103 protein-coding genes and 1 pseudogene (1 of these 104 only partly in view) are annotated in these 113478 nt (G+C 72.4%); 59 read left to right on the forward strand and 45 right to left on the reverse strand.

All coding sequences use genetic code 11. The features are described from left to right. The first annotated feature begins 95 nt into the window (after positions 1 to 95). A complete protein-coding gene (locus Q5694_RS02975; RefSeq protein WP_333930367.1) occupies positions 96 to 473 on the forward strand; it encodes a nuclear transport factor 2 family protein in 378 nt (125 codons plus the stop codon). 41 nt (positions 474 to 514) lie between these two features. Here the strand turns inward: Q5694_RS02975 and Q5694_RS02980 are convergent, their stop codons facing one another. The 3 genes from Q5694_RS02980 to Q5694_RS02990 are packed head-to-tail and all read right to left on the reverse strand — an operon-like array spanning position 515 to position 3233. Beyond that, the gene (locus tag Q5694_RS02980; RefSeq protein ID WP_333930368.1) at positions 515 to 1063 is read right to left on the reverse strand and encodes a hypothetical protein; all 549 of its coding nucleotides are present in this window, start codon (positions 1061 to 1063) and stop codon (positions 515 to 517) included. Beyond that, positions 1060 to 2532 carry a sensor histidine kinase gene (locus tag Q5694_RS02985; protein ID WP_333930369.1) on the reverse strand — a complete coding sequence of 491 codons (1473 nt, stop codon included), beginning with the start codon at positions 2530 to 2532 and terminating at the stop codon, positions 1060 to 1062. The genes Q5694_RS02980 and Q5694_RS02985 overlap by 4 nt, the downstream gene beginning before the upstream one ends. Further along, positions 2529 to 3233: a response regulator transcription factor gene (locus Q5694_RS02990; RefSeq protein WP_333930370.1), complete on the reverse strand. Its 705-nt coding sequence runs from the start codon at positions 3231 to 3233 to the stop codon at positions 2529 to 2531. The genes Q5694_RS02985 and Q5694_RS02990 overlap by 4 nt, the downstream gene beginning before the upstream one ends. Before the next feature lie 146 nt (positions 3234 to 3379). Between Q5694_RS02990 and Q5694_RS02995 the strand changes: the two genes are divergently transcribed. From Q5694_RS02995 to Q5694_RS03005, 3 genes are all read left to right on the forward strand, one after another. Beyond that, complete coding sequence (locus Q5694_RS02995) at positions 3380 to 4237, forward strand: polysaccharide deacetylase family protein (protein WP_333930371.1); 858 nt, start codon at positions 3380 to 3382, stop codon at positions 4235 to 4237. Positions 4238 to 4370: 133 nt separating this feature from the next. Beyond that, positions 4371 to 5189, forward strand: coding sequence for an SGNH/GDSL hydrolase family protein (locus Q5694_RS03000; RefSeq protein ID WP_333930372.1), 819 nt, complete (start codon positions 4371 to 4373; stop codon positions 5187 to 5189). A gap of 113 nt (positions 5190 to 5302) precedes the next feature. Then, on the forward strand, positions 5303 to 6628 hold the full coding sequence (locus Q5694_RS03005; RefSeq protein ID WP_333930373.1) for an acyltransferase family protein: 1326 nt from the start codon (positions 5303 to 5305) through the stop codon (positions 6626 to 6628). On the opposite strand, the gene Q5694_RS03010 is transcribed toward Q5694_RS03005, so the two are convergent. From Q5694_RS03010 to Q5694_RS03060, 11 genes are all read right to left on the reverse strand, one after another. Further along, the gene (locus Q5694_RS03010) at positions 6625 to 6762 is read right to left on the reverse strand and encodes a hypothetical protein (protein ID WP_333930374.1); all 138 of its coding nucleotides are present in this window, start codon (positions 6760 to 6762) and stop codon (positions 6625 to 6627) included. The genes Q5694_RS03005 and Q5694_RS03010 overlap by 4 nt on opposite strands. 273 nt (positions 6763 to 7035) lie before the next feature. Further along, entirely contained in the window at positions 7036 to 7341 is a 306-nt protein-coding gene (locus Q5694_RS03015; protein ID WP_333930375.1) for a hypothetical protein, read from the reverse strand. Between the two features lie 380 nt (positions 7342 to 7721). Then, a complete protein-coding gene (locus Q5694_RS03020; RefSeq protein ID WP_333930376.1) occupies positions 7722 to 10037 on the reverse strand; it encodes an alpha/beta fold hydrolase in 2316 nt (771 codons plus the stop codon). Next, complete coding sequence (locus tag Q5694_RS03025; RefSeq protein ID WP_333930377.1) at positions 10010 to 11794, reverse strand: N-acetylglutaminylglutamine amidotransferase; 1785 nt, start codon at positions 11792 to 11794, stop codon at positions 10010 to 10012. Before Q5694_RS03025 ends, Q5694_RS03020 begins: the two co-directional genes overlap by 28 nt. Positions 11795 to 12002: 208 nt before the next feature. Next, positions 12003 to 13196 carry a carboxylate-amine ligase gene (locus Q5694_RS03030; protein ID WP_333930378.1) on the reverse strand — a complete coding sequence of 398 codons (1194 nt, stop codon included), beginning with the start codon at positions 13194 to 13196 and terminating at the stop codon, positions 12003 to 12005. Between the two features lie 209 nt (positions 13197 to 13405). Next, complete coding sequence (locus tag Q5694_RS03035; RefSeq protein WP_333930573.1) at positions 13406 to 14518, reverse strand: PP2C family protein-serine/threonine phosphatase; 1113 nt, start codon at positions 14516 to 14518, stop codon at positions 13406 to 13408. 214 nt (positions 14519 to 14732) lie between these two features. Further along, complete coding sequence (locus Q5694_RS03040; protein ID WP_333930379.1) at positions 14733 to 16016, reverse strand: ThuA domain-containing protein; 1284 nt, start codon at positions 16014 to 16016, stop codon at positions 14733 to 14735. Continuing rightward, a complete protein-coding gene (locus tag Q5694_RS03045) occupies positions 16013 to 18262 on the reverse strand; it encodes an RICIN domain-containing protein (RefSeq protein WP_333930380.1) in 2250 nt (749 codons plus the stop codon). The genes Q5694_RS03040 and Q5694_RS03045 overlap by 4 nt, the downstream gene beginning before the upstream one ends. Positions 18263 to 18324: 62 nt before the next feature. Further along, positions 18325 to 19710 carry a ricin-type beta-trefoil lectin domain protein gene (locus Q5694_RS03050; protein WP_333930381.1) on the reverse strand — a complete coding sequence of 462 codons (1386 nt, stop codon included), beginning with the start codon at positions 19708 to 19710 and terminating at the stop codon, positions 18325 to 18327. 367 nt (positions 19711 to 20077) lie between these two features. Then, positions 20078 to 20425, reverse strand: a complete 348-nt coding sequence (locus tag Q5694_RS03055; protein ID WP_333930382.1) for a nuclear transport factor 2 family protein — start codon at positions 20423 to 20425, stop codon at positions 20078 to 20080. 97 nt (positions 20426 to 20522) lie between these two features. After that, entirely contained in the window at positions 20523 to 21317 is a 795-nt protein-coding gene (locus tag Q5694_RS03060; protein ID WP_333930383.1) for an SDR family oxidoreductase, read from the reverse strand. An 80-nt stretch (positions 21318 to 21397) separates the two neighbouring features. Here Q5694_RS03060 and Q5694_RS03065 point away from each other — a divergent pair, with 80 nt between their 5' ends. The 10 genes from Q5694_RS03065 (at position 21398) to Q5694_RS03110 (ending at position 30650) form a co-directional block, all read left to right on the forward strand. Then, positions 21398 to 22204, forward strand: a complete 807-nt coding sequence (locus Q5694_RS03065; RefSeq protein WP_333930384.1) for a MerR family transcriptional regulator — start codon at positions 21398 to 21400, stop codon at positions 22202 to 22204. Positions 22205 to 22353: 149 nt separating this feature from the next. After that, a complete protein-coding gene (locus Q5694_RS03070; RefSeq protein WP_333930385.1) occupies positions 22354 to 22614 on the forward strand; it encodes a hypothetical protein in 261 nt (86 codons plus the stop codon). A 14-nt stretch (positions 22615 to 22628) separates the two neighbouring features. Beyond that, on the forward strand, positions 22629 to 23141 hold the full coding sequence (locus Q5694_RS03075) for a hypothetical protein (RefSeq protein ID WP_333930386.1): 513 nt from the start codon (positions 22629 to 22631) through the stop codon (positions 23139 to 23141). 48 nt (positions 23142 to 23189) lie between these two features. Further along, complete coding sequence (locus Q5694_RS03080) at positions 23190 to 23486, forward strand: hypothetical protein (RefSeq protein ID WP_333930387.1); 297 nt, start codon at positions 23190 to 23192, stop codon at positions 23484 to 23486. Positions 23487 to 23658: 172 nt separating this feature from the next. Beyond that, positions 23659 to 24504 (forward strand): RNA polymerase sigma factor SigF, encoded by an 846-nt coding sequence (locus Q5694_RS03085; RefSeq protein WP_333930574.1) that lies wholly within the window; start codon positions 23659 to 23661, stop codon positions 24502 to 24504. A 103-nt stretch (positions 24505 to 24607) separates the two neighbouring features. After that, positions 24608 to 25051: an ATP-binding protein gene (locus tag Q5694_RS03090; RefSeq protein WP_443040798.1), complete on the forward strand. Its 444-nt coding sequence runs from the start codon at positions 24608 to 24610 to the stop codon at positions 25049 to 25051. A gap of 196 nt (positions 25052 to 25247) precedes the next feature. Continuing rightward, on the forward strand, positions 25248 to 27857 hold the full coding sequence (gene rph, locus Q5694_RS03095) for a rifamycin-inactivating phosphotransferase (RefSeq protein ID WP_333930389.1): 2610 nt from the start codon (positions 25248 to 25250) through the stop codon (positions 27855 to 27857). Positions 27858 to 28084: 227 nt separating this feature from the next. Further along, on the forward strand, positions 28085 to 29386 hold the full coding sequence (locus Q5694_RS03100; RefSeq protein ID WP_333930390.1) for an MFS transporter: 1302 nt from the start codon (positions 28085 to 28087) through the stop codon (positions 29384 to 29386). A gap of 149 nt (positions 29387 to 29535) precedes the next feature. Next, positions 29536 to 29814, forward strand: coding sequence for a GlsB/YeaQ/YmgE family stress response membrane protein (locus Q5694_RS03105; RefSeq protein WP_333930391.1), 279 nt, complete (start codon positions 29536 to 29538; stop codon positions 29812 to 29814). Between the two features lie 287 nt (positions 29815 to 30101). After that, a complete protein-coding gene (locus tag Q5694_RS03110) occupies positions 30102 to 30650 on the forward strand; it encodes a hypothetical protein (RefSeq protein ID WP_333930392.1) in 549 nt (182 codons plus the stop codon). A gap of 22 nt (positions 30651 to 30672) precedes the next feature. Here the strand turns inward: Q5694_RS03110 and Q5694_RS03115 are convergent, their stop codons facing one another. Then, complete coding sequence (locus tag Q5694_RS03115; protein ID WP_333930393.1) at positions 30673 to 30861, reverse strand: hypothetical protein; 189 nt, start codon at positions 30859 to 30861, stop codon at positions 30673 to 30675. A gap of 229 nt (positions 30862 to 31090) precedes the next feature. Here Q5694_RS03115 and Q5694_RS03120 point away from each other — a divergent pair, with 229 nt between their 5' ends. Further along, complete coding sequence (locus Q5694_RS03120; RefSeq protein ID WP_333930394.1) at positions 31091 to 31528, forward strand: ankyrin repeat domain-containing protein; 438 nt, start codon at positions 31091 to 31093, stop codon at positions 31526 to 31528. A 114-nt stretch (positions 31529 to 31642) separates the two neighbouring features. Next, positions 31643 to 32011 carry a hypothetical protein gene (locus Q5694_RS03125; protein WP_333930395.1) on the forward strand — a complete coding sequence of 123 codons (369 nt, stop codon included), beginning with the start codon at positions 31643 to 31645 and terminating at the stop codon, positions 32009 to 32011. Positions 32012 to 32320: 309 nt separating this feature from the next. Here Q5694_RS03125 and Q5694_RS03130 read toward each other — a convergent pair whose 3' ends face one another. The 3 genes from Q5694_RS03130 to Q5694_RS03140 all read right to left on the reverse strand — a co-directional run bounded on the left by Q5694_RS03130 (position 32321) and on the right by Q5694_RS03140 (position 36043). Continuing rightward, positions 32321 to 32911, reverse strand: coding sequence for a CGNR zinc finger domain-containing protein (locus Q5694_RS03130; RefSeq protein ID WP_333930396.1), 591 nt, complete (start codon positions 32909 to 32911; stop codon positions 32321 to 32323). Positions 32912 to 33895: 984 nt separating this feature from the next. Next, positions 33896 to 35251 carry a pyridoxal phosphate-dependent decarboxylase family protein gene (locus Q5694_RS03135; RefSeq protein ID WP_333930397.1) on the reverse strand — a complete coding sequence of 452 codons (1356 nt, stop codon included), beginning with the start codon at positions 35249 to 35251 and terminating at the stop codon, positions 33896 to 33898. 63 nt (positions 35252 to 35314) lie between these two features. Beyond that, a complete protein-coding gene (locus Q5694_RS03140; protein ID WP_333930398.1) occupies positions 35315 to 36043 on the reverse strand; it encodes a hypothetical protein in 729 nt (242 codons plus the stop codon). Positions 36044 to 36806: 763 nt separating this feature from the next. On the opposite strand from Q5694_RS03140, the gene Q5694_RS03145 reads away from it, so the two are divergent. The 5 genes and pseudogenes from Q5694_RS03145 to Q5694_RS03165 form a co-directional block, all read left to right on the forward strand. Then, entirely contained in the window at positions 36807 to 38015 is a 1209-nt protein-coding gene (locus Q5694_RS03145) for a Tm-1-like ATP-binding domain-containing protein (RefSeq protein ID WP_333930399.1), read from the forward strand. Positions 38016 to 38039: 24 nt separating this feature from the next. Next, positions 38040 to 38882: a phosphoenolpyruvate hydrolase family protein gene (locus Q5694_RS03150; RefSeq protein WP_333930400.1), complete on the forward strand. Its 843-nt coding sequence runs from the start codon at positions 38040 to 38042 to the stop codon at positions 38880 to 38882. Positions 38883 to 39255: 373 nt separating this feature from the next. Further along, positions 39256 to 40257 carry a zinc-dependent alcohol dehydrogenase family protein gene (locus Q5694_RS03155; protein ID WP_333930401.1) on the forward strand — a complete coding sequence of 334 codons (1002 nt, stop codon included), beginning with the start codon at positions 39256 to 39258 and terminating at the stop codon, positions 40255 to 40257. A 304-nt stretch (positions 40258 to 40561) separates the two neighbouring features. Further along, positions 40562 to 41404 carry an alpha/beta fold hydrolase gene (locus Q5694_RS03160; RefSeq protein ID WP_333930402.1) on the forward strand — a complete coding sequence of 281 codons (843 nt, stop codon included), beginning with the start codon at positions 40562 to 40564 and terminating at the stop codon, positions 41402 to 41404. A gap of 677 nt (positions 41405 to 42081) precedes the next feature. Further along, a pseudogene (locus Q5694_RS03165) lies at positions 42082 to 42286 on the forward strand (transposase); the annotation flags it as partial. Between the two features lie 194 nt (positions 42287 to 42480). On the opposite strand, the gene Q5694_RS03170 reads toward Q5694_RS03165, so the two are convergent. Both Q5694_RS03170 and Q5694_RS03175 read right to left on the reverse strand, forming a co-directional pair. Then, positions 42481 to 43314: a sulfurtransferase gene (locus tag Q5694_RS03170; protein WP_333930403.1), complete on the reverse strand. Its 834-nt coding sequence runs from the start codon at positions 43312 to 43314 to the stop codon at positions 42481 to 42483. 91 nt (positions 43315 to 43405) lie between these two features. Next, positions 43406 to 43858, reverse strand: coding sequence for a DUF3237 domain-containing protein (locus Q5694_RS03175; protein ID WP_333930404.1), 453 nt, complete (start codon positions 43856 to 43858; stop codon positions 43406 to 43408). 800 nt (positions 43859 to 44658) lie between these two features. Between Q5694_RS03175 and Q5694_RS03180 the strand changes: the two genes are divergently transcribed. Continuing rightward, the gene (locus Q5694_RS03180; RefSeq protein WP_333930405.1) at positions 44659 to 45504 is read left to right on the forward strand and encodes an NAD(P)H-binding protein; all 846 of its coding nucleotides are present in this window, start codon (positions 44659 to 44661) and stop codon (positions 45502 to 45504) included. A gap of 99 nt (positions 45505 to 45603) precedes the next feature. On the opposite strand, the gene Q5694_RS34785 is transcribed toward Q5694_RS03180, so the two are convergent. Continuing rightward, on the reverse strand, positions 45604 to 46071 hold the full coding sequence (locus tag Q5694_RS34785) for an alcohol dehydrogenase catalytic domain-containing protein (protein WP_443040799.1): 468 nt from the start codon (positions 46069 to 46071) through the stop codon (positions 45604 to 45606). Between the two features lie 218 nt (positions 46072 to 46289). Here Q5694_RS34785 and Q5694_RS03190 point away from each other — a divergent pair, with 218 nt between their 5' ends. From Q5694_RS03190 to Q5694_RS03210, 5 genes are all read left to right on the forward strand, one after another. Next, positions 46290 to 47291, forward strand: a complete 1002-nt coding sequence (locus Q5694_RS03190) for a zinc-dependent alcohol dehydrogenase family protein (RefSeq protein ID WP_333930407.1) — start codon at positions 46290 to 46292, stop codon at positions 47289 to 47291. A gap of 391 nt (positions 47292 to 47682) precedes the next feature. Next, positions 47683 to 48357, forward strand: a complete 675-nt coding sequence (gene merB, locus Q5694_RS03195) for an organomercurial lyase (RefSeq protein ID WP_333930408.1) — start codon at positions 47683 to 47685, stop codon at positions 48355 to 48357. 175 nt (positions 48358 to 48532) lie between these two features. Then, the gene (locus tag Q5694_RS03200) at positions 48533 to 50068 is read left to right on the forward strand and encodes a flavin-containing monooxygenase (RefSeq protein WP_333930409.1); all 1536 of its coding nucleotides are present in this window, start codon (positions 48533 to 48535) and stop codon (positions 50066 to 50068) included. Beyond that, positions 50065 to 50982: an alpha/beta hydrolase gene (locus Q5694_RS03205; RefSeq protein ID WP_333930410.1), complete on the forward strand. Its 918-nt coding sequence runs from the start codon at positions 50065 to 50067 to the stop codon at positions 50980 to 50982. Before Q5694_RS03200 ends, Q5694_RS03205 begins: the two co-directional genes overlap by 4 nt. A gap of 116 nt (positions 50983 to 51098) precedes the next feature. Next, positions 51099 to 51743, forward strand: coding sequence for a TetR/AcrR family transcriptional regulator (locus Q5694_RS03210; RefSeq protein WP_333930411.1), 645 nt, complete (start codon positions 51099 to 51101; stop codon positions 51741 to 51743). Between the two features lie 60 nt (positions 51744 to 51803). On the opposite strand, the gene Q5694_RS03215 is transcribed toward Q5694_RS03210, so the two are convergent. Continuing rightward, positions 51804 to 51932: a hypothetical protein gene (locus Q5694_RS03215; RefSeq protein ID WP_333930412.1), complete on the reverse strand. Its 129-nt coding sequence runs from the start codon at positions 51930 to 51932 to the stop codon at positions 51804 to 51806. 166 nt (positions 51933 to 52098) lie between these two features. On the opposite strand from Q5694_RS03215, the gene Q5694_RS03220 reads away from it, so the two are divergent. Beyond that, the gene (locus Q5694_RS03220) at positions 52099 to 53028 is read left to right on the forward strand and encodes an amidohydrolase family protein (RefSeq protein WP_333930413.1); all 930 of its coding nucleotides are present in this window, start codon (positions 52099 to 52101) and stop codon (positions 53026 to 53028) included. A 384-nt stretch (positions 53029 to 53412) separates the two neighbouring features. Beyond that, a complete protein-coding gene (locus Q5694_RS03225; protein ID WP_333930414.1) occupies positions 53413 to 54108 on the forward strand; it encodes an MBL fold metallo-hydrolase in 696 nt (231 codons plus the stop codon). Positions 54109 to 54493: 385 nt separating this feature from the next. Here the strand turns inward: Q5694_RS03225 and Q5694_RS03230 are convergent, their stop codons facing one another. Continuing rightward, positions 54494 to 55042, reverse strand: coding sequence for a winged helix-turn-helix transcriptional regulator (locus Q5694_RS03230; RefSeq protein ID WP_333930415.1), 549 nt, complete (start codon positions 55040 to 55042; stop codon positions 54494 to 54496). 142 nt (positions 55043 to 55184) lie between these two features. Here Q5694_RS03230 and Q5694_RS03235 point away from each other — a divergent pair, with 142 nt between their 5' ends. Together Q5694_RS03235 and Q5694_RS03240 are read left to right on the forward strand one after the other, a co-directional pair. Further along, positions 55185 to 56024 (forward strand): enoyl-CoA hydratase/isomerase family protein, encoded by an 840-nt coding sequence (locus Q5694_RS03235; RefSeq protein ID WP_333930416.1) that lies wholly within the window; start codon positions 55185 to 55187, stop codon positions 56022 to 56024. 978 nt (positions 56025 to 57002) lie between these two features. After that, complete coding sequence (locus Q5694_RS03240; RefSeq protein WP_333930417.1) at positions 57003 to 57311, forward strand: hypothetical protein; 309 nt, start codon at positions 57003 to 57005, stop codon at positions 57309 to 57311. A 16-nt stretch (positions 57312 to 57327) separates the two neighbouring features. On the opposite strand, the gene Q5694_RS03245 is transcribed toward Q5694_RS03240, so the two are convergent. The 9 genes from Q5694_RS03245 to Q5694_RS03285 all read right to left on the reverse strand — a co-directional run bounded on the left by Q5694_RS03245 (position 57328) and on the right by Q5694_RS03285 (position 67737). Beyond that, complete coding sequence (locus Q5694_RS03245; protein WP_333930418.1) at positions 57328 to 58167, reverse strand: endo alpha-1,4 polygalactosaminidase; 840 nt, start codon at positions 58165 to 58167, stop codon at positions 57328 to 57330. Further along, positions 58164 to 58826, reverse strand: coding sequence for a spherulation-specific family 4 protein (locus Q5694_RS03250; protein ID WP_333930419.1), 663 nt, complete (start codon positions 58824 to 58826; stop codon positions 58164 to 58166). The genes Q5694_RS03245 and Q5694_RS03250 overlap by 4 nt, the downstream gene beginning before the upstream one ends. After that, positions 58823 to 59725: an NAD-dependent epimerase/dehydratase family protein gene (locus Q5694_RS03255; RefSeq protein ID WP_333930420.1), complete on the reverse strand. Its 903-nt coding sequence runs from the start codon at positions 59723 to 59725 to the stop codon at positions 58823 to 58825. The genes Q5694_RS03250 and Q5694_RS03255 overlap by 4 nt, the downstream gene beginning before the upstream one ends. A 7-nt stretch (positions 59726 to 59732) precedes the next feature. Further along, positions 59733 to 60446 carry a nucleotidyltransferase family protein gene (locus Q5694_RS03260; RefSeq protein ID WP_333930421.1) on the reverse strand — a complete coding sequence of 238 codons (714 nt, stop codon included), beginning with the start codon at positions 60444 to 60446 and terminating at the stop codon, positions 59733 to 59735. Between the two features lie 83 nt (positions 60447 to 60529). Then, positions 60530 to 61531, reverse strand: coding sequence for a GDP-mannose 4,6-dehydratase (locus tag Q5694_RS03265; protein WP_333930422.1), 1002 nt, complete (start codon positions 61529 to 61531; stop codon positions 60530 to 60532). Between the two features lie 50 nt (positions 61532 to 61581). Beyond that, entirely contained in the window at positions 61582 to 63000 is a 1419-nt protein-coding gene (locus Q5694_RS03270; protein WP_333930423.1) for a hypothetical protein, read from the reverse strand. Then, positions 62997 to 64517 (reverse strand): GT4 family glycosyltransferase PelF, encoded by a 1521-nt coding sequence (pelF, locus tag Q5694_RS03275; protein WP_333930424.1) that lies wholly within the window; start codon positions 64515 to 64517, stop codon positions 62997 to 62999. The genes Q5694_RS03270 and pelF overlap by 4 nt, the downstream gene beginning before the upstream one ends. 103 nt (positions 64518 to 64620) lie before the next feature. Further along, positions 64621 to 66813, reverse strand: coding sequence for a hypothetical protein (locus Q5694_RS03280; RefSeq protein ID WP_333930425.1), 2193 nt, complete (start codon positions 66811 to 66813; stop codon positions 64621 to 64623). A 396-nt stretch (positions 66814 to 67209) separates the two neighbouring features. Beyond that, the gene (locus Q5694_RS03285) at positions 67210 to 67737 is read right to left on the reverse strand and encodes a hypothetical protein (RefSeq protein WP_333930426.1); all 528 of its coding nucleotides are present in this window, start codon (positions 67735 to 67737) and stop codon (positions 67210 to 67212) included. A 465-nt stretch (positions 67738 to 68202) separates the two neighbouring features. Between Q5694_RS03285 and Q5694_RS03290 the strand changes: the two genes are divergently transcribed. Next, positions 68203 to 69552, forward strand: coding sequence for an APC family permease (locus Q5694_RS03290; RefSeq protein ID WP_443040800.1), 1350 nt, complete (start codon positions 68203 to 68205; stop codon positions 69550 to 69552). A 592-nt stretch (positions 69553 to 70144) separates the two neighbouring features. Further along, on the forward strand, positions 70145 to 71170 hold the full coding sequence (locus tag Q5694_RS03295) for a 6-phosphofructokinase (protein ID WP_333930427.1): 1026 nt from the start codon (positions 70145 to 70147) through the stop codon (positions 71168 to 71170). Between the two features lie 4 nt (positions 71171 to 71174). Here the strand turns inward: Q5694_RS03295 and Q5694_RS03300 are convergent, their stop codons facing one another. The 5 genes from Q5694_RS03300 to Q5694_RS03320 form a co-directional block, all read right to left on the reverse strand. Next, positions 71175 to 72062, reverse strand: a complete 888-nt coding sequence (locus Q5694_RS03300; protein WP_333930428.1) for a universal stress protein — start codon at positions 72060 to 72062, stop codon at positions 71175 to 71177. Between the two features lie 154 nt (positions 72063 to 72216). Beyond that, complete coding sequence (locus tag Q5694_RS03305; RefSeq protein ID WP_333930429.1) at positions 72217 to 72780, reverse strand: dihydrofolate reductase family protein; 564 nt, start codon at positions 72778 to 72780, stop codon at positions 72217 to 72219. 121 nt (positions 72781 to 72901) lie between these two features. Beyond that, complete coding sequence (locus tag Q5694_RS03310) at positions 72902 to 73906, reverse strand: MerR family transcriptional regulator (RefSeq protein WP_333930430.1); 1005 nt, start codon at positions 73904 to 73906, stop codon at positions 72902 to 72904. A 4-nt stretch (positions 73907 to 73910) separates the two neighbouring features. Beyond that, positions 73911 to 74582 carry a HEAT repeat domain-containing protein gene (locus tag Q5694_RS03315; protein WP_333930431.1) on the reverse strand — a complete coding sequence of 224 codons (672 nt, stop codon included), beginning with the start codon at positions 74580 to 74582 and terminating at the stop codon, positions 73911 to 73913. Between the two features lie 175 nt (positions 74583 to 74757). Beyond that, positions 74758 to 75909: a S1 family peptidase gene (locus Q5694_RS03320; RefSeq protein ID WP_333930432.1), complete on the reverse strand. Its 1152-nt coding sequence runs from the start codon at positions 75907 to 75909 to the stop codon at positions 74758 to 74760. Between the two features lie 295 nt (positions 75910 to 76204). Here Q5694_RS03320 and Q5694_RS03325 point away from each other — a divergent pair, with 295 nt between their 5' ends. The 5 genes from Q5694_RS03325 (at position 76205) to Q5694_RS03345 (ending at position 81792) form a co-directional block, all read left to right on the forward strand. Then, the gene (locus Q5694_RS03325) at positions 76205 to 77020 is read left to right on the forward strand and encodes a hypothetical protein (RefSeq protein ID WP_333930433.1); all 816 of its coding nucleotides are present in this window, start codon (positions 76205 to 76207) and stop codon (positions 77018 to 77020) included. A gap of 357 nt (positions 77021 to 77377) precedes the next feature. After that, the gene (locus tag Q5694_RS03330; RefSeq protein WP_333930434.1) at positions 77378 to 78826 is read left to right on the forward strand and encodes a mannitol dehydrogenase family protein; all 1449 of its coding nucleotides are present in this window, start codon (positions 77378 to 77380) and stop codon (positions 78824 to 78826) included. A 41-nt stretch (positions 78827 to 78867) separates the two neighbouring features. Next, positions 78868 to 79617, forward strand: coding sequence for an HAD family hydrolase (locus Q5694_RS03335; RefSeq protein ID WP_333930435.1), 750 nt, complete (start codon positions 78868 to 78870; stop codon positions 79615 to 79617). After that, a complete protein-coding gene (locus Q5694_RS03340; RefSeq protein ID WP_333930436.1) occupies positions 79614 to 80972 on the forward strand; it encodes a hypothetical protein in 1359 nt (452 codons plus the stop codon). The genes Q5694_RS03335 and Q5694_RS03340 overlap by 4 nt, the downstream gene beginning before the upstream one ends. Further along, positions 80959 to 81792: an inositol monophosphatase family protein gene (locus tag Q5694_RS03345; RefSeq protein WP_333930437.1), complete on the forward strand. Its 834-nt coding sequence runs from the start codon at positions 80959 to 80961 to the stop codon at positions 81790 to 81792. The genes Q5694_RS03340 and Q5694_RS03345 overlap by 14 nt, the downstream gene beginning before the upstream one ends. 51 nt (positions 81793 to 81843) lie before the next feature. Here the strand turns inward: Q5694_RS03345 and Q5694_RS03350 are convergent, their stop codons facing one another. Further along, complete coding sequence (locus Q5694_RS03350; RefSeq protein ID WP_333930438.1) at positions 81844 to 83025, reverse strand: spore photoproduct lyase family protein; 1182 nt, start codon at positions 83023 to 83025, stop codon at positions 81844 to 81846. Between the two features lie 427 nt (positions 83026 to 83452). On the opposite strand from Q5694_RS03350, the gene Q5694_RS03355 reads away from it, so the two are divergent. The 3 genes from Q5694_RS03355 to Q5694_RS03365 all read left to right on the forward strand — a co-directional run bounded on the left by Q5694_RS03355 (position 83453) and on the right by Q5694_RS03365 (position 86058). Next, complete coding sequence (locus Q5694_RS03355) at positions 83453 to 83752, forward strand: WhiB family transcriptional regulator (RefSeq protein WP_443040801.1); 300 nt, start codon at positions 83453 to 83455, stop codon at positions 83750 to 83752. 142 nt (positions 83753 to 83894) lie between these two features. Further along, complete coding sequence (locus Q5694_RS03360; protein WP_333930577.1) at positions 83895 to 84431, forward strand: Dps family protein; 537 nt, start codon at positions 83895 to 83897, stop codon at positions 84429 to 84431. A gap of 76 nt (positions 84432 to 84507) precedes the next feature. Further along, entirely contained in the window at positions 84508 to 86058 is a 1551-nt protein-coding gene (locus Q5694_RS03365) for a fused MFS/spermidine synthase (RefSeq protein WP_443040810.1), read from the forward strand. 19 nt (positions 86059 to 86077) lie between these two features. On the opposite strand, the gene Q5694_RS03370 is transcribed toward Q5694_RS03365, so the two are convergent. Further along, entirely contained in the window at positions 86078 to 87661 is a 1584-nt protein-coding gene (locus Q5694_RS03370) for a glycerol-3-phosphate dehydrogenase/oxidase (RefSeq protein ID WP_333930440.1), read from the reverse strand. Further along, positions 87658 to 88275, reverse strand: coding sequence for a TetR/AcrR family transcriptional regulator (locus Q5694_RS03375; RefSeq protein WP_333930441.1), 618 nt, complete (start codon positions 88273 to 88275; stop codon positions 87658 to 87660). The genes Q5694_RS03370 and Q5694_RS03375 overlap by 4 nt, the downstream gene beginning before the upstream one ends. Before the next feature lie 66 nt (positions 88276 to 88341). On the opposite strand from Q5694_RS03375, the gene Q5694_RS03380 reads away from it, so the two are divergent. After that, positions 88342 to 89940, forward strand: a complete 1599-nt coding sequence (locus Q5694_RS03380; RefSeq protein WP_333930442.1) for an FAD-binding oxidoreductase — start codon at positions 88342 to 88344, stop codon at positions 89938 to 89940. Between the two features lie 77 nt (positions 89941 to 90017). Further along, a complete protein-coding gene (locus Q5694_RS03385) occupies positions 90018 to 90899 on the forward strand; it encodes a diacylglycerol/lipid kinase family protein (RefSeq protein ID WP_333930443.1) in 882 nt (293 codons plus the stop codon). A 34-nt stretch (positions 90900 to 90933) separates the two neighbouring features. On the opposite strand, the gene Q5694_RS03390 is transcribed toward Q5694_RS03385, so the two are convergent. Beyond that, positions 90934 to 91389, reverse strand: coding sequence for a hypothetical protein (locus Q5694_RS03390; protein WP_333930444.1), 456 nt, complete (start codon positions 91387 to 91389; stop codon positions 90934 to 90936). A gap of 694 nt (positions 91390 to 92083) precedes the next feature. After that, complete coding sequence (locus Q5694_RS03395) at positions 92084 to 92695, reverse strand: TetR/AcrR family transcriptional regulator (protein WP_333930445.1); 612 nt, start codon at positions 92693 to 92695, stop codon at positions 92084 to 92086. Between the two features lie 130 nt (positions 92696 to 92825). Between Q5694_RS03395 and Q5694_RS03400 the strand changes: the two genes are divergently transcribed. Then, positions 92826 to 93410 (forward strand): hypothetical protein, encoded by a 585-nt coding sequence (locus tag Q5694_RS03400; protein WP_333930446.1) that lies wholly within the window; start codon positions 92826 to 92828, stop codon positions 93408 to 93410. Positions 93411 to 93452: 42 nt separating this feature from the next. Here the strand turns inward: Q5694_RS03400 and Q5694_RS03405 are convergent, their stop codons facing one another. Further along, positions 93453 to 94970 carry an alpha/beta hydrolase gene (locus Q5694_RS03405; protein ID WP_333930447.1) on the reverse strand — a complete coding sequence of 506 codons (1518 nt, stop codon included), beginning with the start codon at positions 94968 to 94970 and terminating at the stop codon, positions 93453 to 93455. A gap of 125 nt (positions 94971 to 95095) precedes the next feature. Here Q5694_RS03405 and Q5694_RS03410 point away from each other — a divergent pair, with 125 nt between their 5' ends. From Q5694_RS03410 to Q5694_RS03420, 3 genes are all read left to right on the forward strand, one after another. After that, positions 95096 to 96034 (forward strand): helix-turn-helix domain-containing protein, encoded by a 939-nt coding sequence (locus Q5694_RS03410; protein WP_333930448.1) that lies wholly within the window; start codon positions 95096 to 95098, stop codon positions 96032 to 96034. A 587-nt stretch (positions 96035 to 96621) separates the two neighbouring features. Next, on the forward strand, positions 96622 to 97029 hold the full coding sequence (locus Q5694_RS03415; RefSeq protein ID WP_333930449.1) for a TipAS antibiotic-recognition domain-containing protein: 408 nt from the start codon (positions 96622 to 96624) through the stop codon (positions 97027 to 97029). Positions 97030 to 97511: 482 nt separating this feature from the next. After that, positions 97512 to 98501, forward strand: a complete 990-nt coding sequence (locus Q5694_RS03420; RefSeq protein WP_333930450.1) for a BtrH N-terminal domain-containing protein — start codon at positions 97512 to 97514, stop codon at positions 98499 to 98501. A 93-nt stretch (positions 98502 to 98594) separates the two neighbouring features. On the opposite strand, the gene Q5694_RS03425 is transcribed toward Q5694_RS03420, so the two are convergent. Continuing rightward, positions 98595 to 99110, reverse strand: coding sequence for a hypothetical protein (locus tag Q5694_RS03425; protein WP_333930451.1), 516 nt, complete (start codon positions 99108 to 99110; stop codon positions 98595 to 98597). 260 nt (positions 99111 to 99370) lie between these two features. On the opposite strand from Q5694_RS03425, the gene Q5694_RS03430 reads away from it, so the two are divergent. Beyond that, positions 99371 to 100633, forward strand: a complete 1263-nt coding sequence (locus Q5694_RS03430) for a cation:proton antiporter (protein ID WP_333930452.1) — start codon at positions 99371 to 99373, stop codon at positions 100631 to 100633. Between the two features lie 98 nt (positions 100634 to 100731). On the opposite strand, the gene Q5694_RS03435 is transcribed toward Q5694_RS03430, so the two are convergent. Next, on the reverse strand, positions 100732 to 101970 hold the full coding sequence (locus Q5694_RS03435) for a YncE family protein (RefSeq protein ID WP_443040802.1): 1239 nt from the start codon (positions 101968 to 101970) through the stop codon (positions 100732 to 100734). A 47-nt stretch (positions 101971 to 102017) separates the two neighbouring features. Here Q5694_RS03435 and Q5694_RS03440 point away from each other — a divergent pair, with 47 nt between their 5' ends. The 11 genes from Q5694_RS03440 to Q5694_RS03490 all read left to right on the forward strand — a co-directional run. Then, positions 102018 to 102995, forward strand: coding sequence for an ABC transporter substrate-binding protein (locus tag Q5694_RS03440; protein ID WP_333930454.1), 978 nt, complete (start codon positions 102018 to 102020; stop codon positions 102993 to 102995). A 101-nt stretch (positions 102996 to 103096) separates the two neighbouring features. Then, the gene (locus tag Q5694_RS03445) at positions 103097 to 104194 is read left to right on the forward strand and encodes a FecCD family ABC transporter permease (protein ID WP_333930578.1); all 1098 of its coding nucleotides are present in this window, start codon (positions 103097 to 103099) and stop codon (positions 104192 to 104194) included. After that, complete coding sequence (locus Q5694_RS03450) at positions 104191 to 105198, forward strand: FecCD family ABC transporter permease (protein ID WP_333930455.1); 1008 nt, start codon at positions 104191 to 104193, stop codon at positions 105196 to 105198. Before Q5694_RS03445 ends, Q5694_RS03450 begins: the two co-directional genes overlap by 4 nt. A 20-nt stretch (positions 105199 to 105218) precedes the next feature. Next, complete coding sequence (locus Q5694_RS03455; protein ID WP_333930456.1) at positions 105219 to 106040, forward strand: ABC transporter ATP-binding protein; 822 nt, start codon at positions 105219 to 105221, stop codon at positions 106038 to 106040. A gap of 57 nt (positions 106041 to 106097) precedes the next feature. After that, complete coding sequence (gene amiA, locus Q5694_RS03460) at positions 106098 to 106211, forward strand: streptamidine family RiPP (RefSeq protein WP_244310224.1); 114 nt, start codon at positions 106098 to 106100, stop codon at positions 106209 to 106211. 91 nt (positions 106212 to 106302) lie between these two features. Beyond that, the gene (locus Q5694_RS03465) at positions 106303 to 107160 is read left to right on the forward strand and encodes a hypothetical protein (RefSeq protein ID WP_333930457.1); all 858 of its coding nucleotides are present in this window, start codon (positions 106303 to 106305) and stop codon (positions 107158 to 107160) included. After that, on the forward strand, positions 107157 to 108638 hold the full coding sequence (locus Q5694_RS03470; RefSeq protein WP_333930458.1) for a CocE/NonD family hydrolase: 1482 nt from the start codon (positions 107157 to 107159) through the stop codon (positions 108636 to 108638). Before Q5694_RS03465 ends, Q5694_RS03470 begins: the two co-directional genes overlap by 4 nt. Continuing rightward, the gene (locus tag Q5694_RS03475; RefSeq protein ID WP_333930459.1) at positions 108635 to 110014 is read left to right on the forward strand and encodes a YcaO-like family protein; all 1380 of its coding nucleotides are present in this window, start codon (positions 108635 to 108637) and stop codon (positions 110012 to 110014) included. The genes Q5694_RS03470 and Q5694_RS03475 overlap by 4 nt, the downstream gene beginning before the upstream one ends. A 7-nt stretch (positions 110015 to 110021) precedes the next feature. Then, positions 110022 to 111176 (forward strand): SagB/ThcOx family dehydrogenase, encoded by a 1155-nt coding sequence (locus Q5694_RS03480; protein ID WP_333930460.1) that lies wholly within the window; start codon positions 110022 to 110024, stop codon positions 111174 to 111176. After that, positions 111173 to 112912 (forward strand): ABC transporter ATP-binding protein/permease, encoded by a 1740-nt coding sequence (locus Q5694_RS03485; RefSeq protein ID WP_333930461.1) that lies wholly within the window; start codon positions 111173 to 111175, stop codon positions 112910 to 112912. Before Q5694_RS03480 ends, Q5694_RS03485 begins: the two co-directional genes overlap by 4 nt. Beyond that, positions 112909 to 113478, forward strand: partial view of an ABC transporter ATP-binding protein gene (locus Q5694_RS03490; protein ID WP_333930462.1) — the 5' end (the start) only. Its footprint extends 1191 nt past the window's final position; the window shows 570 of its 1761 coding nt (coding positions 1–570); it begins with the start codon at positions 112909 to 112911; its stop codon lies off the right edge, out of view. The genes Q5694_RS03485 and Q5694_RS03490 overlap by 4 nt, the downstream gene beginning before the upstream one ends.

Genomic DNA, 113478 nt, shown 5'->3' on the forward strand with positions numbered 1-113478 from the left:
GGTCGGCCGGGCGGCTCGGACCGGTGCGCGTTCGCGGACCGCAGGGGCACCTCGCGGGCCGGACCCGGCCCGTGACGGGCTGGTATTACTGGGACATGCATGAAGAGACCGCGCAGGCCGCGATCGACACGTTCATCTCCGCCTTCAACGCCTCGGACGACGGCTATGTGACCGATCTGCTGTCGCAGGCACTGACCTCGGACGTCGTCTTCTGGGGGCCGCTGGGGCGCAGTGAGGGCATCGAGGCGGTCGAACGGTTCGTGCGGGACATCCGGCGCCACCCGGCGGGGACCGGCACGATGGTGCGCTGCTCGGCGGTCGACATGCCCGACGAGTGGGCCCGGTACCAGTGGGTGTTCACCACTCCGGGCGGAGGTCCCCGCCTCGTGGGCACCGACGTGGTCCATCTGCGCCGGAGCCTCATCGACCAGATCATCGTCTTCGCGGGCGAGATCGAGCCGTCCGCCCACTGAGCCGCCCGTGCGACGCCGTCACGGGGTCAGCGGTCACGGGGTCACGGGGTCACGGGTGCCAGGGTGCCGTTGGGACCGCAACGTACTGTCCAGGGGGTCTGTGACGGGACGAGATTCTCGTGGATACGGATGTCGACCCGAAATGCGGGGCGGTTGCCGGGGATGTGGGCGTGGGCAGCGGTGCAGGCGAGTTGGGCGACGGCGGTGACGTCGAGGTCGCCGCTGCTGACGGTGCCGGGGACGTAGAGGTCGACGGCGCCGTTGGTGGGGGTGGCGGTGAGCTGGCCTGCCATCGGGGGGACCTGTGTGGTCAGGCCGCGTTCGCGTTCGGCCCGGGTGGGGCCTTCCAGGAGGAGGTCGAGCGCCTGCTGGGGGCTGAGCGGTCGGTCGGTGGGCCGGTTGACCGCGCGCAGGCCGTAGGGGCCGGCGAAGTAGAGCTGGACGTTGCGGGCTTCGGTGCCGGGGCGCTGGATGCCGGAGGCGGGGGGTCCGGCGGGGACGGGACCGGTGGGGCTGATGCCGCAGCCGGCGGCGGTCAAGGCGGTCAGGCCGACTGCCAGGGCGGCACGGGCACGGGTGCGCGCGTTCATCGAGGTTCCGGCGGGGTGGGGTCGAGGGGCAGGGTGAGGGTGAAGACGGCTCCAGCGGTGGACGCGTTGGCGGCGGTCAGGGAGCCGTCGTGGAGAAGGGCGTTCTCGTGGGCGAGGGCGAGGCCGAGGCCGCTGCCTTCGGAGCGGGTGCGGGCGGTGTCGGCCTTGTAGAAGCGGTCGAAGACGTGGGGCAGGGCGTGGTCGGGGATGCCGGGGCCGTGATCGGTGACGGTGAGGATCGCCCGGTCGTGCTCGGCCCGCGCCCGGACGGTGACGGGCGGGTGGCCGTGGCGCAGGGCGTTGCCGACGAGGTTGGCGAGGATGACGTCGATGCGGCGGGGGTCGGCGTGAACGGGGACGGGTCGAGTGAGGTCGGTGGTGACGCGGGCGTCGTCGTCCCAGCCGCGCAGCCGGAGGGTTTTGCCGATCAGGGTGCGCAGGTCCACGTGCTCGGGGGACAGGGGGGTGGTCTTGGCGTCGAAGCGGGAGACTTCCATCAGGTCTTCGACCATGCGGGCGAGGGTGCGGGTCTCGTCGCTGATGAGGCGGACGGCGTCGGCGGTGTCGGGCGGGAGGGTTCCGGAGGCGGCGTCCTCGTCGAGGACTTCGGTGACCGCGGTCATCGCCGCGAGCGGGGTGCGCAGTTCGTGGGCGACGTCGGCGGCGAAGCGGCGCGCGCCGGCCTCCATACGGCGCAGTTCCGCGTCGTCTCGTTGCAGGGCCGCGGCCATGGTGTTGAAGGTGCGGGTGAGGTCGGCGAGTTCGTCGTGGCCGTCGGTGTGGAGGCGGGTGCCGAGTTCGCCGGCGGCGATGCGTTCGGCGCCGTCGTGGAGCCGGCGTACGGGGCGCAGGACGCGGCGGGCGGCGAACAGAGCGGGGACGAGGGCGAGAGCGAGTGCGGGAACCGCGCCGGCTTGGGCGGCGGTGAGCAGGGCGGTGATATCCGCCTGGGCGTCGTCGAGGGGGAAGGCGGCGTAGACGGTCAGTCCGGGGGGCCGGGACGGGCTGTCGGGCCGCGCGGGGTCGTCGGCGTACGAGACGGGCATGGCGAGCGCGAGCCAGGGACGCCCGTCATGCTCGACGCGCTGGTAGGCGGCGTCGGCGTCGTCCCTCACCGCCTGGCGGAGCTCACTCGGGGGCGGTGGGGACCCGGAGGAGGCAATGACGAGGGGACCGTCCTGGTAGGAGGCGGAGGTGTGCCAGGTGTGGGCGCCGCCGGCCTGGTCGAGCTGCAGTGTCAGGTCCCGCAGGTCTTCCGTGCGGGGCGGGAAGGGCAGACCGGGGGCGAGGGAGTCGAGTTGGGCGCGCAGGTCGGCGACGGCGTTGTCCTGGGTGCGGTCCAGGATCGCGGAGCGGGCCTGGTGGAAGGTGAGACCGGCGGTGAGCAGCGACCCGAAGGCGACGGCGGCCAGGAAGGCGACCACGAGCCGCACCCTCAGCCCGCGCGGGACGCGGAGCCGAAGGGTCATGCGACAGGCCCGAAACGGTAACCGAAGCCCCGTACGGTCTGCACGTACACGGGCGCGCGGGGGTCGTCCTCGAGCTTGGCCCGCAGGCGCATCACGCAGGCGTCCACGAGGCGGGCGTCGCCGTAGAAGGAGTGCTCCCAGACCTGCTCCAGGAGCTGCGGACGGCTGTAGACCTGGCCGGGGGTGGCGGAGAGGAACAGCAGGAGTTTGAGTTCGGAGGGGGCCAGGGCGAGTTCGGTGCCGTTCCTGGACACGATCAGCGCCGTGCGGTCCACGGTCAGGTCGCCGTGCCGTTCGTCAGCGGCGGGGGCGGGTTCGGCGCGCTCGCGGTCCTGAGCGGGGGCGACCCGGCGCAGGACCGCCTTGATCCGTGCCTCCAGGACTTCACCGCCGGCCGGCTTGACGATGTAGTCGTCGGCCCCTGCCTCCAGGCCGATCACCGTGTCGATGTCGTCGCCGCGGGCGGACAGGATGATGATCGGCACCTGCTTGCTCTCCCGGATGCGCCGGCACACCTCCAGGCCACTCATCCCGGGCAGCATGAGATCGAGCAGGACGAGGTCGGGCCGGTGGCGTTCGAGCGCGAGCAGTCCGGTCTCACCGCTGGCCGCGACCTCCACCCCGTGTCCGCGGCGCCTGAGCGCGAGGGTGACGCCCTTCTGGACGGCGATGTCGTCTTCGATCAGCAGGACTCGTGCCATGGCGGGGGTGCTCGTCTCCTGTCGTCGAAGGGCTTCGGTGTCTGTTCGACCAGAGTGCTCGAAGCGTATGACGACAGGTTCCGCTTTTCGTGATGAAACGATGACGCCCTGCCGCCCTCGTCGCCCGGACCGGTTCCGTCGAAGGCATGAACGATGCGCAGCACAGCAAGGTCGGAGCCGGGTCGAGCCGCCGGTCGAGCGGTACGACGGGGCGCGGGGCAGCGGCCGGGAGGAGCGGCTTCGTACGCCTGGCCGTGGCGGTCACGGCCGGCCTGGCCCTGACCGGGAGCGCGGCCCTCACTCTTCTCGACAGCGGCCACCGCCCTGGACGCCCCGCGAGCGGGACCGCCACCGGCGACCGGGGTGCGACGCCCAACGACGCCCTGCCGCACCCCTCGGTGGACATGACCATCGTCCGTGAGTCCGAGGACCCCGGGAAGACCGTGAACATCACCCTCGACGACGGCCCGGATCCCCGCTGGACCCCGAAGGCGCTCGACCTCCTGCGGCAGCACCGGGCCAAGGCCGTCTTCTGCCTGACCGGCCCCGTCGCCGCGGCCCACCCCGACCTCGTACGGAGGATCGTCGCCGAGGGGCACCGGCTGTGCGACCACTCCGTCCGCCACGACACCGCCATGGACACGAAGCCGGTCTCCTACCAGGCCGAGGAGATCCTGGACGCCAAACGGATGATCGACACGGCGTCCGGAGGTGCACGCGTCTGGTACTACCGGGCCCCCGGCGGTGCCTTCACTCCCGAGAGCCGCCAGATCGCCGCCGCCCACGGCATGCGCAGCCTGGGATGGAACGTCGACCCCAGCGACTACGAACAGCCCGGCACCGACCGGATCGTCCGCGCGGTCCAGGCGCAGATCGCCAAGGGACCGACCGTCCTCCTCCACGACGGCGGAGGCGACCGTGCCCAGTCCATGCAGGCCCTGGAGCGGCTCCTGCCCTGGTTCACCCAGCAGGGCTACGCCTTCAGCTTCCCCGAGGCCGGCTGACCGATTCCCCCGCCCCCTCGGCGCCCGGCCGCCGCGACGAGGCCGTACGCCCCCCATGACAGCTGCTTGCCCGCTTCGTGACGAAGCGATGACGAGCCGCCCACTCCCCACGCCGAAAGGTTCCGCTGGAGACATGACGAACAACCTCACCACCAGCCGCCCCGCCCGCCGTACCGTCGGCCTCGCTGTCGCCGCGACTGCCGCCGTCACCGGTCTCACCGCCTGTCAGGGGTCCACTTCCGGCACGGGCGTCCAGGACTCGGGCCCGGACGGCGGTCGGAGCAGGACGGCGGAGACCGCCACCCACGACACCAGGCCGCACAAGCTGCTGTGGATGGGCGACTCCGTCGGCGAGGTCCAAGCCCCCGCCCTGGGCGCCGCGATGAAGGCCGGCGGCGCCGCGTTCGCCTCCATGGCCGTCGCGGGAGGTGGCGGCGTCATCGGCGAAACAGCCGCCCCCACCTGGGACGAACTGCCCAAGAGGCTCGCCGCGTTCAAGCCCGATGTCGTCGCCTATCAGATCACCACCTACGACTGGGGCACCGCCGACGAACAGCGCGCCGGATACGAACGCCTGGCCAAGACCGTGAGCGACGCCGGCGCCGAACTCCTCCTCGTCTCCGCCCCTCCCTTCAAGTTCGACGACTTCTACAAGAAGCACGAGGCCGCCATCAGGACGGCCCCGCAGTCGGCCCGCGAAGTCGCCGACAACGACCCGGACGGCGTTCACTTCCTCGATGCCTCCGCGCTGTGGGGAACGGACGCCACCGCAGCCAAGGCGCAGCGCAGCAAGGACGGCATCCACTCCTGCCAGCAGGGATCGGCCGCCTTCGCCGCCTGGTTCGGCAAGGAGCTGAACAAGCGGTACTCCTTCACCCCCGCCCGGCCGCAGGAGTGGGCCAACGGGTCATGGACCGGCGAGAAGGTCTTCGGGCAGATCGGCTGCGCGTAACGCCCGGGGGCGCCGGCCGCCCGGCACCTCCCTGCCCGACACGCCCCATGCCCCGCGAGACGGCTCCCAGCCCGCCGGCCCGAGCCGCCTCGCCAGCCCCCGAGGTAGACCTCTTGGCCACGCACACGCCTGCCCCGCGCTCCCGCCGCCGCGCCCGCACTGCCCCCGCCCCGGTTCGCCGGCACCACGTCGCCGCCCTGGACGGCCTGCGGGGACTGGCGGTCCTCGGCGTACTGCTCTTCCACGCCGGCCACTTCGGCGGCGGTTTCCTCGGCGTGGACCTCTTCTTCGTCCTCTCCGGCTTCCTCATCACCGGCCTGCTCCTGAAGGAAGCCCGCACCCACCGCGGCCGCATCGACCTCGCTGCCTTCTGGGGACGGCGCGCACGCCGACTGGTACCGGCGCTCGCCCTCATGGTCGCCGGCACCCTGCTGCTCGTCCGGGCGTTCAGCACACCGCCCGTCGTGCGCCAGGCGCTCGACGACACCCCGTGGGTCGCGGCCAACCTCGTCAACTGGCACTTCATCGCCGACCGGGTCGGCTACTGGCAGTCCTCGGACACCCAGGTCTTCAGCCACCTGTGGAGCATCGCCGTCGAGGAGCAGTTCTACCTCCTCTGGCCACTGCTGATCACCCTGCTCGCCCGCGGCGGCACCACCGGCACGAGCGACCGACGTGTCGCGATCACGGCCGCCACAGGGGCCGTGCTCTCCCTCCTCGCCATGGTCGCGCTCGTCGACCCGGTCGACACCACCCGCGTCTACGAAGGCACCGACACCCGCGCCTTCTCCCTGCTCCTCGGCTCCCTGATGGCCACCGAACCAGCCCGTCGTCTCCTGAACCGCGTGAGCGAACGAGCCACCGCCTGGTGGAGCGCCGTCCTGGCAACAGCGATCACGGCGTACTGGATCACCGCCGACGGCCAGACCTTCCCCGGCCTCTTCCACGGCGGACTCTTCCTCCACGCCCTGACCGCCGCCCTCCTCATCGCCCTCGTCGCCCGCTCCCCGCACACCCCCGTCGGCCGAGCCCTCGCCGCGCCGCCGCTGCGCGCGCTGGGCACCCTCTCCTACAGCCTCTACCTATGGCACTGGCCCATCTACCTGCTGCTGGACGAAGACCGCCTCGACCTGACCGGCTGGAGCCGAACGGCCGTCCTGCTGACCGTCTCCCTCGCCACCGCCCGGCTCTCCAAGACCCTGGTGGAGGACCCCGTACGCTTCCACGCACGCTGGGCGTACGGTCGAACCGGCGCAGCCGCCCTCTGCATCACCCTGGTCGTCCTCGCCGCCCTGTGGGCCCTCATACCGCGGCCCGACCCCGGCGCCGGCTCCGTAGACGTCACGCGCCTGGACGCAGAAGCGGACACCAGCCACCGTTCGTGCCTCGCCCAGCTCGTTGACCCCGCCTCCCGGTCCGCGTGCGAGCTCGGAAGCTAGGGGACGTCGGTGGGGGAGAGGTCGGGGCGGGCGCGGTGCAGGCGTGCGGGGTGGCGCCGACGGCCGTGGGCGTCACGGCGCCCGGGCGAGGGGGTGGTGGTGCGGAAGGCGTACTGCAGGCGGTCAGGTCGCATCGCCCGGGGTGCGCACACGGCATCGGACCCCGGGCCCTGAGAGGCCCGGGGTCCGGTCACGGCGCGAGAAGACGGTCAGAGGCCGTCCGGGACGGCTTGCGGGACCGTCGCCGGCTTTGCCCGGTCCATGCCCAGTTCCCGTAGTGGCGGCCGGCTGTTCCTGGGTGAGTTCGTCCCGTCTCGCGCGGGTGCTCGACACCACACACCCACACACCCGGCTTCACGGTCACCGGCCTTTCCTCGCCGCCGACCGCACCAGCCGGCGTGGGGTGCTCAGTCCTCGAACTCGAATTCCGGGACGAGTGTGACGTCTCTGCCGGTTCGTACACGGTAGAGGATCTGAAGCCCTTGGGGTCCGAGTGCCCGGATGGTGCCCCAGGGGATGGTCTGAGAGGTCAAGAGGCCGGTGAAGTTGGGATCGTCCTCGATCAGGTCGAGGTTGACGCCGTTCTTGCGACGGCTGAGAGTCAAGGTGTCGCGGGGCTGACGGATCTCGACGGTGCATTGCTTCGCGACGGAGAGGTGGAGTTGCTCGATCCCGCTTGCCCCGATGGTGGCGCTTTTGTCCCGGACAGCCACGACGGCACCTCACTTCCTGTGTGCTTGCCGCCAGAGGCCGCGACAAGCTGCCTTGGCGCAGCACCGTACGGGACGCTTCGCGCGATCCGGCACTGGATCGCCGACCAGGGGCGAAGCTCCCCCGTCTGGCGCGGCAGGGAGACAGCGGGGAGGCGTTGGAGCACCTGCCCGCGGGTCCGCGGGTGGGCCGCATGCGGCTTTCCGTTCGTGGACGACAGGCAGGGTTCCAGGCCGGGTCTGCCGGCCGCTGCCGCGTGACCCGGCGGCATGGGCCCGCGAGCCTCGAAACGCCCGGACTTCGCCTGGACCATGCCGGCCGGGCGCCTTCGCGCTCACCGCGACCGCCGGCGGCAAGCTCGCCCACCGCACGGACGCTGCGTTCAGCCCGCCAGATGGCGCTGGATCCAGTCCGCGGCGGTGCGGCGGAAGAGGCGGCGGTTGTCGGCGCGGCGGAAGTCGTGCCCCTCGTGCTGGAGGATGACCAGCTCCGCCTCCACACCGCGTTCCCTGGCCGCCCGGACGAACTGCTCGGACTCACCCGGCGGCACGTTGGTGTCGTGCTGACCGTGCACCGCCATCACGGGCGCACGCAGGGCGTCGATGCGGCTCATCGGCGACAGGGAGCGCAACAGGTCCCGGTCGTGCTCCGGGTGCCCGTACTTGTGCGCCGCCGACCGGGCGATCCACGGCTCGGTCCCGGCGAAGAACGTGGCGAAGTCCGACATGCCGCAGACGGCGACGCCCGTGCGGAACAGGTCCGGATGCCACACCAGGGACGCCAGGGTCAGGTAACCGCCGTAGGAGTGGCCCATGACGGCGAGCCTCCTCGGATCGGCCAGCCCGGCCAGGATCGCGTGGGCCGCGCAGTCCGCGACGTCGTCGATCGCGGCGAAGCGTCCCGTGCCCAGGTCGGCGTCGACAAAGGAGCGCCCGTAGCCGGAGGAGCCCCGCACGTCGGGGGCGAAGACGTCCAGTCCCCGGCCGACGAGCTCGTGGTAGAGCGGGTCGAACACGGGACGTTCCTGGTCCTCGGGGCCGCCGTGCAGATGGATGACACAGGGCGCGGGCTCGCCGGGCGCCCGGCCCGGTGCGCGGTAGTACCAGCCACCGAGGGTGAGCCCGTCCCGCGCGGTCGGACGCATGGGTGCGGGCCGCACGGGCGGACGGTCACCGGGGACCGTGTCCTCGTCCCGGGACGACCAGGGGGTGCGCAGGGCCGTGCCCTGGTGCAGCCACCACAGACCCGGCCGGCGCTGCGATCCGGACAACGCCACGACCGGGCCGTCGGGGTCGGCGGTGGAGGCGATGCGGGTGACGACCTCGTGGGGGAGCGGCACCTCCCGTGCGGCCCCGGCCCGGGCGGGAGCCGTCCCGCCCGCCGCCGTGTCCGCGTGCTCCGCCGCGGCCGCCGTGTGCAGGGCGACGATCTCCAGTTCGCTGACCCCGCGCACGTTCCAGGCGAGCGCGGCGCCCCGGCCGTCGCGGTCCACCGCCAGCAGTTCGAGCCCGCAGTCCGGGCGTTCCGCCGCCACGGTGAGGCCCGTGCGACGTCCCCGCGCGTCGAGGCGCAGCGCGTACAGGGCGGCGAACTCCCGGTCGTGGTCGCTGCGCAGCCACACCGTCCTGCCGTCGGGGGAGAAGCCGCCGATCCACGGATCGCCGTCGGCGACGGGAAGGGCGCAGGTGATCCGCAGATCGCGGGTGTCGACGACCAGCGCCTCGCGGCGGCCGCGCGGCCCGCGGCGCAACAGCGCCAGCCGCCCGTCGCGGCTGAGGTCGCACACCCGCAGGGTGGCCGCGCCGCGCTCGCTCGCCAGGAACACCGGCGCCGAGGCGCCCTCGGGGTCGACGAGGTACGTGGACAGCGTCAGCGGCACCGGCTCCTCACCGCCGGGACGGTGGCCGTCCGGGGTGCGGTCGTCGCCGGTGAGGACGAACGAGGGCGCCGGGGCGGACGGTTGCCCGCCCAGCAGGACGGCGTGGCCGTCCCGCGTGTCCCAGCCGGGCGGCAGGGAGGAGCCGGGGACCCCGCTCTCGCCCCGTAGCGGTGCAGCGTCCGCTCCGCCCGCGGCCGTGTTCGCCGGCGGTTCCGCGACGGTCACGGCCACCGCCGAACCGTCGCGCCGCCAGCACCCCAGATGGGCGGAGCTGCCCGGTTCGGCTCCGGCCAGGACGCGCCGCCCGGTGCCGTCGGGGCGTACGCACAGCACGCGGGTCAGTTCGCCGCCCTCGGGAGCGGTCGTGTACGCGATCCATCGGCCGTCGGGAGACCAGGACACCTCGATCACCGGGTCGGGGTCGGCGTCCAGCAGGTGCACGTCGCCGTCGACGGGCCCGGCCCACAACTGTGGTACTCCGCGCCGGTCGCAGATGAACGCCACCTGCCGTCCGCCCGGGTCGGCCGAGGGGTACCAGCATCCGTGCCCCGCCAGCACGGTGGGCCCGTCGTCGGCCGCAGTCGCGTCGGGCAGGTGCAGGGGCGCGGGCGCGGGCAGCGAGCCGCCGGAGGCCGGGTCCGACGCCGGGCCGGCGTCCAGCAGGTCCCACAACCGGGCGGCGGTGTCACGCCCGTCCGTCACTGGCCGGGGTGGCCCCGGAGCGGGTGGGGCGGTCGTCTCCGGAGCCCCGGCCCACAGGGGCGGGGCGGCCCGCTCCGCGCGCCTGCCGGTTAGTTGATCCCGTGCGTCTGCAGCCATATCTCCAGCAAAGCTACCTGCCACAACGTGTTCGCCCCACGACGGGTGCGGTGCGCGTCGGGCGCGGCGAGCAGTTCGGTCACGTACTCCTGGCGGAACACTCCGCGGCCCTTGGCCTCGGGGGCGGTCAGGGCCTCGCGGACCCGCTCCAGCACCGGACCGGCCATGTGCTTGATGGCCGGCACGGGGAAGTAGCCCTTGGGCCGGTCCACGACCTCCCGGGGCAGTACCTTGCGCCCCACGGCCTTCAGGATGCCCTTGCCGCCGTCGGCGAGCTTCAGTTCGGGCGGGCAGGCCGCTGCCAGCTCGACCAGGTCGTGGTCGAGGAACGGCACCCGTGCCTCCAAGCCCCAGTCCATCGTCATGTTGTCGACGCGCTTGACCGGGTCGTCGACCATCAGCACGTGCGTGTCGAGCCTCAGGTCCGCGTCCAGCGCGGTCTCGGCGCCCGGCGCCGCCATGTGCCGGCGTACGAACTCCGCGGACACGTCCTGCGAGGGGAGCAGGGCCGGCTCCAGGATGCGGGCGAGGTCGGCGTGCGAGCGGTCGGAGTAGGTGTCGATGTAGGCCTCCGCGGCGCGCTCGCGCGGCACGTTCGCCATGGCGGGGTACCAGCTGTAGCCCGCGAACACCTCGTCAGCGCCCTGGCCGCTCTGCACGACCTTGACTTCCTTGGCGACCTGCTCGGACAGCAGGTGGAAGGCCACCACGTCGTGGCTCATCATCGGTTCGCTCATGGCGGCGATCGCGCCGTCGAGCGCCTGGGACACACGGTCGGAGGGGACCATCAGCTGGTGGTGGTCGGTGCCGAAGTGCCGTGCCACCAGGTCCGAGTAGTGGAACTCGTCGCCCTCCTCGCCCCCTTCGGACTCGAAGCCGACGCTGAAGGTCGCCAGGTCGCGCTGCCCCTCCTGGGCCAGCAGGGCGACGATGAGGCTGGAGTCGAGGCCGCCGGACAGCAGCACGCCGACCGGCACGTCGGCGACCATCCGGCGGCGTACGGCGGTGCGCAGCGACTCCAGTACGGCGTCCGTCCAGTCGTCGGCGCTCATCCCGGCGTGCTCGGGGCGGCGGACGTAGTCGGGCTGCCAGAAGCAGTGGTCGCGGTGGGTGCCGTCCGGCTCGATGACACGCACGGTGGCGGGCGGCAGCTTGCGCACGCCGTTCAGGACGGTGCGCTCGCCGGGGACCGTGGCGTGCCAGCTGAAGTAGTGGTGCAGCGCCACCGGGTCGAGGGAGGTGTCGATGTCGTCGCCGGCCAGCAGCGCGGGCAGCGACGAGGCGAAGCGGAGCCGGTCGGAGGTCTGCGTGAGGTAGAGCGGCTTGATGCCGAGCCGGTCACGGCCGAGGACCACACGGCCGGTGTCCTGCTCGACCAGCACGAAGGCGAACATGCCGTAGAAGCGCTCGACGCAGGCGGTACCCCACTCCTCGTACGCCTTCAGCACCACCTCGGTGTCGGAGTCGGAGAAGAAGGTGTGGCCGAGACCGCGCAGCTCGTCGCGCAGTTCACGGTAGTTGTAGACGCAGCCGTTGAACACGCCGGCCACCCGGCCGCCCGGGTCGGTCATGGGCTGGGCGCCGGTCTCCGACAGACCGATGATCTTGAGCCGGCGATGGCCGAGGGCCACCGGCCCCTGGGACCACAGCCCGCGCCCGTCGGGGCCTCGCGGTGCGAGGCGGTCGGTCATGCGCTCGACCGCCGCGATGTCCGGCCGCCGCCCGTCGAAGCGGATCTCGCCGCTGAGACCGCACATCAGACCCACCCCCTTCCGTCGCCGTCCACGACGTGAGCGGGCCGCGGCACGGGGGAGACGGCGTGCGGCGCCGGGGAAAGGGGCCACGAGCTGGGCATGGGGGAACAACTCCTCGATCGCAACGATGGTGTCGGCAGACCGGCGCGGCCGGACCTGCGGGGTCGGCGGGAAGCCGGGGAGAACACGAGAGGGTGGTGCGGCACGGGACTCAGCCTGCGATTCCTCCGGCGGTGCTCCGGCGCAGTGCCGGGCGGGCCGCGGCCGTCCCGCCGCCGGTCACCGGCCGCAGGGTGGCAGGGGCGGTGCGCCGGGAGGTGCGTCCGCCGCGCGTCTCGTCGACCAGGAGGTCGACGCTGGCCAGCAGGTCCTCGCGGGCCGCCATGCGCCGCAGCCGCTGGGCGGCGCTCCCGGCGGCCAGTGCCTCGTCCAGCAGGGTGCTCACGGCGTCCCAGTCACCGGCGGCCTGCAGCGCCGGACGCAGGCGGTCGCGCATCCGGCGCAGCACCGCGGCAGCCGGGGCCGCCCGCCGGGTCCGCGGGTCGACCAGGGGCCCCTCGAGGCCGGAGCGGGCGGCGCGCCAGGTGGCCGCGCGCAGCCACTCGTGGTGGCCGTCGCAGACCGGGCCGCTGTCCTTCTCCAGCCGTTCGCACGCGTCGCGCACCAGCGCCCGGAACAGCCCGGCGACCAGGACGACCGTCTCGGCCCGCGGGCAGGCGTCGCAGATGCGCAGCTCCAGGGTCCCCTGGTGCGCCGAGGGCCGTACGTCGTGGTAGAGCATCCCGGCGTCGCTGATGACGCCGGAGCCGATCAGCTCGGCGACGGCGGCGTCGTACTCCTGGGCGCTGCCGTGGCAGCCGGCCGGGCCGGTGGTGGGCCAGCGCTGCCACACCATCGTGCGCCAGCTGGCGTAGCCGGTGTCCGAGCCCAGCCAGAACGGCGAGCTCGCCGAGAGCGCGAGCAGCGGCGGCAGCCAGGGCGACACCAGGCACATCGCGCGCACGGCGGTGTCCCGGTCGGGCACGTCGACGTGGATCTGGGCGCTGCACACGAGCTGCTCGTGCACGAGCTTGCGGTACTCGTCGGCCATGTGCCGGTAGCGGGGGTCGTCGGTGACGTCCTCGGAGCCGAGCTGTGCCAGCGGTACCGTACCGGCCGCCACCACCGCGAGGCCGAGGGAGGACGCCGCCGCGTCCAGCCGGCGCCTGGCCCCGGCGAGGTCGGCGTGGAGGGCGTCGAGGGTGTCGTGCACCTCGCTGTTGCGCTCCACCGACGACCGCTGGAGCTCGGTGGTGAATCCGGGTCTGTCCAGCCGCTCGAGCACGTCTCGTCCCCGTGGCACCAAGCGCCCGCTCTCCACGTCCACCACGTGGAATTCTTCTTCTGCCCCGATACGCAACGTCACGGTCTCTCCCCTTGGCGGGTCTTACGTCGGCCGCCGCAAGGCCGCGGCCCCTGTGGCCGCGGCGGAGGCCGATCCGCGCCTACCGAGTGCCCTGACCTGGGCCGTACAAGCATGCGATGTGCCACGTGCGGCTCAGCAGCCTCAGATGAGCGATCCAGCCTCGGCCGCCCCAGGCCCCGCGACGGAGACGGCGGTCCGGCGCGTACCGGTCAGGCGGAGCCGGCGCGGCCGTGCCAGTCCAGGCACATCACCGTGGCGTCGTCCTCGGGATGGCCGTCGCAGGCGTCCTTCACGGCGTTGGTGAGGACCTGCACCGCCTGCCTGGGGTGCAGGTCACGGGTGTCGTGCAGCAGGGCGCGCAGGTCGACGGCGGCCGCCCTGCGATCCTGCATGCCGTCGGTGATCAGCAACAGCCGGTCCCCGGGCCGCAGGTCGATCTGCTGGATCCGGTAGGGGACCGGGGAGGCCACGCCGAAGGGCAGGTTAACGGCGAGACGGATCTCCTCCACGGCACCGTCGCGCAGCCGCAGCGGCCAGGGGTGGCCCGCGTTGATCAGCTCGACGCGTTCCTCCTGGAACTCGATGCACAGCAGCTGCCCCGTGGCCAGGGCGCCGCGGCCGTGCGTCAGCATCGCCTGGTGCGCCTGACGGGCCTGCTCCAGCACGTTGCACCCGGCCCGGCGGGCACCCCGCAGGGCGCCGAGCAGCAGCGTGGCCAGCAGGGCGGAGTCGACGTCGTGTCCCATGGCGTCGGTCAGCGACAGATGCAGCGTGTCGCGGTCGAGGCAGTAGTCGTAGGTGTCGCCGCCGATGTCGTCCGCGGGGACGAGGGCGCAGGCGACGGTGAACTGCGGTGCCTCGCAGCAGGACGCCGAGGGCAGCAGCTGGTGCTGGATCTCCGCGGCCAGGGTCAGCGGGCTGGTGCGCTGGCCCCATTGGTAGAGGTCGGTGAAGCGCCGGTCGGTGACGATGATGTACGCCAGCGCGTGCGCCGCCTCGGTGACGTGCCGCAGCACCGTCTCGTCGGCGTGGGGCAGCGTCATCTCCAGCACGCCGACGCAGTCGCCGCGGTTGGTGACCGGGGCGATGACGCGCTGTCTGCCCTCCGCGTCCGTCTCCCGGTGCAGCCGCTGGGTGCGCAGGACCCGGTCGTAGGGGCTGTTCCGCAAGGGCGTGCGCTCGGCGCCCACGTCCTCGGAGCCGGCGCCCGCGGCCTTGAGCCGCACCAGCTCCTGGCCCACGAAGTCGAGGAACAGGAAGGAGGTCGACACGGCTCCGAAGCGCTTCTGCAGATAGCCGGCCACCACGTCGACCGACTCCATCGGAGCGGCGTCCTCGGCAGCCGCCAGCACCTCTCCCAGATCGAACTCGACGGCCACGGCAACCCCCTTTCGGTCGCCACCTCTTTTATCCCGCTTCGGGAGGTGCACACCTGGGGCGCCGGTCCCTGCCGCCGTGCCCGCACCGGGACGGCCGCGGCGAGCAGCCGGGGGACCGGGGCCCGGCGGCGGTGTGCCGTCGGGCCCCGGTGGTGGATCAGGAGTGGGCCGTCAGCCGGAATCTCTGCCCGGCCGAGCCGTCGCACGGCCGCTGCACCAGCTGCGTGCCCGCGGCCGCCGTCCCCGTGGTGCTCAGGCACTTGCCGCTGTGCCGGGCGACGAAGCGGTAGCCGCCGTCCGCCTCCCGCACCGGCCGCCACTGCTGGTTCCCGCCACCTCCGTAGGACCACAGCTGAAGGGGGGCGTCGTCGGCCGTGGAGACCTCGGTGACGTCGACGACCTGCTGCGGGTTGCCGCGGGCGGCGAACCGGCCGTAGCCGCCGTCGGTGGCGCGGAACTGCCACTGCTGGGCCGCGGTCCCGTTGCAGGTGTACTGCTGCACGGCCGTGCCGTCGGCCGTGGCCGCCGCCCGCGCGTCGACGCAGGTGCCGTGGGCGCTGTCCGCCAGCGAGTACCAGGCCGTCCCGGAGATCGGGTCGCCGGGGGCGGGTCCGTTCCCCGCCCCGCCGAGCCACTTGAGGCCGTCGATGAGGAAGCGGTTCTGCGTGGCGCTCGCGAACGTCGAGGACAGCCGGGTGTTGGTGTCGTAGTCCATGGCGTTGTGCCCGAAGTTCGCATACAGCATCCGGTACCGGGTGTTGGTCCACAGGATCGGGTAGTAGCCGCTGTACCACGACTGGTCGGGGTCGGTGCCCAGGGGGAAGCTGGACGGGTCGACCGACGCCAGGACCTCGATGTCCGGGTTGGCCCGCAGGTCGTTGGACCAGCTGTACCACTCGCTGACCGACGAGGTGAACGTCGCGGGCAGCGCGGCGGTGGCCGGGTGCGTACGGTCCTCGGTGCGCAGCACCGCGGTGGTGGGCCCCCAGGTGTTGGACCGGAAGTCGCCGCTGCCGAGGAAGGAGTCGTAGAACCAGGGCCAGGAGCCGGCCTCGGTGGTGAACGCCGAGACGTGGAAGCCCATCCAGCCCCCGCCGGCCCTGACGTACCGCTCGAATCCGGCACGCTGGGCCGCGGTCTGCGGCGCGTCGTCCAGGAAGAGGACGACCTGGTAGTCGTTCACCCCACCGTTGGCCAGCAGGTTCCAGTCGGTGGTCGCCGTGTAGGCGAAGCCGTTCTCCGCCGCGGCCCGCGGGAACCACGCGTTGGCTTCCTTGACGAAGTCGATGTGGGCGGCGTCCCAGGTCCCGTTGTAGAAGGCGATGACCTCGAACGCGGGCGCCCGGACGGCGGCGGAGGCCGCGGGCCCGGCGTGGGCCGGGGCGATCAGCCCCAGCACCAGCGCCGGCAGGAGCAGCAGCCGTGCAACGAGCCGCCTCACGGGTAGCTCACCAGGTTCGCCACGTTGGTCGAGGAGTTCGACGGCCCGCCCCGGTCGTTGATGACGTGCCGGATGGTGCCGGTGCCGCCGAGCGAGACGGTCACCATGTTCCGGAACCGCACGTCGGGATGGTTCGGCACCTCGAAGGCGCGCTCCGCGGTGACGGACGGGTTGACGTTGAAGTAGCAGTAGCTGCCCAGCCCGTACGCCTGGTGGCTGGTGACGGAGTCGGCGACCTTGTAGGCGGCGTAACCCTGGGTCGAACCGTTCATCCAGGCGGCCTGGTTGGGCGGGTCGTAGGGCATCTCGTTCTGGTAGAAGTACGTGCGGCCGCCGTTGCCGTTCCAGATGGTCTGGTGCTTCTGGTAGTGCTCGACGAACAGGCCGTACATGGTCACGTCGTCACCGTTCACGACGAGTCCGGTGTCGGCGGTGTTGGCGTTCCAGCCGATGCCCGAGCCGTGGTCGCCGCGCCAGATCCACATGTGGTCGCCGATGACGTCGTCGCTGTTGACCACGAGGCTCGTGGTCGCCTTGCCGACGGCGGCACCGCCCACGCGGAAGTACACGTCGTGCAGCGAGGTCGGGTTCGCCGCGTGGTCGGCGGACGCGCCCGACGGCCCGACTTCCACCAGCGTCCGGGAGTTGGTGGTGCCCGCGTCGAAGAGGACCCCGGCGATCTTCACGCCGTCGACGTCGGCGACCGTCATGGCCGTGACGCCGTTGTCCGGGATGAAGGTGGCGAGCCCGAGGCCGAGGACGACGGTGTTCGCCCGGGTCACGCGCAGGGTCTCGTTCAGGTGGTAGACACCCGGAGTGACCAGCAGGTTCTTGCCCTCGGCGAGCGCCGCGTTGATCTGCGCCGCGGTCGCGCCCGGCTTGACGACGAAGAACTGGTCGATGCCCAGCGAGGTGCCGGCGGCGTTGCCCCCGGCCCAGGTGGTGGCGGAGGAGTCGGTCCGCAGGGAGGGGACGAACACCTTGTAGGCGCCGGCCCCGTCCACGTGGAGGAAGGGCTTCTCGCGGACGGTCGGGGTCTGGTTCACGGTCGTGTAGGGCGGGTTGGGGAAGGTGTTGCCCGGCACGCCCTGGCTGCCGACGAAGACCATGTTCCAGTTGGAGCCGGTCCAGCTGCCGAGCTGGGAGTTGCGGGTGAGCCACTGCTGCTGGCTGCCGGAGCGCACCTGTCCGTCGATCTTGCTGTCGGCCATGAAACCGCCGCTGGACCAGCCGCCGTCGCTGAGTTCGAGGTTGCCGCGCACGTGCATGCGCCGGTAGCCGGATGCCTGGGAGACGGCCCAGCGGTCGGTGCCTCCGGCGGGGTTCACGGACAGGTTCTCCGCGCCGCGCCAGAAGTTCTGGGTGGCGTTCTGCGGCGGGAACCAGTCGGCCTCCACGTGCACGGCGCCGTTGATGGTCACCGAGTCGGGCGACTGGCCGAGGCCCAGCACCTGCGTGTAGAAGCCGACGTTGACGTCGTTGCTGTAGGTGCCGGGCTTGAACATCACCGCGTAGCGCTGCGACCCGAACTGGTTGGTCTCCTGCTGCCGGAAGATGGAGTCCAGCCGGCTCTGGATCGTCGAGGAGGGCATGCTCGGGTCGAAGACGACCACGTTGGGGCCGAGGTCGGCGTCGCCGGGGGCGGTGTTCACCGGGGACACCTGGAAGCGCTGCGCCGCCGTGCCGTTGCAGGTGTACTGCACCAGCTGGACGCTGTCGGCCGTCGAGGCCGACGGGACGTCCAGGCACTTGCCGCTGTGCCGGTTGACGAAGTGATAGGCGCCACCGCCCTCGTCGACGGCACGCCACTGCTGGTTGTCGCCGCCGCCGTACGTCCACAGGTGCACGGCCGCGTTGTCGGCGGTGGACACGTCGCTGACGTCCACCACCTGCTGCGCGTCGTTGCGATTGCCGATGCGCACGTAGCCGTCGCCGGTCGGCGTGAAGCTCCACTGCTGGGCGGTGCTGTTGTTGCAGGTGTACTGCTGCACGGCGGTGCCGTTGACGGTGGCCGCCGCGCGGGCGTCCAGGCACTTGCCGCTGCCGCTGTTCACCACCGTGGACCAGCCGTCGGGCAGCGCGGCCGCGGCGGCGGGTGCAAAGGAAGCGGCCTGCGCCGGGGGAACGGCGCCGACCAGGGAGAAGACGGTGGCGGCAGCCGCCAGGGCGGCGACGAGGTGTCTGTGCGGAGCGGTGCGGGCGGGCCTCGGGCGGCTGCCGGAAGCCGGTCGGGGAGCAGGAAGCATGACTTCTCCTGTGCCGGTGGTACGGCGGGGGTGGGGGAGGGGAAAGGAGGGCTAGGGGACGGTCAGCCGGTGTACTGGGCGAGGACCCGGGTGAAGTCCCACGGCTGCTGGGAGACGCCCGAGCAGGTGTCGGCCCCGCCGCCCGTGCACGGCCGGTCGCGGTTGACCGACCAGAAGGTCAGCCGCGCCAGGTGACGCTGCTGGGCGTAGGCGAGGATCGTGCGGAAGTCGGCGACCGTCACGGTCTCGCCGTTGTCGGTGACGCCGTTCATCGAGGAGATGCCGGTGTGCCGGTAGGCCTGGTCGTCGCTGTAGCCGTAGGCGTTCTGCACCGCGGTCTTCAGGCCCTCGGCGGCACTGACGCTCAGCCGGCCCATGTTCTGCCCGGCGCCGCCGAAGTTGAACGGCATGATCGTCCAGCTGTCGACGGTGAGTCCGGAGGCCGCAGCCCTGTCGATCAGGCTGGTGTCCGGTCCGTTCTGTCCGGTGCCGAAGGTGACGTACACCTTGATGCCCGGGTTGTTCGCCTTGACGGTCTTCAGCGCGTCGACGGTCCGCTGCTGCACGGCCGGGCTGTCGTAGGCGGCCGCCTCGATGTCGATGTCGATGGCCTTGAGGCCGTAGGCGTCGATGACCTTCTGGTAGGCGGCGGCCAGTTCACCCGCGCTGCCGCAGGAACTCTCCAGCTTGTTGCCGCTCCAGCCGCCGAAGGACGGGATGACGTCGCCGCCGGCGGCCCGGACCGTGTTGACGGTCTGCTGGTCCACACCCCCCGTCAGGGGCCGGCTGCCGTCCCACTGGGGGTTGCAGTAGCCGTTGCTGAGGACGAAGGCGAGCGTGAACCACCTGACGCCGGTGGCGTTCATCACCGTGGTCGGGCTGGGCGGGCTGCCCCAGCCGTTGTACAGGTAGGGCGCCACGGCCATCGCGCCGGGCGACGGGGCCGGGCCGTCGCCGGCGGGTGCGGTCCACTTCTGGTTGGCCGCGCCGGTGCACGTCCAGATCTGCAGTCTCGTGCCGTCGGCGGAGCTGTTGCCGGTGGCGTCCAGGCACTTGTCGGCCTGCGGGTTGACGATGTCCCGCGCGGAGGTGACGGTCCACTGCTGGGCGGGGCTGCCGTTGCAGTCCCAGAGCTGCACCTTCGTGCCGTCGGCGGTGGCGCCGGAGGCGACGTCGAGACACTTGCCGAGTGCGCGGACGGTGCCGTCGGCGGCCACGTCCCACTGCTGGGCGGCGCTGCCGTTGCAGCCCCAGAGCTGCACGGCCGTGCCGTTGGCGGTGGCTGCCCCGGCGACGTCCACGCACTTCGCGCCGACTCCGGTGATCGGGCCCGTGGCGGCGGCGGCGCCGCTCGCGGGGACGCCGCTGAGACCGATGAGGAGCGACACCGCCGCGGTGACGCCGAGCACGTGACGTCCGGCGGAGCCGGCCGCGAGTTGTCTGATCATGGAGTCACGTCCGTTTCTGGAGACGGGCGCGGGCCGCAGGGCTGCTGCGGACCGGCATCGGCGGCGTCTGCACACGCCGGGCCCGTCGCCGGCGGGGACACGGAGGCACTCCGGGTGACTGTCATGTGCATGACAGTCACCCGGAGGTGAACGCGCTCGTGCGTGCTGCCCGCCGGGCAGGGGAGTGGGGGTCGTGGGGATGCGGGACAATCGTGGGGGTCTTATTTCAGTTCATGATTTAAGAAGTGATGCAAGCGCGTGTCAAGGTTCTGGTCCAGGCCAATTCGGCACCGGTGAAGCGCCGTTGACAGAGGCCGGCCGGAGTGCGGGATCCCGGCCGGCGGGGGTGGGCTTCACTCCTCGTGTCTCACACGGAACGGATGTCGAGGGAGGTGATGTGTCCCTCCCGGACCCTGAAGGCGAACCCGAGAACGGCGACGCCGCCGGGGAAGTTCCCCTCGAGGCGCTGCGTGACGTGCCAGATCCCGTCGTCGTGCCGTGCCACGGCCGTGGGAGTGGTCGTGTAGGTGTACTCGGCGGCGGAACGCGTGAGCCAGCCGCCGATCTCCGCGCGGCCACGGTAGGAGGCGCCGTCGTCGACGACCACCGCGCCCGGGGCGAAGCACGCCGCCGCTGCCGGGACATCGTGACCGGCGTGGGCGCCGAGGTAGGTCCGGACGGCAACGGGGAGCCGGTCGAGCGGGCTGAGGGGCATGATCGTGTCTCCTTGTCGAGTGTTGGTGGCTCGGGGTCCTGGTGGTTCGGAGGCTTCGCCGGCTCGGAGTCTTCGGCTCGGTGTCTTCGCCGGACGGCTACAGGGCCGGGACGGTGCCGCCGTCGATGGTGTGCTCGGCACCCGTGATGGCGGCAGCCCGGTCGGACACGAGGAACGCGACGAGTTCCGCCACCTCCTCGGGGCGGGCCGGCCGGCCGAGCGGAATGCCGCCGAGGGAGGCCAGAATCCGGTCCCACGCCCCGTCGTGGCTTATGCCCTCGGACCGGGCGATGCGGTCGGCCAGCGCTGTCGCCGCCTCCGTCTCGATGGCCCCGGGTGAGACGACGTTGACCCGCACCCCGTGCGGAGCCAGCTCACGCGCGAGGCCCTTGCTGTAGGTGGTGAGCGCCGCCTTGGCGGCCGCGTAGCCGAGCGTGGCGTCGGGCAGCGGCAGGCGCCGCTGGATGGACGAGACGTGGACGACGGCGCCACGGCCCGCCTCCCGCATCGCCGGCAGCAGGGCACGGTCCAGTCCGACCGCGGGCAGCAGGTTGAGGGCGAGTTCTTCCCGCCAGTGCTCGTCCGTGAGGGCGGCGAAACCTCCGCCGGGGGAGCGGGAGCCGCCGAGGGCGTGCACGAGGACGTCGAGCGTGCCGAGCCGCTCGCGCACGGCGGAGACGACGGTGTCGACGCCGTCCGGAGTCGTCAGATCGGCCGTGACGAAACCGCCGTCGTGGCCGGCGGCCGCAGGCGCGGTGCGCGCCGTGGCGAGCACGGTCGCGCCGCCGGCGCGCAGGCGTGCGGTGATCGCGGCCCCGGTGCCGCGGCCGGCGCCGGTGACGAGGGCGAGGCGGCCCTGCAGATCGGGAACGGGGAGGTGGATGCGAGTCATGGCGCCGACGCTGCCGTCTCCTCCGGCGACCGGGTCAACCGCTCGACTCTCCCTCCGGGGGAGGGTGCACAGTGGGACACGTGCTGACCATCGGCAGATTCGCCCAGCTGACCCACCTGAGCATCCGCACGCTGCGCCGATACCACGAGGCGGGACTGCTGGAGCCGGCTCACGTGGACCCGTCGAGCGGCTACCGCTACTACGACGCCGACCAGATCCCGGCCGCCCAGGTGATCTCCAGGCTGCGGGAACTCGACGTCCCTCTCGCCGACGTGCGGCGGATCCTGCTCACACCGGACCCGGCCGCACGCGCGGTCCTGGTCGGCGAGCACCTGCAGCGGCTGGAGGACCGGCTCTCGCGCACCCAGGCGGCCGTGAAGTCGCTGCAGCGCCTGCTGCGCCCGGGGCCGGCCGCGCTGGCCGTGGAACTGCGTCAGGTGCCGGCCCGGCTCGTGGCGGCCGTGGAGGGCACGGTCGCGCACACGGACGTGCTCTCCTGGTACGCGGGAGCCATGGCGGAACTCGACGCGGTCGTCGCCCACCCGGCGGGCCCCCCGGGTGGGCTCTACGACAACGCGCTCTTCACCGAGGGCCGGGGGCACGTCCTGGTCCACGTACCGGTCGACGCACCCGTGCCGGCCACGGGACGGGTCCACGGGGTCGAGCTGCCGGCCGTGGAACTGGCCGTCACCGTGCACGAGGGCAGCCACGACACCATCGAGGTGACCTACGGCGAGCTGGGCCGGTGGGTGTCCGACCATGCGCTGGCCGTGGCCGGACCGGTCCGCGAGACCTACCTCAGCGGTCCGCGCGACACGGCGGAGGCCGCGCGGTGGCGCACGGAGATCGGCTGGCCGGTGTTCCGTGTGACACCCCGGCCCGGCTGAGCGGGCAGCGCACGGGGGAACGCCCCTGCCGCGCTGTGGAGGCTCATCTTCCGTATCGCTCGCGGCAGTTGGCGGTGTGCCGTACCCCGCGCCGGGTATCCGGAACGCCCACGGGAGTACACACCCACACCACCCGGGAGGAACCGTCGATGTCGCGTCACGACACGCCGCAGCAGCACGGACTCGGCACACTCGAGCCCGGCACGAGACAGCGCGCCCAACTGCCCACCCGTATCGCCGACATCGCTTGGACCGCGCTGGCGGTGCTGGTGGCCCTGTGGGCCGTGTGGGCCTCCGTCGGGGCGGTACGGGGGACGACCGCGTGGGGTTACTGCGCCGCCGCCTGGGTGCTGCTGGTCGTGGCCCTGACGATGCGGGTCCTCACCGTCCGCCGGCGGACCAGGGTCTGAGCGGGGAGCCGCCCGTGGAACGGATCACCGCCTACCTCCGCAAGCACGTGTGGCTCCAGATCCTGCTGTCCGTCGCGGTGGCGAGCGCCGCGGTCCTGCTCGTGTTCCCGGAGCGGTCGCCCGCCTCGGTCGTGACCCGCATGGCCGTCTCGTCCGTCGGCTGCGTCGTCGTCCTGCTCGTCGTACGCAGAAGGGAGCAGCGGGCCACCGGAGGGTCGGTCGACGACCTGATGTCCCTGGACCGGAAACTGCGCCGGGGTGAGGTGCCCACCGACCCGGAGGAACGCAGGGTCATGCGCGATCTGGTCGCGCAGCGGTTGCACCGCACCCGCCACCGGGTCGCGGCGATGATCGTGCTGGGCGTCATGTGGGCCCTGTTCGTGGTCCTCGCCGCGCTCACCGACGGCCCGCGCCGGACGCTGGTCATGAGCCTGCTCGTGGGAGCCCTCCTGGCCTGGCCCCTGGTGTCCGGGCAGCGCCACCACCGGCGCCTGCGCACCATGGACGAGAAGCTGCGCCGGAGCTGAGGGGCCGGGCAGACGGCGATGTCAGTGGCGGCTGCGAGGCTGAACGGCATGAACGGAGACGAGCAGCTGCTGCGGGGCCGGGTGTACGGCCACGACCACGACGACCCCGACCCGGGGCCCTTGCCGCACCAGACGTACGCCGCGCTGACGGGCGGGCCGCTGGACGGACTGCTGCTGGACATCACCGGCTGGCGGCCGGAAGAGGTCGACGACGGCGCCGCCCTGCCCACCGAGCTGGGACAGTTCCCCGGCGGCCGCTCCCTGTACGACCCGCGCCCCGGCGAGCCCCGCAGACCCGGCCCCGGGGTGAGCTGCCGCTTCTACCACTCCGGAGACACGCCCTGACGTCCAGGCGCCCGCGGGACGCTCGGCGGCGCCCGGTCGCCATGCCCTCACGGCCCGGTCGCCGGACGCGGGAAAAAATAAGTGGGCATGTATGCATGAAGTCGGGGTAGACGGCCTTGCGCCGACCCGAGACGTGTCGGCGCCGAGCTGGACGGATGGGGAGGGAAGCATGATGGCGACAGCCATAGCTGCAGAAACCGACACGGACAAGGTGCGTCTGCCGGAGGTCGCCGATCCGTCCAAGGTGGCGCCCAAGGACGCCCGTGAGCTTTCCCGGATGTTCTTCGACCAGCTGGCCGTACTGGAAGAGGGCACGCCCGAATACCAGTACGCGCGCAACACGCTGATCGAGATGAACATGTCCATGGTCCGCTTCGCCGCCGGCCGGTTCCGCAGCCGCGGGGCGGAGGAGATGGAGGACATCGTCCAGGTCGGCATGATCGGCCTGATCAAGGCGATCGACCGTTTCGAGTTGACCCGCGAGGTCGAGTTCACCTCCTTCGCGATTCCCTACATCGTCGGTGAGATGAAGCGGTTCTTCCGTGACACCACCTGGGCCGTGCACGTGCCCCGCCGGCTGCAGGAAGCCCGCGTGCAGCTCGCACGGGCCACCGAGGAACTGCGCAGCCGGCTCGGCCGCACCCCCACGGTGAAGGAACTCGCCGAGCTGATGAGCCTGTCCGAGGAGGACGTCCGGGAGGCGCAGATCGCCTCCAACGGCTACAACTCCTCCTCCCTGGACGCGGCCCTGAGCACCAGCGACGACGGCGAGGCGGTCCTGGCCGACTTCATCGGCGCCGACGACCGCGCACTGGAGCTCGTGGAGGACTTCCACGCCCTGGCTCCGATGGTCGCCGCGCTGGACGAGCGGGACCGGCAGATCATTCACATGCGCTTCGTGGACGAGCTCACCCAGGCGCAGATCGGCGAACGCCTCGGCGTCTCGCAGATGCACGTCTCGCGGCTGCTGTCCCGCTGCCTGGCCCGGCTGCGTGAAGGCATGCTCGCCACCGGCTGACACCGCCCCCGCCCACCTCGGACTTCCCGGGCCGCCAGGCCGACCGGACTCGCTCCGGCCGGCCTGGCGGCCTTTTTGTGCCCTTCATGGACAGGGGCGTCAAATGTGCTACCTCGGGTACCTGGGACGTGTGAACGGGGAGCGAGGACTCACGGTGGCCCTGGACGGCGACATAGCCAAGGCCCGCCATCTGGCTGCCGACTTCCTGGCCCGGCGCCGGGCGGAGCAGGGGCTGACCATCTCCCAGCGGAGCATGGACCTGACCCAGCTGGTGGTCAGCGAGCTGGTCACCAACGCCCGCAAGTACGCGCCGGGCCGGGCACGCATGGATCTGCGGATCGAGGACGACGCGGTCGAGGTGACCGTGTGGGACTCGGATCCGGTGCTGCCGGTGCCCAGAGCCGCCGACGCCGGACGGGTGGGCCAGCACGGCCTGGAGATCGTGAAGGCCATCGCCCGGGACTTCGAGGCACGCCGGGAAGCGGTCGGCAAGAGCATCACCGCACGCGTGGCCCTCATGGACGGACCCGACGACAACGGGCGGTAGATCGCACACGAGCGATGCCCGACATGGCGCGCCGTACACGACGAAGGGCAGGGAGACCTCTCCCCGCCCTTCTCAACGTATAGCGCACAGGGGGGCTTGCGGCAAGGCCCCCGTCACCCCGCACAATCATCGACCGAGGCCGCGACCTGCACAAACGGGCAAAGGCGCGGGTGCCGCCGACGGAAGGCAACGGGAGATGACCGAGCAGTACCTGCTGGATCTGCGGGAGATCGACGCGACGCGGGCCGTGGCCGTCGGCGGCAAGGCCGCCCACCTGGGGGAGCTCTCGCGGATCGAGGGCATCCGCGTGCCGGACGGCTTCTGCGTCACCACGGACGCCTACCGACGCGTCGTGGCGGGCGTACCGTCCGTCGAGGAGCACCTGGAACGACTGTCGCGCACCCACCCGGACGACCAGGAGGCCATCCGCACGCTCAGCGCGCGGATCCGCCGGACCATCGAGGCGATCACCGTCCCCGACGACCTCACCGCAGCCGTCACCGCCGCCCTCGTCCGGCACGGGGAGCAGGCCGCCTACGCCGTGCGCTCCAGCGCGACCGCCGAGGACCTGCCGACCGCCTCCTTCGCCGGCCAGCAGGACACGTACCTCAACGTGATGGGGCAGGCGGCGATCCTGCAGCACATCAGCCGGTGCTGGGCCTCGCTGTTCACCGAGCGGGCCGTGACCTACCGTCAGCGCAACGGCGTCGACCACCGGACGGTCCTCATGGCCGTCGTCGTGCAGCGGATGGTCGTCCCGCACGCCTCCGGCATCCTCTTCACGGCCGACCCCGTCACGGGCAACCGGAGGATCTCCACCGTGGACGCCGGCTTCGGCCTCGGTGAGGCCCTGGTCTCCGGCCTCGTGAACCCCGACGTCCACCGGGTGCGCGACGGCGAGGTCGTCGCCAGGACGATCGCCGCGAAGGAACGCGCCGTCCGGGCCCTGCCGTCCGGCGGCACGCGGCAGGAGCCCGTCGACCCGCGGCGGCAGACGCAGCCGGCGCTGACCGACGCCCAGGTCGTGGAGCTCGTACGCACCGGCCGCCGCATCGAAGCACACTTCGGCCACCCCCAGGACATCGAGTGGTGCCTGGCCGACGACGGCTTCCGCATCGTGCAGAGCCGGCCGATCACCACCCTCTACCCCGTCCCGCGCGCCGGTGACCAGGACAACCACGTCTACGTCTCCGTCGGTCACCAGCAGATGATGACCGATCCCATGAAGCAGCTCGGCATCTCCATGTGGCAGCTGACGGCCATGGCACCCATGCACGAAGCCGGCGGCCGGCTGTTCGTCGACGCCACCAGGGCCCTCGCCTCGCCCACCAGCCGCGCGAGGCTCCTGGACGTCGCCGGCCGGTCCGATCCACTCGTGCGGGACGCGCTGGAGACCGTCCTCGGCCGCGGCGACTTCGTCCCGTCGATCCCGGATGCCCGGCCGCCCGGCCGGTCCGCCGGGCAGTCGGCCGGCACTGCGCCCGCCCCCATCCCGACCGACTCCGCCCTCGTCACCCAGCTGATCGAACGCAACGAGGCGTCAGTCGCCGGCCTCGAGCGCGGCATCCGGGACAAGACGGGACCGGCGCTGTTCGACTTCCTCCTGGAGGATTTCGAGGAGCACAAGCGCATCCTCGGAGACCCGCTGAGCATGCAGGCGATCATGGCGGGCATGGAGTCCACGTGGTGGCTCAACGACAAGCTGGGGGAGTGGCTCGGCGAGAAGAACGCGGCAGACTCCCTCACCCTGTCCGCCCCCGGCAACATCACCTCGCAGATGGGTCTGGAACTGCTGGACGTGGCGGACGTCATCCGTCCCCACCCGAAGGTCGTGGCACACCTGCGGACCGTCCAGGACGACGACTTCCTGGACGAACTGCCCGAGCTGCCGGGCGGAGCCGAGGCACGCGACGCCATCGAGACCTACCTCGACCGGTACGGCATGCGCTGCGCCGGCGAGATCGACATCACGCGGCCACGCTGGAGCGAGCGCCCCGGCACCCTGGTCCCGGCCATCCTCGACAACGTCCGCAACTTCGAACCCGGCGCCGCGAAGAGGCGGTTCGAGCAAGGGCTGCACGAGGCCCGGCAGAAGGAGCACGACGTCCTGTCCCGCCTGCGCCAACTGCCGGACGGGGACCGGAAGGCCGACGAGACCAAGCGGATGATCGACCGGGTCCGCACCTTCATCGGCTACCGGGAGTACCCGAAGTACGGCATCGTCCGCCGCTATTTCGTCTACAAGCGGGCCCTGCTCGGGGAAGCCGACCGTCTCGTCCGGGCGGGCGTGCTCCCCGACCGGGAGGACGTCTTCCATCTCACCTTCGACGAGTTCCGCGAGGTGGCACGCACGCACCGGGTGGATCACGGGCTCGTCCGGCAGCGCAAGGAGGCGTTCCGCTCGTACCACGCGCTCACACCGCCCCGGGTCCTCACCTCGGACGGCGAGATGCTCGACGGGACGTACCGGCGCGACGACGTTCCGGCCGGCGCCCTGATCGGCCTGGCCGTCTCCGCCGGGACCGTGGAGGGCAGGGCCCGCGTCGTCCTCGACATGGCACACGCCGACCTGGAGGCGGGCGACATCCTGGTCACGCCCTACACGGACCCCAGCTGGTCGCCCCTGTTCGTCGGCATCGCGGGGCTGGTGACGGAGGTCGGCGGTCTGATGACCCACGGCGCGGTGATCGCCCGGGAGTACGGCCTGCCGGCCGTCGTGGGCGTCGACCGGGCCACCCGGCGGATCCGCGACGGACAGCGCGTCCGCGTCCACGGCAGCGACGGGTACGTGGAGATCCTCGACTGACCGGCCGAGCCGTGCCGGAGGATGTCCCACCGCCCTCCGGCACAGCCCGACGCTTCGGCGCAGAACGGCTCGGGGCAGCCGGTCCGCAGGTACCTCGAAAAGCGTTATCCGTACGGTCCTTCGGCGGCTGGGTTGGCCGCAGCGAGTCCCCACGAGGAGGTGAGATGGCCGGTCGCCCGAGCACGCGCTGACGCCGCAGTCCGTTGCCGAGCACACAAGGGACCCCCGTGCCGTCCGACCCCTCCGGCGGAAACGATCCCCGCCGGCCCGCTTCCCCCGGCCTGTGGCGTGACCCCGACTTCCGCCGGCTCTGGCTGGGCCAGACCGTCTCCCAACTCGGCGAGCACGCCACCACGGTGATCCTGCCGCTCCTGGCCGTCCTCGCGTTCCACGCCGACCCCGGCGGGCTGGGTGCCCTGCGTGCGGTGGGCCAGGCACCGATCCTGCTGCTGTCCCTCTTCGTCGGCGCCTGGGTGGACCGGTGGCGGACCCGCACGACGATGGTGTTCGCCGACGCCGGCCGGGCGCTGGCCCTGGCTGCGGCCGCCGTGGCCTGCCTCTGCGGGCGGCTCGGGCTGCCCGCTCTGTTCGTCCTCGCCTTCACCGTGGGCGCGCTGTCCGTGGTCTTCGACGTGGCGTACCAGGCGTCCCTGGTACGCCTGGTACGGCGCGACCGGTTGCTGCGTGGCAACAGCGCGCTGGAGGGCAGCCGTTCGGCGGCGCAGATCGGCGGGCCCGCCCTCGGCGGGGCACTGGTGTCCCTGCTCTCGGCGCCCGCCGCCACCGCTGCCGGTGCGGTGCTCTTCGCGCTGTCGTTCCTGGCGATCCGGCGGATCCGCAGGACCGAGGCGATGCCGGAGCCTCCTCCGCGGCCCTCGCGCGTCCGCCACCGCGTCGGCGAGGGCCTGCGCTTCGTCGCCCGTGACAGGCTTCTGCGCGCGGTATGCGTGGCCTCGGCCGCCTTCCAGTTCTCCTTCGCGGCCCTGATGACCGTCTACCTGCTGTTCCTGCCGCGCGAACTGCGCCTGCCCGGCACGGTGGTGGGCCTGGCGCTCGCAGTCGCCGGGCCCGGTGCGCTGCTGGGCTCGCTGCTCGCGGCGCGGCTGCCCGCCCGGTTCGGGTACGGCCCGATGCTCGTCTGCGCGGCGGCAGCGGGCGACGCCGCCTTTCTCTGCGTGCCCGCGCTGCACGGTTCCTCCGCGGTGACGGTGGCCGCACTGCTCGTGGTGGGCTTCGTCTTCGGGCTCGGGGGCCAGTTGGTCAACGTCGCGCTCATGGCGGTGCGTCAGTCCGTCACCCCCGACGGCCTGCAAGGGCGTGTCGCCGCGACGATCACCTTCGTCGGGATGGGACTGACACCGCTGGGTTCCCTGGTCGGCGGGCTGCTCGCGCAGGCGTGGGGGCTGCGCACGAGCCTGTCGATCACGGCGGCGGGCATGCTGCTGTCCCCCGCGCTCATGGCCCTGTCGCCCCTCTCCCGCCTGGGCCGGCAACTTCCGTCCCCGCACGGGAAGTCGGCGACGGCCTGACGGCCCCGAGACCCGGCGGACTCCGCGGTCCCGTTCCCGCTCCGAGGGCAACCCCTGGAAACGAATTCAGGTCAGCCACGTTTGTTCGGCCGGATTCGGCGCACCCGTTGAGCTAACAAGTTCTTTATACGACGAAGTGGAGACGCACCATGGGCATCATTGCTTGGATCATCATCGGGCTGCTCGCCGGCGCCATCGCCAAGGCCCTGATGCCGGGCAAGGACCCGGGCGGCATCATCATCACGATGCTCATCGGTATCGCCGGTGGTCTGCTCGGTGGCTGGCTCGGCAAGGTCATCTTCGGTGTCGACTCCATCGACGGGTTCTTCAACCTCTCCACCTGGATCGCCGCGATCGTGGGCTCGCTCATCCTGCTGGCCCTCTACCGCGTGATCACCGGCAACCGTCACTCGCACCGTCACGCGTAACCCGCTTCACCCGGCTCACGCCTGCCGGGCGCTGCGCACTCATCTGAACGGCTCCCTCCCCTCGCGGGACGGGAGCCGTCAGTGCGTCGGGGCCCGCTGGACGGCATCGCCGTGGCCGGGCACCGCCGAACCCGGGTCAGTCGTGTGAAAGGCGTCGGTCACGGGCCCGGGCTGCCCGACCCGGCCAGGTGGACACGGGCATGCTGGTGGCCGTCGCCGCCGGCGCTCCCCGCGGGCACCGCGGCGACCTGCGGACTCCGTGTGGCGCGACAGGCGAGGGGAATCGGGTGGCGGACGACCGTCGGGCCGGCGACCGGCCGGAACCGGGTGCGGGCGAAGTCGACGAGACCGAGGCGGATGCGGGCGTGCTGGCCGACCGCCTGAAGGAGCGCATCTACGCGACGATCACGATGATCGCCGTGGTGGTCGGCCTGTCCCTCGGTGAAGTCGGCTCCCTCGGCGCTCTCGCCACGGTCCTGACGACGGCGCTGGGACTGTGGCTGGCGGCGTTCGTCGCGGACCAGCAGGCGCACCGCACGGTCCACCGCCGCTTCGCCACCGGCCGCGAACTGCGGCGCATGCTGTACGTCAGCAGCCCGCTGCTGTCGGCCGCCGTCGGCCCGGCCGTGCTGATCGGCCTCGCTGCCCTGGACGTCCTGTCCCTGGACACCGCGCTGTCGGTCGCGGCGGGCGTGGCTGTCGTGTCGCTGTTCCTCTGGGGCTGCCTCGGCGGGCTGCGCATGGGCGGCGGTGCGCTCACCGCGATCGCGGCGGGCGTCGTGGACGCGGCGATCGGCGTGGCGGTCGCCCTGGTGAAGGCGGCGGCCGGACACTGACGCGGCGCGCCGCCGCGTCAAGTCAGCTCTTCTGCTCGACCAACCGGCTGAAGGAGGTCATGCACGGGGTGCAGTGCCGGTCGGCCTCGACCTGATCGGGTTCGGCCGGTTCCAGTGGCCGTCCGCACAGGGTCACGGTGCCCTGCTTGGCTTTCACGTGCCACACCATGGCCGTGCCGGGCTCATCGGGGCCGGGGCACATCTCGTACATGCTTCCCCCATAGGACAGGCAGTTGCTCGGTCCAGCAGACCGCACCTGCCCGGTCCGCGCTCCACGAGGGCGGCCGTCCGGGTGACGGGCCCGGCACGCTGCGCGCCCGGGGCCGGCACGGGTCGAGTCGAGCGCGGCGGCGCCGGCGTCGAGTCACCGGACCGGCCGCAACGACGGGCTACGGGATATCGATCGCTTCGGCGCCCCGGCGTCGCTAGCCTGACCGGCCATGAAGCAGCGGAGGCAGAAGAAGCTGTCCCACCGCCTCTTCGAGGCGATCCTGTCCGGCGACGCCAGGAGCGTGGAGGCTCTGCTGCGCAGGGGAGCGAGTCCGGAGAGACGGGACACGGACGGCACCACCCCGCTGTACCTCGCAAGCGTTCAGGGGGAAGCCCAGGTGGCCCGCCTGCTCATGGAGGCCGGGGCTGCCCCCGACACGCCCAGCAGGGGAGCCGGGGCGGAAGGCACACCCCTGTGCGCGGCCGCCTGCTGGGGGCACACCTCGACCGTCCGGGAACTGTTGGCGCACGGCGCCGATCCCCACCTCCGCGAGGACGAGGGCACCGGCTGGTCCCCGCTGGACTGGGCGAACCACGGGCCCCACCCCGACACCGCCGAGATCCTCAGGGCAGCGGGAGCACGCGGCGGGGCGGATCCGCACGCGTGAGCGGAGAAGGACCGCCAGGCGGGCCGGCTCGAAGGCGGACGGCCCCCCTCGTTCACGCACTGGTGCCCCCCTCTCGCGTCATGGTGTCGGACCGACCCAATACAATCCGGTCGCATGCCGAAGCCTGACGAGCTGATCGTTGACATCGCCGCCCGTGTGGAGTCCGGGCAGAGCACTCGGATGTCCCTGACCGTGGTGACCGGTGGTGCCGTCATCACCGGTCGCCTCGCACCCGAAGCCGTATGGCGCAAGCGGGTGTCCGAGGTGCTGACCGACTCCGCCGACCTCGGCGAGTTCTCCGCCGCCTTCGACGCCCCCGGCCGGAAGGACGGGCCGCCCACGCATCTGCACTTCCACGTCGCCCGGATCCTGCAGGGAACCGTGGGCATCCCCGAGACGGGCGGGATGTACCGCGTCGCGATCGAGGACGTCAGCGCCTGGACGGTGGGTGACTTCAGCTACTCGGACCAGACGACGCGCTGACCCTCCGTTCGCCCGGGGAACGCCCCCTCGACCCGCGAGGCCCGGCCGGTGCCGTCCGGCCGGGCCTCGCGTCCAGGGAGTGGTCACCCGGCCGCCGCCTCCGTCCATCGCTCGGCGAGTCGGGACCTGCGGCCTCGCGGCGCGAGAGCCGCACGCGGGGGCGCCGGGGGTCCGGTCCTGGTTCGTCACCGTGCTACCCCCACCATCCGGACAGCAGCACCGGCCATGAGGGCACGGCCTGTGCGGCCGGGATCCGCGGCAGGCGGCCGGGTGCCCCGCACTCGAAGACACGTCGGCAGGGCACCGCGCTCACGATGTCTTGGCCCGCTGACGCGCCCGGTAGGCCCTCAGGTTCGCCGCGTTGCCGCATGTCTTCACGTCGTGCCAGACACCACTGTTGTTGCGTGAGCGGTCGTAGAAGGCCGTGCGGCAGCGAGGATTGCGGCAGGTCTTCAGCCGGCGAGCCGTATCGGCGATCTGGGCTCGGAGCAGCGCGGCGAGAATCATGGACACCAACTTGCGCCAACCGGTGCCCCGGGGCTCCATGTGGACCCGTCCGTCCGCATCCAGTTGCAGCGTGGCCGCCGCGGTCCGTATCCCCGTGGACGGCGGGCGGGTGCCTGCGGTGCCTTCGGCGAGGAGTCCGTGCAGCTCGTCCCGCAGGGCGCGCAGTTCGACCAGGCCGACCACATCGACCTCGACCTCAGGTGCGGGCAGGCCGGTGAGCACCGACCAGTCGCCTGTCGCCTGCTCGGCCCACTCCTGCGCGCTCGCTGCGTCGGCGAACAGGTCGGGCTCCAGTGGTATCCCCGCCGCGACCGTGTTCAGGAAATCCTGCACCAGTGCGAGGTCGCCCGGCGCGGTCTCCAGACCGTATCGCTCCGTCGCCTGCCATGCCATTCGTCCAGCCTCCTCCGAGGGTCTTTTCCCATCCTCGCACATGTGCGAAAGATGAGTGGGTCGTACGCTCCTTACTCGTAGCGATGCGCATCAAGCTGTGGTGTGAGGTGATCCATCCCGACCTGAGAGGGAACCGGCTCAGGACCACGAAGACCGGGCGGGTGCAACACGGGCCTGGCCGCTCTCCTCGTGTCCGTCATCGGTAACGGCGACATCCCCGAAATGCTTTGACTTGTTACCCGCGTCAGTCATCCACGGGACCTGCGAAATTCTTCCACCGCCGGAAGAGATGACCGCGCTGCAGCGGGAGAGTGAGGGGGAAGTCGTGGCCTGGTGAATGCGCCGTGAGCACCTTTCGTGAAGAGCCGTTGCCGCGCCTCGGGCCCTGGATCGCCGGTCGGGCCGAGCGGAAACCCGGGTGGGGGTGCGGTCGGACGCTGCCGGGCCCGTCTGGCGGTCAGCCGGGCGTGGCCGTTCGGGGTGGTGTCGGCATCCGGCGGGACGGGCTCGCGCTGCGCTCCGAACACGGTTTGCCGGGGGGTACGGCGACCGTGCCGGGCAGTCGCACGCGGCGCAGCCCGTCGGCACAGGAGCGGCCGGGAGGTGAGTCGTTCATGGCGTTACCTCGCTGTCGGTGGTCGTGGTCCGCGCCCGGTGAGTGGCGGGACACCGCGTGAAGTCACAGGAGCCCGGACCTTCTCCGGAGGTGAAGGAACGGCGGGTCGATCAGCGCCGCCCCTCCTCTCCGTCCCGGTGGTCGAGTCGTGAGTCCCGGACCGGACGGTCACGAGGCTGGTCCCCGGACGCGGCGACGGCGGCAGGAGGCAAGGCTCGCGCCCCGGGGTGAGGGCGACGGGCGGACGCCGATCGTCGCCACCCGGAAGGGGAGGACCGACGGCGGCCTCTCCCGTCGGCTGGGTGAGTGGCCTCCTTCCCTGCGCCCGCGACGCGGGGCTCGGCGCCATGGCAGCGCAGGCCGGGCAGTCATCCTCGCAGCGAGGCGAGCAGCTCCACCAGCGCGTCGATGTCGTCGCCCGTCGTGCGCCACGACGACACGGAGATACGCATCACGGGCACGCCCTGCCACACGCTCGAACCGAACCACACCGCTCCCGACGCCTGCGCCGCGGCGATGACGCGGGCCGTGTCCTGCGGTGTCGCCGCGTGGGCGATGATTTGATTGAGGACCACGCGATTGACCACCGTGTACCCGGCTTCGCGCAGTCCCGCCGCAGCCCGCTCCGCCAGTGCGACACTCCGCTCCACCAGGTCGGCGACCCCGTCGCGACCCAGCGCCCGCAGCGCCGCCCATACCGGAACTCCACGGGCCCGGCGGGAGAACTCGAGGGTGAGGTTTCGCTGGGCGTCGCCGTCGGCCTGTGTGTACGCGGCCTCGGAGGTCATCGTCCGGGCGAGCGCCGCACGGTCGCGGACGATCACCATGGCGCAGTCGTAAGGCGTGTTGAGCCATTTGTGGCCGTCCACCGTCCAACTGTCCGCCAGGTCCACGCCGTCGGCCAGTGCGGAGTGGGCCGATGCGCGGGCCCAGAGCCCGAAGGCACCGTCGACGTGCACCCACGATCCAGCTTCTCGCGCAATCGGGACGACGGCGGTGAACGGGTCGAACTCGCCGGTGTTCACCTCGCCGGCCTGGAGGACGACGATGGTGTTCTCGTCGAGCTCCGGCAGTTGTGCCGGGTCGATTCGGCCGTACCGGTCGACCGGAGCGGTGACGATGTCGTCGGTTCCGAACCCCAGGATGCGCAGAGCCTTCTTGACCACCACGTGGATGAGTTCGGATGTCACGACACGGACAGGCGGTGCTCCGTGCAGCCCTCTTCGGTCGAGATCCCAGCCACGGCGGGCCAGCAGCGACCGGCGGGCGGCGGCGACCGCGATGAGGGTTCCCGCGGAGGCGCTGGTGACGAATCCCACGGCGCTCTCGCGCGGCAGGTCGAGGATGTCCAGCAGCCACTGCCCGGCCACCTTCTCCACCGCTGCGGTGACGGGCGAGGTCACGTGCCCGAGGGCTCCGTTGTCCCAGGCGAGCACCAGTCTGTCGGCTGCTGCCGCCACCGGAAGGGTTGCTCCCACGACGAAACCGAAGTAGCGGGATCCGTTGGTCTCGACCGCCGCGGGGGACCCGACGTCGTCCAGGAGCGCCAGCGTCGAGGCGTTGCCCAGTCCCCGGGCCGGAAGTGCTTCCTCGAATCGTCTCAGCCCTTCAAGGGCGTGGGCGGAGGGGAAGACCGGCCGCTGCCCGATCCCCGCGGTGTAGGCGCGTGCACGCCGGTCGGCCTCCTCCAGGAAGGCGATTTCGCGTTCGACGTCGTTGTTCATCGTTGCCTGCCTGTCTGGAGGAGTGGATCGGGTTGAGGGGAGCGGGCACCGGACGGCCGCGTGTCACCGTTCGAGGTGGACATCCTTCAGATCCAGCAGGATCGCGGCCGCCTCGTGGATCGCCGTGTTGTCCTCCCGGCGCAACAGGACCCGCCGGCGCGTCGGCACTATCAGGCCTCCGAAGTCATGGTGCTCGCTGGTGTAGTGCGCGACCAGCGGGTTGCCGTTGACGTCGGGGGAGTAGTCCATGCGCCGTTGCAGGCCGGTGTCCGCGTCGAAGTAGTAGGTCTGTACCGAATTGTGGCTGGGGAAGGAGCCGGGGAAGGTGACCTCCAGCCGACGCCAGGTCTCTCCCGCTTCGCTCCACGGCTCCACCTCGCGCGTGGTGATGCCGGGCAGGGTGAACAGGTAGGGCTCCAGCAGGTACATACGTGTCGCGTAGGAGATGAAGTAACCGGTCTGTGGTGCGGTCCACGGGGTCTCCCCGGTGAAGCCGCTCATGCTCGCCCGGGGGTTGTCGAGCTCCTCGGCCACCGACCCGTCGGCCCGGGAGATGACGACCCGGTCGGCCTGGGCGTCGAACGACACGGACCGGTCCTTGCCGAAAGGGCTCATCCCGATGTGCGGGCGACGCAGGTCGACGGTGACTTTCTCCATGCCCAGCAGGTCGGGCTGACCCTTGAAGGCCCAGAAGCCCCCGTGTACGTGGACGGTGGCCGACACGCGTACGGCCTCCTCCCACAGTTCGAGGCCACCGTGCTTCTCGATCACGAACTCGACCAGGTCGTTCATGGTTTTCTCCTTGTGTCGCCCGTCCAGAGGGGCGGTCGGGTGGGTCTTGTTGTGAGCAGGGTCCTGCGAGCCGCGCTCAGGAACTGTTCCGACAACGGTGAGCCGGTCGTCGCCCGGGAGAGCATCAGGGCGCCCACCGTGGTGGAGAGCGTGGCCATGGCCTCGCCGGTGAGGGGAAAGTCCGAAGGGGTTCCCGTACTCGATCAGTGCCGCGCCCGGGCGGCCTCCCGGCTGTGACCGCCGACAGGCTCACGTGTGTGCCCTGCCGACGGAACAGTCCGGACGCTGCTGCGATCAGATCCTTCGGGCTTCGAGCAGCGAGTTCACCTGATGAGCGAGGCACGGGGGACCCCTCCCTGCCTGGATCGGATTACGGCCGTAAACCGATGTCGCGAGCAAGGCTAACACTCGGATGCCCACATGTCAGTAAGAATCTTTACGTCTATGTCTATGTTCCTAGTCGCTGGTCTCTGGCTGTTGGGCGGGTGGGTCGGTGCCGGGTTCGACGGGCGGCGTTCGACCTGCCTCCCTCTGAAGCGGTGTGCGAATGCGGCCAATGGCTGACAACGACTCCTTGCGGCCTCTCATCCCAGTCCCGCCCTTTCGCGCGGGGGACCGGGTGCTGCGGCCTCCCTTCCTCGCCCCCCTTCTGTCCGCTGCTGAATGCGCGACATAGGTGTGTTAGTTTTGACTATGTCTTACGGTGGTAGTTGGCGTCGGAAGCCGACGCGGCGCAATGCGTTCGCCCGGCCAAGGAGGAGTCATGGCGACAGTCGTGGTGCTGGGCACCCTGGACACCAAGGGAGAGGAGCACTTGTTCCTCGCCGAGGAGGTGCGGGCACGCGGATGTGACGTCGTCATCGTCGACGCGGGCATCGTCGGCGAGGCTCCCGCCAGGGTCGACGTCTCCCGCCACGAGGTGGCCGCGGCGGCCGGTAGCTCCACGGAAATCCTCGCCGAGGCGGGCAACCGTGCGGTCGCGGTCGCCACGATGGGGCGGGGCGCGGGCGAGGTCCTCAAGCGCCTGCGCGCCGAGCGCAGGCTCGACGCGGTGGTCACGCTGGGCGGCGGGAGTGGCACGACGCTCGCCGGGATCGCCATGAACGAGCTGCCCGTCGGGGTGCCGAAGCTTCTCGTGTCCACCATCGCGGCCGGGGACATGCGCCCTCATGTCCGCGGCACCGACCTCACCACGATGTACGCCGTGCTGGACATCGCCGGGCTCAACCCCATCACCCGGCGGATCCTGCGCAACGCCGCCGGGGCGGTGGCCGGCATGGCGGGCATCGGTCGAGAGCCCGAGACCGATGGCCGGCCCCTCGTCGGAGCCACCATGTTCGGCGTGACCACCCAGGGCCTGCAGGCCGCCCGGCGGCGCCTGGAGGAGCACGGATACGAGGTGCTCGTCTTCCACGCGACCGGTTCCGGCGGCGAGTCGCTGGAGGCGCTGCTGCGCGCCGGTTTCCTCACCGGCGTTCTCGACATGACGACCACCGAGCTGGCGGACGACCTCGTCGGCGGGGTGATGTCCGCAGGGCCCAAGCGCCTGACCGCGGCCGCCGAGGAAGGAATTCCGCAGGTGGTTTCCGTGGGCGCACTGGACATGGTCAACCTCGGCGCGCCCGGAAGCATCGCTCCGGAGTTCCGCGACCGCCACCTCTACAGCCACGCGACGACCATGACCCTGATGCGCACCACCCCCCAAGAGTCCGCCGAACTGGGCAGGCGCATCGCCGACCGCCTCAACGTATCCAAGGGCCCGGTGACGGTGTTCCTTCCGCTGCGCGGGATATCGGCCATGGCCGTCCCGGGCGGGGAGTTCCACGACCCGCACGCGGACGCCGCCCTCTTCTCCGCCCTCAGACAGAACCTCAGGCCGCAGGTCCAGCTCGTCGAACTCGACACTCACATCAACGACGAGCGGTTCGGCACGGCGATGGCCGACCGGCTGATCGCCATGCTGGCGGCATAGCCGCCCACCCACCAAGGAGCAGTCATGTCCAAGGATGCAGTCATCCAGCAGTTCAGGGCCGAGATCAGAACGGGGCGCCCGCTCATCGGGTCCGGGGCGGGAACCGGGTTGTCCGCCAAGACGGCGGAGAACGGCGGGGCGGACTTCCTTGTCGTCTACAACTCCGGTCGCTACCGGATGGCGGGCCGCGGCTCGCTCGCCGGGCTGCTCGCCTACGGCGACGCCAACGCCATCGTGCTGGACATGGCCGGCGAGGTGATTCCGGTCGTCTCCCGGATCCCGGTGTTCGCCGGCGTGAACGGCACCGACCCCTTCCGCGTCATGCCCGCGTTCCTCAAGGAGGTGAAAGCTGCGGGCTACTCCGGGGTGCAGAACTTCCCCACCGTCGGAGCCTTCGACGGCATCTTCCGGGAGAACCTCGAAAGCACCGGGATGGGGTACGACAAAGAAGTGGCCATGATGCGCGAGGCGGGGCGGCTCGGACTGGTCACCGCGCCGTACGCCTTCACCGAAGCCGAGGCCGAGGCCATGGTCAAGGAGGCGGAAGCCGATGTCCTGGTCGCCCACATGGGCCTCACCAGCTCCGGTACGATCGGCGCCTCCGCGGTGCTCCCTCTGGACGACGCCGTGGCCCGGACCCAGCAGATCGCTGACGCCGCCCGCCGCGCGGCGGGCGGGCGGCGGCTCATCGTGCTGGCGCACGGTGGTCCCATAGCCACCCCGGAGGACTGGCAGTACGTGCTGGAACGGGTCGACGGCGTCGACGGCTTCCTCGGCGCCTCCAGCATGGAGCGCCTCCCGGCGGAGCAGGCCATCACCGAAACGGTCGCGCGCTTCAAGACGGTCGAGGCGGGCGTAGGGCGGTGAAAGTCCGCATGCCGCCGGGTCGCATCGGACCGGCGCACCGCACGCGCCGTACCCGAACCCCGTCGACGCGACGGCCGGCGGCGCCGTGAGAAGAGGCAGAGACCACCCGCCTGCGGACCGACTGCGCACGAACCGCTCTGTCCAGGACGCTCCGACCTGTCTGAGGTCGGTCGACGTACGTCGGCGCGCGGAGGAGTGCACCGGGGCAGCACAGAAGCGTGCCACCGACGGTGCCGGGCCGGCCAGGCCTCCGGGTCGTGCAGCCGAGACACCTCTCCGGCCGGCTGCGCGTGGTCAGACGACCCCGCAGCCCTCCAGGAATCCCGAACGAGCCGCAGGAGCGTGCGCCACCGCGCACCAGCTAGGAGGAACCATGATTTCGATCCGATTCGACGAGTACGGCACACCCGGATCTCTGTACCTGGCCGAAGTCGAGGCGACGCATCCCGGGCCGTCGCAGGTGCGGGTCGCCATCGAGGCGGCGCCCATCAATCCCTCGGACTTCATGCTGGTCGAGGGACGCTACCCCTTCCGTCCCGAACTCCCTTCGCCGGCGGGTTCAGAGGGCGTGGGCAGGGTCATCGAGGTGGGCCCGGCGGTGACCTCGGTGAAGGCAGGCGACCGTGTCCTGGTGCTCCCGTCCGAGCAGCCGGGGACCTGGCAGGAGGAAACCGTCATCGACGAGCGGTTCGCGGTGCGCGTCTCCGGGGACACCGACCCCCATCAGCTCGCAACCGTGGGCATCAACGCAGCGACCGCCCACCTGGTCCTGCGTTACGGCGGGGACCTGCCGACGGGCACCTGGATCGCCCAGACCGCCGCGAATTCGGGGCTCGGCAGCTTCATCCGCGCCCTCGCCCGCAGGAAAGGGCTGAGGATCCTCGACATCGTGCGCCGCACCGACGCCGCCGAGGCGCTCCGGGAAACGGGCTCTGACGCCGTCGTCGTCACTGACGACGACTACACCGGGAACGTCGCCGAGGTCCTCGGCGACGAGCGTCTGGCGCTGGTGCTCGACGGTGTCGGCGGCCCGGTGGTGAGCGGCCTCGCCCCCTTCCTGGCGCGTGAGGCCGGCATCGTCAGCTTCTCCGCGTTGAGCGGCCAGCCGGTCACCATCCACCCGATGCACCTCAACTTCAAGAACCTGCACGTCCACGGGTTCTGGTTGAACAACTGGCTCGACTCCGCGCCCCGTGAGGAGATCGAAAGTCTCTACCGGCACATCGACGGACTCATCTCCGACGGCACGCTGTCGACCCCGATCGAAGCCGCTTATTCCTTCGAGCAGTTCGCCGACGCGATCCGCCACGCACAGTCGACGGGCCGCGACGGCAAGATCGTTTTCAGCACCACGGGTAACGGGAAAGCCCGTTGAAGGCCGCGTCGTCCAGGACCCCGATGCGTGGATCCCGTTGGCCGTCGTGGACTGTCCCGACCCCGGCAAGCCCGGCGACGGGGAGGTGGAAGTGCGGATCCACGCCACCAACTTGAGCCACACCGACGCCCGTGTGGTGCGGAGCGCCGAACACCCCGATGGCCGTATTCCGTTCGCGGACTGCGCCCGAGTAGTGGAGCTCACTTGGGCCAGGTCGTCGTCGCACTCTGACCCGGCCCTCGCTGCGAGCGGCGCACGTCACGCCATTTCACCGGCTCCGCCCGGTCTCACCGAAAGAACAACCATGACCAGCTACCTCTTCGACACGGCCGACACGCGGTACGCCGACACACCCCACGGCGAACTCGCCTACCGAGAGATCGGCCCTCGCACCGGCCGCCCGATCGTGCTCCTGCACCGGTTCCGCGGCACCTTGGACCACTGGGACCCGGCCTTCCTGGAGGTACTCGCGGCACAACGCCGCGTCATCACCTTCGACAGCGCGGGCGTCGGATACTCCGGCGGCAGGACACCCGACACCGTCCACGGCATGGCGGAAGTCGCGCTGTCCTTCCTCGATGCGCTCCGACTGGAGCAGGTGGATCTGCTGGGCTGGTCCATGGGCGGCTTCATCGCCCTCGACCTGGCCCTCGACCACCCCGACCGGGTGAACGCACTCGTCGTCGCCGGCAGTGGCCCCGGCGGAGTCCCCGGCAGTCCGGGACCCGACCCGCGCGTCCCGGAGCACGCCATGCGTGAACACAACGTCGACGAGGACTTCCTCTTCCTCTTCCATCCCGAGACCGAGGAGGCCCGTGCCGCGGGGATCGCCAGCCTGCGCAGAATCGACCGGCGACTGGCCGCGTCGGGGCAGGACGCATCGCCCGAAGCGCGCGGAGCCCAGATGAACGCGATCGTCCAGTGGAGCGGTGGCCACGGCTCCGCCTGGAACCGGCTCGGCGAGATGACCGTACCGACCCTGTTCGCCAACGGCGCGCACGATGTCATGGAACCCGCCTATCAGACATACGCCATGGTCCGCGCCGTGCCCGGCTCGAAGGCCCTCCTCTACGGCGACGCCGGCCACGGTTTCCTCTTCCAGCACCCGGGCGACTTCGGTGTCGAGGTGCTGCACTTCCTCGGCTGACCCCCGGCCCCCACCGCTTGCCGACGAACGGTTCCGCACGTCGCGTCGCGTGAGCCTTCCAGCCGAGGGGCCATGACCGGCACCCTGCGAGATCACCGGCCCGTGAGCATCCGGATTCGCGGCACCCGCGGGACGGCACCGGTCAACGCGACCCGCGCGTCCGTTCTGCGGGTGCCGAGCGAGTGGAGGCCGAATGACCGGTGGCCGACCGGCCGGCCGACCGAAGGGTCCGCACAACGCACCGCCGAGCCGCGCTTCGGCCGGGACCCCGCCGTGACGACGCTCGGCGCTCGGCCGGCTTGCCGATGCAGTGCCCGGGGTGCAGAAGCCGGGGGTGACATCCGTATCGACGGTGGACATCACCCGTGAACGCAGGTGCCCGCCGCCTCGGGTGGGCTGGCCGGGCGTTCGTTCTCCTGCGCGTACGACGTCCTCGGCCGGGTCGACCGGGGAGGGCGTAGGGCGCCCTTTGTCAGAGCCGCGCCTGACCGTTGGACGCGGTGGTGCCTCCGTCGACGGCCGGGAAGTGGAGGACCGGTGCCACATCTTCCCGTTCGCCCGGCCGCCCCAGCACGACACGTTCCTCGATCCTGGCGGTGAGCTCCGGGCCGGCAGTGACACCGCGCCCGTCCAGTCGCCCGCCAGTCCGGAGAGGCTGCTCGAGGCCGTCAGAGAGCCGCCGCGAGCGCGGCCAGGCCCGACTGCCAGCCTGGAAAGAGAAACACGACGAGTGCCCACAAGCAGGTCCGCGCCCGTGTCGAGCACGTCTTCGCCCGCATGAAGACCTGGAAGATCCTCCGCGACTGCCGCCTCAAAAGAGACGGCGTCCACCACGCCATGCTCGGCATCGCCCGTCTGCGCGACCTCGCTCTCGCCGGATAGGCAAGCAGGCCGCACAGCGAGCCACCATGCCCGAGGTAACCAGAAGATGATTCACGGGACAGGCCTTAGTCGAGCCGTTCCCGGCTCCGGCCGGTGATCACGACAGCGGCATCGGCCCGTACACACGCGTCAGCGGTGTCCAGGCCGGTGCCGCTGCACCGCCGCCCGCCCCTGGTGAGGGCGGAGCGGGGATCTCAGGAACCCAGCTCGATCGGAACGCCGACCAGCGAGCCGTACTCGGTCCACGAACCGTCGTAGTTCTTCACGTTGGTGTGGCCGAGCAACTCGTGCAGGGCGAACCAACTGTGGCTGGAGCGCTCGCCGATGCGGCAGTAGGCGATGGTGCCGGTACCGAAGTCGATGCCCGCCTCCTCGTAGATGCGGGCGATCTCCTCGTCGGACTTGAACGTCCCGTCCTCGTTGGTCGTCCGCGACCAGGGAACGTTGACGGCGCCGGGGATGTGGCCCGGCCGCTGCGCCTGTTCCTGGGGAAGGTGCGCAGGTGCCAGCAGCCGGCCCGCGTACTCCTCGGGGGCCCGGATGTCGAGGAAGTTGACCCGGCCGATGGACGCCAGCACCTCGTCGCGCAACGCGCGGATCGACCGGTCCTGCTCCTCGGCGGTGTACGTGGTGGCGGGCCTGACGGTCACCTCGCGGGTGAGTTCGCGTCCGTCCAGCTCCCACTTCTTGCGTCCGCCGTCGAGCAGCACCACCTTGTCGTGGCCGTACAGCGTGAAATACCAATAGGCGTAAGCGGCGAACCAGTTGTTGTTGCCGCCGTAGAGCACCACGGTGTCGTCGTTGCCGATGCCCTTGACGGACAGCAACTGCTCGAACCGCTCCCGGCTGACGAAGTCGCGCCGGACGGGATCCTGGAGCTCCGTCCTCCAGTCGATCTTGACGGCGCCCCGGATGTGGCCCGCGTCGTAGGCTTCCGTGTCCTCGTCGACCTCGACCAGGACCACTCCTTCCGTGTCCAGGTGTCCTTCGGCCCAGTCGGCCGACACCAGTGCGTCCGTACGGCTCACGGTCATCTTCCCTGTCGTTCTCGGTGAAGTGAACTGCTGCTCCTGATCGGTCCGCCCCATGCTCGCGACCGGGGACGGACCGGTGCCTGTCCTAGCGGACGGCCGACACCACGTACTCGATGACACCGTCCTCGCGGAAGCGGCCCTCGCCGATGAAGACCGACGTGTTCAGCCACGCATAGCGCGGGTCTCCCGTCTCGACGGAGAAGACGACCCGCGCGTACTGGTCCCCGAAGTCGGAGGGGCGGCCGTCGGTGAGCGCGGCCTGCGTGGCCTCGTTCAGCTCGATCAGGCCGGTGCCCTGGACGTAGAGGTTCGCCCCGTCCGCGGTGACGGCGGTGTAGCGGATGTCGGCCCTGGCGTAGCCGTCGGGGGCGGCGACGAGCCAGTCGCCGCCACCGGGCAGCAGCGCTGCGTCCAGGCCCTCTCCCCTGATCGTCCCGGCAGCGGCTTCGACGAAGCGGCGTAGTCCCGCGGGCCCCGCGCCGACGTCGGCCACCTTTCCCACTTGGACCGAGATGATGAAGCGCTCTTCGAGATGCATGGCAACCTTCTTCGGCCACCGCCCGGAAGGGAGGCGGCGCAGTTGATGTGTGTGAAACAGGCTATACCCAATAGATTATGTCTGCTCCGTGGGTTCCGCCACCTCAGGTCTCCTGCCGGGGGCACTCGCCGTTCGATCGCGGGCGGGGGTGACCTCGGGGTGCCGGCCTTCCCGGCGTCGGGCGCGGGCGGCACGCAGGTCGGCCGCGCTCCGCATTGCGGTGAGGCGCTCACGGTCCGGGAGCGAGGCGACCTGGCGTCATCGCGCACCGCGTGGGGCCGTGAAGGCGGTCCGGTCGTCCGACTGTCGCAGCGTCACGGCGACTTCCGGGATGATGGTGCCGGTCTGTCCGGCTTCCCGGCCCTCGTCGCGCTGCTTCACCGGCTTTGGCGGGAACGCGGCGTCGCAGTCGGCAGGTGCGCGCCCGCAGAGGTGCTCGGGCGCCGGTGTGTCGGTGTCTGCTTGGACCGCTCGCCTGCGACAGCCGTGCGGGCGAACGCGCACCAGGAGGTGGCTGTCGCCGTGTCGGCCGGCAGGTTCTTCGTGTCCGTCGCCGGCGGTGTTCAGGAAGGCCTGACGAAACTCAGGCCGCCCGGTGCCGGGTGCACGCCCGGTCGGGCCTTGGCGTCCATTGTCGTGCCTCGCTGGCGGGCGCCGTGGGCGCGCAAGGGATCGTTCTTTCTCGGTGCGACATAGGCAAAGCAATTTGACTTCTGTCCACGCGTGACGCAGGGTTGAACCGAGGGCGATTCAGGGCGGCCCTGCTCGGCCGACCGCCTCGCCCGCCCAAGGAGAAGATCATGATTGTCGTCACCGGTGGTAACGGCAGCCTTGCCCGGAAGACCATCGCCCATCTTCGGCGTACGGCCCCCCACCAGCGCGTTGTAGCGGCAGCCCGGCGGCCCGAAGCGGCCGCGGATCTCGGAGTGGAGGTCCGGTACGCCGACTACGACGATCCCCGCTCGCTCGTGAGCGCCTTCGCCGGAGCGGACCGGCTGCTGCTCGTTTCCGGAACCGCATTCGGCCGACGGATAGCGCAGCACAAGGCAGCCGTGGACGCCGCAGTCGACGCGGGAGTCGGCCACATCGTCTACACGAGCGCCCCCCGCGTGGATGCGACCGACCTCGTTTTCGCCCCCGAGCACATCGGCAGCGAGCGGGCCATCCAGGAATCCGGTGTAGATTACACCTTCCTGCGCAACAACTGGTATCACGAGAACTACGCGCCCACGATTCTCGAGGCCGTACGCACCGGTTTCATCGTGGGCAGCGCCGGCGACGGAGCGTTGGCCAGCGCGGCGCGCGAGGACTACGCGGAGGCGGCGGCCGCCGTCGTGACCCGGGACGGCCACCGCAACAGCACGTACGAGCTCGCCGGTGACACCGCCTGGACGTACGCGCAGCTCGCCGCCGCGATCGCCGAGGCCACCGGATACCCGGTGACCTACAGGGATCTGGAGCCAGAGGAGAGACGGGGGCGGCTTGCGGCAGCCGGCGTCGAGGCGAGCGGCATCGAGGCGATCGCGGGCATCGAGGAGAACATCGCCCAGGGCGCGCTGGCACTTGCCGACGGTTCGCTGAGCCGCCTCATCGGCCACCCGACCGAACCACTCGCCGACGGCGTCCGGCGCATACTCGCCGGCTGATCTGCGCGCGTGCAGGCTCCCCCCTCGCCCTTCCAAGTGCCGCCGGCAACGACACCGGAGAGGTTCCGCGTGACATCAATGCAGTTCAACGCATACGGCTCACCCGCTACCGTCCGTTCGTCGACGACGAGTTCCTCCTGCCAGGGCCCCGGCCGCTCCGAGGGGGAGGACCAGGACGCGGTCGCCCACTGCGGCCAGGGACACGTCCGTCCCCGTCTCCACCACGGTCCCGGCGCCCTCGGAGCCGGCCGGGGAGGGCAGCCGCGGGTGGAATCCGTGGATTCCGTCCATCAGCATGAGTCCGAGGGATGCAGGGGCGGCCTCGGCGCGTACCCGCACCTCCCTCGGGCCGGGACGTGGTGGCCCGGCGTCGGCCGGGAAGGCTCGCCGTGGGCGGCAGCCGATTCCGACGTCGGACGGTTCGTTGTCGCCGTGGCCCGGCGGGCTGCAATGCGCGCTCAACGTCGTGCGCCGGCGGGATGCGGTCCAGCCGTTGCCGGGCGCGGGCGCTGACGCACGCCGTCCTCGTGAGCGGCGAGGTCCTGCCCGACCGGGCGGGCGAGGCACCGGGAGACCAACGCCTCACCCCGTCACCTACGCCCCACCCGCGAACCCGTCGCCATCAACCGATGCACCTCGCTGTCAAGAACCCGCGCGTCCACGGATTCCGGCCGCACAACTGACCCGACCACGCGCCCCGCGCGGAAGTCGTCGGTGTCTGCAAGCAGTCGTCGCGGACGCCACGGAGAAGTCCTCTTCCACCCCACCCAGACAGGAGCCCACTGATGAAAGCCGTCATCGTCGACAGACCGGGAGAGCCCGACGCCCTGAGCGTCGTGGAGCTCCCGGACCCGGGGAAGCCGGGTCCGGGAGAGGTGCGTGTGCGCATTCACGCCTCCACCCTCAACTACAACGACACGCTGGTCATCCGTAACCCCCGTACACCCGCCGGCCACATCCCCCTGGCGGACGGCGCCGGAGTCGTGCAGGAGGTGGGTGAAGGAGTCACCGACCTCGCCGCCGGGGACGCCGTCTTCGGCTGCTTCTTCCCGCAGTGGCTGGACGGGGGCCCGACCGTCGACAACTTCAGCACCACCCCCGGCTTGGGTCTGCCCGGCTACGCCCGGGAGGTCGTCGTCGCCCCCGCCGCCCAGTTCGAACGGGCGCCCGCGGGCTACAGTCACGCCGAAGCCGCCACCCTGACCGTGGCGGGCCTCACTGCCTGGCGCGTGCTCTTCTCCGACGGTGGCCTGAAGCCCGGTGACAAGGTGCTCATTCTCGGCACCGGGGGAGTGGCCGTCTTCGCCCTCCAGTTCGCCAAGCTGGCCGGCGCCACCACCGTCGTGACGTCGTCGTCGGACGAGAAGCTGGAGCGCGTGCGGCAGTTGGGAGCCGACCAGGTCATCAACTACCGGAGCGAACCGCAGTGGGGCGACCGCGTCCAGGAGCTGACGCACGGCGGCGCCGACATCGTGCTCGAGGTCGGGGGGCCGTCGACGCTTCCGCAGTCCATCCGCGCGGCCCGGATCGGTGGCCTCGTGTCACTGATCGGAGTGTTGACCGGAACCGCGGGCGAGATTCCCACCGGCGAGCTGAACATGAAGCAGGTCCGGCTGCACGGCCTGGTCGTGGGCGGCCGGCGACAGCAGCGCGACATGGTCAGGGCACTCGACGGCGCACCGCTGCGACCGGTCATCGACCGGACCTTCGAGCTCGACCGCCTCGGCGACGCTCTGGAGTACTTCTCCTCCGGCGTTCACCTGGGCAAGGTCGTCGTCGAACTCTGATCGCCCCGCTCCCGCAGGACCTGGACGTCGTCATGACCGACCTGTTGAAGACCCTGATCAACACCTACGGCGGCATGGAGCGGTGGCGGAGGATCCGCACCGTCACGGCGCGCAGAAGGTTCGGCGGCGTGACCTGGCCGATGAACGGCGTGTCGGGCATCCTCGACGACGGCTCGGTGACCGTCCTCGGTCCAGGGAGAGGTGGGCGGCATCGCCGTGCCGCGCACCCGGGTCGTCCACGGCCGGGGACAGAACAACCGGCCCCACCCGGAGCCGATCATCGTCTCGATCGGCCTGGAGGACATGGTCGTCCGCTGATGAGCGGCCGTCGTCACCGCCGCCCGGCCGGACCGGTGAGCGGCCGGCAAGTGAACCGATCAGGAGAAGAGACATGACGACAGAGGACGTGCGGCTCGCTGTGTACCGGGGATTCGCGAGCACAGGCCACGCCCCTGCGACGGCCGCGCTGGCGGCCGCCACGGGGCAGTCGCCGGACGATGTGCGGACCGCCCTGCGGCAACTGCACGACAACAGGGACCTCGTGCTGGATCCGGCCGACCCCGAACGGATCGTCATGGCACACCCGTTCTCCGGTATTCCTCTGCACTTCTCCGTGATGGGGCCCGACACCCTGTGGTGGGGAGGCTGCGCCTGGGACTCCTTCGCCATCCCGCACCTGCTGGACGGGCTGCCGGACGTTCTGGCCGCGACACGCTGTCCCGCATGCGCCACCCCGCACGCCTGGACGGTCACCGCCGAGGCGCCTCCGAAGGGAAACCAGGTGGCGCACTTCCTCACCCCGGCGAGTCGGGTGTGGGACGACGTGGTCCACACCTGCCGGAACCAGCGCCTGTTCTGCTCCGTCGACTGCGTCGAGGACTGGCTGGGGCGCACCGGTGAGCAGCGCGGCTACGTCATGGACCTGCCCACACTGTGGCGGCTGGCCCGAGGATGGTACGCGGGCCGGCTCAACCGCGGCTACCGGCGACGCGACCCGGCCTCGGCTGCGGCCTACTTCGCCTCGGTCGGTTTGCGGGGGCCCTTCTGGGGGCTGCCCGAGGACTGACCGGTTCCCAGCCTGACGGTTGGTGGATGCCGGAGCCACCCGATACCCACACTCCGCCCCCGCACGTCACATCGTGGTGTGCGGGGGCGGAGTTTTCCCCTGCCTGCCCTTGACACTCCTTCCGGCTATGTTGATGATTTCATCGAACTTGATGACTCATGGATTCGAGGTAGGGATGACAAGCGAAGCCACCCGGCAGGGGACGGGCACCGCCGACGGGGTGCGCGAGCACGTGGATGTGTTGATCGTCGGTGCCGGCCTGACAGGCATCGGTGCTGCCTGGCGTCTTCACTCAGCCCTTCCGCACAAGAGCTACGCCGTCCTGGAGGCGCGCCAGGCCATCGGCGGGACCTGGGATCTGTTCCGCTATCCCGGAATCCGTTCCGACTCGGACATGCAGACGTTCGGGTACGCGTTCCGCCCCTGGCGAGAGCCGCGGGCCATCGCGGACGGCGCGTCGATCCTCGACTACATACGGCGCACCGCCGCCGAGGCCGGCATCGACCGGCACATCCGATTCCGCCACCGGGTGGTCAACGCGTCCTGGTCCACTGCCGACGCCTGCTGGACGGTCGACGTGTGCCAGGGCGACGACCCGGCGGTCATCACGACCATGACCTGCAAGTTCCTGTACATGTGCACCGGCTACTACCGGTACGACCGAGGCTACGCACCCTCCTTCGAAGGGCAGGAGCGGTTCACCGGCCGGATCGTCCACCCGCAGCAGTGGCCCGCCGACCTGGACTGCACGGGCAAACGCGTGGTCGTGATCGGCAGCGGTGCGACAGCCATCTCGCTGGTTCCCGCCCTGGCGCGCACTGCGGCCCACGTCACCATGCTGCAGCGCTCCCCGACGTACATCCTCTCGCTGCCGGCCGAGGACCGACTCGCAAGCGCCCTGCAGCGACTGGTCGGCAAGCGGGCCGCCTATCCGCTGGTCCGCTGGAAGAACATTCTCCTCAACGCCGTGTCCTACCAGTTGGGCCAACGCGCCCCCGGCGTCAGCAGGGCCTTCATCCGCAGCCGGATCAAACGCCTGCTGCCCACGGGCTACGACGTGGACACCCACTTCAACCCGCGCTACAAGCCCTGGGACCAGCGGCTGTGCGTCGTGCCGGACGCCGACCTGTTCAAGGCCATCGGCGAAGGACGTGCTTCCGTGGTCACCGACCACATCACCACCTTCACCGAGGCGGGCGTGCGGGTGGCATCGGGCGAGGAACTCGTGGCGGACATCATCGTCACCGCGACGGGCCTGGACCTGCTCGGCATGGGAGGCGCCCGGCTCGTCGTCGACGGCACGGAGGTGGTTCTCTCGCAGACCACCGCCTACCGCGGCACGATGCTCAGCGGCGTGCCCAACCTCGCCTTCACCATCGGTTACACCAACGCCTCGTGGACCCTGAAGGCCGATCTGGTCAGCGACTTCGTATGCCGCCTGCTGGCGTACATGGACCGCCACGGCCACCGCCAGTGTGTCCCCGTCGAACCGGCCGGGACGCTGCACCGCCCCCTGCTGGACTTCTCCGCCGGCTACGTCCAGCGGTCCATCGACCGCTTCCCGCGGAGCGCCGCTCAGGATCCCTGGCGCTCCGGCAACAACTACCTGCGTGATCGCTTCACCTTCCGGCACGCCCGCCTCGACGACGAGACACTGCGGTACTCCACCCCCGCCTTCTCGGGCCCACACACCACACGGACCCCGTCATGACCGCGCACAACGACCTGCCGTCCGACACCTTCCACCGCGCTGACGTCACCTTCCCCTCGCAGGGCGAGGACTGCGCAGCCTGGCTGTACGGTCCCGCCGGCGCCCAGGGACCCCGACCCTGCGTCATCCTCGCGCACGGCCTGGGAGCCACCCGCACCGGCCGGCTGGACGCCTTCGCCGAGCGTTTTGCGGCAGCGGGCTTCAACGCCCTCGTCTTCGACTACCGCTACTTCGGCGACAGCTCCGGACAGCCGCGTCACCTGACGTCCATCAAGGCACAGCTCCGCGACTGGCGTGCCGCCGTCGACTTCGCCCGCCGCGTGCCCGGAGTCGACCCCGCCCGGATCGCGCTGTGGGGAACGTCCTTCAGCGGCGGACACGTGGTCCTCACCGCGGCTGAGGACCCTGCCGTGGCAGCCGTGATCTCCATGAACCCTTTCCTGGACGGTCGCACCACCCTGTTCGGCACACCGCCCTCGCAGGCCCTCGCTCTCGGCTGGGCCGGCCTGCGCGACACCGCCCGTGCTGTGCTGAACCGCGCCCCTCACCTGGTCCCCGCAGTGGGCGGCGCCGGCGCGAAGGCGGCCATGGCGAGCACTGAAGCACTGGAGGGCTTCCGGGCGATGTTCCCCGCAGGTTCGCCGCCGTCGACCGAGGTCTCCGCCCGGATCCTGCTGCGCCTCGGCCACTACCGCCCAGTGACCCGCGCCACCCGTGTCGTCTGCCCCTGGCTGCTCCAAGCCGGCACCACCGACGACATCACACCGGCCGGCCCTGTGCGCCGGGCCGTGGCCCGAGCCCCCCGGGCGCAGATGTCCCTGTACGAGGGAGGCCACTTCAGTCCCTACACCGGCGCCGCCTTCGAGCAGGTGGTCGCTGAGCAGATCCGCTTCCTGAGCGAGCATCTCCGCTGAATCGGCGGCCCCTGCCACCGCCCTTCACGGAAGGCCACGCCGCGTCTCCCGGCCGCCGTCTCACGGACCGCGCCCGCCGGACGATCACGCGACTCGTCCCTGATTACCATGACGCCATGACACAGTCCCCGGACCGCCCCGCCAATCGACACGAGCGCCGCCGCGCGGCCACGCGCAGCGCGCTCATCGGGGCGGCGCGCGAGATCCTTGCGCAGTCCGAAGGCACAGATGTCAGCATTCAGCGCATCGCTGAACAGGCGGATGTCGGCTTCGGCTCTTTCTACAACCACTTCTCCTCCAAAGCCGAACTGTTCGAAGCGGCGGTGACCGACGCCCTGGAGGAGTACGGGCGCAGGGTGGACGCTCTCACCGCCGACATCGAAGACCCTGCGGAGGTGTTCGCGGCCAGTGTCAGACTGACCGTTCACCTGGTCGAATCGGCCCCGCAGATCATGCAGATCCTGCGTCGGCACGGCCTCGGCCAACTGAGCAAGAACAGCGGCCTCGCCCCGCGTGCCCTACGCGACCTCGAACGGGCTGCTTCTTCCGGCCGGTTCCAGCTGAGTGATCCCCACACTGCGCTCTTCGCCGTCGGCGGTGCCCTCATCGGGCTGGTGGAGTACCGCTCCAGCCATCCTCAGCCGTCCGACCCGAACACCGGGCAACACGTCGCAGAACTTCTCCTACGCATGCTCGGACTGCCCGCGGAGGAAGCCCGCGAGGTCGCCTCACGGCCCCTGCGCACCGCGTTCGATCAGTAGCGCCGCGGGCAGACGCGTCGGCAGCGGCCCTCCCGGGGGCTCTCTCCGGGACCCGGCAGGTCACAGCCGCTGCCCTCGCGGTGGCTGGTCTCCGCCGCCGCGCGCACCGCGCTGCTGGAGCCCGATGGCCTCCAGCGATGACGGCTGTTCCCACCGCGCCGGCAGGCCGCCCTTCAGGTGAACGTGCATGCCTTCATTTTGATGACATCATCATTTATGATTTCCCCTGGCAGTTCGGCCCGTTTGCTCGCTCTCAGTAGCTGGAGATCCCTTGCCCTCTGCTTCCGGCCCCTCCCCGGCGCGCGCTGCGCACACCGCCCCGCTCCCTTCGTCGCCCCCACCCTTGAGCGCCGCCGTGGACGTCCATGCCCACTACATCACTCCGTCGCTGCGGCAAGCCATGATCGCCGCAGGGCACGACCGCCCCGACGGAATGCCCGCGATTCCGGACTGGAACGTGCGGGACACGCTGGCTTTCATGGACGCGACAGGCATCGCCGTCTCCATGCTTTCGGTGTCCTCTCCCGGAGTGCACCTCGGTGACGCCTCCTTCACGCGGATCCTGGCACGCAAGGTCAACGAGGAGGGCGCCGCCGTGGTCCACGCTCACCCCGGCCGCTTCGGCCTCCTTGCCTCGCTGCCGCTGCCGGACGTCGAGGCGGCCGTTGCCGAGGCCGCCTACGCCCTCGATGTGCTGCACGCGGACGGCATCGTCCTGCTGACCAACTACGACAACGTCTGCATGGGCGATCCGGTTTTCGATCCCCTCATGGCCGAACTGGACCGGCGTCGCGCCGTGGTGCTGCTCCACCCCACATCGCCCGCCGGGTGGCACGACACCTGCCTGGGGCGACCCCGCCCCATGATCGAATTCCTCTTCGACACCACCCGCGCCGTGACGCAACTCGCGCTGAACCGGGTACTGGAGCGCTATCCGGACATCCGTTTCATCATCCCGCATGGGGGAGCAGCGTTGCCGGTCCTGGCCGACCGGATCGCGGCCTTCGCCTTCACGGAATCCGACCCGCCGGTGGATTTCGTGGCCGCCCTGGGCAAGCTGTACTACGACGTGGCGGGGTTCGTCCTCCCTCGAACGCTGCCGGCCCTCCTGGGGCTCGTCGGCCCAGAGCAGTTGCTCTACGGCAGCGACCACCCGTTCACCGCGAGCTGGATCGCCGAAGGGCTGGCCCGGACGCTCGCCACCAACGACGTCCTCACGCCCGACGGTACGCAGCTACTGATCTCCGGTAATGCGGCAGGTCTTTTCCCCCGTCTGCGGCCTTGAGTGCTCGAACGCGCCCCCCAAAGGGCGAACCTGGCGGCCGTCCCCTGCATCCGCAAGCGGGTGATCGAGCATCCGTGAGCAGGGGGGCCGGGCAGGACCTGCTCCGAAGCGGCCGGAACCCGCGGCCACCCGGATGTGCACCGCGGTGCGGGCAGGGGCTCGGTCGGAGGCACTCGACGACCCGCAGCGGGTTGATTCCTGCAACCGTACCGTGATTGACTCTGTCGCAGACGCGTCGATCGGTCGCACACGTCGTGCCGCTACTCCCTACGGACACCACGCAAGTCCCATGGCGGGTAAGGGGCAGACGTCTCCTCACCCGCAGTACCGCCCCGGTCGGCGCTCCCCCGAGCCGGCCGGGGCCCTTCGCCCAGGACACCGCGCATGCATCAGCAGATCGCCCCCGGAATCACCCAGATCGCCACGACCAAGCGGGACAACGCCTTCCTCGTCGAGGGCGATGACGGCTTCACTCTTGTCGACGTCGGTTGGGCCAAAGCCCCTGCCGCTCTCCTCAAGGCGGTGGCGGACCTGGGCCGGAAGCCTTCGGACATCCGCCGCGTCGTCCTCACCCACGCTCACCCCGACCACGTCCAGGGCGCGGCGGAGCTGCAACACCGTCTGGACACGCGGATCCTGATCCACCCCGCGGACCTGCCGTGGCTGGAAGCCGGCCGTGTCCCGCCCGACGGCAGGTCCGGTCGCACCGGGCGCCTCCTCGATCGCCTGCCAAAGCTGCACTGGACCCCTTTCCCGGCCGACGGGACGGTCGCCGACGGTGATGTCGTGGAAGGCTCCGGCGGCTTGCGCGTCATTCACACTCCCGGTCACACGCCCGGGCATGTCGTGCTGTGCCACGAACCGACAGGTACCGCTTTGATGGGTGACGCGGTGTTCCATCGCGGCGGCCTTGCCGTGGGCCCGGCGGCCCTCGCCGCCGACCCGGCTCTGCGTATCGACAGCCTGAGCAGACTTCCCCGCGGCCTGCGCACCGTCGGCTTCGCGCACGGAACCCCATTGGTGGACGCAGGCATCGGAGACTTCTACCGATTCCTCTCGGATCTCACCTCGCAGGTCTGAGGCGCCGCTCCGGGGCGTGCCGGTCCTGTCCCGTCCACGGCCGAAGCTTTCCCGGCAGCGGGGGTGCGTGACAGTCCGAGGCCGCCGTGCGGACACACTGGTCGGCCACACGCATGAAACACCTGAAGGTGAGTGACGTCTGTTCCACACCCGCGGTCACCGACATGTTTTCACCCACCCACAGGTGGGCAGCCGACCGAAGCTTCTTCCGCCTGGCCTGCCGCCCGCGACAGTGCGTCTGGGCGTGGTGCGGCAGTCGGCTGCACCACGCTCAGCTCCCTCCCGCGCGGGTCGCAGGCGGGCGACACATGGGATCGGAGGTTCGGGACGGGCCACGGATGCTGCGGTCCTCCGAAGCGCCGCTCCGGCCCGGGCGAGTCCCGGCTCAGTCGGTGAGACCGCTCGCCTTCATCCGGGCCGCACCTTCGGGTGTGTAGACCAAGGCCACGTTCTCCGGCGGTACGAGAACGGAGGGATCGGTGACGAAGCCGATGCGCACAGGCTCCCCGGTCTCGGAGATTTCGCGAGTCTGGGAGACGCCGTCGGCCGGTGGGATGTGGTCGTCGCCCCACTGGCCCAGGGCGGCCAGCACGACGAGCAACTCCCGGCCGGCGTCGGTGGGGTGGTAGGCCATTCTCGTTCGCGATCCGGCTTGCCTGTACTCGCGCTTCTCGACCACGCCTGACCGCGTCAGCAGATCGAGGCGGTTGGTCAGGATGTTGGGCGCTATCCCCAAGGTCTTGGTCAACTCGCCGAAGCGGGTCGCTCCCCGGGTGAGCAACTCCCGCAGGATCAGCAGCGTCCAACGGTCACCCACGATCCCCACGGTCCGCTCGATCGAGCAGAACGCCTTGGCCGCGGGCGTACTCAACGTCACCGACCGCTCGCTGCGAGTGTCGCCGGCCTCGAGACTCTTCTCCGTCGTCTCAGTCACGCGCGCTCCTTCCGGCACCCCGCGGCCACAGCCTTCCGGCGGCTGATCAACTGCCGGAGGCGATGACCCTGGCTTGCAAAAAAAGAGCGTACCAGTGACCACGTAACTATCATTTTGATAGTCAGCCTGCTACGGTCGTCGCATGGCTCAGATCACGATTGCGAAGCCGACTCCCGCCCTGTGGCGCGTCCGCTTCGACAACGCCCCCATCAATCTCATCGACTCGCAGACCGTCGTGGAGCTGCGCGCACTCGTAGAAGCCGCCGAGGCGGACGCCGAGGTCGCGGTCATCCTGTTCGAGAGCGCGAACCCGGACTACTTCCTGGCCCACTGGGACCTCGCGGACGACGGCGAACGTCAGTCGAGCTTGCGGCCGGGACCCACCGGACAGCATCCCTGGCTCGATGTCCTGATCCGCATCAGCAAGCTCCCGGTCGTCACGGTCAGCGCGATCCGCGGGCGAGTACGCGGTGCCGGTAGTGAATTCGTCCTGGCCACCGACATACGCTTCGCCAGCCGCGAACGAGCCGTTCTCGGTCAGTTCGAGATGGCCACCGGTGTCGTCCCCGGAGCCGGTGCCCCGGCGCGACTGCCACGCCTGGTCGGCCGGGGTCGTGCCATCGAGATCATGGCCGGCGCGGAGGACTTCGACGGAGACCTGGCTGAACGCTACGGCTATGTGAACCGAGCGGTCCCGGACGCCGACTTCGATGACTTCGTCACGGCCTTCGTCAACCGCGTCTCACGCTTCGACCGCCGGGCCATCGAAGAGCTCAAGCAGTGGGTCGACCCGCTGACGCTTCCCGACGACGAGGAGTTCCCGCCTCAGTTGGACGCCTTCTTCGAGGCCGTTGCCCGTCCTGAGGTGCTGGCGCGCATCGGACGACTCTTCGAGCAGGGGTTGCAGTCGCCCGGCGTCGTAGAGGATCGGCTCGGTGAGTTCGCCGCACGAGCCGAGAACACGTCCGGGGCTGCCGGCTGAGGGACGGCTCCTTCCTCACGGCAGGGTTACCTGTTGCACCACGCTCTCGCCCAGTGCTCACCCCGGCGCACCTCTCCACCGCCTACCGCTCGGCCTTGTGCGCGAGTTGTGGTTGGCACGACCTCGGTGAAGCGGTCGCGGTCAGCGAGCAGCCGGTGTTTCGGATGCTTGGGCTCTGTGGCACCTCCCGCGACCACTGATCGGCGTCGGCACCGTCGAGCCAGCCGGTTGCCATCCAGCAAGGAGGGCGCGTTCCAACTGACCGGTGTGGCGTGCTCAGATGCCTCTGCGCTCGCCCACCGCTCCGTCCACGGGCCGCGTGACCGTTCCGGCGACGGCCGTGTTCGAGCGCCCGGCCACCGGCCCACAACCCAGCGTGTGCACCGGGGAGCCGCCTTGGCGTACGGGCCGTCGTGAACGGGCTGCTCGAACAGCTCAGCTCGGTGGCGGGGCCGGACCCGATCGGGACGCACGACCACTGCCCGCGTCGGTGAGATGCGGCGCGACCACGAAGACGGAGGCTGCGGGTCAACGCCGACGGGACCGTGATCGCGTCGGATCGAAGCCGGCCGCCGGAACATCGAGTGGCACCGCACCGCCCCCAACGGCCCGCACCGCAACGAGGCCCGAGCCCCCGGGGCCGCCTGCATCGCGACAAAGGGAGTTTGTGGCTTGTTGCAGTGGCGCCGGTCCCCGGCGAGTGCGTCGAGTGCGTCCGTGTGGGGAAACAGCGGCGACTCGGCTCGTGCCCCGCGTAAAGGTTGAAGGCCCGGTGTGGACGTGCGGCGCGGGAACAGCGGCCGCGCGCGGGAGTTCGCCCCCGCGCCGTTGCAAGACCCGCCCTGTCCGGAAGAGATGCTCGTCTTTGCGTCCGGCGCCCGGGAACGACAAGTTCAGTTCTCGAACGCGCCGTCGCCGAACGCGCGGCGGTTGCCGACACCTTTCGAAGCCACCTACGCACGAACGCGGAGATGACCCATGATCAAGCGGATGAAACGGGCCGGCATCGCTCTCTGCGCCGTCACGGTGTTGAGCCCCGCCCTCTCCGGTGCGGCCCACGCCAGCTCCCTCACCCCTGCCCCCGCGTGTGTCGCCGTGCACGAGAGCTGGCGGTATCTGAGCGCCACCAACAACTGCGCCGGTACCGTGACGGTGAGGGCCGTCTACGCGGACGGCGCCACGGGGCTGTGCCACACGCTCGCGCCGAGGACTGTGAGCACGGTCGGTGAGGGCTATCTCGGGCAGCACGGCCGCGTCGGTCACCTCGCACTCTGCGAGGACGTATGACGTATGACGTACCGGCTCAGCAGGGGCTGCGCCACGCCCCGAGTTCCGGCTTCTTCACCATGGACGACAGCCCCAGCCGGCGGGACTCGGCGCAGAAGCTGCTCCGTGGCTCGGTGTACTCCACGTGGAACACCGCCTTGCCGGCCTCGATGAACGGGGACAGGGCACCGCACTCCCGGTACTGCGCGCACTCCTCGTTGACCGCGAAGTCGAAGTGGTCCACGAGCTGGGGGATCTGAGGCAGGTCGTTCTTCAGCCCCACCGACAGCCCCCGCTCGTGGGCGATGGTCGCGATCATCCGGTTGTACCTGAGCTGGTCCCGTGCGGTGAGCGGGAACCCCGTGTCGTTGCCGTATCCCTCCACCAGATCGGGTTCCACGGCGTCGAAACCCTTGTCGCGGCACATGTCGAAGCGGCGTTCCATGATCGGTCGCAGGACGTCCGACCGCCGGATGTCCAGCCACCGTTCGCCCGTCCAGCCGTTGGGCCGGCCGAGCACGGAGCGCGGGAACGCCTTCCGGTCCGGCCGGAAGTCCTCCCACGCGCCGACATTGATGTAGCAGATGACCTTCCGGCCCGCCCGGTGCAGCCGGGCGACGTCCGCGGCGGAGTTCTCGAAGCCGTCGATGTCGTACACCGGCACGTCGGCCGACGGGTCCGCCTTGCCGTCGAGTTGCCACTGCCAGGCGAGGCCGGGACGGGGCTGCCAGCGGGGTCCGGCCGGAGTGGTCTGCGGTGCGGCCGTCGCGGTGCCGTGTGCCCCGCCCGGCCGCTCCTCGCCGCCGGAGCAGCCCGTCAGTGCGGCCGCCCCTGCCAGCGCGGCGAGCAGGGCGGCGCGGGGCCGGGTCCGGGTCACCGCTCCGCCCCGCTCAGTGCCGGTGTCAACGTGGCCCAGGGATTGGGTGGTTCACCCGTCACCGGGCCGCAGACGGCCGCTCCGCGTTCGTGCGCGGTCCGCACGGCGAGCGGGACGAGCGCGTCGGGCACCCCGTACACCAGGTGGCAGAGCCGCTCGGGCGGTCGGCGTGCGGCCCAGGCCGGACGGCTGAACGCGGAGACGTACGTCGACCAGTGGCCCTCGAAGGTGACCGTCAGGTCGGCGAGGCGGACGTACCCCGGCTCCGGGTGGACCCCGGGGTTGAGGACGACGGTTCCGGTACCCGCCCTGCGCAGTGACCGCACGAGCCGGCGGCAGGCCGCGAGCCCCTCCGCGGTGGCGGTCACGCGGTCGAGGAAACAGCCGTCCGTCCCGTACCACTCCCGGTGGCGGCGCAGGTCCTCGACCACGTCCCCCGGATCACGCACGCCGTAGTCGGTGTCGGCGTAGCCCAGCAGCCGAGCCCCCGCGTCCCGCAGGGCGCCGGCCGCTGCGGTGAAGGCCGGGTCGGGGGCGTCGCCCGGACCGCTCGCCGGGTTCAGGACGACTCCGTACGTGCGGGGTGCGGCGGCGATCAGCCGGTGCCAGGCTCCCGGATCCTCGGCCGGGTGGACGTACAGCGGGATCAGCAGGTTCACGGTGTGCGGCCGCCTTCCCACAGCGCGGTCAGCGCCTCGTCGAGGGTGTGGGCCGGGCGCCAGCCCAGGGCCTCCTCCGCGGCGGTGATGTCGGAGCACTGCCACGACACCTGCGCGGAGCGCGGGGAGCCCGCGGTGCTCGCCGCGGCCTCCTCGACGCGGCCCCGGAACCCGGCCAGCGCCGTCAGGTTCCGTACCAGATCGCGCACCGGCAGAGCCCGGCCCCCGCCGATGTTCAGGACCCGCGGCAGCGGGCCCGGGGCCGTCGCCGCGAGGACCGCGGCCCGTGCCACGTCGCGTACGTCGACGAAGTCGCGGTGGGCGGACAGGTCGCCCAGCCGCAGCACCGCCTCCGGGTCGTCGCCGGCCTCGCGCAGCCGAGCGGCGATCCGGCCGGGCAGGCCGGTGGGCGGTGCGCCCGGGCCCACCGGGTTGCCCACGCGCAGGACGACCGCGTCCAGACCGGAACCGGTCACGGCGACGGTGCCCGCGAGCTTGGTCGCGCCGTAGGGACCGGCGGGACTTGTGGCCGCCGACTCCGTGTCCCGGGTGCCGGGGGCTCCCGGCCCGTACTCGGCGGCCGAACCCAGGTGCACCAGACGGGCCGCGGGGGCCGCCTCGCGCAGGGCGGCGCACAGCACCGCGGGGCCGCGGGCGTTGACCTCGGCCAGCGTGACGGCGTCACCGCCGGTCGCGCCCGCGCAGTTGATCACGGCGTCGGGCGCGACTCGGGCGAGGGCCTTCGCCAGGTGCTGCGGACCGACGCGAGCGAGGTCCACCTCGAGGTCGGCGGCCCGTGACCGGCCGCCGCCGAGGACCTGCGCACCCGGCAGGGCGCGCAGCCGCTCGGCGACGTGGGCGCCCAGGTAACCGGTGGAACCCAGGACGAGAATGCGCATGAGGTGCTCAGGCTCCCTTGAGCAGAAGCGACTTGCGGGTGGTGAACTCGGCGTTGGCCTGGTCGTAGTCGTCCGGACGGCCGATGTCCAGCCAGTATCCGTCGAACTCGTAGGCGTGCGGCTGGTTGTCCGACTTCAGCAGGTCGAGGACCAACTCGTCGAACCCGAGCGGCAGTCCGGGCGTGTAGCCGTCCAGAGTGGAGCGGGACAGGCCGTAGACCCCCATGGAGACGCGGTAGTCCATGCTGGGCTTCTCGGTGAACGCCACGACCCTGCTCGCATCCGTGGTCAGCACCCCGAAGTCGATGTGCACCGTGCGGGCGTAGGTGGCGATCGTCAGCGGCGCGCCCGAGCCGCGGTGGCGGCGCAGGACGTCGGCGTAGTCGAGGTCGGTCAGGACGTCACCGTTCATCACCAGGAACGTCTCGGGCAGCCGGTCGCGCAGGGTGAGCAGCGGTCCCATGGTGCCCAGCGGGCTCTCCTCGGTCGCGTAGTCGACGGCCAGACCCCACTGCGAACCGTCGCCGACGTAGGCGCGGATGATCTCGCCGAGGTGGCCGATCGCGATGGTGCAGCTGGTGAAGCCGGCGGCGGAGAGCTGGCGCAGCACGATCTCCAGGATCGCGTGCTGGTCGCCGATGGGGACGAGCGGCTTGGGCAGCGCCGTGGTGTAGGGCCGCAGCCGGACGCCCTTGCCTCCCGCCAGGATCACTGCGTGCATGGTGGGCTCCTCCTTCGTGAACGTTCGGGACGTGCGTGACATGCGTGACGTGCGGGGACGGGGCGGACGAGGCCCGCCGAGGCTCAGATGTTGTAGATGCCGGTCTTGTAGCGGGCGAGGTTGGCCGGGTCGCGGAAGAACGTCACGGTGTGTTCGAGGCCCTCCTCCAGGGTGTGGGCCGGTCGCCAGCCGGTCGCGGCGGCGAGCCGGCTCGCGTCGGCGACCAGGCGCATCACCTCGGAGTTGGCCGGACGGATGCGGGCCTCGTCCTCCCGCACGTCGAGCGGGGTGTCCATCACCTTGCCGATCAGCGCGACGAGGTCGCCGACCGAGATCTCGCCGCCGGTACCGGCGTTGAAGGTGCGGCCCACGACCTTCCCGGCCGGTGCCGTGCCGACGGCGAGGAACGCCTGGGCGGTGTCCTTGACGAAGGTGAAATCCCGGGTGGGGCGCAGGTCCCCGAGGGTGATGGTGCGCTCCCCGGCGGCGACCTGGCCGATGACGGTGGGGATGACCGCCCGCATCGACTGGCGCGGCCCGAAGGTGTTGAAGGGCCGCAGTGTGACGACGGGGGTGTCGAAGCTGGCGTGGTAGCTGTCGGCGAGCCGGTCCCCGCCGGCCTTCGAAGCGGCGTACGGGGACTGGGTGTTGATGGGGTGGTCCTCGGTGATGGGCACGGTCCGCGCGGTGCCGTAGGTCTCGCTGGTGGAGGTGTGCACCAGCCGGGGCGTGCCCAGGGCCCGCACGGCCTCCAGCACGTTGAGGGTGCCGGTGACGTTGGTGTCCACGTAGCTGTGCGGTGCCTGGTACGAGTAGGGGATCGCGATGAGGGCGGCCAGGTGGTAGGCGGTGTCGGCGCCTTCGAGGAGGCCGCGGACGGAGCCCGGGTCCCGTACGTCGCCGAGGACGATCTCCACCTGGTCCAGGACGTCCGGGTGCAGGGTCTCCAGCCAGCCGTAGGAGGAGAAGGAGTTGTACTGCGCCATGGCCCTCACGCGGTGGCCGGAGGCCACCAGGGCCTCGGTGAGGTGCGAGCCGATGAAGCCTTCGGCTCCGGTGACGGCGGCGAGCGGTGCGGAGGTCAACTGAGGGGTCCCTTCGACGGGTTGGGAGGTGAGTGGGTCGTGGGCCGGGGTCAGGCGTGCGGGGAGGGCCGGCCGAGCAGCCACAGGACGCACGCCGACAGACACAGAGCGGCGGTGCCGCAGCCGAGCGGCAGCGCCGTCGCGATGCCCGGTGGCAGCCGCAGGAGCACGACGGCCGCCGCCCCGGCGGCCGCCGCGAGACAGATTCCGGCCGGTGGCCAGGCCGCCCCGAAGGCCTGCAACAGCAGCGCGGTCCACAGGGCGGCCGCCAGGAGCAGCAACGCGACGGGATCGGCGTCCAGGAGCAGCGCCGCGGGCAGCAGCGGTGCGAGATACCCGAGCAGGCAGAGGCCGAGGATGCCCGCCGAGCGCAGCAGGAAAGCGGCGGGCGTGGCGGTGGAGCGCAGAGCGGCGACCGACAGCCCGCGGTAGCGGTACAGCAGCCATTCCGCGGGCCCCATGCTGAGCGTCAGGACGATCACCGCGTACGGCTCCTGCCGTCCCTCCAGCAGCACCAGAACGCCGGCGGCCAGCCCGAACAGGCCGTACGGCAGCGACGACCGCAGGCGCGGCCCGCTCGCGCCGGTGACGGCCGGGACACGCAGGGCGCCGCGCAGGACGTGGGCCGTGACGGCGAGCGTGGCGAGCAGTGCCAGCGCGGGCAGGCCGGTGCGGACCACCGCGCCGGGCTCCCACCAGGGCAGCACGGCGGCACCCGCGAGCAGCGGGCTGAGCGCGGCCAGCAGCAGCCGTTCCCGGCCCAGCACCAGCAGTACACCGGCCGCGGCCAGATAGGCGGACTGCGCCGCGGCCACCAGCGTCACGGGTCCGCCCCCGGCGGGCAGTGCGGCGATCGCCGTGGCCACCACCGCCCCCGCGGGGGCGCCGACCAGGAGCGTACGGCCGGCCTCCCGCCGTCCGGTCGCCAGCCGCAGGTGCGCGCGGTGGCCGAGGGCCTGCCCCCACGCCCAGGAGGCGAGCCCGGCGACGACGAGAGAGGGAACGTTTCCGCCGGCGTTCCACAGCGGAGCGGTCAGCAGGTAGGCGAGCCCCGGCAGGGCGAACAGCACACCGCGCAGCAGACACCGCACGGTGTCGGGACGCCACGGGTCGGCCGCGGCCGGGGGTTCGGGGAAGGTGCGCGGCACGCGCTCGTACAGCGCGGAGGCCAGGGAGAACAGGTTCGGGTGACCGTACCGTTCGTCGATCACGGAGGCGGACAGTCCCTCCGCCTCCAGGAGCGCGGCCACCTCGTAGGGGTGGACGGCGGGCCCTATGCGGTCGGCGAGTTCGGCGGCGAGTTCGCTGACCGCCCGTTCGTCGGGGCCGCCGCGCGGGAGCCGGACGGCGAGTGTGTCGTCGTCGAGGGCCCAGCGCGGGCGCCGGCGGGGCGGCCGGGTGCCGGCCAGCCGGATGGCCAGGGTGTCCTGCTCCGGGCCCCCGGGTTCGAGGGATATCGGCCCGCTCACAGGGCGAGACTTCCGGCGCCGTCGACGGCCGGTGCGGGGATCCTGACCACGGTGGGCATGACCGTCGGCTCCTGTTCGGGGTGGGCGAGTTCCAGGTAGACGGAGCGAAACGTGTCAATGGTCCGGCGGAGCGTGAACTGATCGATGACCCGCAGCCGGGCCGCCTCGCCCATCGCCCTGCGCCGGCCCGCATCGTCCAGCAGCTCCAGCGCGGCGGCGGCCATCGCCTGCGGATCGCGCGGGGGCACCACCAGCCCGGTGTCCCCGACGGCCTCGCGCACTCCGCCGACGTCGGTCGACACGGTCACCCGGCCGCAGGACATGGCCTCGATCAGCGTGAACGGGAAGCCCTCGCTGATGCTGGAGAGCATCACCACGTTCCCCGCGGCGTAGGCGTCCTTGATGTCCTCGACGCGTCCCTCGAAGGTCACGGCGTCCGCGTGCCCGAGCTCGGCGGCCAGGGCCTCGCAGCGTTCCCGGTAGGCCTCTCCGCCGCGCGGGGTCCCGCCGAACAGCCGCAGCCGCGCCTGCGGCAGACGCGCCCGCACGAGGGCGAAGGCGCGGATCAGGGTCTCCAGGTCCTTGATGGGGTCGACGCGGCCGGCCCAGCTGAGCGTGGGCACCTCGGGTTCCGGCCCGGCCGCCGGGAAGGCCGCGGGGTCGACGCCGTTGTAGACCGTGCGGATCGACCGCGGGTCGGCGCCGCCCTCCTCCTCCCACAGCCGGTTGTAGCGGTTGCCCGGGGTGATCAGGGCGGCCTTCAGGTAGCTCTCCCGCGCCAGCAGCCGGAAGAACCCGAGGATCACGGCCTTCACGGGCCACCGGTAGGGCGCCGTGCGGTAACCCAGGTAGCGCTCGCGCAGGTAGACGCCGTGCTCGGTGAGCAGCAGGGGCACCCCGTGGTCCGCCAGGGCGGCGAGCCCGGGCAGTACGGCGACCCCGCCGCTGACCGCGTGCGCCACCCCGCTCACGGGTGCCGGGGCGGTCAGCGGACGCAGGGCGTGCTCCAGCAGCGCGGTCGCGGTGAGCGCGTCGTGCAGGGTCGGCCGGGCCTCGCGGACGGCCAGCCCGGGTCGGTTCCACAGGGCGGTGAGGATCGCGACGGCCCGGTCCCCGCGCAGGAACGCGCTCAGCGTGCCGTCCGGTGCGGTTCGCGCCAGCGCGTACAGGGCGGGCGCGAACCCGTCCTCGGCGCCCGGGTCGAGCAGCGCGGTCAGAAACTGCTCGTACGCGGTGGTCAGCCGGTTGCGCGCACGGCCCCGGGGCGGGCGTCCTGCCGGCGGGGAGCCCCACAGGGGGACGGACAGGACGCCGGAGACGTGCGCGGGCAGTTCCCACACGACCGGCTCGCGTCCGGTGCCGGTGACGGCGATGACGTCGAAGGCGAGGTCGGGCATGCCCTGGACGAGCTGGTCGCACCAGACGCTGACACCGCCGTGGCTGTGCGGGTAGGTGCCTTCGGTGAGCAGGGTGACGCGCGTCGTTCCGGTGTGTCGCGCGCCCTGGGGAACGGGCATCGGTGTGCTCCACGGCTGAGATGCGGGGTGGTTCGGGCCGGTCCCGGCCGCCGCCCAGGGGGCGGCCGGGACCTTCGGTCGGTGCGGGGCGCGGGTGCGCCGCTCAGCCGTCTGCGGTGTGGCCCACCCGGTCGGTGGTGCCCGCGGGGACGCGGGTCCGCGGATCCGTGAGGCCCGCGGAGACGCGGGTCCGCGGATCGGTGACGCCGGCCGGGACACGGGTCCGCGGTGCGGGGCGGGTCACCTTCGCCGGTCCCGAGGTGTCGTCGGCGGCCGGCGCGGCCGACGCCGGCAGGGTGAGGACGAGGGGCGTGTTCCCCGCGGTGGTCCAGCCGGACACGGCACCCGCGTAGGCCTGGCCGAACGCGGCACCGCGCAGCGTGCTGCCGGTCGGCAGGGTCGCGGTGACCGCCAGGCCGGCCGGGGCGTCGACGCTCACCGTGGTGCCGACGCGGTAGGCGGTGACCTGCCCGGCGCCGAGCGCGGCCCGCCAGTCGGCACGGCGCTTCAGCTCGACGCCGATGTCGCGCATCCGTGGGTTCACCAGGGGCGTGTCGTCGGCGAACAGCGCCTTGTAGCCGTCCAGTACGCCGTCGAGGACGGGGTAGGCGATACGGTCCTCGGCGAGGTTGGACTGGTGGATGAAGTGCGGCTTGGGGTCGTTGGACAGGACGTGCCCGAGGGCGATCCGGGTCTCCAGCGGCACGATGTGGCCGGCATAACCGGTGGCGGTGTCCAGGGGAGCCGGGAGGCAGGTCGTGGTGTCCGGGTTGTCCTCGCAGATGCCGCTGCCTCCCTGGGCGCGGCCGGTGTAGATCCAGTTGTACTCGTCGACCTGCTCGGCCGCCCGGCCCGCGTTGTAGAAGACGTTCATCGGGTGGCGCGGCACGGTCGTGGCCGGGCCGACCCGGCGCTGGGTGGGCTCACGCGAGTTGTCCGAGCCGAGCCAGGCGATGCCGTTGTCGCCCAGGGCCGGGGCCAGGTTGGGATTGTCCTGGGGCTGCTGCGGGAGGACCTTCATGCCCGAGTGCTCGCCGGTGACCAACTCGTCGTTCACCAGCGGCAGTCCGGCGATCTGGCCCCAGACCCGGTTGACGGCGATCTCGTCGGAGATGTCGTCGCGGCTCATCCAGCGGGTGCTGCCGTCGGGGTGGGTGGCGCACTTCCACGGCACGACGGAGATGTCCTGCACGCAGCCGAGGAAGGGGTGCGAGTAGGTGTGGTTGATCCAGCGGAACTCGCCCCGCCGCGCGATCAGCCGGTCGGCGAGGGGATCCCGGCCGTTGTTGTCCTCGCGGTGGTCGACGCTGCCGGCGCCGTTGTAGGCGAAGTCGAGGGTGAAGTCCTTGCCGTTCTGCCACGCGACGGCGTGGTCCACGTCGGCGGCCGTCATCCGGATGGGGTCGGGTGTCGCCTGCGGGTCGGTGCAGTCGACGTCGCCCGGTGTGCAGTTGAGGGTGCTGTTCCACCGGTCGTCGGCGGCGAAGACGTCGTCCACGTGCACCGAGAAGTAGTTGCGTGAGGCGCCCAGGTGCACACCGCCGGTCATCCACTCCACGATGCCGCGGGCCAGGAGCCGGAACTGCTGCTGATACCGGTTGTAGACGAAGGTGACGACCAGCTCCCGCCGCCCGTCGTGGCGGTACTCGCCCACCAGGGTGCCCTTGGCCGTCCGCCCCGGGATCGCGGCCTCCACGTACGGCGTGAAGTCGGCTCCCGCCACAGGCTTCGACAGGTAGCCGTAACTCTCGCCGACGGACGGGTCGTTGTCCTCGAAGGGCACCGCGCCGTCGAGGTAGGCGAAGGGGCCCGAGCCGCCCGCGGCGGTCACCTGGGCCTGCTTGCCGTCGAGACTGCCGGCGTAGCCCCCGTCGACCGGATACTGCAGTCCGGCCTCGGGACGCGCATAGGTGTACGCGTCGACCTGCGGGATGTCGTACGCCCGCTCGTAGGCCGCGAGTGCGGCCATCTCGGCCGAACCGGCCGGGAACGGATTGTCGTTGGGCAGCACCACGGCCTGGAACCTGGCACGGGGCCGGCCGTCGACGGTGTCCGCGAGGAAGTCGGCGTCGATCACGGTGCGGCCGGACTGCGTGAGGTCGACCGTGGTGTACGGCGTGCCGGCCGCGGCCAGCTCGGCGGCGATCGCGTCGATGGACGGGCCGCCGTCGCTCACCACCAGCACCCGCAGATCGATGCGGGGTGCGGGATCGGCGTGGGCCGTGCCGGCCGGCAGGCCCAGCGCGGCGATGAGCGCGCCCACCGTGACCATGGTGGTGCGTATGGTCCGCTTCATGCGGTCGTGTCCCCTCCCGGGCAGGGGTGAGCACGGCTCCCGTGGAGCGGACGCACCCCCTTGCGCGCCGCCGGCGTCCCCCTCAGAAGCCGGTTCGGCGCGCATCCGTCGCGTCACATAGTGAGGTCTGTGTGCAGATTTCGAGGTCGTGTTGCGCAACATGACGAAAAAGCGCAGGTGTCGAACCGTGTGCGCCCGGGAGGGGGCGGGAGCGCTTCCGTTCGCCGGGCGAGCCCGGGCGAGGCGGCGGCGAGGGCTTCGCCGCTGGCCCGGGGCATGTGTGGCGGACCGGCGGGCCGCGGGGGCCCGCCGGTCGCCGTACCGGCGGTCCGGTCCGGTGCGAGGAACCGGGCAGGGTGACTTTCCGGTCACGCGCGCCGGCTCACCGGGGGTGCGTCAGGCGCAGAGCACGCGCGTCACGGGCGTGTAGACCGGGCCGCCGCTGACGTTCTCGGAGTTGCTGAACTCGGCGTAGAAGTACGAGTAGAAGCCGATGTTGCCGTTGCAGCCGGAGTCGGCGGCGACGTCCAGCTTCAGGGTGACCGTACGGCTCTGGCCGGGCGGGACGGTGGTGCCGTAGTTGCCGCCGAGGTCGGCCGGGCCGGTCCCGGCGCAAGGGGTGGCGCCGTTCGCGGTGGCCAGGGTGCAGCCGGAGAAGCTGTACTTCAGGTCGGGCCGCTGCGTGGTCAGCCAGGTCGGGTCGATCGTCTGGTACACGAACCACACGTCATGGGTGTTGTGGTTGGTGAGGGTCATCGACAGGTTGACCGTGCCGCCGGGTGTGGTGGTGGCGCTGTCGGTGGCGAAGGTCAGCTCGGCCGGCGCCGGATCGGCCGCGGTGGCGGTGGGGGCCAGGCCGGACACGGTCAGGACGGCGGCGAGGAAGGCGCCGAGGCCGATACGTCGCATCAGGGGTGATCGCATGGCCAGGGAGGCTAAGCAGGGCCCGGCCGCACCGTCTGCCCCACGGAGCGAAGGCCGCCGAGAGCTCGGCCGGAAGTGTTCACTGTGTGCGTGAAGGGTGACGGAAATGTGGAGCGCCTGGGCCGTGGCCGTCTCCCCAGGTGGTCGGCGCGCGGGCGGGTCCGGCGGAGCCCCGGACGCAGCGGGCCGGTGCCGGGGCGCCGCGAGACGACATTGGCGCGTATGACCCCCGACGGCCCCGCCGTTCGCCGGCACGCCCTCTGCCCTTCTCGGCCGTCCGCCGCTGTCCGGCCGTGACCCGGTCGGCCGGTAGCGCCGGCCGGGCCCGAAGTCGTCACCCGCCGGACACCCCCTCCTGACATGCGGCGATGTGACGGGATCCATCGATGCAGCGGATCCCTGCCGGGCGTGCATCGGCCGGTTCGGGGGACACGAGGCGGTATGGCGAGAAATGGCGGGAACAGATTGCCGGCGGAATCGGCGGGTCAGGAAGCGGCCCCGGAGGGCACGGCGCTCAAGCGCGCGCTGACCACTCCGCTGCTGTACTTCTTCATCCTGGGCGATGTGCTCGGCGCGGGCGTCTACGTGCTGGTCGGGCAAGTCGCGGCCGACGCCGGGGGAGCGGTGTGGGTGCCGCTGGCCGTCGCGCTGCTGCTGGCACTGCTGACCGCCGCCTCCTACGCCGAGCTGGCGACGAAGTACCCCCGGGCGGGCGGCGCCTCCCACTACGCCACGCGCGCGTTCGGGCCGTTCGCCGGCTTCGTCGCGGGCTTCTGCATGCTGGCCGCCGGCATCGTCTCCGTGGCCGCCCTCGCCCGGGGCTTCGGCGGCGACTACCTGTCGGCCTTCGTGACCCTGCCCGTGGCCCTCGTCGCCGTCGTGTTCCTGGCCCTGCTCGCCCTGGTCAACGCCCGGGGCATCAAGGAGTCGACCCGGGCCAACGTCGTCGCCACCGTCGTCGAGGTGGGCGGACTGGTCGTCATCGTCGTGCTCGGCGCGTGGCTGCTGTTGCGCGGCGACGGCGACGTCGGACGGCTCACGCAGCTCGGCACGCCCGAGAAGGGCGCTGCCGCCGCCGTGCTGAGCGGCTCCGTACTGGCGTACTACTCCTTCGTCGGGTTCGAGACCTCCGTCAACGTCGCCGAGGAGACCCGCAACCCGCGGCGCTCCTACCCGCGCGCCCTCTTCGGCGCCCTCGCCACCGCCGGGGCCGTGTACGTCCTGGTGGGCATCGCCGCGTCCGCCGCGGTGCCGACCGCCCGCCTGGCCGAGTCGAGCGGACCGCTGCTGGAGGTCGTGAAGGAGGCGGGCGGCGTGCCGACCCGCCTGTTCAGCGCCATCGCACTCGTGGCCGTCGCCAACGGCGCACTGCTCACCGGCATCATGTCCTCCCGTCTGGCCTACGGCATGGCGAAGGACGGACTGCTGCCCGCCGCCCTGACCAGGGTGCTGCCGGGCCGCCGGACGCCGTGGGCCGCGATCGCCGTCACCACGCTCCTGGCGATGCTCCTCGCGCTCACCGGCAGCGTCGCCACCCTGGCGTCGACCCTGGTACTGCTGCTCCTGATCGTCTTCCTCATGGTCAACACGGCCGTGCTGGTCCTGCGCCGTGACACGGGAGAAGCCGACCACTTCCGGGCCCCGACCGTCCTGCCCGTCCTGGGCATCGCCTCCTGCGTCCTGCTGGCCACGCAGATCGAGGCGGAGGTGTGGCTGCGCGGACTGGTGATCGTGGCCGTCGGCATGGTGCTCGGCGCGGTCAGCGCGGTGCGGCGCGGCCGGCGCGCCGACGACGACGCGCGCGACCACCGCTGAGCGGCGGCCGGAGGGGGCGACTGCTCCGGCCGGAGTGCCGGGAATGAGCGGGGGAAGTCGGGGAACGCGTGATCGAGCACCGAGTGCTGGACGCGGGCCGTGCCCGCCTGAGGGAAGGACGTGGGCGTGCCCGGGGTGCCTGGCCTCCTGCTGAGGAGAATGACCGTCGTGTCGGGCCGGACGAGACGGACGGTGCGCACGGCCCTGTCCACTCTCAGCGAGGTCCGTTCCTGCCCGTACTGCCGCGCCTGGATCGCGCCCCGGAGCGTCGTCTGCCCCAGCGGGCACCGGCTGAACTGACGGCCGCGTCGGGGCTCGCCGGAAGCCTGCAGGATCGTGGCAGGGCCGCCGGCCGGCCTCTCGCACACCGACGCGGGGCCCGGTGCGCGTGCACCGGGCCTCACTCGTGCCGGGTCCTGCGACTCGGCCCCGCCCCGCCGCGACCGGTGTCGCGGACGGCGGTCGCCGAGTGGGCACGGCGGGCATTTCGGAGGGACGCTTGAGGAGGGCTGCGACCGGCATGCCCCCGGGAAGCGGCCTCGCGCCACCGGGAGGGCCGCGGCCGGCGTGGCGGCGGAATGGGAGAAGAGCCATGAGGGTGGGAGTGCTGACCGGCGGCGGTGACTGCCCCGGCCTCAACGCCGTGATCCGCAGCGTCGTACGCAAGGGCGTGCAGGAGCACGCGTTCGACTTCCTCGGCGTCCGGGACGGCTGGCTGGGCCTTCTCAAGAACGACGTCGTCCCCCTCGACATCAGCAGTGTGCGCGGGATCCTGCCCCGGGGCGGAACCATCCTCGGCTCCTCGCGCACGAACCCTCTCAAGCACGAGAACGGGCTGCAGCGGGTACGGGAGACACTCGCCGCGCACGCGATGGACGCGCTCGTCGTCATCGGCGGGGAGGACACCCTGGGGACGGCCACGGAACTGAGCCGGCAGGGGATCGACGTGGTCGGAGTGCCGAAGACCATCGACAACGACGTCTCGTGCACCGACTTCACCTTCGGCTTCGACACCGCCGTCGGGATCGCGACGGAGGCGATCGACCGTCTGCACACCACCGCCGAGTCCCACATGCGCGCCCTGGTGGTGGAGGTGATGGGGCGGCACTCCGGCTGGATCGCCCTGCACGCGGGGATCGCCGGCGGCGCCAACGTCATCCTCATCCCCGAGCGGCCCTTCGACCTGGACCAGGTGTGTGAGCAGGTGATGCGCCGGTTCGAGATCAACTACGCGCCGATCGTCGTGGTGGCCGAGGGAGCGGTCCCCAAGGAAGGGCAGATGATCGTCAAGGACCAGTCGCTGGACGAGTTCGGCCACGTGCGGCTGTCCGGCATCGGCGAGTGGCTGGCGCAGGAGATCACCGCACGCACCGACAAGGACGCCCGGACCACTGTTCTCGGCCACATCCAGCGCGGTGGCACACCCAGCGCGTTCGACCGGTGGCTCGCCACACGGTTCGGGCTGCACGCCGTCCAGGCGGTCGCCGACGGCGACTTCGGCTGCATGGTCGCCCTGGAGGGCACGCGGATCGTCCGGGTGCCGCTCGCCGACGCCACGGCGCAGAACAAGGTGGTGGACCCGTCGCTGTACGACGAGTTCGAGGTGTTCTACGGCTGAACCGTCACGCTCCGGGCGGTACCACCGCGACGGGACAGCGGGCGTGGTGCAGCACGGCGTGGGTCACCGGGCCGAGTCGTCCCCCGGCCGGCCGGGCCTCGGCGCACCGTCCCACGACGAGCAGATCCGCGTCCCGGGAGGCGTTGAGCAGCGCCTCGGCGGGATGGAGCAGCCGCAGGTCGAGGGTGGCCCTCACCTGCGGATACTTCTCCTGCCACGGGCGCAGAGCATCGGAGAGGTCCACAACCGCCTGGTCTTCCCAGGTGGCGCGGTCCTCCTCCGTCACCACGAACGGGCGGGCGGAGACGGACTCGGCGGGCAGGACCCACGCCTGCACCACGCGCAGGCGAACCGAGCGCAGTTCGGCGGCCGAGAACGCGAAGTCGGCAGCTTCGCCCGCGGGACGGTGAGCGTCGAAGCCGAGCACGACTCGGGGACCGCCGCGGCCCGCCACGCCGTCGGTGAACGCCCCCGGGCGGGGAGGCACGAGCACGACGGGGCACGGAGCCGCTGCCGCGATGCGCAGGGCGGTCGAACCGACCGCCAGGTCCCCGAAACCGCCTGCGCCGCGGGTGCCCGCCACAACAAGCCCCACGTCGTGCGCAGCGGCGTCGAGGATGGCGTCGGCTTCGGCCCCCTCGGCAGGTGCGCCGTCGACGTCGAGACCCGGACAGCGCCCGGCGAGATCCTCGACGGCCCGCCGTACCAGGTGAGTGCCGATCCCCCGCAGGTGGGCGGAGGCCGCCGCCGGGACGGCGACCCCGGGAAGCCGCGGGGCCACGTGCAGCAGACGCAGTGCCACGCCCCGCAGCCCTGCTTCGCGCGCGGCCCACTCGGCCGCGGCCGCGGCACACTCGGAACCGTCGATGCACGCCAGAACAGGTGGACGCATCCGGCCTCCTTCGCCCGGTCCGTGCCGTCACAGGCGCTCGTCCTGCTCTCCACTGTTCCACGCCCGGACCCTTCCGGCTCACCGTGGCCGGATCTCGCACGGCGGACGCGGCTCGTGCGACTGACCCGGCCGGACGACTCGGCGGGCGGTCCGGCTATCGCCTCACGCGGTAGCGGAGGTAGACGAACTTCGAGTCGAAGGTGCGGGTTTCGGCGAGTTCGAGATCCACCCGGCGCTCACCCCGAGGGAAGAAGGAAGTGCCGCCACCGACGAGCACCGGGTAGACCATCGCCCGGTACTCGTCGATCAGGTCCGACGCCGCGGCCTCGGCGGCGAGCGCCGCGCCCCCGATGGCGATGTCACCCTCCCCCGGCTCGGCTCGCAACCGCTCGATCTCCTCCGCCACCCCGCCGGAGGCCAGGCGGGCGTTGCCCTGCACCGTCGTCAGCGTCGTCGAGAAGACGACCTTGGGCAGCGGATTCCACAGCCCGGTCCACTCGCGCTCCGCCTCGTCCAGCGAGCCGTTCTCCTCGGCGGTCTCCCAGTACAGCATCGTCTCGTACAGCCGCCGCCCCATCAGATGGACGCCGACCCCCCGGATGTCGTCGATCCAGAAGCGGAACACCTCCGGGTCGGGCGCCGTCCAGTCGAAGCGGCCGTCGGGCCCGACGATGTAGCCGTCCAGTGACACGTTCATCGAGTACGTGACGCTGCGCATGAGAAGTCCTCCTCCGTACCGGGTTCGACGGTACGACCGCAGGACACCTCGAAACTCATCGCGGCGCGCCGGATTCCCCGATGCGCCTCGAAGCCCTCACCGGCATGGCCCGGAGGATCCGTCATCGTGTGTCCCGCAGGTGCAGGAGGTACCTGGCCGTCAGGGCGACCGCCCGGTCGGCGTCGTGGGACAACGTCGTCAGGGCCCGGGAGGCGGTCGTGCCGGGGATGTCCGCCAGGGCCTGGGTCAGCCGGCCTCGTGCCGGTGCACCCGTGGTCTCGTGGGCGAGGCGGTCGACGATGCCGGCCGCGATCCGGTCGGCGGTGGCGGCATCGTTCGACAGGCCGCTCAGCGCGTCCGCGGCGTCGGTGTCGTTCCTGCCGGCCACGACCATGTCGAGGAGTGTCGGGATCGCTTCTGCCACCCCCCGCGTTCCGAGTGCCAGAGCCGCGTACCCCCGCACCCCGGGGTCGGGGTCCGCCAGGGCGTCCCGCAGGTGCCCGGCCGCCTCCTCCCCGGGCATTTCGGCGAGCGACTGCACGGCACGGGTCCGCACCGCGGCCACCGGTGAGTCGAGCCCCCTGGCCAGCAGTGCGGGTGCGCCCTCGCCCGACTGCGCCAGCGCCCAGCGGAGGGCGCCGGCGACATTCGGCTCCGTCTCGCTCAGCGCCGCCTCGACCAGGGCCTCCACCGGCACGGCGACCCCGTCGGCAGACGAGAGAGCCGCGCGCTGGCGGACGTCCGCGCTCGGCGACCCCAGTGCCTGGAGCAGCGAGACGACCCGCAGGACCTCCTCCCAGTCGGTGGGGTCCGCCGTTTCGATCCTGCTCAGCCGCGCGAGCAGCTCGGTCTCGGCGGTGATGCGCTCGCGCGTCCGGCGGACGAGGTCGCCGACGAGCGCCGAGGGCGTGAAACCCGGATCGTCCAGGGCGCGCCCGATCTCCCGCAGGGACAGGCCCAGCGACCGCAGGCTCTCGACGTGGAAGATCCGCCGGATGTCCTGCGCGGAGTACTCCCGGTAGCCGGAGCCCGTACGGCCGGAAGGCCGTACCAGTCCCAGCGTCTCGTAGTGCCGGAGCATGCGGGCACTGACCCCGGAACGTCTCGCCACCTCACCGATCAGCACGCTCCTATCCTCCCTCCCGCGGCGCCCCGGTGAGTGCCACGATGCGCTTGGCCTCCTCGATCACCGACTCGAACCCCGCGTCCGGGTCGTGCAGCAGCCGACGTGTGGCGAGCGCGTGCGCACGCACCCCCGGGTCGCCGGCCGCCGCCGCGACGGACAGCACCGGCACGATCACCTCACCCAGCGCGACCAGCGCCTGGCTGAGACTCAGCTGGACCTTCCGGTCACCGCGCCCGAGCTGCGTCACCAGGACGTCGGCCAAGTCGGCCTCCTCGCCCTCCGGCACGAGCACGACCGCTGCCCGCCAGGCACTCCGCGCCACCTCGTCGTCGGCATCGGACAGCAGCGCAGGGGTGATCGCCGGCCACGCCTGCCGGTCCCGGATCTTGGACAGGGTGTGCAGCGCCTGGCTGCGCGCCTGCGGACGGTCCGCGCGGAGGTCCCGCAACAGCTCCGGAAGCGTCAGGGACACCGGGTGCCGGGTCAGCGCCCAGGTGAGCATGTCCCGGACGAAGAACTCGGGCTCGACCGCGCATCGCTCGACGAGCTTGCCGACGAAGGCGGGGTCGGGCGTCGAGCCGGCCGCCATGGCCGCTCGCAACCGCACGGACGAACGGTTGTCCTCCAGCCCTCGCAGTGCCCGCTGCACGTCTGCGTCCCGTGGTGCCGTGGTCATCGGACCACCTCCTCGGGACGCAGTGAAGACCTTGTCACCGTGTCAAGGTCAACGACGCCGACGGCAGGGCTGCGGCATGCGTGCTCCGCGACGGCACGGCTGACGTGTGCGCGGGCCCGCCACCGTCGATGTCCGGGACGGTGGCGGGCCCGCTCGGTCGGTCCGGGCCGCCAGGTCAGGCGGTGTGCAGCCTCAGCCCGTAACGGTTGAGGATCTCGTTGACCGGCTGGTGCCAGGTCTCGCCGCCGCTGCTGCAGTTGCCCCAGCCGCCGGAGGTGACGCCCTGGGCCTGGTCACCGCTGATGAAGGAGCCGCCGGAGTCACCGGGTTGGGCGCAGACGCTCGTCTTCGTCATCTGGTGGACGGCGCCCTGGCTGTAGTTCACCGTCTCGTTCTTCGCCAGCACCCTGCCGCAGTGCCAGCGCGTGGTGGAGCCGGAGCGGCAGACGGAGGCACCCACCGGGGCCTCCGCGGAGCCGCGGACGAGCTGGTCGGGGACCGTGCCCCAGCCGAGCACGACCGGTACGGTCCACCAGCCGCTGCCCACGTTCACCCAGGCGTAGTCGTTGTCCGGGAACGACGACCCCTGGAAGGTGCCGACGTACGAACGGTCCCAGCCGTAGACGGCCGAGCCCGGCGAGCCGCAGTGCCCGGCGGTCACGAAGCCGCCGTGCACGGAGAAGCCGATGGAGCAGCGGACGTTGCCGGTGTAGTAGGGGTCGCCACCGACGGTTCCGGCAGCGAAGGTGCGTGGTGCGGCGGGAGTCTGCCGCACGGTCACCGGACCGGCCTCACGGGCCCGGGCGAGGAAGGCCCGGACATCGTTGTCGTCCCGGTGCCCGGCGACGACGTTCACGACGACCTTGTTGGCCTTCGGATCCACATGCCAACTGCCCACACCGGCGGGCGCGGACAGTGCGTCGATGGTCGCCTTCGCCGCGTCGAGCTGCCGCGCGGTGTGCCGCACGAGACGCACGGCCGCTCCGGTGTCGCGTACGGAGTCGGTGACGGTGTCGCTGGTGACGGCCACGGTGAGGCGGCCGCGTTCGGCGTCGAACCAGGAGCCGCCGTAGGCGGAGCCGGCTGCTTCGCGCGCCTTGCGTTCGGTCGCGGTCGCCTTCCTCTCGGCGGCGAGGCGTGCCTCGGCCGCGTCGCGGGTCAGCCCCAGGTCCCGTTGCATGGCGTCGAGGAGGCCGGGGGAGGCCGGAGCCTGGGGGGAGCGCGCGGGGGACTCGGCTGCGGAGGCGGGCAGGGCACTGGCGGTGACCCAGGTGCCGAGCAGGAGGAGTGCGGACAGGGCGGTGCGCAGGGTTGTGGTGCGTCTCAAGGGATGCCCCTTCGTTGTTCCAGCAGGGTGGGGGTGGAACAGCAGAGCTTGAGAGCGCTCTCTGGCGTGCGCGGCAGAGCCTAGTGCGTGATCAAGGAAAGGTCTATGCCATGGACCGCCTCCGATACGGGCGGTGAGGGTTCATCTGCCATGCACGCGGCGGGAGTTGAGCTGCCGGACGGATGCCGGTACGGCGCGATGGGTTCCGGCGGGCCCGGCGGGACAAGCCCTTGGAGCCCTCGCGGGAGGAGAAGGCGCGGCCGGGCGGCGAGTGGGCGTCTGCCAGGATTGCGGCATGGGTCCCGATGTCCTGCGTCTTCCCGAGCCTCCGGCGCGCGAGGCCGATTTCGCCGACGACTTCACCGCCCCGCACCTCGGGCGGGACTGGTGGGTCGATCACTACCTGCCGCACTGGACCTCCCCCGACAGGTCGCGGGCACGGTACGACATCGACTCCGCCGGACTGCGGCTGCGGATCGACGCCGACCAGCCGGACTGGCGCGAGGAGGACGCTCCGCTGCGGGTGTCCAGCGTGCAGACCGGCGTCTTCTCCGGGCCCGTGGACTCGCGGCGGGGAACACACCGGCATCGCCCGGACGGACTGGTCGTCCGCACGGAGACTCCCGAGAGGCTGCTGTGGGCACCGACTGCCGGACGCGTGGACGTGACGGTCAGCGCGAGTGCGGACGAGGGGTGCATGCTCGCGGCGTGGCTCGTGGGGACGGAGCACCTGTCCGAGCAGGACACCGGGGAGCTGTGCATCTTCGAGTTCGACGCGGACGCCGTCGGCGCGCAGGGCAGCCGCGCCCGTTGCGGGGTGAAGGCGCACTCGGACGGACGGTTGACGACCGACATGACGGAAGTCGTCGTGCCCCTGGACGCGTCGGAGCCCCACACCTGGACCGTCGTCTGGGGGCCGGCGGGGACGCTCATCGGCTGTGAGGGCGTGGTCGTCCAGCAGTCCTCCCAGGCTCCCGCGTATCCCCTTTTCCTGTTGATCGACCTGTTCGAGATCGGCCCCCGGTCGGACACCGGCTCGGCGTACCCGAAGACGGCCCGTGTCCACCGCGTACGCGGGTGGGACCTGGAAGCGGGGGCGGGCGCACCGTAGGGGTGGCTCCGTTTTGAGGACACGTCTGTCTTTCCCCGCGGGTGAGGTGCCGGCGGTGGCGAAAGCCCGCGCCAGTCACTGTCCGAGGCGGCAGCGCCCAGCGCCCTGCATTCCCGCTCGGAAATGTCCGGCGCCCCTTTGGTTTCGGCCTTTCGCTCGGCGGTACTCCGTAGGAGCCCGTCACGGCAGAGGCAGGAAAGTCTCTCTGCACGACCGGCGCTGCGTGCCTGCACCAGGCGCGAGCGCGTGCATCCAGCTGCCCTGCCCGGACCACGGAACCGAATTCCTCGGGACAACGGGGCGGCGCAACGTGCGGTCGAATCCATGGCGGAGCTCACGAAATCGCAAAGGATCGCCATGTCGGAATCGTCACCCCCACCTGTTTCCACCTTGAACAACGGCAGTCTTCTCGACGCTGCACACGCCAGCGGTGTCACCACGCCCGGTTACGACCGGGCCCGGCTGGAGCCGGCGGTCGTGCATTTCGGAGTCGGCGGATTCCACCGCGCCCATCAAGAGGTGTATTTCGACCAGCTCGCGGAGCTGGGTTTCACCCGCTGGGGAGTCGTGGGTGTGGGAATGAAACGGCCGGAAATGGGCCGGGTTCTCGACGCCCAGGACAACCTCTTCACCGTGGTCGAGCGCGGCGGCGAGGAAAGCGCGGCCAAAGTCATAGGGAGCATGGTCGAGTACCTTCTGCTGGCCGAGGACCGCGAGACGGTGCTGACGCGTCTGGCCGACCCGCGCATCCGCCTGGTGACGCTGACCATCACCGCCGACGGCTACGTGCTTCCCGACGAGCCCGGCCAGGCCGGTGACACGGCGTTCGGCCTCATCGTCGACGCCCTCGAACTGCGCCGCCGCGGCCGGCTCGCTCCGTTCACCGTGCTGTCGTGCGACAACCTGCCCGACAGCGCAGCCGCCACGCGGGAGGCGGTTCTGGCCCTCGCCGGGCGGCGCGAGGCGGCACTGGCCGAGTGGATCGCGGAACGGGTGTCCTTCCCCGGAAGCATGGTCGACCGGATCACTCCGTCGACCACAACCGGGGTACGGGACGAGGTGGAGGAGGACTTCCGGGTGGGCGACCGCTGGCCCGTGATCACCGAGCCGTTCACCCAGTGGGTCATCGAGGACGACTTCTGCAACGACCGGCCCCCACTGGACCGCACCGGCGCACTGTTCGTGGAGGACGTCGCCCCGTACAAGCTCATCAAGAGCCGGCTCCTCAACGGCGTGCACTGCGCCCTGGGCTACGTCGGGCACCTGGCCGGTCACCGCAGCACCGACGAGGCCATGCACGACCCGTCGGTGGCCGGCTTCGTCGAGCGGCTGATGCGCGAGGAGATCGTCCCCCTGCTGCCCCCCGACGTGCGGGGGATGGACCTGGACGCCTACTGCGACTCCCTGCTGGAACGCCTGCGCAACCCGGGCATCGGCGACCCGCTGGCCAGGCTCTGCCGCCGGGGCTCGACCAAGATGCCCGACTACCTGCTGCCCTCGCTGCACGCGGCGCACGCCCAGGACCGGCCCCGCGCCCTGCTGGCCTTCGCCGTCGCCGCGTGGATGCGCTACCTGCGCGGTCAGGACCTCGACGGCGCGCCCATCGACGTGCAGGACGCCCGTGCCGGGGAACTGCGGGACGCGGCCCTGCGCGGCGGGGACGACCCCGGCCCCTTGCTCGCCCTCACGGACGTCTTCGGTGATCTGGCCGGCGACGCGGAGAGCGTGGCCGTCATCCGCAGGTCACTCGCCGGGGCGTTCCGCACCCGTGCCAGCCTGCGCTCCGCACTGGCCGCCCCGCGGTGAAGCGCCGAGCGACCCCTGCCCCCCACCACAGCGGGAGACCCATGAGCATCCCCGATCTCTCCGGCGTCACGACCGTGCTGCTCGACGCCGACGGAACCCTGTTCCCGTCCGAGGAACCCGCCTTCGTCGCCTCCGCGGTCGTGACGGAGGAGTTCGCCCGCCGGTTCGGGCTGCGGGGGGACTTCTCCGCCGAGCACCTCCGGCGCACGACGACGGGCAAGAACTTCCGCACCACGGCCCAGGACCTCGCCGCACGGCAGGGCGTACCGCTCACGCCGGCCGAGCTCGAGGACTGGGTGGAACGGGAGAAGTCCGCGGTGACGGCCCACCTGGGGCAGGTGCTGACGCCGAGGCCGGACGTCGTGGCGGCGTTGACGGCCCTCGGCCGCCGCTACCGGCTGGCCGTGGTCAGCTCCAGCGCCCTGACCCGGCTCGCCGCGTGCTTCACGGCCAGCGGCCTGGACGCTCTGCTGCCACCGGAGTGCCGCTTCAGCGCCGAGGACAGCCTGCCGCGACCCACGAGCAAGCCGGATCCCGCCGTGTACCGGTTCGCCCTGTCGCGGCTCGGCCTCGCCCCCTCCCAGGCACTGGCACTGGAGGACTCCGTCACCGGAGCGGCCTCGGCGGTGGCCGCGGGCATCACGACCGCCGGTCTCGTCCAGTTCGTGCCGCCCGACGAGCGGGCCGAACGGACCGGGCGACTGCGCCGGGCAGGCGCCGCCTGGGTGTGCTCGCGCTGGCAGGACGTCGCCTGCGACCTCCTCGGCACCCCGGCGCGGGTGGGCCCGTGACCGGCACCGGGCGCAGACGCGGGTTCACGGTGCCCCCGTTCCAGGCCGGGCGGCAGATGGGCCGGCGGGAGAGGGAGCGCGCCGGGCACTCCGCTGCGGGTGGTGAGCCGGAGGCCGTGGCGCCGCGGGCGTCCCGGTCCCGTTCCCTGCTCGGGTACCTGGTCATGCCCCGGCCCAAGGACGCGGTCAAGGGGCTCCTCATGCCCTTCACCTTCATGCTCGCCGTGGCGGCGGGCGCCGACGCGACGGGGCGGACGGTCGTCCGGGCCCTGATCGTGTGGGGCGCCCTGGAACTGCTGATCTATCCCGCGCGCTACCAGTGGAACGACATCCGCGGGTTCGTCGCCGACCAGAACCACCCCGGCCGCAAGGACCGCGGCCGGCTCCCCGGCCCCCTGGAGCGGGCCAGGTCCCGGGTCGGCGCGAGCGGCGCGGTCGCGCTGACGCGTCTCGCGCTCGTGGCCGTCCTGGCCCTGGCCCTGCCGCAGCTGCACCTCGCCGGTGTGCTCGGCGCGGTGACCGCGGCGGTCTTCGGGGTGGCCGTCGTCTACGAGGCGCTGCGCGCACGCGGCACGGGCAGGACGGGAGCGTTCCCGCCACCCGCCCGTCCCGCGGTCGTCGCCCTGTGGGTCGTCGTCGGCGCGGGCTACGCCGTACGCGGGACCACCGGTCTGGCACTCGCCGTCGACCTGGGCGCGAACCCGGGTCTCGCCGTCGCGGCGGCCGTGGCGCTGTGGGCGTTCGGCATCGCGTTCGTGACCAGCAGATGGGTCCTGGAGAGCCTGGCCTTCGCCACCACGGGCGATGGCCGGCTGAGCTGGGAAGCCCGGGCCGACCAGGCGCGTGAGCACCTTCTGGCACTGGTGCGCTGGCTGCCGCCGTACCACGCCGGTGCGTCGCCGAGCGGCTGGGCGCCGCTGCGCGGGCGGACCGCCCTCACCGCGCCGTGGAACCTCGCGCTCCTGGCCGCCGGCACGGCGGCGGCCGCGACCGGGTCGCTGCTCGTCGCGCCCGGAGCGGGGACGCGCGCCCTCGTCACCGCGGCCGCGGGCGCGGTCACGACGGCGGCGGTGATCCTGTCGGCGAGATCGCGTCCGGTCGTGGTCGGCTGCGGGGCCCTGCTCCTGCTGGTGCCCGCGCTCACCGGACAACCGCGCTCGCCGGCGGTGCTGCTGCCGTGGCTGTCCCTGATGGCCGCCCACCTCACCTTCAGCAGCCGTTCCCTCGACACCATCGGTCTGCTGCCGGGCCGGCTGCGTTCCCTGACGGCGGCGTGCCTGGCCCCGCCGGCCCGGGCCGTGGTGGGGCAGGCGACCTGGGAAGCCCTCCGGAGGGACACCGATGCACCTCGATGATCTGCTGGGCCTCGCGCGGGAGGCCGCCGAGGCCGGCGCCCGCACCGCCGTGTCGTGGCACGAGCGGGCGCACCGGCTCCTCGTGGAGGAGAAGGCGGGCCCCGACGATCTGGTGAGCCAGGCCGACCGGGAGTCCGAGCAGGCCATCCGTGCGGTGCTCGCGCGACACCGGCCCCAGGACACGATCCTGGGCGAGGAGGCGGGAGCGACCGACGGCCGCGGCTCAGTGCGCTGGATCGTCGACCCGATCGACGGCACCACGAACTACCTGTACCGGCGGCCGGACTGGGCCGTGAGCGTGGCGGCGGCCGACGCCAAGTCCCACCGCCTGCTGGTGGGGGTCGTGATCGAACCCGCCGTGGGGCTGGTGACCGAGGCCCGGGCCGGCAGCCGGACGACGTCCGGCGGCACCCCCGTCACCGCCCTGGACCAGGACGACCTCGCCCGCGCCCTGATCGAGCTCAACCTCGGCCGGCCGGACCAGCGAGGACGGGCCGGCACCATGGTGGACGCCCTGTTGCCCCACGTGCGTGATCTGCGCCGCGGGGGCAGCGCGGCGGCCGGCCTCGCCCAGGTCGCCACCGGCCGCGCCGACGCGCTGTGGGCCCCGGGCCTGCGGTCGTGGGACTGTGCCGCGGGGGCGCTGCTGGTTCAGCAGGCGGGCGGAACCGTCGGCGACCTGAGCGGTCCGACAGCCGGGACGTGGCCCCCGAGCGGTGACGTCCTCGCGGCCCCACCCGCCCTCTGGGAGGGTGTTCGGGCCCTGCTCGCCCCGGCCTACGCGACGACGGACGGAGCGGCCACCGCGCAGCCGTCGTGACGGTGTGGTGACAGGCCCACGGACGGACACCGGCGCGGGCGCCGCCGCCCGTCAGAACGCGTAGCGTACGCGCAGCCACGGAGCGTGTCGGTCGATGAGGCCGCGCAGGGTCCGCACCGCCTCGCCCTTGATCCCGTTGCGGTAGCGGACGTTCATCGCGCCGTTCTCGGAGCGCTTGGCCTGCTGGAGTTCCGGCCGCCACAGGGCCTCCTCCGCCCGGGGGTGCCAGCCGAGGTTCACCTCGTGCAGCTCCTGGTTGTGGGTGAGCATGATCACCTCGGCGGCGGCCTGCTGCTTCACTCGCCGGGGCAGCACGTCGTCGAGGTGGGTCAGCAGCTCGGACCAGGCGTCCTCCCAGCCGGGGCGGACGACGACGGGGGAGAGGTTGAAGTGCACCTCGTACCCCGCGTCGAGGAAGTCCGCCGCCGCGGCGATCCGTTCCGGGACGGGGGAGGTGCGCACGTCGAGCAGCCGGGCGTCGTCGGGCGGCATCAACGAGAAGCGGATGCGGGTCCGGCCCCGTGGGTCCAGGGCCAGCAGGTCGGGGTTGACGAACTTGGTGGCGAAGGACGCCTTGGCCGTCGGCCAGTTCCGGAAGGCGTGCACCAGATCCGCGGTGTTGTCGCAGATCAGCGCGTCCACCGAGCAGTCGCCGTTCTCGCCGATGTCGTACACCCACGCCTCGGGGTCGCACTGGTTCGGCTCGGGCTTGGGCCCCTGCCGCGCGATGTGCCGGCCGAGGTGCGCGATGATCCGGTCGATGTTGGTGAAGACGGTGATCGGGTTGGCGTAGCCCTTGCGGCGCGGCACGTAGCAGTAGGCGCAGGCCATGGCGCAGCCGTTGGACGGGCCGGGTGCGATCCAGTCCGCGGAGCGGCCGTTGGGGCGGGTGGTGAGGGTCTTCTTCTCGCCCAGGACGAGGGTCTCGCCCTTGACGCGCACCCAGCGCTCGACGTTGCCCTCGTTGCCGTGCAGGCCGGGGATGCGCCAGTGGGAGTCCACCATGGTCGTCCGCGCGTCGGGGAACCGGGCGCGGATCTGCCGCCCGCGCGGGGACGCGGCGGCCGCGGGCTCGGCGTAGATCTCCCGCACGGGCAGCAGGCGGCGGGCCGCGGCGGAGGTGCGGAACGAGGGGCCCTGCCGGTCGGTCGCCGCGACGGCTCCGGGGGACAGCGCGTCGAGACCGAACAGCGTGCCGGAGTCGTCGTCCGGGATGCCGGACGGGTGGTGCATGGGTGCTCCCGTACGGGTTGGTGCGAGGAGGGGGGAAATGTCCCCCGCAGACAACTGTACGGGGCTCCTGACGCGCGGGTCGGACGCTGAGCTGCCGGATCGCGAGGAACACGGCCCGGCTTCGCCGCCGCGGGAGTAACGGTTCCGTGGTGCGCGGCTTCCGCCGCCGGGTGTCTCCGTGCGGGGCTCCGGCCGTGCGGAGACGGCCCGTCGCCCCGGTAACCGGCGGCCGGACGCGTGCCGGGCCTCACATCCGCGCCCGTGGCCGCGTGTGCGCTCCCGCGGGAACAGGCCATGGCCATCCGTGCGCCGCACACCTAGCATGGGAGGCGCGACCCCTGCCGGGCCTGCGGCGTCGTCGTGCCGCAGCCCATCCACCGGCCCAGCCGGTGCTACGCGGAGGTGCGCCGTGCCCGAAGATCGCTGGTTGCCGTACCGCGATGCCGTAGCCGAGGTCCTCGCCGGCGGCGGTCGCGCATGGCTGCGGGAGGCCGCCTGCGTCGGCGAGGATCCCGAGCTGTTCTTCCCGCTGGTGGAGCGGGAGACCGACGCCCGGGTCGCCGAGGCCCGCGCGGTGTGCCGCCGTTGCCGCGTCCTGCCGGCCTGCCGTTCCTGGGCCATCGAGCACGGCGAGGACGCGGGCATCTGGGGCGGCACCACCGCCCGGCAGCGTCGTGCCATCAGCCGGGAGCTGCACATCGCAGGCGGCGAACGGCCGGCGCCCTGAGGGCGGGGATGTCCGTACGGCCCTCCTGGAGGGGCAAGCGGGCACCCGCGGTGGTTGCCTGACCGGGAGACGTCTTCCCCGCCGGCAGGAGAAAGGTACGGCCGTGGCCCCTGAGCCCTCCCTCCATTACACCGTCCCGGGCATGACCCCCGAGGACAGCTCCCAGATCATCACGCTGCTCCAGCGGCGGCTGCACTCGCTGAACGATCTGCACCTGACCCTCAAGCACATCCACTGGAACGTCGTCGGCCCGCACTTCATCGCGGTGCACGAGATGCTCGACCCACAGGTCGAGCAGGTGCGGTCCATGACCGACGACCTCGCCGAGCGGATCTCCACCCTGGGCGGAGTGCCCCAGGGAACGCCGGGCGCCCTGGTCGCCGACCGGTCCTGGGACGACTACTCCATCGGCAGGGCCGAGGCCATCGAGCACCTGGGCGCGCTCGACGTGGTGTACACCCGGCTCATCGAGGACCACCGCGAGGCCATGGAGGCCACCGAGACCTCCGACCCCGTCACGCAGGACATCCTCATCGAGCAGCTGCGCGGGCTGGAGCTGTTCCAGTGGTTCGTCCGCGCCCACCTGGAAAGCAGCGGCGGCCGCCTGAGCACCGCGGACGCCAGGACGGAGCAGGCGGCGGCCGACCGGGCCGCCGAACAGGCCCGCCAACAGCCCTGAGAAGAAGGCGGTGTTGCCCCCCCCCCCCCCCGCCCCGCGCGGTGGGGGCCGTCCGGTTCACGCGGTGCGTGCGAGAATGCCGCCCGTGACCGGATCGTCTTCCCCGTCCGTCGCCGAGAGCACACCCGGCCGAGCCGGCCTGGGCCCCCGTGCCGCGGCGGTACTGGTGTTCGTGTCCTCGGCGGCCGTCCTCGTCGTCGAGATCGTCGCGCTGAGGCTGCTCGCCCCGTATCTCGGACTCACGCTCGAGACCAGCACCATGGTGATCGGCATCGCGCTGAGTGCGATCGCCTTCGGCTCCTGGCTGGGCGGCCACGTGGCGGACCAGGTCGATCCCCGCCGGCTCATCGGCCCTTCGCTGGGAGTGTCCGGCGCGGTCGTGGCGCTCACCCCGGCGGTGCTGCGCAGCACCGCCGAGTGGGCGCCCGTGGTGCTCCTGCTCGTCGCGGGACTGACCATCCTCGTGCCGGGGGCCCTGCTGTCCGCCGTGACGCCGTTCGTCACGAAACTGCGTCTGACCAGCCTCGCGGAGACGGGCACCGTCGTCGGCAGGCTGTCGGGGGTCGGCACCGTCGGCGCCATCGTCGGCACGGTGCTCACCGGGTTCGTCCTCGTGTCGCGGCTGCCGGTCAGCGGCATCCTGCTCGGCCTCGGGGCACTGCTGGTCGCGGGCTCGGCGTGGTTCGAGTGGCGCACCCGCGGCTGGAACGGCGCACCCGCCCTGACGCTCGTGGTCGTCGCCGGTGGTCTCGCGACCGCGGTCGCGCCCGGGGAGTGCGACGTGGAGACCGAGTACCACTGTGCGCGGGTCGTCGCGGACCCCGGCGGGGGCGACGGCCGCACGCTCGTCCTGGACGGGCTGCGGCATTCCCACGTCGACCTCGCCGACCCCACCCGTCTGAAGTTCGCGTACGTGCGGGCCATCGCGTCCGTGGTCGATGCCGCCTTCCCGGCGCGGCAGCCGCTCGCCGCCCACCACGTCGGGGGCGGCGGACTCACCCTGCCCCGGTACCTCGCGGCCACGCGGCCCGGGACGCACAGCGTGGTCTCCGAGATCGACGGCGGGGTGGTGCGCATCAATCACGACCGGCTCGGGCTGCGCCCCCGGGCCGGCATCGACGTACGCGTCGAGGACGGCCGGCTGGGCCTGCGGCGGCTGGACACCGGCAGCCGTGACCTCGTCGTCGGCGACGCCTTCGGCGGCGTCAGCGTGCCGTGGCACCTGACCACCGCCGAGGCGATGTCCGAGGTGCGGCGCGTGCTCGACGCGGACGGGGTGTACGTCGCCAACCTCATCGACCACGGGGACCTGGACTTCGCCCGCGCCGAAGTGGCCACCCTGGCCGGGACCTTCGCACACGTCGCCGTGCTGGGCGAACCGGCCGGTCTCGGCCTGGGACCGGGCGCCGAAGCACAGGGCGGCAACCTCGTGGTCCTCGCCTCCGACAGGAGGGTCGACCTCCGGGCGGTCCAGAGGGAACTGGAGGCCCGGGACACCGGCTGGCGCGTCACCTCCGGTGAGGAGCTCGACTCCTGGACGGGCGCCGCCGAACGCCTCACCGACGACCACGCCCCGGTGGACCAGCTCCTCCAGCCCTACGGCCCGCAACGCGACCAGGGGCACTGAGGGCCGCTCGGCCTCGCCGTCAGCCGCCGGCGCCGAGCGCTTCGGCCACCAGCCCGCGTACGGCGTCCAGCGCATCGGCCCGGTCCGCCGGGACCAGGCCGATGCGGGTGCGCCGGTCGAGCAGGTCGGCCTCGTCGAGGGCGCCCTCGTGCCGCAGCGCCCACAGCAGTTCCGCGCCGGTGACGGGGTGTCCGGGCACGACGGGCTCGCCCAGGCGCGGATCTCGCGCGGCGAGCGCGTGGACCGCCGGTGCCTCGGTGCCGTAGCGCTGCACGAGGCGGCGCGGGGCGCGCAGCGCGGCGAGCACCGTGGGCGCCGCGGCGCCGACCAGGGGCAGAGCGGCGGTGGGGGAGGGGCCGGCGACCAGACCGCGCGCGCCGACCGCCGCGTCGACGGCGTCCTCGGCCATCCGGCGGTAGGTGGTGAGCTTGCCGCCGACGACGCTGACGATTCCCTCCGGTGAGGTGAGCACCGCGTGCCTGCGGGAGATGTCGGCCGTGCGTGCGGCGGCGCCGGGCTGTGCGGTGGGCGCGGTGTCCAGCAGGGGGCGCAGTCCCGCGAAGGCACCGACGACGTCGCCGCGCCGGACCGGGACGTCGAGCACCGAGCCGAGGACGTCGAGCAGGAAGCCGATGTCCGTCTCCGGCACCTCCGGCACGTCGGGGACGGGCCCGTCCAGGGGTTCGTCGGTGAGCCCGACGTAGAGGCGGCCGTCGTCCTGGGGCAGGACGAGGACGAAGCGGTTGGTCTCGCCGGGGACGGGGATGTGCAGCCCGGCGGGGAGCGGGCCGATGTGGTCGGCGCGCAGGACGAGGTGGGTGCCGCGCGAGGGCCGGATGCGGATGCCCTCGACCAGGTCGCCGGCCCACACACCGGAGGCGTTGATCACCGCACGGGCCCTGATCTCGCCCTCCTCTCCGGTGAGTTCGTCGCGGACGCGGGCGCCGGAGCCGGTGAGTTCCAGGGCCCGCACACGTGTCAGGACGCGGGCGCCGCGTGCGGCGGCGGTGCGGGCGAGGGCGGTCACGAGGCGGGCGTCGTCGGTGAGCCGCCCGTCCCAGGAGAGCAGGCCGCCGCGCAGTCCGCCGGAGCGCAGTGCCGGGGCCAGGTGGCGGGTCTCGACCGGGGAGAGCCGGCGGGGGGCGGGCAGGGTGGCGCGGGCGGTGCGGGCCGACAGCCGCAGGGCGTCGCCGGCCCGGAAACCCGCCCACGCCAGCGCGGCCTGGCCGCGCGAGACGAGTCCGGTCAGGGGCAGCACGAAGGGCTGGGCGCGCACCAGGTGGGGCGCCGTCCGCTCCATCAGCACACCCCGTTCGACGGCGCTCTCGTGGGCGACGTCGAACTGCGCCGAGGCCAGGTACCGCAGCCCGCCGTGGATGAGCTTGGAGCTCCAGCGCGAGGTGCCGAACGCGAGGTCGTGCGCGTCGACGGCGACGACGTCGAGGCCGCGTGCGGCGGCGTCGAGGGCCGCTCCCGCGCCCGTGGCGCCGAGGCCGACGACCAGCACGTCCACCACACGGCCGTCCGTCGCCTCGGACAGCTCGCGGGTGCGCCGGACCGCGGACAGGGAGGCCCCGCCGGCCGGGACGGTGGTCTGGCTCATGGGGTGAGGGTCCTCTCCAGGACGGTGCGCAGTTCCGCGAGGAACGCTTCGGAGGTGAGGTCGTGGTCGTCCTCGTCGGTCATGGTGCGCAGGGACAGGGCGAAGGACTGCAGGATCAACAGCACGGTCCGTGCCTGCAGATGGACGGGGGCCTCGCGCACCGAGCCGTCCGCGTGCCCCTCCCGCAGGGCCCCGGCCAGCAGCTCCAGCAGGGCCTCCTGGCTCGCGCCGCGCCGGTCCAGTACGTAGGGCAGCAGGAGTTCGGGGTCCACGTCGACGATCTTCTGGAACAGCGGATGGGCGCGGAGCGCCTTCACGCCCGCCACCAGGCCGTCGACCAGCGGTGGGCGCGTGCCGGTCCCCGGCCGGCTCTCGGGCATGGCCCCGGTGGCCGTCGCGATCCACTCCCGCGTCATCAAGTCGCCCACCAGCGACCGGACATCGGGCCAGCGGCGATAGAGCGTCATGCGGGAGACACCCGCGCGGCGGGCGACGTCGGTCATGGTCGTCCGGCGCACACCGACGGCCAGGACGCAGTCGCGGACGGCGTCGAGCACCACGTCGTTGTCGGAGGACTTCTGCTGTGCCGAGCCGTTGTGACGATTAGGCGTCATGTGTAACAGTGTAACGCGCAGAGCCGCCGCGGCGGCAACCCCGACGACCGGTGAGGGACGACACGCATGGACATGCTGTGGAACGGCTGGGGCGATCCGGCCAGGGCGACGCCGCTGCCCGGCACGGTCGCCGGGCTGCTGCGGGACTGGCTCGGCGTCAAGCCGCAGCCCACGGCGTCGGCCCGGCTGGAGGAGATCGAGGTCGGCACGCCCGCCCTGGACGGCGCCGCCCTTCAGGCCCTGCGGGCCGCCCTGGGCGAGCGGGCGGACAGCGTCCGCACGGACACCGAGAGCCGGGTCCGGCACACCCGGGGCAAGTCCACCCCGGACCTGCTGCGCATCCGCGCCGCCGACACCACCGACGCCCCCGCGGCCGTCGCCCTCCCGCAGAGCCACGACGAGGTCCTCGCCGTGCTCCGTGTCTGCGCCGAACACGGCCTCGCCCTGGTCCCCTTCGGCGGCGGCACCTCCGTCGTCGGCGGGCTCGCACCCGCCGGCCGGGCTTCGTTCGTCGCCCTGGACCTGCGGCACATGAACCGCCTGCTCGACCTCGACCCGGTGTCCCGGACCGCCACCCTGCAGCCCGGGCTGCGCGCACCCGAGGCCGAGGCACTCCTGGCCGGACACGGCTTCACCCTCGGCCACTTCCCCCAGTCCTACGAGTGGGCCACCATCGGCGGCTTCGCCGCGACCCGCTCCAGCGGACAGGCGTCCGCGGGCTACGGACGCTTCGACGAGATGGTCCTGGGCCTCACTCTCGCCACCCCCGAGGGCACCCTCGACACCGGCCGGGCGCCCCGCTCGGCCGCCGGCCCCGATCTGCGGCAGCTCATGCTCGGCTCGGAGGGCGCCTTCGGCGTCATCACCTCCGTCACCGTCCGCATCAGGCCCGTCCCGCGGACGCGCCGCTACGAGGGCTGGCGCTTCGCCTCCTTCGACCAGGGCACCGCCGCGCTGCGCCGCCTCGCCCAGGACGGTCCGCGCCCCACCGTCCTCAGGCTCTCCGACGAGACCGAGACACTGATCGGCCTCGCCCAGCCCGAGGCCATCGGCTCCGCCGCCGAGCAGCGGGACGCGGGATGCCTCGCCGTGGTCGGCTTCGAGGGCACCGAGGAGGACACCGCGCGGCGCCGGGCGGCGGCAGCGGCCGTACTCACCGACTGCGGCGGGGAGTTCGCGGGCGACGAGCCGGGGGAGCGCTGGGCCCACGGCCGGTACGCGGCACCGTACCTGCGGGACTCGCTGCTCGAGGCGGGCGCCTTCGCCGAGACCCTGGAGACCGCCGCCTACTGGTCGAAGCTGCCGGGCCTGTACACGGCCGTCCGGGACGCGCTGACCACCACGCTGACCGAGAACGGCACCCCGCCCCTGGTCATGTGCCACATCTCGCACGTCTACGAGAACGGCGCCTCGCTGTACTTCACCGTCGTCTCGGCCCAGGGCGACGACCCGGTGGCGCACTGGACGCGCGCCAAGCACGCCGCGAACGACGCCATCCTCACGGCCGGCGGCACGATCACCCACCACCACGCCGTCGGCACCGACCACCGCGAGTGGTACGTACGCGAGGCCACCGACCTCGCCATCGCCGCACTGCGTGCCGTCAAGCGAACGCTGGACCCGGACGGCCTGCTGAACCCCGGCGTGCTGCTGCCGGCCGACTGAAGCGGGCCAGGCCCGTCCGGCCGCCCACACCCACCCTCACGACAGCCCGGCACCACCCGTAGCCCGGAGGCACATCGATGCGACAGTTCACCGCCGTCGTCAACCCCACCGCGGGCGGAGCCACCAGCGCGGCGGCGCTGCTGAAGGTGGCCCGTCTGCTCCGGGAGGCGGGAGCCGAGCTGGAGACCGAGTACAGCCGCAGCCTCCCCCACGCCCGGGAACTCGCCCGGACCGCGGGAGAACGCGGCCGGGTCGTGCTCGCCGTCGGCGGCGACGGCATCACCGGAAGCGTCGGCGGAGCCCTCAGCGGCACCGGCGCCCTGTTCGGCATGGTCCCGGCCGGGCGCGGCAACGACTTCGCCCGTGCCCTCGGCCTGCCCGGCGACCCCGAGGGCGTGGCGCGGGTCCTGCTGCACGGCACACCGCGTGCCGTGGACACCATCGAGGTCACCTCGTCCGTCCACGCCGCCACCGTCGTCCTCGGCAGCGTCTACGCGGGCGTGGACGCCCTGGCCAACCAGCACGCCAACCAGTCCCGGATGCTGCGCGGCCCGGCCTCCTACTACGCCGGTGCCCTGCGGGCGATCAGCACCTGGCGTCCCGTGCGCTACCGCGTCACCGTCGACGGCCACGACCACGCCTACAGCGGCTACACCGTGGTGGCCGCCAACTCCAGCTACTACGGCTCCGCGCGCCGCATCGCCCCCGACGCCCGCCCGGACGACGGGCTGCTCGACGTCGTGATGATCCGCGACGCGCCGCGCCGCCTGTTCTTCACGCTGATGAAGGAGCTGGACACCGGGGCGCACGTCCACCGGCCCCAGGTGCGGGTGGTGCGCGGCCGCGAGATACGTATCGAGGCCGACCGGGACCTGCCCTACGGCGCGGACGGCGAGATCGAGGCCGTCCTCCCGGTCACGGTCAGGGTGCTGCCGGGCGCCCTGCGGGTGCTGTGCTGAGGCGGGCCGCCGCCCGGGGGTGTCGCCTCCGCAGTCACCCGTGCGGCGCCGTGCCGGGGCGGGCCGAGTGGTCGGGGTGGCCGCCGGTGCGCCGCTCCTCCTTGAGCTCGGCCTCGAACAGGTGGTCCTTGCCCTCGGCGAGTTCCGTCCGCGCTTCCTTCTCCGTGGTCCTGAACGGCTCGTAGTAGGTGTCGTTGTAGGCCTCGACGATCTGGAACGTCCAGTGTCCCGGGATGACGTTGCGGCCCAGGATCTCGTGCTGGACGCGGTCCGCCCAGGCGTCGTGGCCCGCCTCGCGCAGCAGCTTCACCGCACGGTCCAGCTCGAAGTCCGCCCCGCCGGTCAGCTGGTGGAAGGCGTACAGGTGTCCCCGGGCGCGCTCGGTCGTCTCCAGCGCCTTGGACAGGGCGCCCAGGGCCTGGACGGTGGTGTCCGACACGCCCTGCGGTCGGCGGTGGGCGGCGTCGGGGCCGTCGTGGTGCTCAGTCATGCAGGAGCGAGTGCCCAGTCCCGGGCCGCTCACATCGGGCTGTTCGGGGGACGGGCTCGGCCGGACGGGCGGTGGCCGGCCGACTGCATCCGTCGATGCCGCCGGTCCGGAAAGGACCGGTAAGGGTGCGGGACACCGTCCCGCACGAGGGCCCGCCGACACGAGGGATACGGGCGGCGGCGCACTCCCCGGGCCCTGGCGCGGCGGCGCGGGGGCCCGGGTCCGAACACCGCGGTGGCTCCGGGGCGGAACCGTCCGGGCTCGTCGCCTCAGGCGGCGCTCTCGTGCCCGTCCGCATCCGGCAGCCCCGGCGGCGTGGGCCCGTCGTCCTGTCCCGCCCTGCGCCCCGGCTCGGTACAGTCCAGCTCCCAGTGGTGCCGGCACTCCTCACAGCGGGGACCGTCCGTCCTCACGTCGAGCACCTCGCCGTTCGGGCAGTCGGTACCGTCCCCCCGCCCGGCACACGGTTCCTCGCCGACCTCCATGAGCCCGACGGTGCGCCGCCCGTGACGCGCCCGGGAGGGCGCCGGTGGGGGCGCACAGGAGCTCGGGCCCGGTACGGCGCCCCAGTAGCGGTCCCCCGCCCCACCAGGCAGCGCGAGACGAGGGTCCGGCGCGCCTGCCCGCCGCCTGCGGAGTGGCTCCCGCTGAGTGTATTGACCCGCAGGGTTGTTCACCCTGCGGGTCAATACACCTAGCCGCGGGGCGCAGGCCGGGGACTCGCGGCGGCGCCCGTCCGCAACAGGTCCTCGACGCCGTTCAGGAACGTCTCGGAGATGAGCGTGGGGTCGAACAGGCAGCCCGCGGCCATGGCGCCGTCGCGGAGCATGACGAAGTGACGTCCCGCCGTCTCGGCCGGGGCGCAGCCGGCCTGTCCCAGCAGCTCCGTGGCGGTGTCGAGGAACCACTGCCGGTGTGTCAGTACGGCCCGGTGGACCGGGTGTGCCGGGTCGGGGTACTCGGCGGCCGCGTTCAGGAAGGCGCACCCGCGGAACCCCGGGCTCTGGATGCCGTCGGCGATGGACCGGCCCACCGCGCGCACCGTGTCGGCCGCCGTGAGGTCCTGGTCCAGGACGGCGGCGACCTGACCGCGAATGCCCTGGTCGGCCTGCTGGAGATAGGCGAGGATCAGGTCCTCCTTGCCCTTGAAGTGCCGGTACAGGGTGGCGCGGGTGACCTGCGCCTCGGCGATGATGCGGTCCACGCCGACCGAGTGGATCCCCTCGGCGTAGAAGATCCGGGTCGCGGTGCCGAGCAGCCGCGACCGCGCCTCCGACGTGCTGCCAGTTCCGGTACCCGCGCTCATGGCGCCACGGTATCAGCCCGCGAGGGAGAACGTTCGGTCTTGACAGATGGGTACGGCCCGGCATTGGATGAATCGCGTCCCGAGGTAGACCGAACGTTCTCCCTCATCGTCGAGCAGGAAGAAGCCCGTCATGGCCGGCTCCGTCGCCCCTCCCTCTCCCACCGTCTCCCCGGCAGCGGCTGCTTCCGCCTCGCTGCGCCGTCTGTACTTCGTCCGTTTCGCCTTCGCCGTCGTGTGGGCCGCCCTGCTGTTCACCACCGCGCGCACCCTCGGATCGCTCGGGATGGTGCTGCTGGTGGTCTATCCCTTGTTCGACGTGGCGTGCGCCGTCGTCGACATCCGGTCCGCGAGGGCCGGCCGCGGACCGGTGCGCGGCCTCCACGTCAACGTCGCGCTGAGCACCCTCACCGCCGCGGGGCTGGTCGCCGCGGTCACTTCCGGCATCCCGGCCGTCCTGCGCGTCTGGGGTGCCTGGGCGATCACGGCGGGCCTCGTCCAGCTGCTCGTCGGCATGCTGCGGCGCGGCATGGGAGGGCAGTGGCCGATGATCGCCAGCGGCGGCATCTCCACCCTGGCCGGAGCCTCCTTCATCGCCCAGGCGGGCAAGGAGGGGGCCACGCTGGGTTCCCTGGCGGGCTACGCCTTCCTCGGCGGTGTCTTCTTCCTCGTGTCCGCACTCCGCCTCGGACGAGCCGAACCCTCCGTGCGCCCCTGAACGGCCGCGGCGGACGGCGGGCCGGGCGGGAGACCCGCCACGTCAGCTCTCCAGATGCGCGATCACGGAGCGCATCGCGTGGAGCAGGGCGGGGCGGGTCTCCTCCGGCGGGTCCAGCGTCTCGAAACCGTGATGGCCGTCGGGTACGTCGACCAGTTCCAGGCGCGCTCCACAGTCCTGGGCCGCGGTGACGAACGCCTCGACGGTGGCAGCGATCTCCGGTGTCTCCAGCCCGGCGCGCAACAGCACGAGCGGCAGGCCGCCCGCCCGGGCGACGGCCCGCGCCGGGTGGAACCTGCTGTCGGTCAGCCCCCAGTTCGGCAGGGGCGCGAGAACGGGGTAGGACGCGGCCAGGCAGCGCAGCCAGGCCGGGGGTTCGGCCAGCCAGTCGGCGGTGAGCAGGCCCCCGCCGGAGAAGAACCACAGGGCGATGCGCTCGGGGTCCACCCGGGGGTCGGAGCGGACCGCTCGGACCGCGTCGGCGACATCCCCGGCGGCACGCTCGTAGTCGGCGACGTCGTGCAGGCTGTGGTCGAGGGTCACACCGACGGCACCCTCGGCGGCCGCCAGCCGGGCGTATCCCACCAGGGTCGGCCAGTCCCGGGGAGTGGGCCGGGCCCCGGCCGGGACCGGGCCCCCGTGCACGAAGATCACGGCCGGACGCGGTGGTTCTCCTGCGGGGACGTAGAGATCGACCTGCCCCTTGCGGTCGCGGGCCACCTCGGGAACGTCGAGGGGGAACGGCCGCAGGTGGGCGGGCGACGAGTCCGTGCCGACCGGGCGCAGGCGGCGACCCTCGCCGGCCGCCGCTCGCAGCAGAACGTCCGCCAGGTCCGCGGGGCAGGACAGCATCGGCCAGTGCCCGGTGGCCAGTTCGAAGAAGCCGACCCGGGGCTGGGCCAGCGCCGTCAGCGTGGGGTCACCGAAGTCGACGAGCCGTTGCACCAGGTCGACGCTGACGCCGTTCCCCGTGCACAGCACCCCGGTGACCGGCACCGCGGCCACCGCCCCGCTCAGCCGCAACGGCTGCAGCAGAGTCCGCAGCGGCTGCGGCGCCGCCAGGGCGGAAAGCCGGTCCAGTGCCGTGCCGGGGACTTCGGCGGTACTGCCCCAGCGCCGCCACTCCTCACCGGCCGGTGGCGTCAACTCCCCGTCCACGTCCCCACGTTCGCTCCGCTCGGCCAGCTGCGCACGCAGTGTGCGGTCCGGTACGGCGGCCAGCGCCGGAACACCGTTCCGCGGCATCCCGCAGTCCAGGTACACGAGGCGCGCGATCCGCTCCGCCCGCCGGTCGGCTGCTCCGAGTGCGGGATGGATGCCGTAGTCGTGCCCGACGAGCACGATGTCCCGGTCGGTGCCGACCGCGTCGACCGCAGCGAGCACATCCGCGATGTGTGTCTCCAGATCCGTCGTGACCGACGGGTCGGCGGGTCTGGCCGCGTCGAGTCCCGTCAGGGCGACCGGGTGTGCCTCAGCACCGGCCGCGGTCAAACGGGCGGCCGTCTCCTGCCACACGTGTGTGCCGGTGAACACACCCGGCACCATGATGAACACCGTCATGGGTTTCTCCTCCCGGTTCGCCGCATCTCTGCGCCGCGCGCAGCCCCCGGCCCGAGGTCGGGGACGTACGCCCGTTCCGTGCGCCGGTACCGTAGGAACTCCCCCTGAGGGAGGTTCAACCGTCCATGCGTGACGAGCAGTTCTGGAGCATCGGCGAACTCGCGGAGCGCGCGGGCGTCACCGTGAAGACCGTCCGCTTCTACTCCGACCGGGGCCTGCTGCCCGAATCCGCCCGCAGCGGCGGCGGGCATCGTCGCTACGGCCCGCAGGCGCTGGAGCGGCTCGGACTGATCCGCTCCCTTCGCGCACTCGACCTGCCCCTGCCACAGGTGCAGCGGGTCGTCGAGGACGCCGGCGGGGCGGACCGCGTCCTGGAGGACGCGGTGGCGGGCCGACTGCGCGAACTGGGTGCTGAGTTGACGGCCATGCGCTGGCGGGAGGCGGCCCTGCGGCTGGTGGTGGAGTGCCCGCCCGCGGAGCGGGCCGACCGGCTGCGGCTGCTGGGCGCCGTGAGCATCCCGCCGAGCACCGCACCGCTGGCCCGCTTCTGGCGTGGCTGGCTGCCGCCGCGGATGCCCGCCCGGGTGACGGCGGCGTTCCTGGAGGTGGCGGTGCCCCAGCCGCCCGACGAGCCGACCCCTGACCAGGTGCTGGCCTTCGCCCGGCTGCACGCGATGACCACGGCCCCCTGCCCGGCCGGCCGGCAGCCGCAGCCGGAGGTGCACCGAGTGGGCGGCGCGGGTGGCGCGTCCCTGCTGTACGCCGGACTGATCGAGGCGTTCGACCTGGCGGGCCCGCAACTGCGCCGGGCCCGTGACCCGTACCCGGGCGAGGCGCTGGACGCGTATGTCGCGGCGTACGCGAGCGCCTACGGCAGCCGGGACACGCGGCAGTTCCGGCGCCTGCTGGCCGCACGGCTCGCCGCCGAGCCGCGTCTGGACCGCTACTGGGAGCTGACGGCCGTGCTGCGCACACCACCGTCCGGCGTGCCGGAGCCGACGCCGGGCACTGCGGACCACTGGTTGCGCGGGGCTCTGGAGCGGGACAACGCCGCGGCGGCTTGAACACCTGCCGCATTGGGGCAGCTCGAGCGGGCGAGTCGCCGCTCATGCAGGCGAGGTGTCAAACCCGGCGTTTCGACGAGCCCGTCACGTGGGCACGGCCGAGCCTCAGGCGGCCCGTTCCCGCGAGTGCGCCGCGGCGCACCGAAGACGTGGAGCTTCCCGTCGGGGCCGAGCGGCGGGGAGCCGATCCTCGGTGCCGTCGTGCTCCTCGGTCGGCCGAGAGCCGGTCGGCGCCGACGGCCATGCCGGTGCCGCACTCGTGGAGACCGGTCGACCGGCCGCCATGGACCCGACCCGGTGCGGGCCGAGTTCGTCCTGCCGCGCGGGGCCGCCGCGGGAAGCCGGGCCGCGCGGTCGAGCGGCTGGACGCCCCGCTTCGACGGCTCGCCCTTCGAGCTGCGCCTTTCCGCCGCCGGCCGGCCGCGACGGAGCGCCGGAGGGTCCGAAAAACCGTTTGCCGGCCCGGTGGCTGTGTGTCACCGTTCGGCTTGGACCGGCAGTCGATCATCGGCGGCCGGTCGTTGCTTGACATGTCGGCGGCCTCTCGGAACGACCGGAGAGGCATCGAAACGATGGGGACCGGTGCCGTGGGGAACAGTTACGAGGACGAGTGTCGCCGGTCGTTGGCCGAGGAGCAGGCGAAGAGCCTCGCCGAGACCGACAACTGGGAACATGTGGACAGGGCGCGGGTCCACCAGGACTGGGACGTGCTGTACCGGGAGATCACGGCTCTCCTGGACGGCGGCTCCCTGCCAGGGGACCAGCGGATCCAGGAGCTCGTCCGCAGGCACTTCGACGTCGTCTGCCGGTTCTACACCCCCTCCAGGGAGGCTTACGTCGGCATGTCGCTCTTCTACGCCGAGGACGAGGCCATGAGGGCCTTCCATGATTCCTACCACCCCGGGATGGCGGAGTTCCTGGGCTCCGCGATGAGGGTGTTCGCCGAGCAGGGAAGCGGCTTCGCCCCCAGGGCGCGGGCCCAGGGTTCGGCGTAGCCGGGCGACACGGCCCAGGACCCGCATGGGGGGGCAGATCCAGGAGCTGTCGCAGCCCCTGGGAGGAGGAAACCGGAACCGAGGTCTCCCGCGCGGCGGGGGCGGGGGCGCCGCGGACGCCCGGGCCCCTGCCGCGTGGCAGGCGGCGGCCGGTGCCGCGCTCCGGCGCACCCGTCCCGGAAGAAGCGGGCTGTCCCGCGCCTGACGCCCTGCTGAGTCCCGGCCGGGGGTCTGCGGGCCGGGCGACGTTCAGGGGATGCCGGTCGGTCTCGCTGTCTGTCCACCGTCGCCCAGCGGCGCCGGGCACCACGCCTCCTCACCCGGGAAGATCCTGCGAAACCCGTGACATCACGGGGCTGCGCCGCGCCTCAGGAATGGCGTCCCGCGCGCAAGCCGACGAACGTATCCCGGATACCGGCGTCCGCGATCGAGCTTTCGCAGGTTGCGCTACGCTCGACGCGGCGGAAGGGAGACGTGAACAGGTGGCCCTCCTGGACGTGGAACCCTACGTCGGTCGGCATTGCGAGTCGACCACGCTGGTGAATCTGCTGCGGCAGCGGGAAGTCGATGTGTCGGAGCCGTTCGTCTTCGGTCTCGCCGGCGGTCTGTCGTTCATCTACTGGCGGACGAAGCAGATGCCGACGCCGTTCGTCGGTGGCCGCATCAAGCCCGACGCCTTGACGGACAACCTGGCGCAGGCGCTGAGACTCCGGCTGTCCGTGCACGAGACGTCCTCCGGGAAGCGGGCGAGAGATCATCTGCTGGCCGAGCTCGCCTCCGGCACCGTCGTCGGACTCAAGCTCGACCGCTACCGCCTCGACTACTCCACCGACGACTTCCGCTTCGCGGCCCACTACGTCGCCTGCGTCGGGCACGACGACGAGGGGCGGTTCGCTCTGGTCGAGACCCGGCCGCTCGGCCTGCAATGGGCGTCCGGCGATTCCCTGGCGGCCGCACGGAATCCGGGTGGCCCGATGAGTTCCCGCAATCGCGCCTTCACGCTCGACCTCCCGAAGGACGGCCTGCCCGATCTCGGAGCAGCGGCCCGTGAAGGAATCGGTACGGCGGCGGAGACCTTCCTGAATCCGCCGATCTCGAATCTCGGCTACAAGGGCATGCACAAAGTCGCCGATCTGATGCCCCAGTGGCTGGACGACCTCGAATCACCCGCCGAGGGCCTCGCGGAAATCGCCACGATCATGGAGGACGCCGGAACGGGTGGGGGCCTGTTCCGTGAGATGTGGGCGGAATTCCTCGCGGAGGCCGCCGGCATCACCGGGATCGAGGAGTACCGGGACACCTCGGACGCCTACCGTGAGGTGGCGAGGAAGTGGACCGAGGTGGCCGCACTCGTCCGCGAGGCGGGTGCGTCGTCGTCCCGGGGATTCCTCCACAGCGCTTCGAGGATCGTCCATGAGGCCGCGGACGAGGAGCGGCGGCTGATGCAACGCCTGCTGGAGCTGTCCGGCTGACCGGGCCGCCGCAACGCTCCCCGGCCACGGCCTCTCCGGCGCCCGGACCGTGCCGGCCGCCGGAGAGGGTGCCCCGCTCGGAGATCCACAGGCTCAGCAGCCGCCGCAGTTGTAGTACGTGACGTCCCAGTGGTTGCCCTCGTCGGCGTAGACGTTGCCGGAGCCCGAGCGCCACTGCGGCGCTCCGTCGCCGCGCACGCCGATGTAGGTGAAGGTGTTCTTGATGTAGTTGCCGACGCAGGTGTATTTGCTGAAGTCGAGCTTGTAGCCGTTCCAGTGCGAGTAGGTGCCGGAGGCGTGCCCGGTCTCGGTGCCGCCCGTGATGTTCAGGGCGCAGCCGCTGGCCCGCTTGAGGGTCTGCGCGCCCTGGGCCGTGGCGAGGTTGAGCTGCTCGAAGGACGTACAGCTGGCGTTGTTGCGGTTCGAGCAGTTGCCGGACGACGACCAGGTGATGCCGACCTCCCGGAACATCGAGGTCGCGGTGGCGTGACTGATCTTGGTGACGGCGAAGGCCTCGCCGGCGGTGCCGACGACGGCCGCGCCGGGTGCGACGACGAGCGCCAGTGCGGTCAGCAGGGAACGGAGCTTCGGGGCCTGGAATGCCTTCATGCGGAGACCTTCCTGCGGTGGGCCATGCTTCTTCCGGGACGGCTGTGCAGGCGGTGCAGACCGATGATGCCCGCGGTCTACGCGCGTCCGCCAGAGGACAAAACGGAATGCCGTCAGCGCCGCGCCGCGACCGGCGCACCAGCGGCTGCGCACCCGATCTTGCGATCCGCTGCACACCACCGTCCATGACACACGTGACGCGGGGTACCGGTGGGTGGCCACCGCAGTGTGTGGCAGGTGAGCAGAAGGGTGGCTGACACGTGACGAATCCCGACGCGGTCTTCGCGTCGCTCGGAGTGGGCGCATTGCTCGCGTCGGTACTGCCGCGGGTCCTGGCCGGGCGGCCGCTGTCGCTGCCGTTGATCTTCCTGTTGTGCGGCATCGGGGTCTATCTGCTGCCCCTGCCCCTGCCGCTGCCCGCGATCGACCCGGTGGCCGACCGGATGGTGACCGAGCACGTCACCGAGGTCGTCGTCATCATCTCGCTGATGGGTGCGGGGCTGGCGCTCAACCGGCCGGTCGGGTGGCGCCGGTGGCGGGTGACCTGGCGGTTGCTGGGCATCACCATGCCGCTGACCTTCCTGATCACCGCGTGTCTTGCGTGGTGGTTGCTGGACTGGCCGCCGGCCGCGGCGCTCCTGCTCGGCGCGGTCCTCTCCCCGACCGATCCGGTGCTCGCCTCGGAAGTACGCGTGGGGGAGCCGACGGACGACGAGCACGACGAGGACGAGGCCCGGTTCGCCCTGACCAGCGAGGCGGGGCTGAACGACGGACTCGCCTTCCCGCTGACGTACGCCGCCGTCGGGCTGGCCGCCGTGGCGGGCACCGGCTGGTCGACCGGGTGGGTCGGTTCGTGGGCGGCGCAGGACGTGGCCTACAAGTGTGCCGTCGGTGTGCTGGGCGGACTTCTGGTCGGCCGGCTGCTCGGGTGGCTGTTCTTCCGGGCGCGGTCGACGTCGCTGCGCTTGTCCCAGCACCGGGAGGGCTTCGTCGCCCTGGGCGCCACCTTCCTGTCCTTCGGGCTGACCGAACTGGCCGGCGGCTACGGCTTCCTGGCGGTGTTCGTCACCGCCTGCGCCATCCGCGCCGCCGAGCGCGCCCACGGCTACCACAACGTCCTGCACGACTTCATCGAGCAGGTGGAACGGCTGCTCACCGCCGCGGTGCTGTTCCTGCTGGGCGCCTTCATCGCATCCGGCGGCCTGTCCGCCCTGACCTGGCAGGGCGCGGTCGCCGGGGTCGCGGTGCTGCTGGTCGTCCGGCCGTTGTCCGGGTGGCTCGGACTGCTGCGGGCCCCGCTGGGGAAGAGGGAGCGCTGGGTCGTCGCGGCGTACGGGGTGCGGGGGATCGGCTCCCTCTACTACCTCGCCTACGCCCTCGGGCACCACGGCTTCGGCGTCCCGGCGCGAGAACTGTGGTCGGTGGTCGTGTTCACCGTGCTGGTCTCCGTGGTGCTGCACGGCGTCACGGCGGGACCGGTCATCACCCGCCTCGACCGGCTGCGCGGCATTCACACCCCGTAACGGCACACCCGTAACGGCGCCGGAACCGAGCCGCCGGTGTCCCGCACCGGCCGCGGCCGAGGTCCCGGACGCGCGGGCGGAAGGCGGCGGTGCGGGCGTCACCGGCCCACGGGATCGCCCTCGGCGCCGTCGTTCCGGGTCCGAAGCGCGAGGTGACCGCCGTGATGCAGCGGTGTGCTCAGACGCGAGCACGTCGCCTCGCGGCCGGTGAGCGCATCCACGATGTGCACCTCGCCGTGGCCGCCCCGGGTGACCGCGACCCAGTCGGCGTCCGGCGAGGCGGCCACCGCCCGGCGCTGTACGCCTTCCCAGGGAGTGCCGCCCCGGCGGGGAGCACCCTCCATCGCGGGCAGGGGGACCCGGCGGACGACGGCTCGGGTGTCGACGAGGAGCAGTTCGTCGCCGTCGGGGTGGATGCGCGTGAACGCGGTACGGCTCCGGGCGAAGGCCAGCCGGAAGACCAGTCCATCGCCGAGGTCGGTGCGGTGCGTGCGGCCCGTCTCCAGGTCGTGGCGCCAGGCCTCGTTGGTCCACTCCGGCCAGCACCGCGGGTCGGGATCACCACCGCGCAGCGTGCTCCACAGAGCCGGCCGCCGGGTGTCGAGACGGAGGTACCAGCCGCGGGCGGGCGAGTCCCAGGGGATGACGTCCTCGGCCGCGAGGGTGTCACCCGTCCTCCTGGCCCGGTGCACGCCCTCGCCGGTGGCTGCGAACACGCGTGAGGACCGGGGGGCCTGGGCGTCCCCGTGCCCGTCATCGGGCAGTGGCAGGAGTGCGTGGGGCGTGACCACGGGGCAGCCGGGCGGGGCCGCGAGCAGTTCGGCGAACCGGTGCACGGCCAGCGCGCCCGGTTCCCGGTGCCGCAGTACGACCAGGGGATCTCCGCCTCCCAGCACCGTCACGCCCGGCTCGCCGGCCCGCGTGCGTATCCGGGTGGCCTCCCCGGTCGCCAGATCGACGACCGTCAGGAGGTCCGACCAGGCTTCGGAGTTCCTGCCCAGACCGGTGGTCACCGCCACCCGGCGCCCCTCCGGGTCGCCGGCGAGGTGCTCGGCCGGCACGGCGACCGGGACGGAACGTTCCACCAGCTTCTCGCCGTAGGGGTCGAGCACCAGCAGTTCCCCTCGGCGATCGTCGACGCACGCCACCCGTCCGCGCGGCAGGGCGAGGAAACCGGCGTGCTCGGAGAGGTGGCGTCCGGCGAGGCGTCCGATGACGGTGCCGTCCGGCACGGTCAGCACGTGGACGGATCCCGCCACGTGGTCGGAGACGAACAGGACGGGTGTGTCAGCGGGCACGGGTCCTCCGAAAGTCAGGTAGGTGAAAACGATTATCATGTATCTTCGGTGCGTTCCCAGCACCTGAAGAAGAAGCGAGGGCATCGATGCTGCGCTCACCGTCGAGATTCGTCCGTACGTGGATCACCGCAGCGCTGGTGGGTTCCGTGCTGGCGGGCTGCGGCTCGTCGTCCGGCGAGCCCGCGAGCGACAAGGCCAGGCCCGGGGCGAAGACCGAGGTCACCGTCGAACCCATCAAGGCGACCCGGGAGTTGACCGACACGAACGGTGTGAAGGTCGCTCTGCCCGAGCAACCCGAGCGCATCGTCTGCCTGTTCGCGCTGTGCGACGACATCCTGACCGAACTGGGCATCGTCCCGACGGCCACCAACAGCGCCCTGCTGTCCCATCCCGGCTTCCTCGGGGAGAAGAAGGCCAAGGAGGTCGACGTCATCCCCGGGGGATTCATCGCCCCCGAGGTAGAGGCGATCCTCGCCCACAAGCCCGACCTGGTCATCGGGCTGGGGGACACCCACGGCAAGCTCGCCCCGGCCCTCAAGGGCGCCACCACGTTCTGGGCCATGCAGCCCGAGACCTGGCAGGACAGCGTCGGTTACCTGCGCGACGTGGCGGCCCTGACCGGCCGCACGGCACAGGGCGAGAAGGCCGAGAAGACCTTCCGCGCCAAGCTCGCCGCGGCCGAGAAGACGCCGAGCGACAAGACCGCGCTCATCATCTACGGCAGCGACGAGAACTTCGGCGTCGCGACCCCGGAGACCGACGTGGCCGCCAGCCTGTTCCCCAAGATCGCCCGGTACCCGTGGAAGTCCCGTGGGGTCGAAGGCAGTTACAGCCTGGAGGAGATCCTCGCCCAGGGCGTCGACGTCCTGTTCGTCGAGACCATGAGCTTCGGCGGCGCGGACGGCAAGCTCTCGGAGAAGCTGGCCGCGAACCCCCTCTGGAGCAGGATCCCGGCTGTGAAGAGCGGCGACGTCCACGAGGTCGACTCGGAAGTGTGGGCCAAGGGACGCGGCACCCGTTCGCTGGGCATCGTCCTCGACGAGGCCACGGCCGCGCTGCGGTGAGGCGGTCCTCCCTCCCGCCGCCCGCCGCGGCCGACGCGGCGGGCGGGCGGCGTCCCTCGCCCGGCGCGCACAGGTGGCAACCGATCCCGGTCGCCGTGCTGCTGGTCGTCTCCTCGGTCTGCGCGCTCAGCCTGGGCACCCCCTACGTGCCGCCGTACCGGCTGGTCGGCGCGATGCTGGACGGGGGCGACAGCCTCGCCGGAATCGTCGTCACCCAACTCCGCGTGCCCCGCCTGGTGCTGGCGCTCGTCGCCGGTGCCTGCCTGGGCGCGGCCGGACTGGTGCTGCAGGAGGCGCTGCGCAATCACCTGGCGGTGCCGGAGATGCTGGGGGTGTCGTCCGGGGCGGCGCTGGGGGTGGCCGCGCCTCTGGTGCTGACGCTGTCCCTGCCCGCCGCCGTCCAGCCCCTGCTGGCCATCGGGGGCGCCGCGCTCGGCGGCGGGCTGACCCTGCTCGCCGCGGGGCTGGGCCGCAGCCCGTCCGCCGTACTGCTCACCGGGGCAGCGGTCAGTGCCGCGTTGCAGGCCGCGCTGCTCGTCCTGATGGTCATGGCCGACCAGCTCGACCTCCAGCTCGTCTACCGCTACCTGCTCGGGTCCCTGTCCGCCCGGACCTGGGACGACGTCGAGGGGCTGTGGCCGTGGCTGCTCGTCGCCGCGCCCGCCCTCGTCCTGTGCGCGCCGGTGCTGTCGGTGATGCGGCTGGGCGACGAGGACGCCGAGGCGCTGGGGGTGCGCGCCCACCGGGCGCGGCTCGCCGCTCTGGGCATCGCCGTCGTGCTGATCGCCCCGGTGACGGCCGTGTGCGGGCCCGTCGCCTGGGTGGGCTTCCTCGCGCCGCACCTGGCCCGCTGGTTCGCCCCCGGCGCGGGAGCCGTGCGCTGGCTCCCGTGGTCGGCCGCCTGGGGCGCCGCCGTCGTGACGGTCGCCGACGTCCCGGCGCGGCTGGCCCTGGCACCCGTGGAGACACCGGCGGGTGCCTGGACGGCTCTGCTCGGAGTGCCGGCGGGAGTGGCCCTGATGCGGTCGAAAGGCCGCGGCCGCAAGGCCGGCGTGGCCGTGACGCGGCACGGATCGCGGGCGGCCGTGCCCCGCCCGCCGGGCGAACCTCCGGGCTCGAGGAAAGCGTCCGACGCCCCCGGGGACGGCGACGCCGGCGCGCCCCCGCCCCACGAGACCGGAACGGAGACCCCGCGGTGACCCGGCGGTTCACGGCCCTGGCGGCACTGGCCGTCCTGTGCGCCTGCGTGGAACTGGTGGCCGGACGGGGCATGTCCCCGGCAACGGCCTGGGACGTCCTGACCGGCGGCGGTGACCCGACGGAGCGCCACATCCTGCTCCGGCTGCGCCTGCCCAGACTGCTGGTGTCGCTCGGTGCGGGCGCGTGCCTGGCCGTGGCGGGGCTGGTCCTGCAGTCCGCCCTGCGCAACCCGCTCGCGGGTCCCGAGGTGACCGGCGTGACGCCGGGCGCGGTCCTCGGGGCGGTCACCGCCACGGCACTGGGCCTGGCCGGACGGGACTCGCCGCTGGCCGTGGTGATCGCGGCCTGCGTGGGCGGGTGCGCCGGTGCGGCACTGCTGTGGCTGCTCGCCGGCCGCGGCCGCGGTGACCCGGCACAGACCGCCGTCCACGGGGTGCTGGTGTCCGCGGTGCTCGGTGGACTCACCGCCGTGGTGCTGCTCGTGGAGCCGGGCGAACTCGGCAGCGTGGTGCAGTGGCTGGTGGGCACCACCGAGGGCCGGGTCTGGCAGCACTGGCACCTGCTGTGGCCGTGGGCGCTCCTCTGGGGAGTCGCGGCCTGGCTGCTGGCCGGTCCGCTGACCCTGCTGCGCTGCGGCGACGACATCGCCCTCGCCGCCGGCCTCGCGGCTCGCCGGGCCCGCACTCTGGCCCTGCTGTGTGCGGTGGCGCTGACGGCGGGTGCGGTGGCCGCCGTGGGCGCCCTCGGCTTCGTCGGGCTGCTCGTTCCGCACCTGGCCGTGGCGCTCTTCGGTGCCGATCTGCGCAGGAGCCTTCCCGGCGCGGCCCTGACGGGGGCCGTCGTGGTGTGCGGGGCGGACGCCGCGGCGCAGCTGTCCTCGCGCCTGCTCGCCCAGGGGCTGGGCTCCGGGCGGCTCACGCTGCCCGTCGGGGCGCTCACCGCCTGCCTGGGTGCCGCACTGCTGCTGGTCGTCGTGCGCCGCACGCCGAGCCGTACGTTCTGACGTCGAATCGAGGACAGAGCATGACCGAGTCCGTGGGGATCCACGTCGAGGGGGTCCACTTCGGCTACCCCGGACGGCCCGTACTGAGGGGCGTCGACCTGACCGTCCGGCCGGGCGAACTGACCGCGCTCATCGGCCTGAACGGCTGCGGCAAGTCGACCCTGCTGCGGCTCGCCGCCGGGCTGCTGCAACCGGACCGGGGGCGCGTCCGGCTCGGTGGCGACGATCTGGCCGTGCTGTCCAGGCGGGCCGCGGCACGCCGGGTGGCGCTGCTTCACCAGTCCGCCCCGGCCGTCCCCGGTATGACGGTCCGTCACCTCGTCCGGCAGGGACGGTACGCGGCGCGGGGTCCGCTGGGCATGCTGCGCGAGGGCGACGACCCCGTCGTCCGGCGTGCGCTGCGCGACGTCGGGGTGGAGCAGTGGGCCGACCGTGACGTCGACGCGCTGTCGGGAGGCGAGCGGCAGCGGGTGCGGCTCGCGATGGCGCTCGCCCAGGACACCCGGGTCCTGCTGCTCGACGAGCCGACCACCTACCTGGACCTGCACCACCAGCTCGACGTGCTGCAGACGGTGGTGCGTCTGCGCCAGGAGCGCGGGCTCACGGTGGTGACGGTGCTGCACGACCTGGCCCACGCGGCCCGGTTCGCCGAGCGGATCGTCGCCCTGCGGGACGGCCGTGTGGTGGCCGACGGCACGCCGGAGCAGGTCGTCACGCCGGGGCTGCTGGCGGACGTGCTGAACGTGGCCGGACGCGTCGGCCGGGACCCGGAAGGGGGCTGGCCGGTGTGTTACCCGGATCACCCCATCGCAGCCCTTGAATATGAAAATCAGATTCATTAGCGTAGGGCCCGCGGCGCTCGACCGAACGCCGTATCTCCCTGACATGAAGGAGAGTTCATGGACAACGAGCAGGTCTTCGCACCCATCGTCGACCCGGGCCAGCTGGCCCACGACTCGGCCTCCCACTCCAACGCGCTCGTCGAGAACCCCTTCGAGGACACCGAGGAGTAAGCGAGGGCTCAGCTCCCTCGACCGTGGGCCCGCCCGATGCCTTCCGGGCGGGCCCACGCCCGTCCCAGACCCGCCGTCAGGAGGATCCGTCGTGTCCCGCAGCCGACTCGTACCCGGTGCCGAGGTCGTCGCCGTGCCCGGACGGGGTCTCGCCGTCCGCACCCCCGAGGGGGAGTTCCTCAGCGTCAGGACCGGCGAAGCCGACGAGCAGTCACTGCTCTCCCGCCTCGCGGGTCAGGACACCGGCACCCGGGTGGACGACGAACTCGACCGGGTCGTCGGCGGGTTCGAGCAGGCGGGATTCCTGACCGGGGACGCCCCGCCCGCCCCCTGGCCGGCCGAACGCCGACGCGTCCTGCTGCTCGGGGACCAGGCCCTGACCGGACCGCTCGCCGCACAACTGGCAGCCCTGGGCGCCGAACCCCGCACCGGCACGGCCCCGAACGCGTCCCCCACCTCACCCGCCCGCGTCGGCGACCTGCTCGCCACGCACCCCGCCGCCGTCGTGTGGTGCCTCGACGCGCCCGCGCCCGACGGACTCTGGGACGCCGCCGATCGGCTGCCCGAGCACGGTGTCGCCTGGCTGCGCTGCCACCGCGAGGGCTGGCAGGCGTACGTCGAACCGCTGGCCGCCCGGCCCGGAGACGTCACCTCGGCCCACGTCCGCGCCCGCCGGCTCGCCGCCACCCCCGCGTACCGCGAACTGGCGGCGTACTGGAGCGGCCCCCGCACCCTCGGCGCACCGGTCCGGCTCACCGCACCGGGCGCCTGCCTGCTCGCGGCGCTGCTCGCCGACGACCTGTGGCGATGGGCCACCGGCGCCCGCGAGACCACCGGCCTCCCGGCACGGCGCCGGCTCCGCCGCGTCGACCTGCGCACCCTGGCCGTCACCGAACACCCCGTTCTGCCGGTCCCCGACGTCGCACCGATGCCGGAGCCACGCGCGTGACGGCCTTCGACACGACGGTGGGCGGCCTCGCCACCGACGTCCGTCTGCCCGCCGGCGACGGTCCCTTCCCGACCGTGCTGATCCGCACCCCCTACGACCGCACCCGGCACCGGGCCGAGGCACGCGGCTGGGCCCGCCGTGGTTTCGCCGCCGTCGTCCAGGACGTACGGGGCCGCTTCGCGTCGCCGGGGGAGTGGCACCCCTACGCCGACGAGGCCGCCGACGGAGCGGCCGCCGCCCGCTGGATCCGACAACAGCGGTGGTGCGACGGCCGACTGGTCGCCGCCGGTGCCTCCTACGCCGCCCACTGCGCCCTCGTCCTGGCTCTGGAGGCGCCCGGGGACGCGCGAGCGGACGCGGTCGTGGCGGCCGTACCGGCCCTCGGTCCGGCGGAGACGGCGCGTGAAGCGTCCGGCGTGGAACGGCTGTTCGCCCGCGCCGGCTGGTGGGCCGCCCACGGCGACCGACGGGACTCCGACGAAAGCGCCCTCGACAAGGCCCTCGCGGCGGACCCCGGCCTGCTCGCGCACCTGCCCGTGACCGCCCTGCCCGAGCGGCTGGGCCGCGACCTGCCCTCCTGGACGGCACTGTGGGCCCACCGCGAGCGAGGGCGCCTCGCGGCGCGGGCGGTCGACGCCGAGGTGCCCCTGCTCGTGGTGGGCGGCCACCACGACCACTTCGCCGACGACACCGTCGCCCTGTGGCACTCCTGGGGCGGCCCCTCGGCGCGTCTGCTGCTCGGCCCCTGGCGGCACGGTCTCGTGGGCACCCCGGGCCCGGACGCGGGCCCCGCCCACCGGGTCGACCTCGGTGATCTGTACGTGCGCTGGGCACGCCGCGCCCTGGCCGGTGCGCTCACGTCCGGCCGCCGCGGCGCACTGGCCCTGGGAGGCGCCGACGTGTGGCTGCCCGCCGGCACCGACGGCGAACCACGCACCCAGCGCCTGCGGATGGTGCACGGCGCCACCTTCACCGCCGACCCCGACCGTCCCGTCCGCTCGGACGAGCTGACCGTTCCCACCGACGGCCCGCCCGACCGGTGCCTGCTGGTCACACCGCCACTGCCGCGCCCCCTCGACATGGTCGGTCCCGTCGGCCTGCGGCTGCGGGCGACCGCCCACACCCCGTCCGCCGACTGGGCCGCCCGGCTCGTCGCGCTCACGCCCGAAGGCACCGCCGAGCCACTGGCCGTCGGCGTCGTCCGGCGCGCCGAAGCCGCCGGGCACCAGGGCCGGTTCCGCATCGGCCTCGGCCGGCTCGCCCGGCGCCTGCGGGCCGGCACCCGGCTGCGCCTCGAGATCGCCGGACACCACTTCCCCGCGCACGCCCGCAACCCCCACACCGGCGACGACCCGGTCACCGCGCACCGCCTGCTCGCCTCCCGGCGCGAGGTCGACCCGGCCGGTGTGGCGCTGACGCTGCACGTGCTCCCGTCCCGCCCCACCCCCATCGACCCCGCCGAGGAGATCCTGCGATGACGGCGCTGCCCCTGGAAGCACTCGTGGACCCCGTCTGCGGCATCGTCCGCAAGGTCAAGCCCGTCGAGCACCCGCCGGGCACCCCGCCCCGGTACACCGCCCTCACGGCCGAGGTGTCCGACGCCCGCAGACTCGGGCTGTGGCCCGCCGACCGCGTCTCCCTCGGCACCACCTTCGGCGACCCCGAGCAGGCCCGCATCGCCGCGATAGCCGAGGGCGTGGAACGGTACTGCGGCAACCGCGTGCCCCCGCCCGGCCACCCCGACGCCCCCCTGCGCGCCACCGCCGCCGAACTGGCCGACAAGGGCATGCGCCTGTACGGTCCGGGCGACCTGCCCGCCTACGCACCCTGGCAGTACGCGCGGGAGAAGTTCCCCTACCGCCCCTTCACGGCAGACACCCCGGCACTGTGGACCCGCGGAGCCGAACAGCGGGCCGACGGCACCACGGCCGAGGTGTGGGCGCCCGTCTCGCTCACCCATCTCAACTGGCGCCAGGGCGAACTGCGCGCCCTGCCCCGCACCCACCACCTGAACTACGCCGGGATAGCCACCGGCCGGGGCCACGACGACGCCGTCGAGCGGGGCCTGCTGGAGATCGTGGAACGCGACGCGCTGGAGTTGTGGTGGCACCTGGACGGCCCGGCCCGCGGCATAGACCCGGCGAGCGTGCCCGGCCTCGCCGACGACCTCGCCGGCTGCGCACTCGACGTCCACATCGTCGAGATGCACTCGGAGTTCGCCCCCTGCATGGCCGCGCTCGTGCACGACCCGCGCCTGGGCCTGTACGCCGCCGGGTTCGCCTGCAAGTACGACCCGGCCGAAGCCGCCCGCAAGGCCGTCCTCGAAGCCGTCCACACCTGGGTCTTCACCCAGGGCCTGACCGGTCCGGACGGCTGGGTGTTCCAGGCCGTCGAGATGGGGCTGCTCGCCCGCGGGCTCTACCTCGAGCACCGCGCCGACGGCCGCTACCTCGACGTGTGCGGCGAGCAGTTCGAGCACGTACGGGACCTGGGCGCACACGTGCAGGTGTGGCTCGACGAGCGGATGGCGGCCGAGGCGAGACGGTTCACCGAGCCGGCTCTGGGGACCGTGCCCGTGGACGCGGTCGAGCCCGGTGACCGGCGGCGGCTGGACGACGCGCTCCGCGCCGGCGGCCACCGCGTCATGACCTTCGACCTCACCACCGAGGACGTGGCCGAGACCTCCCTGCGCGTCGCCAGGGTCCTCGTCTCCGGGCTCCTCCCCAACGCCCCCGCGGCCTTCGGCTACTTCGGATGCCCCCGCCTTCCCGAGGCCGCCGTCGCACGCGGGTGGCGCACCCGGCCGCCGGCCGGGCCCCGGGACTTCACCCTGGCTCCTCCGCCCCACATGTGAGGCCCTCGTGGAACACCCCTGTGACAACCGCCCGGTGGACCTCGTCGCCGCCCTCGCCGTCGCCCGCTCCCCGCAACCACCCGGTCCCGACACCCCGGCCGGGGCGGCGGTCCGGGCCTGGCCGGGGACGCCGGTCCCCGTCCCGAAGGCCGGGCCGGCGGAGCTCGACCTGCACGCCCTGCTGCGCCTGTCCCTGGCGGCCTCGGACACCTCCGGGCGGCTGCGGCCCGCACCCTCCGCCGGCGCGCTGCACCCGGTCGACACCGAACTGACCGTCGGCACAGGGTGCTCCCTGCCGCCGGGCCGCTACGGCTACGACCCGCTGCGCCACCGCGTGCACCACCTCGACCGGCATCCGCCCGACACACCGCCGGGGGTGACGGCCGCACTCACCGTCACCGCGCAGCGAACGGCCTCCCACTACGGCCACCGGGCCTGGCCCCTGCTGCTCCTGGACACCGGCCACGCCGCCGCCGCGCTGTTCCTCGCGGCCCGGGCGCTCGCAGCGGGCGAGCCGCGCGTGCGCATGGACGGACTCACCGAGAGGCCGCTGGCCACCGTGCACGTCCCGCCGCCCCGCGGACGGGGGCCGGGGCGGGCCGCCCCCGACGACGGCCGCGCCGCTGAGCAGGCGCAGCACCCTCACACCTCCGCCGAGCTGCTGGCACGCCGGAGTGCCGCGCCACCGTTGCGGGGCGCCCCGAGCCCGGACGCCCTGCGGGCGGTCCTCACCGCGGCCGCCCGGGCGGGTACCGGCGACCTGCACTGGTCCGTCGCAGTGGGCCCGCCACGACCCGGCCTGGTGGAGCCGGCACCCGGCGGCACGAGCCTGCGCCAGTACGCGACGGGAGACGCCCGCCCCACGCTCGCCGCCTGGGCCGCGGGCCAGGCGTGGATCGCCCACGCGGGCGCCGTCCTGCTCGCCCACGGCTGCCCCGCCGACGCCGACACCCCCCATATCCGCCGCGCCCACCTGCGGGCGGGCTTCGCCGTTCACCTGGCCCACATCACCGCCCTGCGCCTCGGACTGACCGCCCGGCCCGTCGGCTCCTGGCAACAGGCCGACCTGGGAGCCGCGCTCGGCGCCGCCCCGGGCCGGGACTGGATCGTGCACGCCCTGGCCCTCGGCACCCGCCCCGCCGACGAGGAGAACCCCACGTGATCGTCCACCCGGAGCTGCGCCGTGCCGCCCGGCGCGCACGGCGCCCGTTGCTCGGCGCCACCCTTCTTCAGGGCGCCGTCACCCTCACCCATCTGGCGCAGGCCGCCCTGCTGGCCCTCGCCCTGGCCGGCCTGGCCCGGCAGGACACCGGCGACCTGCCCTGGCTGCTGGCCGCGGTGCTCGCCGTCGTCGCGGCCCGCGCCGGGCTGACCCTGTGGCAGCGCCGTACCGCCACCAGGGCCGGGGCCCGGGTCCGCGTCGCCCTGCGCGACGAACTGCTCGCGCACCTCGGCCGGCTGGGACCCGCACACCTGACCACCGCACGCGCCGGAGCGGTCCGCACCACCCTGGTCGACGGGATCGAGGGCGTCGACGCCTACGTCTCCCGCTACCTGCCCCAGCTCCTGGTCACCCTCGCGGTGCCGCCCCTGATCCTGGCCGCCCTGGTCGCCGTCGACCCCCGGGCCCTCATCGGCCTCGTCCCCGCCCTGCTCCTGGCCCTGGCCGGACCGCGCGCCTGGGACCGGCTGCTCGCCGCCCGCGGCAAGGAGCACTGGGACACGTACGAAGGACTGGGCGCGGACTACCTGGAAGCCCTCCAGGGCATGCCGGCGCTGCGGGCCGCCGGCGCCGTCGGGCGCACCCGCGCACGTCTGGAGGAGCGGTCGGCGGCACTGCACCGGGCGACCGTCGCGAAGCTGCGCGTGTCCCTGGTCGACACCGGCATCACCGACCTCGCCATTCAGGGCGGCACCGCCGCCGCGGCCCTGCTGGCCTGCTGGTCGGCCACCACGGGCTCCACCACGGCCACCGGCACGTATCTGATGCTGCTGCTGGCCTCCGAGTGTTTCCGTCCCGTCCGCGACCTCGCCCGCGAATGGCACGCCGGATACCTCGGGGCCTCGGCCGCCGACGGTCTCGCGGCCCTGCGCACCGCCCGGCCGGCCGTCCCCGACTCCGGAACGACCCCGGCCGACTGGAACACGCCACCCGAACTGCGCTTCCACGACGTCCGGTTCGCCTACGACGGCGACGCGGACCCTGCTCTGGACGGAGTCTCCTTCACCGCGCGGGCGGGCCGGACGACCGCGATCGTCGGGCCGTCCGGCGCGGGCAAGTCCACCCTCCTGGCCCTGCTCCTGCGCCACCACGACCCACAGGAAGGCCGGATCACCCTCGACGGCCTCCCCACCACCGCCTACTCGCTCGACGCGCTGCGGCGCGGCATCGCCGTCGTCTCGCAGGAGACCTGCCTCTTCCACGCCACCATCGCCGACAACCTGCGCCTGGCCCGGCCCGACGCCACCGACGACGACCTCGTGCGGGCGGCGCGCGTCGCCGGCATCCACGACGAGATCACCGCCCTCCCGGACGGTTACACCACCGTCCTCGGTGAGCGGGGGGCCACCCTCTCGGGTGGCCAGCGACAGCGCCTCGCCCTCGCACGGGCGCTGCTGGCCGACGCCCCGGTCCTCGTCCTCGACGAGGCCACCAGCTCGGTCGACGAGCGCCGCGAGGCGGACATCGTCCGCGAGTTGACGACCGCCGCGCACGGCAGGACCGTCCTCGTGGTCGCCCACCGGCTCGCGGCCGTCCGGCACGCGGACCGCATCGTCGTGCTCGACGCGGGACGGGTGGACGCCGTCGGCGAGCACTCCGGTCTGATCGAGGCCGGCGGCGTCTACACCCGGCTCGTCGAGGCCGGCCACGTCCATCGAGGAGAACTCGCCGCATGACCACCGCCACCCCGTCCGCAGCCAAGGACGCCGTCATACCCGCCCGAGGGGCGCTGCGCGCCCTGCTCCCCGCCCTCGCCGGGCACCGTGCCATGACGGTCCGCACCTGCGCCGCCGCGCTCCTCGAACAGGGCTCCCTCGTCGCGCTGCTGACCCTGGCCGCGCACACCGTGGGTAGCGCCGTCATCGAGCAGGAGACACCCCCGGCCGGCACCGTCACCGCCCTCGCCGCCCTGGTCGTCCTGCGCGCCCTGACGACCTGGCGGGAGATGGACCTCTCCCACGACCTCGCCTACCGGGTGCTGGCCGCGCTGCGGGTACGCGTCTTCGACGGGCTCGCCCGCAGCGCGCCCGCCCGGGTCGCCGGCCGGCGCAGTGGCGATCTCGCCGCCACCGCCATGGCCGACGTGGAGGCACTGGAGTTCTTCTACGCCCACACCACCGCCCAACTGCTGGCGAGCGGGAGCGTGTTCACCGCCGGGTCCGTGGTCCTCGCCGTGCTGGAACCGTGGTTGCTGGCCGCCGTGCTGCCCGTCGCCGTGCTGCTGGCCGCCGCACCTTTCGCG

This window comes from Streptomyces sp. AHA2, from assembly GCF_036857595.1.
Lineage (GTDB): Bacteria > Actinomycetota > Actinomycetes > Streptomycetales > Streptomycetaceae > Streptomyces.

Bases quoted from the DNA above. Each gene is read 5' to 3' on its own strand.
- Q5694_RS03175 (WP_333930404.1), bottom strand. From the start codon at position 43,858: ATGCATCTCGAAGAGCGCTTCATCATCTCGGTCCAAGTGGGAAAGGTG.
- Q5694_RS03140 (WP_333930398.1), bottom strand. From the start codon at position 36,043: ATGAACGACCTGGTCGAGTTCGTGATCGAGAAGCACGGTGGCCTCGAA.
- Q5694_RS03000 (WP_333930372.1), top strand. From the start codon at position 4,371: ATGACGAACAACCTCACCACCAGCCGCCCCGCCCGCCGTACCGTCGGC.
- Q5694_RS03060 (WP_333930383.1), bottom strand. From the start codon at position 21,317: ATGACTCGCATCCACCTCCCCGTTCCCGATCTGCAGGGCCGCCTCGCC.
- pelF (WP_333930424.1), bottom strand. From the start codon at position 64,517: ATGCCCGTTCCCCAGGGCGCGCGACACACCGGAACGACGCGCGTCACC.
- Q5694_RS03145 (WP_333930399.1), top strand. From the start codon at position 36,807: ATGGCGACAGTCGTGGTGCTGGGCACCCTGGACACCAAGGGAGAGGAG.
- Q5694_RS03255 (WP_333930420.1), bottom strand. From the start codon at position 59,725: ATGCGCATTCTCGTCCTGGGTTCCACCGGTTACCTGGGCGCCCACGTC.
- Q5694_RS03345 (WP_333930437.1), top strand. From the start codon at position 80,959: ATGCACCTCGATGATCTGCTGGGCCTCGCGCGGGAGGCCGCCGAGGCC.
- Q5694_RS03200 (WP_333930409.1), top strand. From the start codon at position 48,533: ATGACAAGCGAAGCCACCCGGCAGGGGACGGGCACCGCCGACGGGGTG.
- Q5694_RS03365 (WP_443040810.1), top strand. From the start codon at position 84,508: ATGCCGCCCGTGACCGGATCGTCTTCCCCGTCCGTCGCCGAGAGCACA.
- Q5694_RS03215 (WP_333930412.1), bottom strand. From the start codon at position 51,932: ATGCACGTTCACCTGAAGGGCGGCCTGCCGGCGCGGTGGGAACAGCCG.
- Q5694_RS03295 (WP_333930427.1), top strand. From the start codon at position 70,145: ATGAGGGTGGGAGTGCTGACCGGCGGCGGTGACTGCCCCGGCCTCAAC.
- Q5694_RS03180 (WP_333930405.1), top strand. From the start codon at position 44,659: ATGATTGTCGTCACCGGTGGTAACGGCAGCCTTGCCCGGAAGACCATC.
- Q5694_RS03130 (WP_333930396.1), bottom strand. From the start codon at position 32,911: ATGGCATGGCAGGCGACGGAGCGATACGGTCTGGAGACCGCGCCGGGC.
- Q5694_RS02975 (WP_333930367.1), top strand. From the start codon at position 96: ATGCATGAAGAGACCGCGCAGGCCGCGATCGACACGTTCATCTCCGCC.
- Q5694_RS03225 (WP_333930414.1), top strand. From the start codon at position 53,413: ATGCATCAGCAGATCGCCCCCGGAATCACCCAGATCGCCACGACCAAG.
- Q5694_RS03135 (WP_333930397.1), bottom strand. From the start codon at position 35,251: ATGAACAACGACGTCGAACGCGAAATCGCCTTCCTGGAGGAGGCCGAC.
- Q5694_RS03285 (WP_333930426.1), bottom strand. From the start codon at position 67,737: ATGCGATCACCCCTGATGCGACGTATCGGCCTCGGCGCCTTCCTCGCC.
- Q5694_RS03260 (WP_333930421.1), bottom strand. From the start codon at position 60,446: ATGCACGCAGTGATCCTGGCGGGAGGCAAGGGCGTCCGGCTGCGGCCC.
- Q5694_RS03360 (WP_333930577.1), top strand. From the start codon at position 83,895: ATGACCCCCGAGGACAGCTCCCAGATCATCACGCTGCTCCAGCGGCGG.
- Q5694_RS03105 (WP_333930391.1), top strand. From the start codon at position 29,536: ATGGGCATCATTGCTTGGATCATCATCGGGCTGCTCGCCGGCGCCATC.
- Q5694_RS03475 (WP_333930459.1), top strand. From the start codon at position 108,635: ATGACGGCGCTGCCCCTGGAAGCACTCGTGGACCCCGTCTGCGGCATC.
- Q5694_RS03410 (WP_333930448.1), top strand. From the start codon at position 95,096: ATGCGTGACGAGCAGTTCTGGAGCATCGGCGAACTCGCGGAGCGCGCG.
- Q5694_RS03125 (WP_333930395.1), top strand. From the start codon at position 31,643: ATGCCGAAGCCTGACGAGCTGATCGTTGACATCGCCGCCCGTGTGGAG.
- Q5694_RS03390 (WP_333930444.1), bottom strand. From the start codon at position 91,389: ATGACTGAGCACCACGACGGCCCCGACGCCGCCCACCGCCGACCGCAG.
- Q5694_RS03035 (WP_333930573.1), bottom strand. From the start codon at position 14,518: ATGGAGTCGGTCGACGTGGTGGCCGGCTATCTGCAGAAGCGCTTCGGA.
- Q5694_RS03050 (WP_333930381.1), bottom strand. From the start codon at position 19,710: ATGATCAGACAACTCGCGGCCGGCTCCGCCGGACGTCACGTGCTCGGC.
- Q5694_RS03370 (WP_333930440.1), bottom strand. From the start codon at position 87,661: ATGAGCCAGACCACCGTCCCGGCCGGCGGGGCCTCCCTGTCCGCGGTC.
- Q5694_RS03405 (WP_333930447.1), bottom strand. From the start codon at position 94,970: ATGACGGTGTTCATCATGGTGCCGGGTGTGTTCACCGGCACACACGTG.
- Q5694_RS03395 (WP_333930445.1), bottom strand. From the start codon at position 92,695: ATGAGCGCGGGTACCGGAACTGGCAGCACGTCGGAGGCGCGGTCGCGG.
- Q5694_RS03160 (WP_333930402.1), top strand. From the start codon at position 40,562: ATGACCAGCTACCTCTTCGACACGGCCGACACGCGGTACGCCGACACA.
- Q5694_RS03400 (WP_333930446.1), top strand. From the start codon at position 92,826: ATGGCCGGCTCCGTCGCCCCTCCCTCTCCCACCGTCTCCCCGGCAGCG.
- Q5694_RS03080 (WP_333930387.1), top strand. From the start codon at position 23,190: ATGAACGGAGACGAGCAGCTGCTGCGGGGCCGGGTGTACGGCCACGAC.
- Q5694_RS03235 (WP_333930416.1), top strand. From the start codon at position 55,185: ATGGCTCAGATCACGATTGCGAAGCCGACTCCCGCCCTGTGGCGCGTC.
- Q5694_RS03305 (WP_333930429.1), bottom strand. From the start codon at position 72,780: ATGCGCAGCGTCACGTACTCGATGAACGTGTCACTGGACGGCTACATC.
- Q5694_RS03155 (WP_333930401.1), top strand. From the start codon at position 39,256: ATGATTTCGATCCGATTCGACGAGTACGGCACACCCGGATCTCTGTAC.
- Q5694_RS03150 (WP_333930400.1), top strand. From the start codon at position 38,040: ATGTCCAAGGATGCAGTCATCCAGCAGTTCAGGGCCGAGATCAGAACG.
- Q5694_RS03045 (WP_333930380.1), bottom strand. From the start codon at position 18,262: ATGCTTCCTGCTCCCCGACCGGCTTCCGGCAGCCGCCCGAGGCCCGCC.
- Q5694_RS03240 (WP_333930417.1), top strand. From the start codon at position 57,003: ATGATCAAGCGGATGAAACGGGCCGGCATCGCTCTCTGCGCCGTCACG.
- Q5694_RS03115 (WP_333930393.1), bottom strand. From the start codon at position 30,861: ATGTACGAGATGTGCCCCGGCCCCGATGAGCCCGGCACGGCCATGGTG.
- Q5694_RS03090 (WP_443040798.1), top strand. From the start codon at position 24,608: ATGTGCTACCTCGGGTACCTGGGACGTGTGAACGGGGAGCGAGGACTC.
- Q5694_RS03070 (WP_333930385.1), top strand. From the start codon at position 22,354: ATGTCGCGTCACGACACGCCGCAGCAGCACGGACTCGGCACACTCGAG.
- Q5694_RS03425 (WP_333930451.1), bottom strand. From the start codon at position 99,110: ATGAAGGCATTCCAGGCCCCGAAGCTCCGTTCCCTGCTGACCGCACTG.
- Q5694_RS03020 (WP_333930376.1), bottom strand. From the start codon at position 10,037: ATGGCTGCAGACGCACGGGATCAACTAACCGGCAGGCGCGCGGAGCGG.
- Q5694_RS03055 (WP_333930382.1), bottom strand. From the start codon at position 20,425: ATGCCCCTCAGCCCGCTCGACCGGCTCCCCGTTGCCGTCCGGACCTAC.
- Q5694_RS03300 (WP_333930428.1), bottom strand. From the start codon at position 72,062: ATGCGTCCACCTGTTCTGGCGTGCATCGACGGTTCCGAGTGTGCCGCG.
- merB (WP_333930408.1), top strand. From the start codon at position 47,683: ATGACGACAGAGGACGTGCGGCTCGCTGTGTACCGGGGATTCGCGAGC.
- Q5694_RS03190 (WP_333930407.1), top strand. From the start codon at position 46,290: ATGAAAGCCGTCATCGTCGACAGACCGGGAGAGCCCGACGCCCTGAGC.
- Q5694_RS03455 (WP_333930456.1), top strand. From the start codon at position 105,219: ATGACCGAGTCCGTGGGGATCCACGTCGAGGGGGTCCACTTCGGCTAC.
- Q5694_RS03325 (WP_333930433.1), top strand. From the start codon at position 76,205: ATGGGTCCCGATGTCCTGCGTCTTCCCGAGCCTCCGGCGCGCGAGGCC.
- Q5694_RS03085 (WP_333930574.1), top strand. From the start codon at position 23,659: ATGGCGACAGCCATAGCTGCAGAAACCGACACGGACAAGGTGCGTCTG.
- Q5694_RS03315 (WP_333930431.1), bottom strand. From the start codon at position 74,582: ATGACCACGGCACCACGGGACGCAGACGTGCAGCGGGCACTGCGAGGG.
- Q5694_RS03385 (WP_333930443.1), top strand. From the start codon at position 90,018: ATGCGACAGTTCACCGCCGTCGTCAACCCCACCGCGGGCGGAGCCACC.
- Q5694_RS03010 (WP_333930374.1), bottom strand. From the start codon at position 6,762: ATGCGACCTGACCGCCTGCAGTACGCCTTCCGCACCACCACCCCCTCG.
- Q5694_RS02990 (WP_333930370.1), bottom strand. From the start codon at position 3,233: ATGGCACGAGTCCTGCTGATCGAAGACGACATCGCCGTCCAGAAGGGC.
- Q5694_RS03025 (WP_333930377.1), bottom strand. From the start codon at position 11,794: ATGTGCGGTCTCAGCGGCGAGATCCGCTTCGACGGGCGGCGGCCGGAC.
- Q5694_RS03440 (WP_333930454.1), top strand. From the start codon at position 102,018: ATGCTGCGCTCACCGTCGAGATTCGTCCGTACGTGGATCACCGCAGCG.
- Q5694_RS03375 (WP_333930441.1), bottom strand. From the start codon at position 88,275: ATGACGCCTAATCGTCACAACGGCTCGGCACAGCAGAAGTCCTCCGAC.
- Q5694_RS03335 (WP_333930435.1), top strand. From the start codon at position 78,868: ATGAGCATCCCCGATCTCTCCGGCGTCACGACCGTGCTGCTCGACGCC.
- Q5694_RS03205 (WP_333930410.1), top strand. From the start codon at position 50,065: ATGACCGCGCACAACGACCTGCCGTCCGACACCTTCCACCGCGCTGAC.
- rph (WP_333930389.1), top strand. From the start codon at position 25,248: ATGACCGAGCAGTACCTGCTGGATCTGCGGGAGATCGACGCGACGCGG.
- Q5694_RS03120 (WP_333930394.1), top strand. From the start codon at position 31,091: ATGAAGCAGCGGAGGCAGAAGAAGCTGTCCCACCGCCTCTTCGAGGCG.
- Q5694_RS03210 (WP_333930411.1), top strand. From the start codon at position 51,099: ATGACACAGTCCCCGGACCGCCCCGCCAATCGACACGAGCGCCGCCGC.
- Q5694_RS02985 (WP_333930369.1), bottom strand. From the start codon at position 2,532: ATGACCCTTCGGCTCCGCGTCCCGCGCGGGCTGAGGGTGCGGCTCGTG.
- Q5694_RS03435 (WP_443040802.1), bottom strand. From the start codon at position 101,970: ATGATAATCGTTTTCACCTACCTGACTTTCGGAGGACCCGTGCCCGCT.
- amiA (WP_244310224.1), top strand. From the start codon at position 106,098: ATGGACAACGAGCAGGTCTTCGCACCCATCGTCGACCCGGGCCAGCTG.
- Q5694_RS02995 (WP_333930371.1), top strand. From the start codon at position 3,380: ATGAACGATGCGCAGCACAGCAAGGTCGGAGCCGGGTCGAGCCGCCGG.
- Q5694_RS03280 (WP_333930425.1), bottom strand. From the start codon at position 66,813: ATGAAGCGGACCATACGCACCACCATGGTCACGGTGGGCGCGCTCATC.
- Q5694_RS03330 (WP_333930434.1), top strand. From the start codon at position 77,378: ATGTCGGAATCGTCACCCCCACCTGTTTCCACCTTGAACAACGGCAGT.
- Q5694_RS02980 (WP_333930368.1), bottom strand. From the start codon at position 1,063: ATGAACGCGCGCACCCGTGCCCGTGCCGCCCTGGCAGTCGGCCTGACC.
- Q5694_RS03380 (WP_333930442.1), top strand. From the start codon at position 88,342: ATGGACATGCTGTGGAACGGCTGGGGCGATCCGGCCAGGGCGACGCCG.
- Q5694_RS03350 (WP_333930438.1), bottom strand. From the start codon at position 83,025: ATGCACCACCCGTCCGGCATCCCGGACGACGACTCCGGCACGCTGTTC.